The 115,343-nt window shown below is 71.8% G+C and carries 92 protein-coding genes, 1 tRNA gene and 9 pseudogenes (1 of these 102 running past the window's edge); 62 read left to right on the top strand and 40 right to left on the bottom strand.

What is annotated here, in order from left to right; translation table 11 throughout:
• Positions 1-2,122: the 5' portion of a DEAD/DEAH box helicase gene (locus tag AQJ91_RS34205; protein WP_234383210.1), read on the bottom strand. 1,076 nt of this gene lie to the left of the window's left edge; the window shows 2,122 of its 3,198 coding nt (coding positions 1-2,122); the start codon lies at positions 2,120-2,122; its stop codon lies beyond the left edge, outside the window.
• Between the two features lie 665 nt (positions 2,123-2,787).
• On the bottom strand, positions 2,788-3,399 hold the full coding sequence (locus AQJ91_RS34195; RefSeq protein WP_067029359.1) for a TetR/AcrR family transcriptional regulator: 612 nt from the start codon (positions 3,397-3,399) through the stop codon (positions 2,788-2,790).
• A gap of 152 nt (positions 3,400-3,551) precedes the next feature.
• Between AQJ91_RS34195 and AQJ91_RS34190 the strand changes: the two genes are divergently transcribed.
• Both AQJ91_RS34190 and AQJ91_RS34185 read left to right on the top strand, forming a co-directional pair.
• Positions 3,552-5,207, top strand: coding sequence for an amidohydrolase (locus tag AQJ91_RS34190; protein ID WP_067029357.1), 1,656 nt, complete (start codon positions 3,552-3,554; stop codon positions 5,205-5,207).
• Between the two features lie 79 nt (positions 5,208-5,286).
• Positions 5,287-6,774, top strand: a complete 1,488-nt coding sequence (locus tag AQJ91_RS34185) for an APC family permease (protein ID WP_067029355.1) — start codon at positions 5,287-5,289, stop codon at positions 6,772-6,774.
• Positions 6,775-6,780: 6 nt separating this feature from the next.
• Here AQJ91_RS34185 and AQJ91_RS50550 read toward each other — a convergent pair.
• Positions 6,781-7,629: pseudogene (locus AQJ91_RS50550) on the bottom strand (ion transporter); the annotation flags it as partial.
• A 426-nt stretch (positions 7,630-8,055) separates the two neighbouring features.
• On the opposite strand from AQJ91_RS50550, the gene AQJ91_RS34175 reads away from it, so the two are divergent.
• Positions 8,056-8,937, top strand: coding sequence for a universal stress protein (locus tag AQJ91_RS34175; protein WP_067029353.1), 882 nt, complete (start codon positions 8,056-8,058; stop codon positions 8,935-8,937).
• 186 nt (positions 8,938-9,123) lie between these two features.
• Here AQJ91_RS34175 and AQJ91_RS34170 read toward each other — a convergent pair whose 3' ends face one another.
• Entirely contained in the window at positions 9,124-9,990 is an 867-nt protein-coding gene (locus AQJ91_RS34170) for an alpha/beta fold hydrolase (RefSeq protein WP_067029351.1), read from the bottom strand.
• A gap of 229 nt (positions 9,991-10,219) precedes the next feature.
• Positions 10,220-10,447, bottom strand: a pseudogene (locus tag AQJ91_RS50545) (CBS domain-containing protein); the annotation flags it as partial.
• A 91-nt stretch (positions 10,448-10,538) separates the two neighbouring features.
• On the opposite strand from AQJ91_RS50545, the gene AQJ91_RS34165 reads away from it, so the two are divergent.
• The 4 genes from AQJ91_RS34165 to AQJ91_RS34155 all read left to right on the top strand — a co-directional run bounded on the left by AQJ91_RS34165 (position 10,539) and on the right by AQJ91_RS34155 (position 11,853).
• The gene (locus tag AQJ91_RS34165) at positions 10,539-10,760 is read left to right on the top strand and encodes a hypothetical protein (RefSeq protein WP_067029349.1); all 222 of its coding nucleotides are present in this window, start codon (positions 10,539-10,541) and stop codon (positions 10,758-10,760) included.
• A 91-nt stretch (positions 10,761-10,851) separates the two neighbouring features.
• Positions 10,852-10,989, top strand: coding sequence for a hypothetical protein (locus tag AQJ91_RS52650; RefSeq protein ID WP_267891264.1), 138 nt, complete (start codon positions 10,852-10,854; stop codon positions 10,987-10,989).
• 114 nt (positions 10,990-11,103) lie between these two features.
• Positions 11,104-11,559, top strand: coding sequence for a tellurite resistance TerB family protein (locus tag AQJ91_RS34160; RefSeq protein WP_067029347.1), 456 nt, complete (start codon positions 11,104-11,106; stop codon positions 11,557-11,559).
• A gap of 30 nt (positions 11,560-11,589) precedes the next feature.
• Complete coding sequence (locus AQJ91_RS34155; protein WP_067029345.1) at positions 11,590-11,853, top strand: GlsB/YeaQ/YmgE family stress response membrane protein; 264 nt, start codon at positions 11,590-11,592, stop codon at positions 11,851-11,853.
• Between the two features lie 72 nt (positions 11,854-11,925).
• On the opposite strand, the gene AQJ91_RS34150 is transcribed toward AQJ91_RS34155, so the two are convergent.
• From AQJ91_RS34150 to AQJ91_RS34140, 3 genes are all read right to left on the bottom strand, one after another.
• The gene (locus AQJ91_RS34150; RefSeq protein ID WP_067029343.1) at positions 11,926-12,855 is read right to left on the bottom strand and encodes a M56 family metallopeptidase; all 930 of its coding nucleotides are present in this window, start codon (positions 12,853-12,855) and stop codon (positions 11,926-11,928) included.
• A 5-nt stretch (positions 12,856-12,860) separates the two neighbouring features.
• Complete coding sequence (locus tag AQJ91_RS34145; RefSeq protein WP_067029341.1) at positions 12,861-13,268, bottom strand: BlaI/MecI/CopY family transcriptional regulator; 408 nt, start codon at positions 13,266-13,268, stop codon at positions 12,861-12,863.
• 148 nt (positions 13,269-13,416) lie between these two features.
• Positions 13,417-13,890: a BlaI/MecI/CopY family transcriptional regulator gene (locus tag AQJ91_RS34140; RefSeq protein WP_234383209.1), complete on the bottom strand. Its 474-nt coding sequence runs from the start codon at positions 13,888-13,890 to the stop codon at positions 13,417-13,419.
• A 109-nt stretch (positions 13,891-13,999) separates the two neighbouring features.
• Here AQJ91_RS34140 and AQJ91_RS56320 point away from each other — a divergent pair, with 109 nt between their 5' ends.
• From AQJ91_RS56320 to AQJ91_RS34115, 5 genes and pseudogenes are all read left to right on the top strand, one after another.
• Positions 14,000-14,428 (top strand): LCP family glycopolymer transferase, encoded by a 429-nt coding sequence (locus AQJ91_RS56320; protein WP_067029339.1) that lies wholly within the window; start codon positions 14,000-14,002, stop codon positions 14,426-14,428.
• A gap of 99 nt (positions 14,429-14,527) precedes the next feature.
• On the top strand, positions 14,528-14,746 hold the full coding sequence (locus AQJ91_RS56315; protein ID WP_067029336.1) for a LytR C-terminal domain-containing protein: 219 nt from the start codon (positions 14,528-14,530) through the stop codon (positions 14,744-14,746).
• The gene (locus AQJ91_RS50535) at positions 14,743-14,994 is read left to right on the top strand and encodes a GlsB/YeaQ/YmgE family stress response membrane protein (protein WP_079085424.1); all 252 of its coding nucleotides are present in this window, start codon (positions 14,743-14,745) and stop codon (positions 14,992-14,994) included. Before AQJ91_RS56315 ends, AQJ91_RS50535 begins: the two co-directional genes overlap by 4 nt.
• A 919-nt stretch (positions 14,995-15,913) precedes the next feature.
• A complete protein-coding gene (locus AQJ91_RS53935; protein WP_199848090.1) occupies positions 15,914-16,315 on the top strand; it encodes a transposase domain-containing protein in 402 nt (133 codons plus the stop codon).
• A 382-nt stretch (positions 16,316-16,697) separates the two neighbouring features.
• Positions 16,698-17,927, top strand: a pseudogene (locus AQJ91_RS34115) (IS110 family RNA-guided transposase); the annotation flags it as partial.
• A gap of 384 nt (positions 17,928-18,311) precedes the next feature.
• Here AQJ91_RS34115 and AQJ91_RS34110 read toward each other — a convergent pair.
• From AQJ91_RS34110 to AQJ91_RS34085, 6 genes are all read right to left on the bottom strand, one after another.
• Positions 18,312-18,644, bottom strand: a complete 333-nt coding sequence (locus AQJ91_RS34110; protein ID WP_067029330.1) for a phosphopantetheine-binding protein — start codon at positions 18,642-18,644, stop codon at positions 18,312-18,314.
• A complete protein-coding gene (locus AQJ91_RS34105; protein WP_067029328.1) occupies positions 18,641-19,321 on the bottom strand; it encodes an FMN-binding negative transcriptional regulator in 681 nt (226 codons plus the stop codon). Before AQJ91_RS34105 ends, AQJ91_RS34110 begins: the two co-directional genes overlap by 4 nt.
• Before the next feature lie 57 nt (positions 19,322-19,378).
• Positions 19,379-20,878 (bottom strand): leucyl aminopeptidase family protein, encoded by a 1,500-nt coding sequence (locus tag AQJ91_RS34100; RefSeq protein ID WP_067029326.1) that lies wholly within the window; start codon positions 20,876-20,878, stop codon positions 19,379-19,381.
• A 22-nt stretch (positions 20,879-20,900) separates the two neighbouring features.
• Positions 20,901-22,847, bottom strand: a complete 1,947-nt coding sequence (locus AQJ91_RS34095) for a carbamoyltransferase family protein (protein ID WP_067029324.1) — start codon at positions 22,845-22,847, stop codon at positions 20,901-20,903.
• A gap of 110 nt (positions 22,848-22,957) precedes the next feature.
• Positions 22,958-24,073, bottom strand: coding sequence for an acyl-CoA dehydrogenase family protein (locus AQJ91_RS52635; RefSeq protein WP_067029321.1), 1,116 nt, complete (start codon positions 24,071-24,073; stop codon positions 22,958-22,960).
• Entirely contained in the window at positions 24,070-28,560 is a 4,491-nt protein-coding gene (locus AQJ91_RS34085; RefSeq protein WP_067029319.1) for a non-ribosomal peptide synthetase, read from the bottom strand. The genes AQJ91_RS52635 and AQJ91_RS34085 overlap by 4 nt, the downstream gene beginning before the upstream one ends.
• A gap of 137 nt (positions 28,561-28,697) precedes the next feature.
• Here AQJ91_RS34085 and AQJ91_RS34080 point away from each other — a divergent pair, with 137 nt between their 5' ends.
• The gene (locus tag AQJ91_RS34080) at positions 28,698-29,240 is read left to right on the top strand and encodes a GNAT family N-acetyltransferase (RefSeq protein WP_234383208.1); all 543 of its coding nucleotides are present in this window, start codon (positions 28,698-28,700) and stop codon (positions 29,238-29,240) included.
• A 19-nt stretch (positions 29,241-29,259) separates the two neighbouring features.
• Here the strand turns inward: AQJ91_RS34080 and AQJ91_RS34075 are convergent, their stop codons facing one another.
• The 3 genes from AQJ91_RS34075 to AQJ91_RS34070 all read right to left on the bottom strand — a co-directional run bounded on the left by AQJ91_RS34075 (position 29,260) and on the right by AQJ91_RS34070 (position 30,802).
• Positions 29,260-29,808, bottom strand: a complete 549-nt coding sequence (locus AQJ91_RS34075) for a GNAT family N-acetyltransferase (protein WP_067029317.1) — start codon at positions 29,806-29,808, stop codon at positions 29,260-29,262.
• A gap of 194 nt (positions 29,809-30,002) precedes the next feature.
• Complete coding sequence (locus tag AQJ91_RS53930) at positions 30,003-30,152, bottom strand: hypothetical protein (protein ID WP_159054706.1); 150 nt, start codon at positions 30,150-30,152, stop codon at positions 30,003-30,005.
• Positions 30,149-30,802 carry a hypothetical protein gene (locus tag AQJ91_RS34070; protein ID WP_159054705.1) on the bottom strand — a complete coding sequence of 218 codons (654 nt, stop codon included), beginning with the start codon at positions 30,800-30,802 and terminating at the stop codon, positions 30,149-30,151. Before AQJ91_RS34070 ends, AQJ91_RS53930 begins: the two co-directional genes overlap by 4 nt.
• A gap of 410 nt (positions 30,803-31,212) precedes the next feature.
• On the opposite strand from AQJ91_RS34070, the gene AQJ91_RS34065 reads away from it, so the two are divergent.
• From AQJ91_RS34065 to AQJ91_RS34010, 13 genes are all read left to right on the top strand, one after another.
• Positions 31,213-32,631, top strand: a complete 1,419-nt coding sequence (locus tag AQJ91_RS34065; protein WP_234383207.1) for a 3-phosphoshikimate 1-carboxyvinyltransferase — start codon at positions 31,213-31,215, stop codon at positions 32,629-32,631.
• On the top strand, positions 32,628-33,893 hold the full coding sequence (locus AQJ91_RS34060) for an aspartate aminotransferase family protein (RefSeq protein WP_067029311.1): 1,266 nt from the start codon (positions 32,628-32,630) through the stop codon (positions 33,891-33,893). The genes AQJ91_RS34065 and AQJ91_RS34060 overlap by 4 nt, the downstream gene beginning before the upstream one ends.
• Positions 33,890-35,110, top strand: a complete 1,221-nt coding sequence (locus tag AQJ91_RS34055) for a Coenzyme F420 hydrogenase/dehydrogenase, beta subunit C-terminal domain (RefSeq protein WP_067029309.1) — start codon at positions 33,890-33,892, stop codon at positions 35,108-35,110. The genes AQJ91_RS34060 and AQJ91_RS34055 overlap by 4 nt, the downstream gene beginning before the upstream one ends.
• Entirely contained in the window at positions 35,107-36,201 is a 1,095-nt protein-coding gene (locus AQJ91_RS34050) for a 3-hydroxyacyl-CoA dehydrogenase NAD-binding domain-containing protein (RefSeq protein WP_067029308.1), read from the top strand. The genes AQJ91_RS34055 and AQJ91_RS34050 overlap by 4 nt, the downstream gene beginning before the upstream one ends.
• Positions 36,202-36,342: 141 nt before the next feature.
• The gene (locus AQJ91_RS50510; RefSeq protein WP_079085416.1) at positions 36,343-38,316 is read left to right on the top strand and encodes a non-ribosomal peptide synthetase; all 1,974 of its coding nucleotides are present in this window, start codon (positions 36,343-36,345) and stop codon (positions 38,314-38,316) included.
• Entirely contained in the window at positions 38,309-43,030 is a 4,722-nt protein-coding gene (locus tag AQJ91_RS34045) for a type I polyketide synthase (protein WP_159054704.1), read from the top strand. The genes AQJ91_RS50510 and AQJ91_RS34045 overlap by 8 nt, the downstream gene beginning before the upstream one ends.
• 2 nt (positions 43,031-43,032) lie before the next feature.
• The gene (locus AQJ91_RS34040; protein WP_067029304.1) at positions 43,033-44,064 is read left to right on the top strand and encodes a MupA/Atu3671 family FMN-dependent luciferase-like monooxygenase; all 1,032 of its coding nucleotides are present in this window, start codon (positions 43,033-43,035) and stop codon (positions 44,062-44,064) included.
• Positions 44,061-45,392 carry a condensation domain-containing protein gene (locus AQJ91_RS34035; RefSeq protein ID WP_067029302.1) on the top strand — a complete coding sequence of 444 codons (1,332 nt, stop codon included), beginning with the start codon at positions 44,061-44,063 and terminating at the stop codon, positions 45,390-45,392. Before AQJ91_RS34040 ends, AQJ91_RS34035 begins: the two co-directional genes overlap by 4 nt.
• A complete protein-coding gene (locus tag AQJ91_RS34030; RefSeq protein WP_079085414.1) occupies positions 45,389-46,387 on the top strand; it encodes an acyl carrier protein in 999 nt (332 codons plus the stop codon). Before AQJ91_RS34035 ends, AQJ91_RS34030 begins: the two co-directional genes overlap by 4 nt.
• Positions 46,387-46,929 carry a flavin reductase family protein gene (locus AQJ91_RS34025; RefSeq protein WP_079085413.1) on the top strand — a complete coding sequence of 181 codons (543 nt, stop codon included), beginning with the start codon at positions 46,387-46,389 and terminating at the stop codon, positions 46,927-46,929. Before AQJ91_RS34030 ends, AQJ91_RS34025 begins: the two co-directional genes overlap by 1 nt.
• Before the next feature lie 139 nt (positions 46,930-47,068).
• Positions 47,069-48,451 (top strand): MFS transporter, encoded by a 1,383-nt coding sequence (locus tag AQJ91_RS34020; protein ID WP_234383214.1) that lies wholly within the window; start codon positions 47,069-47,071, stop codon positions 48,449-48,451.
• Positions 48,452-48,567: 116 nt separating this feature from the next.
• Positions 48,568-49,722 (top strand): bifunctional glutamate N-acetyltransferase/amino-acid acetyltransferase ArgJ, encoded by a 1,155-nt coding sequence (gene argJ, locus AQJ91_RS34015; protein WP_067029300.1) that lies wholly within the window; start codon positions 48,568-48,570, stop codon positions 49,720-49,722.
• Positions 49,723-49,984: 262 nt separating this feature from the next.
• The gene (locus AQJ91_RS34010; RefSeq protein WP_159054703.1) at positions 49,985-51,262 is read left to right on the top strand and encodes an ATP-grasp domain-containing protein; all 1,278 of its coding nucleotides are present in this window, start codon (positions 49,985-49,987) and stop codon (positions 51,260-51,262) included.
• Between the two features lie 29 nt (positions 51,263-51,291).
• Here AQJ91_RS34010 and AQJ91_RS34005 read toward each other — a convergent pair whose 3' ends face one another.
• From AQJ91_RS34005 to AQJ91_RS33990, 6 genes and pseudogenes are all read right to left on the bottom strand, one after another.
• Entirely contained in the window at positions 51,292-52,320 is a 1,029-nt protein-coding gene (locus AQJ91_RS34005; RefSeq protein ID WP_067029298.1) for a helix-turn-helix transcriptional regulator, read from the bottom strand.
• A gap of 177 nt (positions 52,321-52,497) precedes the next feature.
• Positions 52,498-52,662 carry a hypothetical protein gene (locus AQJ91_RS53925; RefSeq protein WP_159054702.1) on the bottom strand — a complete coding sequence of 55 codons (165 nt, stop codon included), beginning with the start codon at positions 52,660-52,662 and terminating at the stop codon, positions 52,498-52,500.
• A gap of 262 nt (positions 52,663-52,924) precedes the next feature.
• Positions 52,925-53,881 carry a clavaminate synthase Cs1 gene (gene cs1 / locus AQJ91_RS50505; RefSeq protein ID WP_324618041.1) on the bottom strand — a complete coding sequence of 319 codons (957 nt, stop codon included), beginning with the start codon at positions 53,879-53,881 and terminating at the stop codon, positions 52,925-52,927.
• Between the two features lie 90 nt (positions 53,882-53,971).
• Positions 53,972-54,925 (bottom strand): annotated as a pseudogene (speB, locus tag AQJ91_RS56305) (agmatinase); the annotation flags it as partial.
• Positions 54,922-56,550 carry an asparagine synthase-related protein gene (locus AQJ91_RS33995; RefSeq protein WP_067029296.1) on the bottom strand — a complete coding sequence of 543 codons (1,629 nt, stop codon included), beginning with the start codon at positions 56,548-56,550 and terminating at the stop codon, positions 54,922-54,924. The gene AQJ91_RS33995 and the pseudogene speB, both read right to left, overlap by 4 nt.
• 2 nt (positions 56,551-56,552) lie before the next feature.
• The gene (locus tag AQJ91_RS33990) at positions 56,553-58,274 is read right to left on the bottom strand and encodes a thiamine pyrophosphate-binding protein (RefSeq protein WP_067029294.1); all 1,722 of its coding nucleotides are present in this window, start codon (positions 58,272-58,274) and stop codon (positions 56,553-56,555) included.
• A 427-nt stretch (positions 58,275-58,701) separates the two neighbouring features.
• Here AQJ91_RS33990 and argH point away from each other — a divergent pair, with 427 nt between their 5' ends.
• The 8 genes from argH (at position 58,702) to AQJ91_RS33950 (ending at position 67,208) form a co-directional block, all read left to right on the top strand.
• On the top strand, positions 58,702-60,243 hold the full coding sequence (gene argH / locus AQJ91_RS33985) for an argininosuccinate lyase (protein WP_067029293.1): 1,542 nt from the start codon (positions 58,702-58,704) through the stop codon (positions 60,241-60,243).
• Between the two features lie 78 nt (positions 60,244-60,321).
• Positions 60,322-61,494, top strand: a complete 1,173-nt coding sequence (locus AQJ91_RS33980) for an argininosuccinate synthase (protein WP_067029291.1) — start codon at positions 60,322-60,324, stop codon at positions 61,492-61,494.
• A 23-nt stretch (positions 61,495-61,517) separates the two neighbouring features.
• Positions 61,518-62,465, top strand: a complete 948-nt coding sequence (locus AQJ91_RS33975) for a methionyl-tRNA formyltransferase (RefSeq protein ID WP_067029289.1) — start codon at positions 61,518-61,520, stop codon at positions 62,463-62,465.
• A gap of 93 nt (positions 62,466-62,558) precedes the next feature.
• Complete coding sequence (locus AQJ91_RS33970; RefSeq protein ID WP_107122607.1) at positions 62,559-63,407, top strand: DMT family transporter; 849 nt, start codon at positions 62,559-62,561, stop codon at positions 63,405-63,407.
• Positions 63,408-63,476: 69 nt separating this feature from the next.
• Positions 63,477-63,845 carry a hypothetical protein gene (locus AQJ91_RS33965; protein WP_067029287.1) on the top strand — a complete coding sequence of 123 codons (369 nt, stop codon included), beginning with the start codon at positions 63,477-63,479 and terminating at the stop codon, positions 63,843-63,845.
• 52 nt (positions 63,846-63,897) lie between these two features.
• The gene (locus AQJ91_RS33960) at positions 63,898-64,608 is read left to right on the top strand and encodes an enoyl-CoA hydratase/isomerase family protein (RefSeq protein WP_267891266.1); all 711 of its coding nucleotides are present in this window, start codon (positions 63,898-63,900) and stop codon (positions 64,606-64,608) included.
• Between the two features lie 204 nt (positions 64,609-64,812).
• Positions 64,813-65,949: a GNAT family N-acetyltransferase gene (locus AQJ91_RS33955; protein ID WP_067029285.1), complete on the top strand. Its 1,137-nt coding sequence runs from the start codon at positions 64,813-64,815 to the stop codon at positions 65,947-65,949.
• The gene (locus AQJ91_RS33950; RefSeq protein ID WP_067029283.1) at positions 65,946-67,208 is read left to right on the top strand and encodes an MFS transporter; all 1,263 of its coding nucleotides are present in this window, start codon (positions 65,946-65,948) and stop codon (positions 67,206-67,208) included. The genes AQJ91_RS33955 and AQJ91_RS33950 overlap by 4 nt, the downstream gene beginning before the upstream one ends.
• A gap of 47 nt (positions 67,209-67,255) precedes the next feature.
• Here the strand turns inward: AQJ91_RS33950 and AQJ91_RS58470 are convergent.
• Positions 67,256-67,528, bottom strand: a pseudogene (locus AQJ91_RS58470) (SAM-dependent methyltransferase); the annotation flags it as partial.
• A 404-nt stretch (positions 67,529-67,932) separates the two neighbouring features.
• Here AQJ91_RS58470 and AQJ91_RS33945 point away from each other — a divergent pair.
• On the top strand, positions 67,933-68,520 hold the full coding sequence (locus AQJ91_RS33945) for a TetR/AcrR family transcriptional regulator (RefSeq protein WP_079085409.1): 588 nt from the start codon (positions 67,933-67,935) through the stop codon (positions 68,518-68,520).
• A 40-nt stretch (positions 68,521-68,560) separates the two neighbouring features.
• Here the strand turns inward: AQJ91_RS33945 and AQJ91_RS33940 are convergent, their stop codons facing one another.
• From AQJ91_RS33940 to AQJ91_RS33930, 3 genes are all read right to left on the bottom strand, one after another.
• A complete protein-coding gene (locus AQJ91_RS33940) occupies positions 68,561-69,256 on the bottom strand; it encodes an HAD family hydrolase (RefSeq protein WP_067029279.1) in 696 nt (231 codons plus the stop codon).
• Positions 69,249-70,421, bottom strand: a complete 1,173-nt coding sequence (locus tag AQJ91_RS33935; protein ID WP_234383206.1) for an acyl-CoA dehydrogenase family protein — start codon at positions 70,419-70,421, stop codon at positions 69,249-69,251. The genes AQJ91_RS33940 and AQJ91_RS33935 overlap by 8 nt, the downstream gene beginning before the upstream one ends.
• Before the next feature lie 213 nt (positions 70,422-70,634).
• The gene (locus tag AQJ91_RS33930; RefSeq protein ID WP_079085408.1) at positions 70,635-71,684 is read right to left on the bottom strand and encodes a ScbA/BarX family gamma-butyrolactone biosynthesis protein; all 1,050 of its coding nucleotides are present in this window, start codon (positions 71,682-71,684) and stop codon (positions 70,635-70,637) included.
• A gap of 108 nt (positions 71,685-71,792) precedes the next feature.
• Here AQJ91_RS33930 and AQJ91_RS33925 point away from each other — a divergent pair, with 108 nt between their 5' ends.
• On the top strand, positions 71,793-72,458 hold the full coding sequence (locus AQJ91_RS33925) for a ScbR family autoregulator-binding transcription factor (protein ID WP_199848089.1): 666 nt from the start codon (positions 71,793-71,795) through the stop codon (positions 72,456-72,458).
• 33 nt (positions 72,459-72,491) lie between these two features.
• Here AQJ91_RS33925 and AQJ91_RS33920 read toward each other — a convergent pair whose 3' ends face one another.
• Positions 72,492-75,806 (bottom strand): ATP-binding protein, encoded by a 3,315-nt coding sequence (locus AQJ91_RS33920; protein ID WP_199848088.1) that lies wholly within the window; start codon positions 75,804-75,806, stop codon positions 72,492-72,494.
• Between the two features lie 189 nt (positions 75,807-75,995).
• Between AQJ91_RS33920 and AQJ91_RS33915 the strand changes: the two genes are divergently transcribed.
• The 5 genes from AQJ91_RS33915 to AQJ91_RS33895 all read left to right on the top strand — a co-directional run bounded on the left by AQJ91_RS33915 (position 75,996) and on the right by AQJ91_RS33895 (position 80,629).
• Complete coding sequence (locus tag AQJ91_RS33915; protein WP_067029273.1) at positions 75,996-76,538, top strand: SDR family oxidoreductase; 543 nt, start codon at positions 75,996-75,998, stop codon at positions 76,536-76,538.
• Positions 76,539-76,608: 70 nt separating this feature from the next.
• Positions 76,609-77,853: an MFS transporter gene (locus AQJ91_RS33910; protein ID WP_067029271.1), complete on the top strand. Its 1,245-nt coding sequence runs from the start codon at positions 76,609-76,611 to the stop codon at positions 77,851-77,853.
• A gap of 124 nt (positions 77,854-77,977) precedes the next feature.
• The gene (locus AQJ91_RS52620) at positions 77,978-78,394 is read left to right on the top strand and encodes an alpha/beta fold hydrolase (protein ID WP_159054700.1); all 417 of its coding nucleotides are present in this window, start codon (positions 77,978-77,980) and stop codon (positions 78,392-78,394) included.
• 337 nt (positions 78,395-78,731) lie between these two features.
• Positions 78,732-79,937: an IS701 family transposase gene (locus AQJ91_RS33900; RefSeq protein ID WP_079085406.1), complete on the top strand. Its 1,206-nt coding sequence runs from the start codon at positions 78,732-78,734 to the stop codon at positions 79,935-79,937.
• Between the two features lie 26 nt (positions 79,938-79,963).
• Entirely contained in the window at positions 79,964-80,629 is a 666-nt protein-coding gene (locus AQJ91_RS33895) for a response regulator transcription factor (RefSeq protein ID WP_067029267.1), read from the top strand.
• A 46-nt stretch (positions 80,630-80,675) separates the two neighbouring features.
• Here the strand turns inward: AQJ91_RS33895 and AQJ91_RS33890 are convergent, their stop codons facing one another.
• The gene (locus AQJ91_RS33890; RefSeq protein WP_067029265.1) at positions 80,676-81,428 is read right to left on the bottom strand and encodes a maleate cis-trans isomerase family protein; all 753 of its coding nucleotides are present in this window, start codon (positions 81,426-81,428) and stop codon (positions 80,676-80,678) included.
• 208 nt (positions 81,429-81,636) lie between these two features.
• Between AQJ91_RS33890 and AQJ91_RS33885 the strand changes: the two genes are divergently transcribed.
• The 13 genes and pseudogenes from AQJ91_RS33885 to AQJ91_RS53920 all read left to right on the top strand — a co-directional run bounded on the left by AQJ91_RS33885 (position 81,637) and on the right by AQJ91_RS53920 (position 93,659).
• Positions 81,637-82,797 carry a LeuA family protein gene (locus AQJ91_RS33885; protein WP_079085405.1) on the top strand — a complete coding sequence of 387 codons (1,161 nt, stop codon included), beginning with the start codon at positions 81,637-81,639 and terminating at the stop codon, positions 82,795-82,797.
• Between the two features lie 42 nt (positions 82,798-82,839).
• Positions 82,840-83,025 carry a paraquat-inducible protein A gene (locus tag AQJ91_RS33880; protein WP_067029261.1) on the top strand — a complete coding sequence of 62 codons (186 nt, stop codon included), beginning with the start codon at positions 82,840-82,842 and terminating at the stop codon, positions 83,023-83,025.
• Between the two features lies 1 nt (position 83,026).
• Complete coding sequence (locus tag AQJ91_RS33875) at positions 83,027-83,878, top strand: ATP-grasp domain-containing protein (protein ID WP_067029259.1); 852 nt, start codon at positions 83,027-83,029, stop codon at positions 83,876-83,878.
• Positions 83,875-84,930 (top strand): N-acetyl-gamma-glutamyl-phosphate reductase, encoded by a 1,056-nt coding sequence (gene argC / locus AQJ91_RS33870; protein WP_067029257.1) that lies wholly within the window; start codon positions 83,875-83,877, stop codon positions 84,928-84,930. The genes AQJ91_RS33875 and argC overlap by 4 nt, the downstream gene beginning before the upstream one ends.
• Complete coding sequence (locus tag AQJ91_RS33865) at positions 84,927-85,730, top strand: amino acid kinase family protein (protein ID WP_067029255.1); 804 nt, start codon at positions 84,927-84,929, stop codon at positions 85,728-85,730. The genes argC and AQJ91_RS33865 overlap by 4 nt, the downstream gene beginning before the upstream one ends.
• An 11-nt stretch (positions 85,731-85,741) precedes the next feature.
• On the top strand, positions 85,742-86,305 hold the full coding sequence (locus AQJ91_RS33860; RefSeq protein WP_067029253.1) for a type 1 glutamine amidotransferase: 564 nt from the start codon (positions 85,742-85,744) through the stop codon (positions 86,303-86,305).
• Between the two features lie 30 nt (positions 86,306-86,335).
• Positions 86,336-87,454, top strand: coding sequence for a Glu/Leu/Phe/Val dehydrogenase dimerization domain-containing protein (locus AQJ91_RS33855; protein WP_079085404.1), 1,119 nt, complete (start codon positions 86,336-86,338; stop codon positions 87,452-87,454).
• A complete protein-coding gene (locus tag AQJ91_RS33850) occupies positions 87,451-89,142 on the top strand; it encodes an AMP-binding protein (protein WP_067029251.1) in 1,692 nt (563 codons plus the stop codon). Before AQJ91_RS33855 ends, AQJ91_RS33850 begins: the two co-directional genes overlap by 4 nt.
• Positions 89,143-89,177: 35 nt before the next feature.
• Complete coding sequence (locus AQJ91_RS33845) at positions 89,178-90,461, top strand: pyridoxal phosphate-dependent aminotransferase (protein WP_067029249.1); 1,284 nt, start codon at positions 89,178-89,180, stop codon at positions 90,459-90,461.
• Positions 90,462-90,488: 27 nt separating this feature from the next.
• The gene (locus AQJ91_RS33840; RefSeq protein WP_067029247.1) at positions 90,489-91,391 is read left to right on the top strand and encodes a fumarylacetoacetate (FAA) hydrolase; all 903 of its coding nucleotides are present in this window, start codon (positions 90,489-90,491) and stop codon (positions 91,389-91,391) included.
• A 12-nt stretch (positions 91,392-91,403) separates the two neighbouring features.
• Positions 91,404-92,767 (top strand): annotated as a pseudogene (locus AQJ91_RS33835) (NtaA/DmoA family FMN-dependent monooxygenase).
• Positions 92,764-93,075 (top strand): annotated as a pseudogene (locus AQJ91_RS56295) (LLM class flavin-dependent oxidoreductase); the annotation flags it as partial. The pseudogenes AQJ91_RS33835 and AQJ91_RS56295, both read left to right, overlap by 4 nt.
• A 77-nt stretch (positions 93,076-93,152) precedes the next feature.
• Entirely contained in the window at positions 93,153-93,659 is a 507-nt protein-coding gene (locus AQJ91_RS53920) for an acyltransferase family protein (protein ID WP_067029245.1), read from the top strand.
• 518 nt (positions 93,660-94,177) lie between these two features.
• Here AQJ91_RS53920 and AQJ91_RS33825 read toward each other — a convergent pair.
• Positions 94,178-94,588, bottom strand: a complete 411-nt coding sequence (locus AQJ91_RS33825) for a type II toxin-antitoxin system VapC family toxin (RefSeq protein WP_067029243.1) — start codon at positions 94,586-94,588, stop codon at positions 94,178-94,180.
• On the bottom strand, positions 94,585-94,815 hold the full coding sequence (locus tag AQJ91_RS33820; RefSeq protein ID WP_067029241.1) for a FitA-like ribbon-helix-helix domain-containing protein: 231 nt from the start codon (positions 94,813-94,815) through the stop codon (positions 94,585-94,587). The genes AQJ91_RS33825 and AQJ91_RS33820 overlap by 4 nt, the downstream gene beginning before the upstream one ends.
• 995 nt (positions 94,816-95,810) lie before the next feature.
• Between AQJ91_RS33820 and AQJ91_RS33815 the strand changes: the two genes are divergently transcribed.
• Positions 95,811-96,161, top strand: coding sequence for a hypothetical protein (locus tag AQJ91_RS33815; RefSeq protein WP_067029239.1), 351 nt, complete (start codon positions 95,811-95,813; stop codon positions 96,159-96,161).
• Positions 96,162-96,182: 21 nt separating this feature from the next.
• Positions 96,183-97,034, top strand: coding sequence for a hypothetical protein (locus AQJ91_RS33810; RefSeq protein ID WP_234383205.1), 852 nt, complete (start codon positions 96,183-96,185; stop codon positions 97,032-97,034).
• 572 nt (positions 97,035-97,606) lie between these two features.
• Here the strand turns inward: AQJ91_RS33810 and AQJ91_RS33805 are convergent.
• Positions 97,607-97,683: transfer RNA gene (locus AQJ91_RS33805), tRNA-Thr, on the bottom strand.
• 535 nt (positions 97,684-98,218) lie between these two features.
• Here AQJ91_RS33805 and AQJ91_RS33800 point away from each other — a divergent pair.
• Positions 98,219-99,715 carry an ATP-binding protein gene (locus AQJ91_RS33800; RefSeq protein WP_067029235.1) on the top strand — a complete coding sequence of 499 codons (1,497 nt, stop codon included), beginning with the start codon at positions 98,219-98,221 and terminating at the stop codon, positions 99,713-99,715.
• 96 nt (positions 99,716-99,811) lie between these two features.
• Here AQJ91_RS33800 and AQJ91_RS33795 read toward each other — a convergent pair whose 3' ends face one another.
• The 3 genes and pseudogenes from AQJ91_RS33795 to AQJ91_RS33785 form a co-directional block, all read right to left on the bottom strand.
• A complete protein-coding gene (locus AQJ91_RS33795) occupies positions 99,812-100,111 on the bottom strand; it encodes a hypothetical protein (protein WP_067029233.1) in 300 nt (99 codons plus the stop codon).
• Positions 100,108-103,875 (bottom strand): BTAD domain-containing putative transcriptional regulator, encoded by a 3,768-nt coding sequence (locus AQJ91_RS54705; RefSeq protein ID WP_067029231.1) that lies wholly within the window; start codon positions 103,873-103,875, stop codon positions 100,108-100,110. The genes AQJ91_RS33795 and AQJ91_RS54705 overlap by 4 nt, the downstream gene beginning before the upstream one ends.
• A gap of 175 nt (positions 103,876-104,050) precedes the next feature.
• Positions 104,051-104,257, bottom strand: a pseudogene (locus AQJ91_RS33785) (transposase); the annotation flags it as partial.
• A 63-nt stretch (positions 104,258-104,320) separates the two neighbouring features.
• On the opposite strand from AQJ91_RS33785, the pseudogene AQJ91_RS33780 reads away from it, so the two are divergent.
• Positions 104,321-104,752 (top strand): annotated as a pseudogene (locus AQJ91_RS33780) (tyrosine-type recombinase/integrase); the annotation flags it as partial.
• Between the two features lie 443 nt (positions 104,753-105,195).
• Here the strand turns inward: AQJ91_RS33780 and AQJ91_RS33775 are convergent.
• The 3 genes from AQJ91_RS33775 to AQJ91_RS33765 all read right to left on the bottom strand — a co-directional run bounded on the left by AQJ91_RS33775 (position 105,196) and on the right by AQJ91_RS33765 (position 106,895).
• Positions 105,196-105,852: a nucleotidyl transferase AbiEii/AbiGii toxin family protein gene (locus tag AQJ91_RS33775; protein ID WP_067029225.1), complete on the bottom strand. Its 657-nt coding sequence runs from the start codon at positions 105,850-105,852 to the stop codon at positions 105,196-105,198.
• A gap of 11 nt (positions 105,853-105,863) precedes the next feature.
• Positions 105,864-106,187 carry a hypothetical protein gene (locus tag AQJ91_RS33770; protein WP_067029402.1) on the bottom strand — a complete coding sequence of 108 codons (324 nt, stop codon included), beginning with the start codon at positions 106,185-106,187 and terminating at the stop codon, positions 105,864-105,866.
• Between the two features lie 399 nt (positions 106,188-106,586).
• Complete coding sequence (locus AQJ91_RS33765) at positions 106,587-106,895, bottom strand: hypothetical protein (protein WP_067029223.1); 309 nt, start codon at positions 106,893-106,895, stop codon at positions 106,587-106,589.
• Between the two features lie 147 nt (positions 106,896-107,042).
• Between AQJ91_RS33765 and AQJ91_RS33760 the strand changes: the two genes are divergently transcribed.
• From AQJ91_RS33760 to AQJ91_RS33745, 4 genes are all read left to right on the top strand, one after another.
• On the top strand, positions 107,043-108,785 hold the full coding sequence (locus AQJ91_RS33760; RefSeq protein ID WP_079085403.1) for a DEAD/DEAH box helicase: 1,743 nt from the start codon (positions 107,043-107,045) through the stop codon (positions 108,783-108,785).
• Positions 108,782-110,896, top strand: coding sequence for a hypothetical protein (locus AQJ91_RS33755; protein WP_067029221.1), 2,115 nt, complete (start codon positions 108,782-108,784; stop codon positions 110,894-110,896). The genes AQJ91_RS33760 and AQJ91_RS33755 overlap by 4 nt, the downstream gene beginning before the upstream one ends.
• Positions 110,897-111,788: 892 nt before the next feature.
• The gene (locus tag AQJ91_RS33750; protein WP_013001761.1) at positions 111,789-112,043 is read left to right on the top strand and encodes a type II toxin-antitoxin system VapB family antitoxin; all 255 of its coding nucleotides are present in this window, start codon (positions 111,789-111,791) and stop codon (positions 112,041-112,043) included.
• Entirely contained in the window at positions 112,043-112,462 is a 420-nt protein-coding gene (locus AQJ91_RS33745) for a PIN domain nuclease (RefSeq protein WP_067029220.1), read from the top strand. Before AQJ91_RS33750 ends, AQJ91_RS33745 begins: the two co-directional genes overlap by 1 nt.
• A gap of 15 nt (positions 112,463-112,477) precedes the next feature.
• Here the strand turns inward: AQJ91_RS33745 and AQJ91_RS33740 are convergent, their stop codons facing one another.
• Positions 112,478-113,563, bottom strand: coding sequence for an NACHT domain-containing protein (locus AQJ91_RS33740; RefSeq protein WP_067029214.1), 1,086 nt, complete (start codon positions 113,561-113,563; stop codon positions 112,478-112,480).
• 389 nt (positions 113,564-113,952) lie between these two features.
• The gene (locus AQJ91_RS33735; protein WP_199848087.1) at positions 113,953-114,591 is read right to left on the bottom strand and encodes a hypothetical protein; all 639 of its coding nucleotides are present in this window, start codon (positions 114,589-114,591) and stop codon (positions 113,953-113,955) included.
• Positions 114,592-115,343 lie beyond the last annotated feature (752 nt).

Raw genomic sequence — 115,343 nt, 5'->3', positions numbered from 1 at the left:
GCGCGGCCAGCGTCCCCGCCCACCACCGCTCCGCCTCCTCGACCGCGGACACCCGTCCCTGCACGGCCTCGGCCAGGAGGTGATCGGGCAGATGGTCGCCCAGCCGTGACCGCACCGTGTATCCGGCGGCGAGCCGGGCCTGCCAGTGCGCCCGTTCCCCCGGGTCGGCGAGCAGGAACGCCCAGCCCTCACGCTCGCCGGCGCCGATCCGGCCGGCCCGTCCGAACATCTGCTGGACCATGGACACCTCGACGCGGTCCAGGCCGATGGTGGTGTCGGCGACGATCACGGCCCGGGCGGGAAGGTTGACGCCCGCGGCGACGGTGGAGGTGGCGACCAGGATGTCCGCCTCGCGGGCTCGGAAGGCCTGCTCGGCGTCCCGCTTGTAGGGCCAGTCCCGGTAGTGGAGCCGCACCCCGGCCTTGGTGCACAGTCGCTCAACGAGTTCGGCGTCGTCCGCGTCCACGCCTGCGGTCGACACGCCACGGTCGGCGGCCAGCGCCAGCGCGGTCGCCCGCACCCGGCGCTTGCTGCCGCAGAACACCAGCACGCTGCCGCCGTCCGCACCGACCCCGCGGGCGATCCGTACGGCGGCCTCGGTGCGGACGGCGGCCCTCGCCGCCCAGTCCGCCTCGTCCGCCGTCGGCAGGACCGGTAGCTGCCAGGTCAGCCGGGTGGGCCGCCAGGCCGTGCGGACCAGGCGGGCGCCCAGCCACTCGGCGACCTCGTCCGCGTTGGCGACCGTCGCCGACAGCCCGACGATCCGCGCGCCCGCGCCGTCCTCCCGTACCCGCGCGAGCAGCGCCTCCAATACGGCGCCACGCGCCGGATCGCCGAGGAGGTGGATCTCGTCGACGACCAGACAGCCCACCTCGGCGAGCGCGTCGCGCAACGATCCCGCACGGCAGATCGCCTCGAACTTCTCCGTCGTCGCCACCCACACATCGGCCGCCCGGATCAGCCCGGAGTCCACGGCGGCCTCCCCGGTCAGCCGTACCACGCGCAGACCCCGGCGCCGCCACAGCTGGAGCTCCCGGTCGAGTTCGTCGGTGAGCGAGCGCTGTGGCACCAGCCAGGCGGCCTTCTCGCCCCGGGCGTGCGCGTCCAGCGCCGCGACCATGCCGATCGGGGTCTTGCCCGCGCCGGTGGGCGCCACCACCACCAGATGCCCGGTGCCCTGCCGTACGACGGGAACGGCAGCCGCCTGGGCCGGGTTGAACGACGGATGCGGCAGCAGCGCGGCCCACTCGGCGGGCACCAACTCCCCGACGGGCACGTACGCGTCGCCGTCGTCCTGCGGCAACTCCTCCAAACCGTCCCACTGCGCGGCGAAGGCATCCCTGGCCGCCACCGCCCAGGGCCCCGCGGCCGGGACAGCGCCACCCGGACCGACCGCGACCAGATCCGTACGGCCGCCCAACTCATCGACCGTGCCGATCTCTTCGGTCTCTTCCCAGTAGCGGCTGACCCGGTAGGGGACGCCGTGCTTCGCGAGCCAGGTCCGCAGCGCGTCGTATCCCGGGCCCTCGGGCAGGATCACCCGCACGTCCTCCGCCGCCACGACCGCCTCCTCGGTGGGGCGCCAGTCCGGATCGGTCACCTTGCACCACAACAGGGCCCGCTGCTCGGCCTGCTCCGGCACGGCCAGGTCGTCCGGCCACGCCGGAGGGTGTCCCCCGCGCATCGCCCCGGGGAACTGCCCGGGGCCGCGGATCGCGGTCACGCCGACCCCGGGACCACTCGGGCAGGGCCCCGGCGGCACAGACACGGCCGCCGAAGAGGCTGCCGTGAGCTGGTCGTACGTCTTCAGCCCCAAGTCGGCGAGACTGAACGCGGTGGGGCAGCCAGGACAGACCAGTGCGGCGTGCCGGTACACCCGCCCCTGCGACTCGTACGGCCTGCGCAGCGCGTGCAACTCCCCCTCGCAGACGGGACAACGGCGCTCCACCCGTTCCTCGTAGGCCCAGCCGGGCTCGAAGAACCGCGCCGCGAGCACCCCGCCCAGGGCGACACCCCACCGCCGCCGCACCACCTCGGTCACGGGCCCCTCCGCGTCCGTCCCCGACTGTGCCGGGACACCCCCGTCCGTCACTCCGTCCGTCACTCCGTCCGCGCCGCGCATACCCGCGACTGTGGCATGTCGTGATCCACACCCGCAGGCGGTTCCCACGTCGTCCACCACTACGGGTTCCGCCACCATGAGCACGGCCCGCGCCCAACAGCCAAGGGAGTCACGGCCTCGCCGCGCGGACGACTACGGATGGCGCCCTGTCGAGCGGCCACGACAGCACGGCGCCCTGCCCCCGGCTGGACCGGCCGTCACGGCTCTTGTCGTAGGCCGCGAGGTCCAGGGCCGACGGAGCCGAGGACGCCTGAGCCTCCGCGCAGCAGGTCGCCGCACCGGCCGACGACGCGATCCAGCTCGGTTCGCCCTGCGGGGACGGCCGATGGTGAAGCAGCGCGTCGTCGCCCACGCCCCCGGAGAACCCGGCCGGCCGCGCGATTGTCTGGATGGCACAACTCCCATGCGAAGACCGCGCCGGACACCAGGCCGCATGGCGCCGGCGACGCTCTGCCTGTCCTGGTAGCCCGTCGCGGGGTTTGGGTCGAGGCCCAGTCGGCCGAGTGCGAGAAGAAGCCCCGTCGGGGAGCGGCTGATGGCCGCTGCCACGCGCGACGGGGCCTCCTCTGCAGGCCCGGACGCGAGGCGGCGAGGCCGCAGCTTCACCGATGGGGAGCCGTGGTGCTGCGTTGACCGGCCGTGCGGGGCGCCGTGCCCGACTGCCGTCAGGGACGCAGCAGGTCGCGGAATCCGGTCAGCAGGGCGCGCAGCCCGAGGTCGAAGGCCAAGGTGGCGCGGCTGCGGTCGGCGGGGGTCTGGTCGAGTACGGCGCTGAGGTGCGGAGTCGTGTCGCGGGCGACGTCGGAGACCATCACGGGCGGAGCCACGAGGTCGAGGGCGGAGCCGAGAACGAAGCTCTCCAGTGCGGTGATCAGCGGCATGACCTCCTTCGTGGCGAAACCCGCGTCCAGGAGCAGCACCGCGACCTTCTCGTACATCGCGTGCATGAACGGTTCGGCCAACGGGGCGGTGGCGAGCAGGGGCACCGCCCCCGGGTGGGCGGCGAAGGCGGCGAGATAGGAGCGGGCCCACCCCTCCAGGGACTGCTCCCAGGGCTGCGACCAGTCCTGGTCGTCTCCGGTCACCAGGGCCAGCTCCTCGCGCATCAGCGAGATGATGTCGTCGCGGCCGGCGACGTGGTGGTAGAGCGCGGACGGGGCGACGCCCAGGGCTTTGGCCAAGGCGGGAATGGAGAGAGCGCCCTTCTCGTCGGCCAGGCGCAGTGCCGCGGCACCGATGCGCCGGCGGTCCAGCAGGGGTGTACGCGGCCGTCCCACGGTGGCTCCTCGTCTTCGCGTGCCGTAACCCAGACGTTACCGAATGGCATTCAGTAAAACTCTTCCCAGCCGCCTGGGCGGCGCCTACATTACCGGAAACCGAACACCTTTCAGTTAGGTGGTCGGCCGAAGGAAAGGCACCGCCTCACGCCATGCACGCCGACATCGTCTTCACCGGAGGGATCGTCCGGACCGGGACCGCGGATGTCCCCGTCCACGACGCCCTTGCCGTCACCGGCGGCCGGATCTCCGCCCTTGGCGCACAGGCGCTGGCCGCCCGGGGACCGCGTACCGCCGTCGTCGACCTGGACGGAGGGGCCCTGCTGCCGGCGTTCGGCGATGGACACGTGCACCCCGTGATGGGAGGACTGGGGCTGGCCGGCGTTCCGGTCCGGGACCGTACGAGCGTCGATGAGATCGTCGAGGTCGTACGAGGCTGGGCCGCCGAACACCCGGAGACGGAGTGGATCACCGGTGACGGCTTCGACCCGTGGCTCGCCCCCGACGGCAGGTTCGACGCCCGGTGGCTGGACGCCGCCGTACCCGACCGTCCCGTCGTCCTGCGCACCATGGACCACCACACCGCGTGGGTGAACAGCGAGGCCCTGCGCCGGGCCGGTTACACCGCCGGAACCCCGGACCCGGCGGGCGGGGAGATCCTGCGCCGGGAGGGCTCCGCCGAGCCGCTGGGCACCCTGCGCGAGTTCGGCGCCCTCGGCCCGGTGCTCGCCCTCATTCCCACGGCGTCCCACGAGGCGCAGGTGGCGGCGCTGCGCGAAGCCGCCGCCCGGTTCACCGCGGCCGGCGTGACCTGGGTGCAGGACGCCTGGGTCGAACCTCACCAGGCCGACGTCTGGGTCACCGCCGCGACCACCGGGTCGGGGCTTCCCGTACGAGCCGACCTCGCCTTCGTCCTGGAACCCGACGGCTGGCGCGAGCGCATCCTCCGGTTCACGGCGGACCGGGAGAAGGTCGAGAGCTCCGCTCCCGGGCTGCTGACCGCGCGGACCGTGAAGTTCTTCGCCGACGGCGTCATCGAGTCCGGCACCGCCGCCCTCCTCGAGCCCTACACCGACTGCCCGCACTCGCACGGCATCGCCAACTGGGCCCCCCAGGAACTGACCGCGGCTGTCACCGCTGTCGACGCACTCGGCTTCCGCGCGCACCTCCACGCGATCGGCGACGGCGGAGTACGGGGCGCCCTGGACGCGGTCGAGGCCGCGGCCCGCACCAACGGCGCCCGCGACCGCCGTCCGGTCATCGCCCACGCCCAGCTGATCGACCCCACCGACCTGGACCGGTTCGCCGCACTCGGCGTGATCGCCAACCTCCAGCCGCTGTGGGCCCAGCCCGACCCTCTGATGACCGAGCTGACCCTGCCGAGGATCGGCCCGGAACGGGGCGGACGGCAGTACCAGATCGCTGCCCTGCTCGACTCAGGCGCCCGGCTCTCGTTCGGCAGCGACTGGCCGGTCACCGCCCACGAACCACTGCGGGGCATCGCCACCGCCGTCACCCGCCAGACTCCCGAGGGCATTCCCGAAGGCGGCTGGCTCCCCGAGGAGCGGATCGACATCGACACCGCTCTCGCCGCCCACTCCGCGGGATGCGCCTACCAGGCGTTCGAGGAGAAGGAATGGGGCGAGCTGCGCCCCGGAATGCGCGCCGACCTGGTGCTTCTCGCCGCCGACCCGGCCGAGATCACCCCCCGGGACCTCGCGAACCTCCCCGTCCTGGGCACCTGGCTCGCCGGCCGGCGTACCCACGATGCCACCACCCCCCGCAGCACGCGTGCCGGGAGACGCTAGACCCACGTCGTCGTCACGACCGGTCCGCGTCTCCCGGACATATCGCCCGCTCCTCGACACACACCACGCGGAGACCTCCATGACCGAGCCCCTCGTCCCCACCGCTCCCCAGCAGCCCCCACCGGCCGCCGGGACGGATCAGAGCCCTCACCTCCAGCGCGGCAGCCTCGGCGTCGCCGACATCGTCTTCTTCGTCGTCGCCGCGGCCGCCCCGCTCACGGTGATGGCCGGCGTCGCACCCCTCGCCCTCCTCTTCGGCGGCGTCGGCGCTCCGGTCGCCTATCTCGCCGTCGGCGTGCTACTGGTTCTCTTCGCGGTGGGCTTCACCGCGATGACGCCGTACATCCGCAACACCGGCGCCTTCTACTCGTACATCGCCCGAGGTCTCGGACGTCCGGCAGGGCTGGGGGCGGCGTTCGTCGCGGTGTTCTCGTACAACTCCCTTCAGATCGGCATGTTCGGCGCCTTCGGCTTCTTCGCCTCCACCACCGCGAACGACCTCCTCGGCGTCGACCTGCCCTGGCCTGTGTACGCCTTCGCCGGCATCGCCGTCGTCTGGTTCCTGGGCTTCCGCTCCATCAACCTCGGCGCCAAGGTCCTGGCCGCCCTGCTGATCGCGGAGACCGCCATCCTGGTGCTGCTCGCCGGCGCAGTCCTGGTCAAGGGCGGCGCGAGCGGGCTGAGCTTCGACTCCTTCGCCCCTTCGAACGTCTTCGTCTCGGGGATGAGCGGACCGCTCGGTCTCGCCGTCGCCGCGTTCATCGGCTTCGAGGCCACCGCCATCTACCGCGAGGAGGCCCGCGACCCCGACCGCACCGTGCCCCGTGCCACCTATCTGGCGGTCGGCTTCCTCGGCCTCTTCTACGCCTTCATCGCCTGGATCATCGTGCAGGCGTTCGGCAGCGACCAAGCCGTCGCTGTCGCCGCGAAGAACCCGGCGGAGATGTTCTTCACCGCCATGACCCAGTACGTCGGCGGCTGGGCGACCGACATACAGCGCGTCCTCATCGTCACCAGCGTGCTCGCCGCCCTGCTCGCCTTCCACAACGCCATCACCCGATACGTCTACGCCCTCTCCGTCGAGAGAGTCGCCCCCTCGGGGCTGGGCCGGGTGCACAGCCGGCATGGCTCTCCGTGGGTGGCCGGCATCGCCCAGAGCGTCCTGGCGGTCGTGGTCGTCGCCGTCTTCGCCCTGATCGGCGTCGACCCCTACACCGAGTTCTTCCTGTGGGTGAACACGCCCGGTGTGGTCGGCATCCTCGTCCTGCAGGCGCTGGCGGCCTTCGCGGTGGTCGCCTTCTTCCGCCGCAACTCCGCCGAGTACAGCGAGGGACGCGTGCGCACCCTGGTCGCGCCCGCCGCTGCCGGCGTCCTCCTCACCGCCGCCACCGTGCTGGTCTGCAAGCGCCTGGACCTGTTCACCGGCGCCGGCCCGACCGTCAACTGGTCGCTGGTCGCGCTCACGCCGGCAGTGTTCCTGGCCGGCATGGTTCTCGCCGCTCGCATCCGCCGCACCCGGCCCGACGTCTACGCCAAGCTCGCCACCACCGACGTCGACGCCACCTGACGTGCGCACAGCGGCGGTCAGTTCGGCTTCCAGGGCGTCGAGTGCTTGGCGGGCTGTTGCGAAGCGCTCGTGCAGGCGTCGGGCGTCGGGCGTGGCGGGTTGTACCTGGGGCTGCCGGGTGGGTGCTTCGAGTTCGCGGGCTTCTTCGAGGGAGTTGATGACGACGCCGATGAGGAGGTTGACCAGGACGAAGGAGCCGAGCAGGACGTAGGAGGCGAAGTAGAGGATGGTCCAGCGGGAGATTTCCAGGCCCGCGCGGACGGCGTCGCCGAGGCCGTCGAGGGTGATGAGGAGGAAGAGGGTGAGAACGGCGCGGCCGAGGGAGCCGTAGTGCTCGGGGTCGTCGTCGGCGAAGAACACCCAGCCGACCATGGCGTACACATACAGCAGCAGTGCCCCGACCAGCAGGAAACTCAGCGTTCCGGGAAGGCTCTTGCCGACGGCCACGATCACGATCCGCAGCTGGGGCAGGAAACGCGCCGCGCGCGCCACCCTGGCCAGCCGGAGCAGCCGCAGCACGGTGGCGTTCTCACGGGCGAACGGCAGGAAAGCCACGGTGACGACGAGCAGGTCGAACACGTTCCACGGATCGCGGAGGAAGTCCTTGGGGCGGTCGGCGTGGGCGGCGGTCCGCAGCAGGATCTCGGCGGTGAACGCGGCGAGGAAGGCAAGCTCTGCGGCGTGAAGGATGCTGTGCCATTCGTCCACGATGCCGGCGTAGGTTTCGATGCCCAGCAGCGCGGCGTTGCCCGCGATAAGGCAGAAGACGGTGGCGGTGAACGCCGCCGAGTCCACGATGCGGCGGCTGTGGTCGGCCAGGGCGTGCCGTAACTGCGCGGCGGTCCGTTCGGACATGGGGTGATTCGATTCCTCGCAGACCTGTTCCGGCGCTCCAACAGGTGTGGATCTTAAAGGGTGCGGGCGCCAAACCGGGTTCGCCGACCAGGATCCGGCCGCCCGTGCCGCGACCCGGCGGGCAAAGACCGACTGGCCGGAGGGCAGGCAGCTGGGGCAGCGGTCACCGGGTGCGAGAGCTCACCGGTCGTGGATCACCTGTGTCTCGGGCCACGAGATCCATCATCTGTCGTGTGCACCACAGCCCAGCAGATGGGGCATGGTGCGCGGCCGTGAACTCCGCGAGGGCGTCGGTGCGGCTTCCGCCGTCGGCGGACCGGAGGCCGGGTGGCCCTGGTGGCCGTCGCCCGGCCCGTGGCGACGGCCGGGAACCTGCGTGAGTCTGGAGATGCCGTGCCGTGCTCTGCGCGGGATGGGAGAGGAATCATGAGCGGACCCGTGGTGGTGGGAGTGGACGGCTCGGAGCCGAGTCTTGCCGCAGTGGAGGTCGCGGCGGGGGAGGCATCGATGCGCGGGATCGGGCTGCGGGTGGTGCACGCGTTCGTCTGGCCCGGCCTGCATGCACCACTCGGACCGTCGCCTTTGGGGCCGGTCGAGGGTGAGCTGCACCGGCTGGTCGAACGCACGGTGGCCGAAGCGGTCGCGCGGGCGCGCGCTGTAGCCCCGGAGGTGGAGGTGTCCCACGCCGTGATCGGCGGTGAGCCGGTAGGGGTGCTGGCGGCGCAGTCGCGTGCGGCGGGGCTGGTTGTGGTCGGCAGCCGGGGGCTGGGCACGTTCAATAGTCTGTTGCTGGGGTCGGTGGCCGTGCACCTGGCCGCCCATGGGCACTGTCCGGTCGTCGTCGTGCGGGGGCGGCCGGATCCCACCGGCCCCGTGCTGCTGGCCGTCGACGGCTCCCCGGCCGGGGAGAGGGCGGTCGACTTCGCCTTTGCCGAGGCTTCGCTGCGGGGTACGGGCCTGCTCGCTCTGCACGCGTGGAGCACCTGGACCGAGCGCGCGTACCACGGCCCCGGGGATCCGCCCGCCGTGCTGTACGACGTGGACCGGCTCCGCGACGAGGAGGAGCGGCTGCTGGCCGAGGCGCTGTCCGGTCACCTGACGCGGTACCCCGGCGTCACGGTCCGCCGCCGTCTGGTGCAGGACCGCACCCGTCCGGCGCTGATCGAGGCGAGCGAGAGCGCCCAGCTCGTTGTCGTCGGGGCGCGGGGCCGGGGCGGCTTCGCGGGGCTGCTGCTCGGCTCGGTCAGCCAGGCTGTCCTGCATCACGCGCACTGCCCCGTCGCCGTCGTCCGGTCTGACTTGACCTGACCAGGACAGCGCATCGGGGAGGTGGCAGTTTGGCGCGGCCCTGCGCTGCGGCGCCCGCCCGGTCAGGTCCGTCGATGCCACAGCGTTCCTGCCCGGCAGGCTGACGACTTGGGGAGCGTCAGGAGTGCCCCGCTTGTGTGGGCCCGAGTCCTGGATACGGCTGGCAGACGGCACTCGGATGATCGGCTACCCCACGGGGGCGTCGGAGGCGGACTGGCCCGGACTGTCCAGCAAGGTGGACAGGTATTCGGGGCGCTCTTCGACCACGAGGTGTCCGGCCTGGGAGACCACACCCAGCTCAGCGCCGAGCGTGCCGCGCACTGCCGGGCCGAGCCGCCGCGGAGGGAGGAAGACATCGTGCTCCCCGGTGACGACCAGGCGGGGAATGGACCGCGCGGGCAGGGTGGCAGCGCCGGGCGCCCCGCTGGAGCGCGAGTGCCGGGCGACCAGTGTCATCCAGTTCACCAGTTCCTCGCGCGGTGGATGGCCGGGCGCGAGCATGGCGCGCAGGAGCCGGGCACTGTGCGTCGGTGCGGGCCGCAGGAACCAGGCGGCCGAGGCGGCCAGCACCGTGGGGGTCAACCTCAGCCTGGTCAGTCCGCCAGGGGAAACCAGAACGAGCCGGCCGATCCGGGCAGAGTCGCTGGACAGGGCAATGGCGGCACCGAAGGAGTGGCCCATCACCGCTACCGGCCCGGACGAGATCTTCTCGATCGCCTCGCTCAACCACGCCCCATACCAGGACAGCCGGCCGCCGGAGAGACCACGTTCGCCAGAGCTGAGACCGGGCTGGCCAGGGACGTCCACCAGCAGGACCCGGTAGCCGGCGGCGACCAGGGCCGTGGCCAGCGGCAGGGACGCGGCGGCGTTGAAATTGGTGCCCGGGACGAACACGACCGTCGTCGCGCCGGAGCCGGCGAGGACAATATGGGTCTGCGCGTCCTTGGCGGTCACCGTCTTCCGTTCATGCGGTACCGGCCATGCGGCGAGCTGGTCGAGGCACCAGCGCCGGATGAGCTCCTTGCCCGCCGTACTGCGGTAGATCGAGTCCACTGGGCGAGTATCGCGCCTCGCTCCGGCCCGTGACGCGAGAAGGGCCGCACGAGTTGGGGAAGTTGTGACGCAAGCCTGGGCCCGTGCGGCCTGTTCCCACCCTGCCCTGTACCGAACCGGTGCTCGTCCGGCAGGCCGCCTGCTGATCACCCATCAGCCGACTCGCCAGGCCGGCACGCCCCGATCTCAATCGCTCCCAAGGTCGCAACCGTCCCGGCTGCCGGACGGCTCAGGCCGCCCCGGAGGGGCTGGGGCCGACCAGTTCCTCCAGGACGTCTTCCATGGTCACGAAGCCGATGACAGTGCCCTTCTTTCCGGTGACGGCGGCCAGGTGGGTGCCGGCGGCGCGTATGGCGGTCATGGTGCCGTCCAGCGGGGTGTCGATCTCGACCTGGATGACCGGGTGCAGGGCGCTGCGCGGGAAGGGCCGGGTGCGCTCGGCGGCGCCCAGGGCGTCCAGCTTTCCGGCGCCCAGCTGGGCATCACGGTGACCTCGCTGGTGATCGGCAGCCCGGCCTCGCTGGAGTCCTTTCCCTGGGAGGGCTGTCGTGGCTTCGATCGACCTGGACAAGGTGCTGGACAAGGCGTGGGCGGACAAGAGTCTGCCGGAGATCCTCGCCGCGCCGGTCTCCGCGCTGAAGGGGGTCTCGGACCGGCAGGGTGACCTCCTTCAGGAGGCGTTCGGCGTCAAGACGGTCGCCGATCTGGCCGAGCTGAAGTACGCGCGCTGGGCGCAGGCCCTGGCCGCGCTCGACACCTCCGCCAAGTAACCCACTTCCGCCGGGCGGCGGACCCCCTTTCAGGGCCTGCCGCCCGGCGGGATCAAGAACCGAGGGCCACGGGCACCGCTCGGGGCCCGGCATGGGAACCGTGGTCGCCGCCGGCGCGGCGGGCCTCGCCGTCGGTGTGGTCGGTGGCATGGTCGCGGCCGAAGTCGTCGACGAGGTGGGCGACTTCTTCGAAGGCGACGACGAGGACGAGGAGGGCGGCGAGGACTGAGGAGCCCTCGCGCTCTTGCCACCCCTGGTAGCTTCTACATCAATGTAGAAGGAGTGGTTGTCCGGGCCGTCCCCCGTTTCGGCCCGGATGGCCCCTGAGACGTGTGGAGTTGGCATGGCCCTGTGGGACCGCATCAAGGAGTCCGCATCGACGATGCAGACCCAGCTCAATGCGAAGAAGAACGACCTTAAGAGCGGCGCCTTCCGTGACGCTTCCATGGCGATGTGCGCGCTGGTCGCCGCCGCGGACGGCACGATCGACCCGTCCGAGCGTCGCCGGGTGGCGCAGCTGATCGCCACCAACGAGGTGCTGCAGAACTTCGATGCCATGGACCTTCAGCGGCGCTTCGAGGACAATCTGAACAAGCTGACGGCCGACTTCGACTTCGGCAAGGTCAGCGTGCTGCAGGAGATCGCCAAGGCGAAGAAGAAGCCCGCCGAGGCCCGCGCCGTGATCCAGATCGGCATCGTCATCGGCGGCGCCGACGGCGACTTCGACAAGACCGAGCAGGCGATCGTCCGCGAGGCCTGCTTCACCCTCGACCTGCCGCCGCACGAGTTCGACCTCTAAGCCCCACGCGGGGCAGGGAAGGGGACGAGTATGGAGATCTCCGGGATCATCAGTGCCATCGTGATCGGCGTCATCGTGGGCACGCTGGGACGGCTGGTTCTGCCGGGCCGTCAGCGCATCGGCGTGCTGTGGACGATCGGCGTCGGTATCGCCGCGGCCTTCGTCGGCACCGGTATCGCCGCGGGCCTGGGAGTGGCGGACACCAAGGGCGTCGACTGGATCGAATGGCTCATCCAGATCGGACTCGCCGCCGTGGGCGTGGCCGCACTCGAACGCTTCAAAGCCCGCCACTGACCTGGCAGCCGGACGGGGTGCTGCCGCCGGACGGGCGGCAGCACCCCTTCTCGCCATGCACGGCGGCTCCGGCTACATCGGGGTGGCGGCGTGCAGGATGAGGAACAGGGTGACAGCCGCGTTCGCCGAGGACAGCGCCGATGCGGTGGTGCCCGCAGCAGCTGTCCAGGCGGCCAGGCCCACCCTGGTGAAGACCGGCGGCCAGATCCGTGTGGCGGGAGCCGGCCCGAGCAGGGCGGCGACCCGGCGCGGTACTGGACCTGGGGCCGCGAAGTGCGCGAGCGTGGCGATGGGCGCCCCCCGGGAGATCAGTGCGGACTTGCCGATCGCCAGTGCCACGGTGCGCCGGCTGCCGACAGCGCCGGCCGCCTCTTCGTCCGCCCACCGCTCGGCCAAGTACGTGACGGCGGTCCGCAGGGGCCGCAGGAAGGGGTTGGCCCGTGCGGCGAGCTGCACGGTGAGCAGGAACCGGTGGTGGCGGCGGGCCAGATGGACGCGCTCGTGGGCGAACAGCGCCCGCCGCTCGGCCGAACCGAGCCCGGCCAGCATCCCGGTGGTGACCACGATCCGGTTCCGCCTGCCGGGCAGCGCGTAGGCGTACGGCTGTTCGTCGGGCAGCACCGCCACCGGCGTTGCCGGCAGGCCCGCAAGGGCGCGTTCGGCCCGGCGGCGCACGCGGTGGTGGCGCCACGCCGTCCGCGTACAGGCGGCGAGCACCGCGATCAGGGCGGGGATGGCGGCCTTGCCCGCGATCTCGTCGTAGGGCACCGCCTCGCGGACCTCAGGGTCGGACCAGCCGTCGGGCAGCGGGTTGCCGGGCAGCTGCGCGGTGCCGACCACCATCAGCAGGGCCAGGCACAGGGTGCTGCACACCGCGAGCACTCCGGCGACGGCCGACAGCAGCCAGGTCGCCGCCCTGGGATGCAGATGCTGTTCGGCAAGGCGGGCGATGGGCCAGGCCGTTAACGGCAGCACCAGCGGCAGGAAGACGAAGACCCCCATGGCGTTCAGCCTTCCCCTTCTCCGGGGCCCTGGGCTGCCAGCAGATCGCGCAGCACCTGTTCGTCCCCCGGCGTCAGGCTGGTCAGGAAGCGGGCCAGGACCGCCTCCCGGTCGCTCTCGGCGTCCAGGACCCTCCGCATCCGCAACGCGGCCAGCCCGGCGGCGTCGGCGACGGCGGTCCACTCGAACGAACGGCCCGCCCGCCGGCGGGCGACCGCGCCCTTGGCGTGCAGCCGGGTCAGGATGGTGATCACCGTGGTGTAGGCGAGGGTGCCGCCGAGGCGCTCCTGGACCCAGGCCACAGGAACCGCCCCGGGAGCCTGGCCCAGCACGGCGAGCACCTGCCCCTCCAGCTCCCCCTGGCCGCGTCGGCGCGGGGACTGCTCGGTACCGCCCCTGTTCTGGTCCGCCATACCGTCAACCTCCCCGTCTCCCGTCCCCGCCTGCCGCCGCGGGGGCGGTTCATCGTACTGAGCCCGTCGTCCGCCCGCCCGACGCCGTTTCCACGACGTCCACTTCCACGGGCTGAGCAAGGGGCCCGCCCTGGCGCAGCGGGACCCCTCAACTGCCTGTACCCGCGCTTTTGGTGGTGCCGAGTTTCAGCCGCAGCGACCGTTCGTCGTCCGGGGGCAGTTCGGCGACGAACCGGCTGAGCACCGCCCCCCGGTCGCTCTCGTTGTTGAGGACCTGGTGCATGCGCCGGGCGGCCAGCCCCGCCGCGTCGACGACGGCGCTCCACCGGTAGGAGCGTCCCTCACGGCGGCGCACCACGGCCTGCTTGCCGTGCAACCGCGTCAGCGTGGTCACCACCGTGGTGTAGGCGAGAGCGGGGTCGATCCGCTCCCGCACCCAGCCTGCCGTCACCGGCCCCGGCGCGCCGACCAGCGCGGCAAGCACACTGGCCTCCAGCTCGCCCGGCCCTCTACGGGGGCGCCCACGCGGCGGCAGCCCGTCCTGCTTCTCCTCCACCACCTGCCACTCCTCTCCGTCGCTGCCGGACAAGAGGCACAGAAACATGCCCTCGCACACGCTCACGATGCCCCCTGCCCCCATCATCTTCTACGCCGTTGTAGATTCTTGACCCGCCGGCACGGAAGCGGGCGCCGCCGACCCGTCGGATCGGGCGACAGGGGGAGGGGGACACGTGGACAGGCAGCCTGGCGCATCCCGCGGACGCCGCGGCCCGGATGCCCGGCCCCAGGGGCACCGGCGCACCAGGACCCGGCTGAACCGGCGCGGGAGGATCCTGGCCTTCACCGGTGCCGCCCTTGCCGTACTGCTCGTCGTCGTGGGTGGCACGGGCTACTGGCTGTACCAGCGCCTCGACAGCAACATCCAGGCAGCCGGCATCGACAACAAGATCGGCGGGGACCGTCCGGCCAACCTCAGCCCCGGCGCGAGGAACATCCTGGTGGTCGACTCGGACAGCCGCGACGGCGACAACGCCGAGTACGGCAAGGGCCTGACCACCATGCAGTCGGACACCCTGATGGTGCTGCACGTCGCCGCGAACCGGAAATGGGCCGCCGTCGTCTCCCTGCCCCGCGACTCCTGGGTGCAGATACCCGCCTAAGTCGACAAGGACGAACTGACCACCGCCGAGCCGGTCCCGGCCCGCACCATCACCGTCCAGGTCCTCAACGGCACCGGCACGCCCGGCCACGCCGCTCAGGTGGCCGAACGGCTGCGCGCCGCCGGTTACACCGTCACCGGCACCGGCAACGCGCCCGCGGGACAGACCACCGTCAGCCACCCGCCCGGCCTCGAATGGCAGGCCAAGGCGCTGAGCGCCCGCCTCAAGGCCACCGTCACCACCGATCAGGACCCGGCCGCCACGCCCGGGGCGGTGACCCTCGCCATCGGCTCCGACTACCCCGGCCTGCGCGGCTGACCAGCCTGGAACTCCTGGCCGGAGCGGTCGCCAAAATTCTTCTGCCCGGTCGCGATCCGGGCGGCCTCATCGGCACCACCCTCATCGGCATCGCCGGAGCCTTCACCGGCGGCTGGCTCTCCGCCAAGCTCCTCGACCGGCCCATACAGAACCAGTTCTTCGACCTCGCCACCTGGGGCGCGGCCATCGGCGGCTCCCTGGTCCTGCTGATCGCCTACCGCCTCCTCTTCGGCAATTCCCGCGACTGACGGCTGGCCAGGGTCAAATGGTCGGCGAGGCCAGGGCGGACACGACGCGTTCGTTGACCCGGCCGGTGCCCGGGACCGGCCGTCCACCAGCCCCCGCCAGGCTTGGAGGGCGAAGGTCTCGCCTGCCACGGTGATATCGCCGATCTCCGTCACGGGAAGTCCGGTCCGCTCGCACCTGAAGCAGCTCCCGCCTTGCCCGTCGAACCGGCTCCACAGCTCGGCAGGCTTCAGTCCCATTCCGGCTCCTCCTCCGCGAGGTGGGGCAGGGGGGTTCCGCCGACCACGGGCACGAAGCGCACCGGACGGGCATGCCAGATTGAATGTGTAGCGTCCGGCCGGAGGGGGAGCATGAACCGTCAGCCACCTCGATGCGGACCTCGCCCCGCCAGTACGAGACGGAGAAGCTGACGTCCTCCGTCTGGTCGTGTCCCGCGTCGTGGTGTAAGGGGGGTCTTCGAACTTGAGCGGTGCGCCCCTGTTGGTCGGCGTCCGCCCCCAGGGCCCTCGTAAGCCGCGAGGATGTGACACTCCCGCGGAAACTGTCACATCCTCGCGGCTTACCAGTCGGCGCCCGGCGTCCGCGCACCGCTCAACTTCGAAGACCCTGTAAGGGATCAAGCGTTACGCGTTCCGGTACGAGGCCCCTGGCGATCTCCGGAGAGGCGGCAGTCCACGAGGCGCCCTGCTGAGACGAGTTGAGCACCCGGCCTGGCGGAGCCACCGTCCCCGACCTGCGGATTCCGGCGCCTTGATCCGCTACACCACCCGGCGGCAACACCGGTGCGTCAAGGATGTGTGCGCCCTGTCAAGGGGCGGGACCTCTGGTAGTTCGCATGGTGTCGAAGCCATTGCGAGTGTTCCGGAGGTCCCGTTGCCGCAGAATTCTGTCAGTGTCAGGTCCGGCGCGACAGTCCTGGATGTGTACGCGCCTGGCCATCTGGGCGAGTTGACCGAGATCATCGACCCTGAGCTGGTCGACGCGGTTCTGGAGGACACCGGTGTCCTCCAGCAGTGGCTGCGGCTGCTCCCGGCGCGCGTCGTGGTGTATTTCGTGCCGGCTCTCGCCTTCTTCGAGCGATCCTCCTACCAGGCTGTGTGGGGCAAGCTCACGGCGGGGCTGGGCAGTGTGCCCGTGGCCCGCCGGTGGGCCTCGCCGCTGGCACGTGCCCGGCGCCGGCTGGGAGCGGACCGCTGCGCCACCTCTTCTCGATCCTGGCCGGACCAGTGGCCGACCCCCGCCAGTCCTGCGCCTTCTACCAGGGCCTGCGCCTGGTTGCCGTGGACGGCACCACCCTGTCCGCTCCCGACGAGAAAGCGGTGACCTGGCACTTTCGCAAACACATCGGCAGGGCCCGCGCGTTCGGCTACCCGCTGCTCCTCCCGCGTCATGCCGGGCACTGCTCTCCACCCACGGAGTGGGACGGCTCGCCGTGCCCACCGCCTCGGGGCCGGTCATCGTCCCGCAGTTATTTACGCGTCAGGAACCCAAGCCGCTGCGCGGCCGCCGTGGAGGCGGGAAAATGGGCCCGTGTCCGTCCGGAACGCCGGTTTCACTGTGATGCCTGTGAGCTCGCGCGTCAGGATGGCGTGTGGGGACCGCTGACAGGGACCGTCGATTGTTGCAGCAGCACGCGGACCAGACTCTTCAGCCCTGTGGTTCCTCCGGACGGCGCGCACCGCCGCCGTTGCTCGGGGAGGGGCCCATGGACGTACTGCACCAGCGGTGTGCCGCGCTGGACATCGGCAAGAAGGATCTCAAAGCCTGTGTACGCACCCCGAATCCGGGCGGGAGGCGTTCCCGCAGGCAGGAGATCCGAACGTTCGCGACCATGACCAATGCGCTGTTGGAACTGCGGGACTGGCTGGTCGCCGAACAGGTGACCCTGGTGGTGATGGAGGCAACCGGCGACTACTGGCGGCCGGTGTTCTACTTGCTGGAGGACTGCCTGAACGTGATCCTGGTCAACGCCGCACACGCCAAGGGGCTGCCCGGCCGCAAGACCGACGTCGCCGACAGCCAGTGGCTGTGCCAGCTGGGCGAATGCGGCCTGCGCAAAGCCTCCTTCGTACCGCCGGAGCCCATTCGTCACCTGCGGGACCTCACCCGCTACCGCACCAGCCTCACCATGGAGAGGTCCCGCGAAGTCCAGCGGCTGGAGAAGGAACTGGAGGACGCGGGCATCAAGCTTTCCAGCGTGGCCACCGACATCATGGGCGTCTCCGGACGGGCCATGCTCGCCGCCCTCATCGACGGCGAACGCGATGTCCACACCTTGGCGGACATGGCCAAAGCCCGCATGCGCCCCAAGATCCCCGCCCTCGTCGAGGCCCTGACCGGGAACTTCGGCGAACACCACGCCTTCCTCTGCCGGCTCCACCTGGAACGCATCGACCACCTCACCGAAGCCATCGGCGGGCTGTCCGCGCGGATCGAGGAGGAGATGCTCCCTTTCGCCCGCCAACTGGAGCTGCTTGAAACCATCCCCGGCGTCGGCCGGGCCACCGCCCAGGCCCTCATCGCCGAGACCGGCGGCGACATGGCCCGCTTCGCGACCGCCGGCCACCTGGCCTCGTGGGCCGGGGTCTGCCCCGGCCACCACGAATCCGCCGGCAAACACAAATCCGGCAGACGACGCCACGGCAACCGCTGGCTCAACGCCGCCCTGGGCACCGCGGCCATGGCCGCCTCCCGCACCAAGAACACCACCTACCTCGGCGCCCGCTACCACCAGCTCATGCCCCGCCTCGGCAAGAAGAAGGCACTGGTCGCCCTCGAACACTCCATCCTCATCGCCGTCTGGCACATACTCACTGACAACGTGGAGTACGCCGATCTCGGCGGCGATTACTACGCCGAGTACGACCCCGAGCGCGCCATGCGCCGCATCACCCGACAGGCCAACGCCCTCGGCTTCACCGTCCGCTTCGACCCATCGAAGCCGCATGAACGCACACCAGGGGCCACCTCACTAACCTGGACTCATCCTCTATTTTCGGACCAGAGTCAAGCTAGTGCCCCAACAGGCAACATTCGCCCCGTCGCGACGCCCGGCACGCTCCCCCACTGCCTCAAGGGCGTGGGAGGTGCCCCCACTCGCCGCACCGGGCACAAACCCAGGTACGTCCAGTACGAGGGCATGTACCCGGCACGCCGAGAGCACGCACCGGACGCCGCTCCTTAACGGGCGAACGTTGCCTGCCGGGGCACTAGTCGCCTGATCAGGACACCCCCAGGCCACTTCACGCCGCCCAACTTCCCGATCAGGTACGGCCCAACGGCGAGGAGCCGTACCGGTCCGACCCCCCGTCGGCCCGCGTCACAGCTCGCCGACCTCCCGAGCCCCCTCCGCCGCGGCGAGTTCCCGTACCTGTTCGGCCAGGCCCGCGAGGGTGGGGTTCTCGGCCACGGTGAGGACCGTCAGGGGGACGCCGCACTGCTCGGCGACCGCTGTTGCCATCCGCATGGCCAGCAGGGAGGAGGCTCCCAGGGCGAAGAAGTTGTCGGAGTCCTCGATGCGCATGTCCGGCTCGGCGAAGAGGTCTCGCCAGATGTCGGCGATGCGGGCTCGCAGTTCCGTGAACTCCGTGAGGTTCGGCATGTTCGATATGCCACAGCTGTTCTGGATGTCCTGGGCGGAGCAGGCGGTCATCTGCCGGGCCTTTCCGTGCGGGGTGTGGTGGGGGTGTCGAGCTTGGCCGTGTTGTGGGTGTGCAGGAGGTCGGCCATCCGTGCCGAGTGATCGGCAGGGTGGCTGCGGAAGGCCGCGATCTGCGCGTCGAGGTCCTCCGCCGTCTTGTTCTGGCCGTACTTGAAGATGCCGTCCATGTGCGCGATCGGCAGCTCGAAGGCGACGATCGCGGCCCGGAACTGTTCGACCAGCTCGCTCGGCGCCCGGTCCAGCGTCCACGGGCGCTTGGGCAGCCGTCGGGCCTCCTCGGCCGCGATCAGGTCGTCGAGCTGGACGCGCTGGGCGTCGTCGTCCAGCATCCGCGGGCGGCCGTACACATGCACGGCCGAGTAGTTCCAGGTGGGAAAGTGCGGCTCGGTGGCGTAGTCGTCGGGGCAGATGTAGGAGTGCGGTCCGAGGAAGGCGACCATCACCTCGTCGCCCTTGGCCAGGGCTGAGACCAGCGGGTTGGTCTTGGCCAGGTGGGCGCGCAGGCGCCCGCGGTCGCCGGGTTCGGGGCCGCGGTCAAGCACGAACGGGATGTGCGTGCCGTGGATCCGGCCGTCGACCACGGCGGTGATCAGCCCGAAGGGGTTGGCCTCGATGAGGTCGTGCTGCTGAGCGACGTCCTCGGAGCGGTACAGGGGAGGAGCGTACATCGGAGGCCTCTCAGGTAGGGACAGGTGAGGGCCGGGCAGGGGCCCGGTGGAGCCGGTTCAGGGACCGCAGAGCCAGCGGGCCAGGGTGCCCGCGCCGTATCCGGTGGCGCCCGCGTTGTAGTAGCCGTCGATACGCGGGGACCAGGCCGGTTCGGTGATCTCCAGGTGGGCCCACGCTCCCTGCGGGGCGAAACGGCGCAAGAACGTGGCCGCCGTGGCGCCGTCGCCGCCGGCCGGGCCCGCGGACCGCAGGTTGGCGAAAGGGGCCCACAGCTCGTCCTCGTACTCATCGACCAGCGGCAGTCGCCACAGGAGTTCGCCCGCGTCACGGCCCGCGGCGGCGAGGTCCGCCGCGAGGGCGTCGTCGGTGCTCCACAGCGCCGCGGCCTTGGGACCGAGCGCCGCGGCGACCGGCAGGCCGAGCGCCGAGACACCGACCGTGCGCTCGGCGCCCAGCCGGGCGGCCAGGTGCAGGGCGTCCGCCATCATGAGCCTGCCGTGTGCGTCCGGGTGGTTCACCTCGACGGTGAGCCCGGATGCGGTTGTCACCAGGTCGCCCAGGTGCAGGGACTTCGGGCCGGCGGTCTTGGCCACCGCGGGGATCAGCAGGTGGGCCTCTCGCGTACCGCCCAGAGTGGCCAGGGCGGTCGCGGCGCCAAGTAGGGCGCCGGCTCCCGCCATGTATTTCTTCGCCCCTTCGACGGCTCCGCCGGAGCGGGCGACGCCACGGTCGTCGTAGGTCAGGCCCAGGCCGATCACGGCGACGGGGGGACCGGACGGAGTGGCGGGCCGGTGGCTGATCCGGATGAACCGTGCCGGGGCGGCGCTGCCGACGGCCGCCGCGCAGAATCCCGTCAGCCCCTGCGCACGGCACTGCTCCTCGTCCCACACCTCGACGTCAAAGCGGTCGTGGGCGGCGGCGAGCGCGGTCGCCTCGCGGGCGAGCCGGTCGGGGGTGATCAGGTTGGCGGGCGCGGCGACCAGCTCACGGGCCAGCACCAGGGCGTCGGTGAACGCCTCGGCCCGCGTCAGCGGCTCCGCGCTCGCGGCGCCGAGCAGCTCCACCGTCTCCGGCTCCCTGGGCAGATCGGCGCCGTAGTCCGCGCGAAAGCGGTCGGGCAGGACGTTCCAGCGTCCGCAGTGGACGGCGAGGCTCAGGCCCTCCGTGAGGTGTTCGGTGAGGTCGGTGCCGTCGACGTGCCAGCTCTCCAGGGCCAGCGCGACCCGTCGGTTGGGGCCGCTGGTCAGGGTCCGGGCCAGGGCGGCGCCGGCCCGCCTGGCCGTGTGAGGGGTGACGGCGTCGGGCCGGCCGAGGCCGATCAGCACCAGGCGTTCGCAGCGTGCCGGGACTCCGGGTCCGGTGACCAGTTCGTCGCGGGCGCCGGTGAAGGAGTCGTACGCCAGCAGCCGCGACACGGCGCCGTCGAGCGCGGCGTCGACGGCAGCCAGCCAGGGGCCGGCGAGCGGGTTCTGGTCGGCCGGGCCCTGCGGCACGGCGAGGGCGAGCACCTCTCCGCGCCACTGGGCGGGCGTGTCTGCGCACGTGGTGAGTTTCATGGGGGGAGTTCCTCGTCAGGCTTCAGGCGCGGGTGATCCGCAGTCCGGACAGGTAGAGCACGTCGAGTTCGGTCTTGAGGAAGAGGTCGAGGGCCTCCTCGGGCCGTTCGACGATCGGTTCGCCGGGGCCGTTGAGGGACGTGTTCATCACGACGGGCACCCCGGTACGGTCGTGGAAGGCGGAGATCACCGCGTGGTAGCCGCCCGCCGAGGCGTCCACGGTCTGGATCCGCGCGGTGCCGTCCACATGCGTGACGGCCGGGATGTCGGCGCGCCGTACGACCGCGTTGAAGAGCATGTACGGCGACGGCAGCGGAAGGTCGCGGAACCAATCGGCGGCGTGCTCGGCGAGCACGGCCGGGGCGAACGGGCGCCAGCTCTCCCGGGTCTTGATGCGGTTCACGCGCGGCCAGTTCGACGCGTCGCGCGGATCGGCCAGGATGGAGCGGTGCCCGAGGGCGCGCGGCCCGGCCTCGCTGCCGCCGTCGAACCAGGCCAGCACGCGGTTCGCGACCAGATCCTCCGCCGCCCGCCGGGCCGGCCCCTCGTCGCGCAGGTCCTCCACTCGGATCCGGTCGCCGACGGCGGCCACGGCCCGGTCGACGGCGTCGTCGTCGGGGGCCGCGCCAAGGTACGGGGACGGGAAGCGCGGCTCGTCGGACGGCTCCCGCAGCGGCCGGTCGAGGATCGAGTGGTGGACGGCGAGTGCCGCGCCGACGGCGATGCCCCCGTCGTCGCAGGCGGGCTCCACGAAGACCTGTGGGAACGGTCCGTCCTGGGCGATCCGGCTGTTGGAGGGGCAGTTGAGCGCGGTCCCGCCGGACAGGCACAGCGCCCCGGTCGTCAGCCCGGCCGCGCCCAGCGCGGCGTGCAGGGCCCGGACCGCCTCCATCCGCGTCTCCTCGAAGAGCTTCTGGGTGCTGGCGGCGATGTCGGCGTTGACCGGGGCCGTGGCCTGCTCGGGATCGCCGTACGGGGTGAGGTCGTACCCCATCCGCTCCGCCTCGCGGCGGCAGTGCCGCAGCCATGCGGTGGCTACGTCCACGGGGAAGCGCTCGCGCAGGTCGGCGTGGTTCCCGAGGAACCGCGACGAGTAGAAGCGGGGGCGGCCGTAGGCGGCCAGGCCCATCAGCTTGCCTGCGGGGCCGACGACGCCGAGGCCCAGTGCCGCGCCCACCCGGTCGTACAGGCCGCCCAGGCCCAGGTGGTGCGGGGACAGCGGGTACAGCGCGTTTCCGCGGCCCAGGTAGTACATGCCGCTGTGGTAGCTCTCGCCCTCGGCGTAGCCGTCATGGGTGAGTACGGCGGCCTCGGCGAGGCCTGAGGCGTAGTACACGCTGCCGGCGTGGGCCAGGTGGTGGTGGACCGCGTAGCCGGGGACGGTGACCCCGTCCAGCGTCACCTCGACGGGCAGGTGGAAGCCGTACCGCAGGCGCTCGTCGGGGGCGAGCGGCGTGGCCGCGAGGTCCGCGAGGCCGCGGGCCGCGTCCCATTCAGGGGTGGTGACGAAGTCGTCGATCCAGGGCGTGGCCGGGACGTCCGCGCGGTCCAGGGAGGTGTGCTCGGGGTACAGACGGGCGTAGGAGCGGCCGAGCCAGGTGGCGGCGAGGTCGGGGTCGTAGAGGAAGTGGAGCAGGGTGCCGGTGCCGCGCCGCTCGGCGGCGTCCGGCTCCTGCTGAAGCAGCGAGCAGGGCCGACCGAAGGGGTCGGTCCGGGGATACGTCACGGACAGCGCCGCGGGGTCGTCGACGATCAGCTCCACGTTCTGGGTGGAGCAGACGGCGACCGCGTCGAGTTCGCCGGGTTGTACGCCCGCCACGGCGAGCGCCCGGCGGACCGTGGCCACGTCGAGGCTCGCGGCGTGCTTGACGCGGGTGTGCCGTTCGCGCAGTACGTACGAGACGACGGCCCCGTCGCGCACGACGGTCGCGGCCGCATCATGGCCGAAGTGAAGGCCGAGGACGATCATCGGTTCTCCTGACGCTGCGCCCGTGGTGGCGCGTCGATGGGGCTTCGAGAAAGGGAGAGGGGGCTGGCTGTTCGGCTGTCTTTCGGATGGGGAGGGGGCGGGGCGTGCTGTCACGCCAGCGTGAGCGGGCCGCCGGCGAGCCAGGAGTCGAGCCGTTCGCGCATCGAGATCTCGGACGGCGGGTGGAAGGCCAGCGCGCGGCTGGCGGCCAGCAGGTCGACGTTGCGGGTGCCGGTCACGAACGGGATGCCGCCGCCGAGTTCCAGTGCGCGGTCGGTGGCCTCCGCGATGGCCCGCTGCGCCGTGTACCGGACGAGCAGGGTGCGGCCGAGGAGGTGCTCGTCGCGGTGGCCGTCGTCCACCGCGCGGGCGAGCGACTCCAGCGCCGCGCACTGCGACTCCAGCGGTGCCAGGGCCGCCGCGCGGTCGCCCGCGGTGCCCCGCTTCTCGGCGAAGAGCTGCTCCACCAGGCCGGTGGCGATACCGAGGTAGGAGGCAGTGATGAGGATCTGGAACCACAGCAGGTTCGAGGTGAAGGGCTCCGGGGTGAGCGCCGGGTCGCCCAGGCTGATGGCCATGGCGTCCGGCACGAACACCTCCTCCAGGATGACGGCGTCGCTCTCCGTGGCGCGCAGCACCGGGTTGCGCCAGAACGGCTGCCGGTGCACGCCGAGGGCGTCCGCGGGGATCATCAGGATCAGCAGCCTGCCTTCGTAGAGGCTTCCCGCCGGGGCAGTCGCCGACAGGGACAGCAGTCCCATGGAACGGGCCAGCGAGCAGGGGCGCTTGGTGCCGGACACGAACAGTCCGCCGGGCGCGGTGGACACCTCGATGCCGGGGGTGAACAGGTTCCTGCCCACCTGTCCCTCCGCGCCGCACGAGGCGACGAGGTGGCGCCGGGCGGTGATGTCCCTGAGTACCGGGGCCGCCTCGGCGCCGAGGGCGTCGGCGAGCCAGGCCACCTTGTAGTGGTGCATGGTCGACGCCACGGCGAGCGAGGGCGCCCGGCTGCCGACGGCTCGTTGCAGCAGGACGCCGTCGCGACAGCTGAGGCCTGCGCCGCCCATGGCCTCGGGGATGAGGAGATTGCCGCCGCCTGCCGCACGGAACGCCTCCAGCACGCCGCTGTCCGCGTCCTCGACGGCGGCTCCCCACTCGGCGAGTCGGTCGTCGAATCCGGGCAGGGCGCGTTCCAGCAGCGCGCGTTCGGCTCTGAGAAGGTTCATCCCCGGGCTCCTTCGGGCAGTTCGGCGGCGTGGGCGGCCGCCGTGACCCGGCGGATCCGGTCGGCGAGCCGCAGGGCGGCCTGTCCCCGTACCACGGAGTAGTGGTCTTCCGGGACGGTGAGCGTCTGCCGTGTCCGGCCCAGCACCTCGTCGAGCGGCAGCAGTCCGGGGAAGGTGTCGCGTCGGGTGTGCTCGGCCCGGATCGACAGCCAGGCGGGGGACGGTACGTCCGGCCGCGGCTCCGGCTGCCAGGGAGTCGGTGTGTGGCGTTCGAGGATCTCGGAGTTGTTGCGGTACACGGTGAACAGCCGGGCCAGCTCGGCCGGTTCCACGGGACGTTCCAGGACTTCGGCGGCCAGCAGGGCGTCGTGGGCCTCCCGCAGCCGTTCGCTGTCGGGGGCGTCCGGCCGGACGGCGGGCAGGTGGGCGGTGATGTCGCCGCGTCCGGTCAGGTCTCCGAAGAACCCGGCCAGCCGGGCGTCCAGGGCCTGGGTGCAGCCGTCGGGACGGCCGACGAAGGCGTCGACCGTCGTCAGCGAGGTCACCGGTCGGCCCTCCCGCTCCAGCAGCACCGCCGTGTGCAGGGCGACGGTGCCGCCCATCGACCAGCCGACGAGGTGCAGCGGTCCCTCGGGCAGCCGCTCCAGCAGGGTGCGGGCGTAGTGCTTCGCCATGGTGGCGAGGCCGCCGGCGAGTTCCTCGCCCTGGTGCAGTCCGGCGGCCCGCAGGCCGTGCAGCGAGACGCGGGCCGTGGTGTCGGGGCAGGCCTCGACGGCCGCGAGGACCTCCCGGTAGCACAGAACATCGCCGCCGACCGGGTGGACCAGCACCACGTGTTGCGCACCGCTGCCGCCGAAGCCGACCAGCGGCCCGGTGTCGTCGCCCGGTGTCCGCGCGTCCGCGATGCCGCCGGTGGTGAGGAGCGCGGCCTGGGCGCGTACGGTCCGGTTGCGGAACAGCGACGCCAGCGGCAGCCTGCGCCCGAAGACGGTCTCGATGCTGCGGAAGAGCCGTACGGCTGTCAGCGAGTTGCCGCCGCACGCGAAGAAGTCGTCCTGCACACCGCGTACGGACTCGCCGAGCAGTTCCCGCCACAGCCGCAGCAGCCGGGACTCCTGCTCGGTCGCGGGCGGTTCGGCGCTCGGCGCGGTCGCCGTCCCCGCGCCGCCGGTGTCCGCGGGCGTCTGCCGTGCCGTGTCGGCGAGCAGGGCGAGGAGGGCTTTGCGGTCCACCTTGCCGTTGCCGCTCAGCGGCAGTTCGGGGATGTCCAGTACGGCCGCCGGGACCATGTACGCGGGCAGGACCCGGGAGAGTTCCGTGCGCAATGCGTCCTCGTCGTGGGCCCGGACGGCGCCAGGCGCCGTGCCGGGCTCGGGGTCCGCGGCCGCGGACCCGCGGGTCACGAAGGCGGCGAGGAACGGCTCACCTGCGGCGGTGTCGACCAGGGCGACCGCCGTGCGGATTCCCGGCAGTTTGGCCAACACGGCCTCGATCTCGCCCAGTTCGACCCGATAACCGTTGATCTTGACCTGGTGGTCGGCCCGGCCAAGGAATTCCAGGATCCCGCCGGGCCGATAGCGAGCGCGGTCCCCGGTGCGGTACAGCCGCTCCCCCGTCCCGGGGTGGTGGACGAACGAGGCGGCGGTGCGCTCCGGGTCGTTGAGGTACGCGGTCGCCAGGCCGGCCCCGCCGATGTAGAGATCGCCCGGCACCCAGGTGGGCACGTCGGCCATGGCCGCGTCGAGGACGTGCATCGTCTGGTTGGCGAGCGGGACGCCGTAGGGCACGCTCTGCCAGTCGGCGGGCAACTCCGCGGCGGGGAACCAGTTCGACCAGATCGACGCCTCCGTGGCGCCGCCCATCGCGATGACCTCGGCGCCAGGGCAGACATGGGCGAGGCGTTCGACGAGCGCCGGGGGCACCCAGTCGCCGCTGAGCATGACCAGGCGCAGGGAGGCGAGGAGTTCGCGGGCCTGCTCGCCGAAGTACTCCAGGGTGAGAGCCAGCAGGGCGGGCACCGAGTTCCACACGGTGACGCCGTGCTGGTGCACGGTCTCGGCCCATGCCTGCGGGTCGGGGTGCGCGCTGTCCGGGGGGCAGACCACGGTGCCGCCGCAGCCGAGCAGCGCGAACTGGTCGAACACCGACAGGTCGAAGGCGAGCGAGGAGACGGCGAGCACCTTGTCACGGGCCGTCAGACGGAATCGATCGGTGAGATCGCGCAGGGTGTTGACGGCCGCGCCGTGGGCGATGACGACGCCCTTGGGGGTGCCGGTGGAGCCCGAGGTGTAGATGACATAGGCGGTCCGGTCGAGCGGGCCGCCGATGCCGTCGGGGGGGCCGGCGTCGTCGGGGCCGAGGGGGCTGCCGGCGTCGCCGGGGGCCGCGACAGGGACGAGGTGCACCCCGTCGGGCAGGGCGGCGTCGCTCTGCGGCCACGAGTCGCCGATGAGCGCGTGGGCGCCGCTGTGCTCCAGCACGGTGCGGACGCGGGCCGCCGGCCAGGACGGGTCGACGGGAACGTACGCGCCTCCCGCGCGCAGCACGGCCAGTACGGCGATCGACTGGGCGCGCCCACGGGGCACCCGGACCGCGACGAGGTCCGGTCGCCCGGGGTCACGGCCCACGCCCAGGTCGCGCAGCCGGTGCGCGAGGGCCGCCGAGGCGGCGTCGAGCGCGGCCCGGCCGAGGGTGCCCTCGGCGTCCTGGACGGCGGGGCTGCCGGGGGCGGTGCGGCAGGACCGCAGGACGAAGTCGTGCAGTTCGCCGGTGGGCAGTTCGGTGACGGTGTCGTTGGCCTGCCGGCGCGGGGCGAGCCGGTCGGCGGGGAGTGGGGCGGCGCCCGGGCGGGTCCAGTTCTCGGGGGCCGCGGCCAGGGCGGCCAGCCGCTCGGCGTGCCAGGCGGCGAGGTCCTCGATCATGCCGGGTGGATAGGCGCTGTCGGCGTAGTCGAAGTTGCAGACGAGCTCGCCGTTCTCCTCGTAGACCTGGTGGTCGAGGAGGATCTGCGGGGTGCTGATGGAACTGTGCGCCAGCTCGGCTCCCGGCAGCGGCAGCAGGAAGCCGCCGGGGGCGCCGTCGACGAGGTCGAGGCCGCTGGTGAAGACCACGGGGGCCGGGCTGCCGGTGCCGGAGGTGCGGCCCCGCAGGAGCCGGCTCACCTCGACGCCGGACACGTCCAGGGCGGCCAGGTCGGCGTACAGGCCGCCCTGCAGCGCCCGGCAGCGGTCGGCGAACGCCTGCTCGGGCCGGGCAGGTCCGTAGCCGACGAGCACGGTGGTGCTGGCGTTGCCCCAGACGTGGGGCATCTCGGGGTGGCTGCCGGGGCGGTGCGCGGCGAGCACCGTGAGCAGGCCCGCGGCATCGTCGGACCAGCGGTGCAGGCAGTCGACGAAGAGGCCGAACAGGGCGGTACCGGTGGGAAGTCCGGCGGCCGCCGAGTGGGCGCGCAGACGGGCCCAGGTGGCCGCGTCCAGGCGGTTGGAGAGACGGCGCAGGGGGGCGCCGGCAGCGGCCGGGGTCGGCTGCGGGGCGGCCTCGGTGGCGTTGGCCTCCGGCTGCGGGGCGGGGGCCGGGGTGCGCAGGGGCAGCGGCGGGGCCGGGGGCAGTTCGCCGGTGCGGCGCTCCCAGTAGCGGCGGGCCGCGTGGTGGGCCTCCGTGGTGCGGCGTTCCTCGAGGCCGGCGACGTAGTCGCGGAAGGAGAGCGAGAGGGTGCGCGGCAGGTAGTCGGGGTCGGCGCAACATCGGGCCAGCTCCGTGAAGAAGAGCTGGGTGGTGACGCCGTCGAAGGCGATCAGCCGCAGCGCGATCTGGAGCCGGACGGTGCCGTCGGGCAGCGTGATGTGCCGGAGCAGGAAGGGACGCCCGGCGGTGTACGGGGGCAGGTCCGCGGCGAGCCTCGCACGCAGCGCGAGGAGTTCGGCCTCGGCCGCCGCCTGGGACCGGGCACTCAGATCGCGGCGGTCGACCAACGCGGTGCCCGTGTCCTGCGCGTCCGCCGTGTCCGCCTTGTCTTCCTCGGCCGGCAGTATCCGCTGGGTGCCGTCGGGAAACACGGCCAGCCGCAGCGCGCCATGCGCGCGGCGCAGCAGCCCGAGGGCCGCGTCGAGGGCGTCCGGGTCGGGGGGCGCGTCGGCCGGGAACAGGTACTCGTGGACGAACACGGCGGGTGCCGGGTGGTCGTAGAAGTCCTGTTCACCGACGAGATACGCCTGCTGCAGGTCGGTCAGCGGGAAGGGCCTGCCGGCCGCGTCCGCGTCGGCCGTGAAGGCCCAGGTGTCCTCACCCGGCCCGTCGCCCCGCTCGGCCTCCGCGCGCAGCAGTTCGACGAGTTCGTCGCGGCAGGCTCGTACGTCCCGGCGCAGTTCCTCGGTGAGCGCCCCGGGCGGTGCCGAATAGCGCAGCGCCCCGTCCTCCAGAAAGAGCACGAATCCCGCGGAGTGCAGCCGGTCACGGACGTCGGCTGCTGCGGAGAGTGAGCCTGGCATATTTCTTCTCCATGACCGTCGAGGAAAACAAGGGAATTCTGCCGACCCGGCGGCGATTTCGTACAGGGCTCTTCACTGGCCGCCAGCGGACACGGCCACATACGGAACCACCCGGGGCCGCCCGAGGATCGGCCGGAGTGAGCCTGCGTGTTAACATCCGGCTCATGTCAGAAATTGAATTCAGGGACATGCGAATCCGTTCGCCGCACGCCGACGACCAGGCGCGGGTACTGCGTGTACTCGACCACTGGTGGGGGGAGTTCGAGGGCAGCGCGGGGAGTGTGCAGCGCGCACTGCTGTTGCCTCGCCTTTTCTTTCAGCACTTCACCACGAGCAGCTTCATCGCCGAGCGGGACGCCACCATGACCGGATTCCTCATCGGATTCCTGTCGCAGTCGACGCCCGAGGAAAGCTATATCCATTTCGTGGGTGTGGCCCCGGAAGAACAGGGAAGCGGTCTCGGTCGATTCCTTTACGAGCGGTTCTTCGAATACAGCAGGGCGCACGGGCGCAGCGTGGTGCGGGCCATCACGTCCGCCGGGAATTCTGGGTCGTACGCATTCCACACCCGAATGGGATTCACCGCGGAACCGGGGCCGGCCGAGTTCGAGGGCCGTCCGGTCCAGCCCGACTACGACGGCCCCGGCCTGGACCGGGTCAGCTTCGTCCGGCGCATCTGAGGCAGTGGGGTCGGTCGAGTCAGTCCCGCAGTTCGGGGTGGACCATGCCGAGGATCGCGGTGTCGTGGCGGACGCCCTTGACGTCCTCGTAGGCGCGCAGCACGCCCTCGGGGACGAACCCGGCCGCCTGCATGGCCCGTCGGCCCACGGTGTTGCCGCTCAGGCACAGCGCCGCGATCCGCAGCAGGCCGAGCTCACGAAAGCCCCAGTCGGTGAGCAGGGAGATGGCGCGTCGCCCGACACCGCGCCCGCGGGAGGCGGCGGCCAGCCAGATGCCGAGTTCGGCCCGGCGCTGCGTGAGGTCGGCGTCGTGCAGGCCGACCCAACCGAGCACCTCGGAGTCGTCGTCCCGGTCGGTGACGACCAGGTCGATCGTGCCGGCCCGCTCCTGTCCCTCGATCCAGGCCCGGGCGTCCGCCTCGGTGAACGGCGCCGGGAACGGCGTCCAGCGCGCCACCTCCGGATCGTCGCCGGCCCGGGCCACGGCCGCGGCGTCGGCCGGGCGCATCGGCCTGAGCAGGACGACCCCGTCGGTCAGCGGTGGGACGCCGAGCGGTGCGCGGGACACGCCAGGCGCGGCGGGTATGGCAGGCGGTGCTTCGGGGGGCTGAGCGGCCATCGGTTCCCTCGTCGTCGGCGGTGGGGCATGCGGCGGTCACGCGGTGGGGGGGAGGGACGCGGACAGCGCCGTCAATCCAACGGCACCCGACTCCCCGAAGTCCAGGCCCGACGCTGTCCGGCAACGGCCAGCGCCGGGAGCGGTCAGCACCGCGACCCCGGCACACCGACACCCGCTCCGGACCCCGCGGGCACCTCGCAGGGCTGCGTCTCGATCAGCGACAGCATCGCTGCCCGGACACCGGCCTCGAAGCGGCTGCGGGCGCCGATCTTCTCGAGGATGACCGTGGTCATGCGGCGTCCAGGGCCGTCATCAGCGAGCCCCGGGCGGGCCGGGAGACGTAGGCACGCACACCGTCGACGAGGATCATCCGGAACGGCAGGACCGGCGTCATGCGCACCTGACAGCCGGATTCCTTCAGGGCCTGGAGGTGGGCCTGGGCGTAGGGCATCCGCGTCATGGATTCCAGGTGGATCGAGCGCATGGCGACGCCCCGGTCGAGCACCGCGCGGTTGCGTTCACGGCTGGCTTCCAGTGCCTCCCCGGGCAGCGGCGATCCGGCGTGCATGCTCAGGATCTCCTTGCCCGCGCTGACCGACACGCCGTCGAGCGCCTTGGCGATGCGCTCCTGTCCGGTCAGCACCTCGATCCGGGTGTCGCTGCTGGCGCGCGCCTGCAGCAGGGGCAGGTTCGAGGCCAGAGTGGACAGGGTCGAGCGCCGTTCCCGCAGCTCGGAGCTGCGGCTGCGGGAGCTCTCCTCCTCCATCGCCAGCAACCGGGCGACGGCCGCCTCCGGCGCGACCGGCGCGAAGCCGCCCTCCCCCGCGGTCACCTGGAGCAGACCGGCCTCCACCAGCGTGTGCGTGGCCAGCCGGAAGTCGATCTCGGAGAGCTCCAATCGCTGTCCTGCCCGCTCCGGTGTCCAGTCCGGGTCACTGATCATGTGTCGGAACAGCTCCTGCGCACGAGCATGGGCGTCTCGCACCTGAATCCTCCCCCCACGATGGTTCCCCAGGCTTCCCTGACTTGACTGCGCGCTCATACATATGCACGTTGCACCCGTCTTCACGCTGGAGAACCAGAGGCTGTCCGGTTCGGGCCACGACATGGGGTGGCCACAGGAACCCCATGTCCCGGGCCGTCGCGGCGTGGCAGCGTGAACACGGCCCGGCCGACCCCCGGCCCCTGAGGCGCGATGACCGGCGGCAGCAACGACGCTCCGCCCGCACGGCCGCTTCTCATATCTCCACCCCGCCGGGCTCCAGCGCCACCGCGCCCGACGCCCCGTCACAGCGTTGCCGTTCCACCAACTGCCTCCCGGCGGCCCCGACCACCGGGAAAGAGGAGTGCCCAGTGCCCGAGGTTCAGCAATTCGCCATGCCGATGACCTCATCGGCGGACCTCACGGTGGACGGCGGCCGGACCGCGGGCGTAAGCGACCCGCTCACCGTCACCGTAGCCGGGGACAAGTCGGTCAGCCACCGGGCCCTGCTCGCCGCCCTGTTGCCCGGCGCCCCCGAGCTGCTCACCGTGCGCCGGGCCAACCTCGGCGGCGCGGTCCGCGCCCTGCTCCCGGCGATGCGGGCGCTCGGCGTGGCGGTCGACGTCAGCGGCGACACCCTCGTCGTACGCCGTGGCGCCGCCCCCGTACCCCAGCCGGTGCGGCCGCACTCCGGTGTCGTCGCCTGGCCCGAGGACGCCCCTTACCTCCAGACGGAGGGCTCCAGTGCCGCCGCCCGGCTGCTGCTGGGCATCCTCGCGGGCACCGGGTTGCGGGCCGTGGTCGACGGCGACGAGGTGCTGCGGCACCGGCCGATGGACTGGCTGGTGGACCCGCTGCGCGTGCTCGGCGCGGACATCGAATACCTGGGCGAGCCGGGCCGGCTGCCGGTGCTGGTCGCCGGGTCCGTCCACCGCCCCGGGAGGGTGGATCTCGCCGTGGGCAGCGCCCAGGCCCGCTCGGGGGTGCTGCTGGCGGCGGTGGCGGCCGGGCTGCCGGTGGCGCTGCGCCATCCGGTGCGCTCCCGCGACCACACCGAGCGGATGCTGGCCGCGTTCGGGGCACGGCTGACCGAGTCCGACGGCGAGGTCGCCCACCAGGGCGGCGACTGCGTCGTACCGCCCGTGGTCGACGTGCCCACGGACCCGTCGCTGGCCGCGTACCCGGTCGCCGCCCACCTTCTGTGGGGCCACGGCGGTGAGCTGCGTGTCCCGGACGTCTGCCTCAACCCGACCCGGCTGGGCTTCTTCGACGTGCTGCGGACCGCCGGCGCGGACATCTCCTACGAGGGGCGCGGCACCACCACCGGGGGTGAGCCGGTCGGCACCCTGGTGGCCCGCGGTGGGCTCGGGCGCGTCCGGCGCGTACGGGTCGACCAGCCCGCCGTGCTGCACGCCCTGATCGACGAGGTGCCGCTGCTCGCGGCGGTCGCGGCCACCCTGCCCGGCGAGTCGTGGATCGGCTGCGCCGAGGAGCTGCGGTTCAAGGAGACCGACCGGATCGCCACCACCGCCGGGATGCTCGATGCCTTCGGCGCCGATGTGGCGGCGGTCGACGACGGACTGCTGATCCGCGGCGGCGCACCGCTGCGCACCGGTGAGGTGCCCGCCTTCGAGGACCACCGGATCGCCATGGCCGCCGCCACGCTCGCGGTGAGCCTGCCCGGCCGCACGACCGTCTCCGGCGGCGCCTGCCATCGAACCTCTTTTCCGGACTTCGCCGACGTGCAGCGTGCCGTCGGCGCCAGGATCTGCGAGGACACCACCTCATGACCGAAGTGAAGGCCGCCTCGCCCGAGGCCCGCTCCACCGGCACCGTGCTGGGACCGGAGTTCGTCCAGGGCGCCGGGCCGTGGCTGTACGCCGAGGACGGCACCGCCTGGTTCGACGGGACCGCGGGCAGTGGCGCGGTGACCCTGGGCCACCAGCACCCCGCCGTCACGGCGGCGGCCGTGGCGCAGCTGGGCCGACTCACGGCGACCGGCTGCAAGCTCGGCTCCGACGCCCGCCGGCGGATGACGGCGCGGCTGGCGCGGCTCAGCCCGTACCGGGACCCCGCGGTGCTGCCCACCGCGACCGGCGCCGAGGCGGTGGAGTCCGCGCTGAAGATCGCCCGCGCGGCCACCGGCCACCGCGGCGTGGTCGCCTTCCGGCACGGGTACCACGGCAAGACCGCCGGGGCGCTGGCCCTTACCTGGCGCCCGGAGTTCAAGCCGTACAGCGCGCTGCCGGACGGCGAGGTCGGCACCGTCGAACTCCCCGACCCGCGCCACCCGCGCCCGGACGACGACGAGCGCTTGCGCGCCTCGCTGACGGCCGCGCTCGACGCCTCGGACGCACGGGGCGGTACGGCGGCCGTAGTGCTGGAACCCGTCCAGGTGACCGAGGGGGTGCTGGCCGTGGCGCCCGCGGTGCTCGACGAGATAGCCCGGCAGGCGCACGCCCGCGGCGCGCTGCTCGTGCTGGACGAGATCTACACCGGGCTCGGCCGGGCCGGACGGCTGTTCACGGCCGAGCTGATGGCCGAGCGGCCCGATCTTACGCTGGTCGGCAAGACGCTGGGCAACGGCTTCCCGGTCGCCGCGGTCGTGGGCGAGCGGGAGATCGTCGACGCGCTGCCGCCCGGCGTGCAGACGTCCACCTTCTCGGGGCAACCGGTGTCCTGCGCGGCCGCGGCCGCCGTACTGGAGACCCTCGAGGCCGAGGACCTGCCGGCCAGGGCGCGGGCGCTCGGTGCCCGGCTCGCCGACGACCTGGCGGCGCTGTCCTTGCGCCACCCGTGGATGGCGTCCATCCGCACCGTCGGCGCGCTGGCCGCCTTCGACTGCGTACGGGACTCGGCGCCCGACCCCGCGCTGGCGCGGGCCGTGACCAGTGCCGCCCTGCGCGGCCGGCTGCTGCTGTTCGGCGGCGGCCCGGAGGGGGCGACCGTGAAGATCGTGCCGCCCGCACTTCTGACCGAGGACGACTACCGGTATCTGGCGGACGGGCTGGCCGCCGCGCTCGACGCCGCCGGGCGGGGGGAGCCGGCATGACGTACCGACAGCTCGCCAAGGACGTACTCGAACAGGGCCTGTGCACCGCGTGCGGGGCCTGTGAACTGGCCTGTCCGCCAGGGGTGATCGGGTTCGACGGGCTCGACCCGGTCCTCACCGTCGCCTCCTGGACCGAGACCGACTGCGGTACCTGCGGTGACTGCCTCGATGTCTGCCCCGGCAGCGACCCGGCGACTCCCGACGCGGAGCTGCGGCTGTTCGGGCGCACCCGGACCCCCGAGGAACGCTGGACCGGCATCTTCACCGAGGTCGTCGCGGGCCACTCGCTCGACCCGGCCGTCTTCGAGGCGTCCGCGAGCGGCGGCACCCTGACCGCGCTGCTGCAGACGGCGCTGACGGCACTCGACGTGGACGTGGTGCTCTCCATGGGGCGCGACGCGGACGAGCCGTGGCGGGCGGCACCCGCGCTGATCAGGGATCTGGCACGGCTGACCGAGACCGCCCAGTCGACGTACCAACTGGCTCCCTATCTCGGCGTGTTGCGCCGGGTCATGCTCGACGAGCCGGAGGCCCGGGTCGCCATGACCGGCGTGGCCTGCCACATCCAGGCGCTGCGCAAGCTGCAGGCGATGGACACCCCGGCCGGCCGCTGGGCCCGGGAGCGGGTGGTGCTGGCGATCGAGCCCGCCTGTTCCTCCAGCACCCGGCCGGAGGGCACGGCGGCGGTGATCCGCGAGCGTGCCCAGGTGCCGCTGGAGTCGGTGGTCCGGCTGCGCTACCGCGAGGGCGACTACCCGGGCGACATCAGTGTCCGCACCGCCGACGGGGCCGAGCACCGGGTGGCGTTCTGGCAGGCCGTACGGGACTTTGCCGCCAACAAGACCTACCGATGTCTGTCCTGCGGCGACTGGATGTCCGGCCTCGCCGACGTCAGCGTCAGTGACGGCGACCCGAACATCTTCTCCGCGAGCGTCGAGGGCGGCCGGGACCTGAAGCACGGCCGGGTCTTCATCCGCACCGAGGTCGGCGCGCGGGCGGTCGCCGAGGGCCGGGCGAGCGAGCTGCTCACCCACAGCCCCGTGGAGCTGGCCGGCCTCAACCTGGGCCTGGAGCGCAAACGCAACCGCCGTGCCACGTACGAGCGTTCGGGCGGCCCCACCCCGGCCGGGCCGATCCCCGGTTTCCGTGAAGAGCTGGAGATCATTCCGGACGACCGCTGGATCGCGGCGCCCGGCACGGAGGGGGGCCGACGATGACGACCGCCCACGACACGGTTCACGACTCGGCCGCCGAGGTCCTGACCACCCGCAGGCTGGTCGCGGCCGGATCGCCCCTCCCCGTCACCGAGGAGGTGGCCTGTCCACCACCCGGCCAGGGCGAGCTGCGGATCCGGGCCCGCTGGAGCCTGGTCAGCCCGGGCACCGAACTGCACTATCTGGACCGTTCCGCACGCACCGGTGAGCGCTTCACGCTGGGCTACTGCTCGGTGGGGACCGTGGAGACCGTCGGCACGGACGTACCCGGTTTCGCGACCGGGGACCTCGTCATCGCCATGGGCTGGGGCGAGGCCGTGCACGCCGGGGTGGTCACCGTGCCGTACCGGCTGTGCCGCCGGGTGCCGCAGGGGGTGGACGCCGCCGACGCGGTGGTCGCCAACCTCGGCGCCACCGCCGTGCACGCCGTGGACCGGGCGGGGCTGAAGCCCGACGACGAGGTGGCCGTCGTAGGGGCCGGGATGGTCGGGCAGCTGGTCGCGCAGACCGTCGCCGCCCGGGGCAACCGGGTCACCCTGCTCGACCTCAGGCCGGACCGGCTGCATGCGGCGGCCGAACTCGGCCTCGCGGTCGCCGAGGGCCCGTCCTTCCTCGCTCGCACCCAGGCGGCCGCAGGGAGGGGCGGCCGCTGTGTGCTGCTGTGCGGTACCGGGGACGCCGACGACACGGTCGCCGCGGCGGCCCGCTGGACGAGCCGGGCGCCAGGACGTCCGCGGCTGGTCGGCGTGGGCCGCTTCTCGGCCCGCATCGACTTCAGCGTCGAACTGGGCAACCTCGACATCCGGTACGCGGCACGCTGCGGCGCCGGCTACCGGGACGCCTCGTACGCCCGCGGCCTGAGCGAGGTCACCCCACCGGCGGGCGAGTACACGGTCACCGAGAACCTCCAGCGGGCCCTGGACCTGATCGTCTCCGGCCAGATCTGCCCGGCCGCGATGCGGCTGCCCCGCGTCCCCTTCGACGAGGCCACCGACGCCTACGCCGAACTGCGCACACGCCCGGCCCATCCGACCACGCTCCTCGCCCACGGCGGCACCCCTTGCGACGCACCGAAGGAGCAGCCCGCACCGTGACCGGACGCAAGGACCCGCATCCACCCCGCACGACGACCCGACCGCCGTGTGGCTCAAGCCGCCCGTCCGGCCGGCCCACCCGACCGTGCTCCTCACCCGCGGCGCCACGGCTTGCGACGCACCGAAGGAACAGCCCGCGCCATGACTGACACAGGAGTCCCCGTCCACGACCCGTACGAGGACCCGGCCGCCACCGGACATGTGCCGTTCCCCGAGGCCGAGCGGGCCGGGACCCTTGTGCACCGGTTTCTTCAGGTCGCCGCGGAGCACGCCGAACGCGAGGCCGTCGTGACCCCCGAGGTCCGATGGACGTACCGGGAGACCGCGGAGCTGTCCGCGCGGGTCGCCGGCGGGCTCGTGGCGGCGGGGCTGCGGCCTGGTGACCGGGTGGCGCTGTTGTTCTCGCACGGCGCGGAGATGATCGCCGCGCTGCTCGGCGCGTTGCGCGCGGGGCTGTCCTACGTCCCGTTGGACGCCGCCTATCCCGAGCGGCGGCTGGCGCACATGGCCGCCGACTCGGGCGCCCGCGCCGTGGTCACGGGCCGCGGAGCTTCGGGCCCGGTGGCCGAGGCCCTGGCCGCCGGCCGCCCGGTGCTGGCGTACGAGGATCTGGTGCGGCACGACCCCGGCGACGGGGCGGCGTGCGCCGAGCCCGGGGCGGAGGCGTACGTGCTGTACACCTCCGGCTCCACCGGGCTGCCCAAGCCCGTCGCGCAGGTCCACCGCAACGTGCTGCACCACACCCGGGCCTGGACGGACGGGCTGCGCGTGGGGCCGTACGACCGGCTGACCCTGCAGTCCGCCTACAGCTGGGACTCGGCGGTCCAGGACACCTTCGCCGCGCTGCTGAACGGCGCCGCCCTGTACCCGGTCGACCTCAAGACTCTCGGCGTCACGGGGCTGCTGGAGTGGATGGAGCGCGAGGGCGTCACCGTCTACCACTCGACGCTGCCCGTGTTCCGTTCGCTGGTGCGGGCCATGGAGGCGCGCGGCACCCGGCTGCCCGCGATGCGGATGCTCGCGCTGGGCGGGGACACGTTGCACCTGGCCGATCTCGCCGCGTGCCGCCGCGCGTTCGAGCCGCACTGCCGGGTCGCGGGCGCCTACGGCTCCACCGAGTGCTCGTGCGCGCTGCTGCGCGTCGCCGACCGGGACTACCGGCCGCCCACCGGGGTCTTCCCGCTGGGCTTCCCGGTGGCCGGGACCGCCGTCCGGCTGGCGGACGCCGACGGTCGCACCGTCGAGGGGCCGGGCGAGGGCGAGATCGTCGTGGAGAGCGCGTACCTGTCGCCGTCGGCCGTGGCGCCGGGCGCCGTGTACCGCACCGGTGACCTGGCCCGGCGGCTCGACGACGGCACGCTGGTGCTGATCGGACGCCGTGACTTCCAGGTGAAGATCTCCGGTATCCGGGTCGAGACCGGCGAGGTGGAGAGCGCGCTCAAGGAGTTGCCGGACCTGCGCGAGGCGGTCGTGATGCCGTTCACCGACCGGCTCGGCGAACGGCAACTGGCCGCCCATGTGGTGGCCGAGCCCGGCCACCGACCCCCGCCGGTGGAACTGCGGGCGGCACTGCGCGCGGTACTGCCCGATCACGCCGTCCCCACCGCGTACGTCTTCCTGGACGAACTCCCGCTGACCGCCAACCACAAGATCGACCGGGCGGCGCTGCCGGATCCGGCGGCCGTCCGCCCGTCCGGCGTGGCGCTCGGCGGCGACACGCTGGAGCGCTCCGTCGCCGAGGTCTGGCGCGAGGTGCTGGACGGGGCCGACCCGGGCCCGGACGACAACTTCTTCGACCTGGGCGGTACGTCGCTGCGCATGGCGGCCGTCCACGAGCGGCTGACCCGCGCCCTCGCACCGCGGCTGCGGATGACCGACCTGTACCGGGCGCCGACCGTGCGCGCCCTGGCCCGGCTCATCCGGCAGACCACCACCGAGGGCCCCGACACCGTCGACCCCGACACCGGCCACGACGCCGCCGCGGCCCGCGGTGCGCGGCGCCGCGCCGCCCGCCGGCGCCCGCGCCGCACAGCCGCACCGGCCGCATCCACCCCGCAGCCCCTCCCGCCGCCGAGCGGGAGCCGAACCACCGCCCCTGGAGGGACTCGTGACTGACCGCCCGTACGACGAGACAGCCCACGAAGGCCGTATCGCCGTCGTCGGCATGGACTGCCGGCTGCCGGGGGCCCGGAACCACGCCGAGTTCTGGCGCGACCTGCTCGCCGGGACCGATCGGATCGCCGACGTGGACGAGGAGGCGCTGCTCGCCGCCGGAGTGCCCCGCGAACAGCTCGCCACCCCCCGCTATGTGCGCCGCGCCTCGGTGGTGGAGGACGCCGACCTCTTCGACGCGTCCTTCTTCTACCTCAGCGCGCGCGAGGCGGAGCGCATGGACCCGCAGCTGCGGCTGTTCCTGCAGTCCTCGTGGGGCGCGCTGGAGCACAGCGGACACGACTCCGAGCAGTACGCCGGCCGCATCGGCGTCTTCGCCGGCTCGCTGAGCAGCACCTACCTGCTCAACAACGTCCTGACCGGTGAGAAGGGCTTCGGCGGATCCGTCCAGCGGCTGCGCCAGGACCTGCCGACGCTGATGGGCAACGACCCCAACTACCTGGCCACCCGCGTCTCTTACCACCTCAATCTCACCGGCCCGAGCATCTCGGTGCAGACGGCCTGCTCCACCTCGCTGGTCGCGGTGCACACCGCGGTGCAGAGCCTGCTGGGCGAGGAGTGCGACGTCGCACTCGCGGGCGGGGTGGCGCTGCGCTTCCCGCAGCAGGCCGGGTACGTCCATGAGACCGACGGCATCACCTCGGCCTCGGGCACGGTCCGCCCGTTCGACGCGGGCGCCGACGGCACGGTGTTCGGCAACGGCGTCGGCGTCGTCGTACTCAAGCGGCTGTCCGACGCGCTCGCCGACGGCGACACCGTGTGGGCGGTGATCCGCGGCTCGGCGGTCGGCAACGACGGCGCCGACCGTGCCGGTTACTCCGCCCCGGGTGTGCGCGGTCAGGCCGCCGTCCTCGCCGAGGCCCTCGCGGTGGCCGGCGTGGACCCGGCCGAGGTCGGCTACCTGGAGGCGCACGGCACCGGCACCGCCATGGGCGACCCGATCGAGCTGACCGCCACGGCCCAGGTCTACGACACCGAGGGCGCTCCGCCGCTCACCATCGGGTCGGTGAAGGCCAACCTCGGTCATCTCAGCACCGCCGCCGGTGTGGTGGGCCTCATCAAGTGTGTGCTGATGCTGCACCACCGCACGCTCGTGCCGACCCCGCACTTCACCGAGTGGAACCCCGAGTGCCCGGTGGAGGGCACCCGGTTCCGGGTCGGCACCGCCGTCGAGCCCTGGCAGGACGAGCGGGGGCCGCTGCGTGCGGCCGTCACCTCCACCGGCATGGGCGGCACCACCGCGCACGTGGTGCTGGAAGAGGCTCCTGCGGAGCCCCCCGAGGAGCGGGTGCCCGCCGCGCCGGTCGTGGTGCTGCCGGTCTCCGCGAAGTCCCCGGCCGCGCTGGAGACGGCACGGGCCGCGCTCGCCGACCACCTGGAGGCCACTGCGCCCGAGGCGGACGGCCCGCTCGGCGACATCGGTCTGGAGGACGTCGCCCACACCCTGGCCACCGGCCGCCGTACCTTCAACTACCGGACCGTCATCACCGCCCCCGACCGGGCCACGGCCGTGCGGGCGCTGCGCAGCGGCGACCCGCGCCACGCCCACCAGGACTCCGGCCAGCCCGCCGAGCGCCCCGTCGTGCTGCTGTTCCCCGGCCAGGGCGCCCAGCACCCCGGGATGGGCCGGGGCTGGTACGAACATCTGCCGGTCTACCGCGCCGCGTTCGACGAGTGCGCCGAGCTGCTGCTGCCGCAGCTGGGCCTGGACCTGCGGGAGGTGCTGTACGGGCAGGCCCCCGGCGGGCACGATCTGAACCGCACCCGGCTCACCCAGCCGGCCCTGTTCGCCGTCGAGTACTCCCTGGCCCGCCAGTGGGAGTCGTGGGGCGTTCGCCCCTCGGCCCTCCTCGGCCACAGCGTCGGCGAATACGTCGCCGCGACCCTCGCCGGGGTGTTCCGACTGCCGGACGCGCTGCGGGTGATCTCCGAGCGCGGCCGGCTGATGGACGAGCTGCCCGCGGGGGCGATGGCCGCCGTGATGCTGTCGCCCGAGGAGCTGGCCGGGCGGCTCGGCGACGAGGTGTCGCTGGCCGCCGTGAACGAGCCCGCCGTGTGCACCGTCGCCGGCCCGCGCGAGGCGGTCCGTGACCTGCTCGCGCGGCTCACCGCCGACGGCGTGGCCCACCGCAAGGTCGTCACCTCGCACGCCTTCCACTCCGCGATGATGCAGCCGGCCGTCGCCCCGTTCACCGAGCTGCTGCGCGGCATCGAACTGCGCCGCCCGCGCATCCCGTTCGTGTCCAACCGCACCGGTACCTGGATCCGCGACGAGGAGGCGACCGACCCGGCGTACTGGGCCGGCCAGCTGCGTGACACAGTCCGCTTCGCCGACGGTGTGAGCACCCTGCTGGCCCAGGGCGAGCAGCTCTTCCTGGAGGCCGGGCCGGGCCAGACCCTGGTCACGTTCACCCGCCGTCACCCCGGGCGGGAGACCGGCGTCCCGGTGATCGCCTCGGCGGCCCGCACCCGCGACCCCGAGGCCGACCTCACCGCCGTGCACGCCGCGCTGGGCCGGCTGTGGGCGGCCGGGCAGCCGGTGGACTGGGCGGGGCTGTACGCCGAACGCGCCCGACGCCGGGTGCCGCTGCCTACGTACCCCTTCGAGGGCGTCCGCTACTGGGTGGAGCCGGGCACCGCGGTGACCACGGGCACAGGTCCGGCCGCGAGCGGAAGTGTGCCCAAACTGCCGCTTGACGACTGGATGTCGGCGCCGGTGTGGCGGCCCGCCGTCGGTACCCCCGACACCTCGGCCGGACCGGTCGAGGAGCCGGTGCTGCTGTTCGCCGACCCCGACGGCACCGCCGGGCGCCTCGCCGGACACGCCTTCTCCGGCGAGGTGATCACCGTGCTGGCCGGGGGCGGGTACCGGCGCGAAGGGGACGTGTGGACGGTGCGCCCGGCCTCCGAGGAGGACCACGCACGGCTCGTCGCCGAGCTGCTGGCCGCCGGCCGGCTGCCGCAGCGCGTCGTGCACGCCTGGTCGGTGGGCCCGCTGCCCGCCGAGCGCGGCATCGAGCGGTTCGAACAGGCCCAGCACCACGGCCTGTACAGCCTGATCGCCCTGGTGAAGGCGTTCAGCGAGCACGGGGTGACCGAGCCCGTGCAGCTGGACCTGGTCAGTGCGGGCGCGTACGCGGTCACGCCCGAGGAGCCGGAGCCGGCCGCCGAGCTGGTCACGCTGGCGGTGGCCGCCCGGGTCATCGGCCAGGAGCACGGCAACCTCGGCTCCCGCCACTTCGACCTGCCGGCCCGCCCCGACGAGCGGTCGCTGCGCACGCTCGCCGCCGAACTGGCCGGCCACCGGCGGCCCGAGGTGGCCGTCGCGCTGCGCGGCTCCACCCGCTGGATCGCCGAGATGGCCCGCATCCGGGCCGACTGGGCGGTCGGCGGCACCTCCCGGCTGCGGCAGGAGGGCGTCTATCTGATCACCGGTGGTCTCGGGGAGATCGGCTCGACGATCGCGCGCTGGCTGCACCGCGAGTGCGGAGCCCGGCTGGCGCTGCTGACCCGGGACGCGCTGCCCGCCCGCGAGGCGTGGGACGACTGGGTCGCCGGCCACCCGGATGACGACGAGACCGCGCTGCGGATCGTGCGGCTGCGGGCACTGGAGGCCGACGGCGCGGCCCCGTTCCTGGTCAACGCCGACGTGGCGGACGAGGGCGCGCTGCGGGCCGCGGTGGAGAAGGTCGAGGCCCAGTTCGGCCGGCTGGACGGTGTGGTGCACGCGGCGGGTCTGCCGAGCGAGCAGTGGGACCGGGCCATCACGGCCGCGAGCGTCGAGCAGTGCGGCTGGCACTTCGTCGCCAAGGCGCACGGCCAGATCGCCCTGGAGAAGGTGCTCGCCGACCACCCGGTCGACTTCTGTCTGATGCTGTCGTCGCTGGCCGGTGTGCTGGGCGGGCTGCGGCTGCTCGGCTACGGCGCCGCCAACCACTTCATGGACGCCGCCGCCGAACGCGCCAACCGGGGCCTGGAGCGCACCGTGTGGATCAGCGCCGCCTGGGACGTCTGGCAGCACCACCAGGACGAGAAGCGGGCGATCTCGGCGATCGGCCGCAGCATGGACGACAAGGCGATCCAGCCCGAGGAGGGCCTGGAGGTCATCCGCCGACTGCTGACCCTGCGTGATGTCTCCCATGTCGCCGTCTCCACCTGGGACATCGACTATCGCCTCGACCAGTGGGTGCGCGACGAGCGCGTCTCACGGCCCACGGCGGGCGCCGCGTCGTCGCCGCAGGCGGAGAGCGCCGGCGACCTGGACGACCAGGTCGCCCGGCTGGTGCGCGATCTGCTGGGCGAGGCGGACATGCCGCTGGACGGCGACATCTTCGAGTACGGCGGTGACTCGCTGCTGATCGTCCGGCTGCTGTCGGACATCCGTACGCACCTGTCGGTCGAGGTGCCGCTGGCCGATGTGCTCGGTGAGCCGACGCCGCGCGCGCTGGCCGCCCTCGTCCAGGAGCGCCTGGACGCGCGGGCGCAGGGCGACGACGGAGGGGAGCGGGGCGGGGACGCGGCCGCGCAGGACGCCGAAGTCGCAGCTCTCGCCGACGAGTTGACCGGCCTCGACGCCACGGAACTGGAAAGCCTGCTGGCGGCCGCCGAGACGGACCCGGCGGCCGCGAACGACACCGCCCAGGAAACGGAGCGCTGACGGTGGACTTCAGCCTGATCTTCTTCTCGGGCGACGAGAAGAACAAGTACCGATTCGTCCTCGACGCGGCCAAGTACGCCGACGAGAACGGCTTCACCGCGATCTGGACACCGGAGCGGCACTTCCACCGCTTCGGTGGCCTGTACCCCAACCCGTCGGTGCTGGGCGCGGGCCTGGCCATGGCCACCCAGCGCCTGCAGATCCGGGCCGGCAGCGTCATCCTGCCGCTGCACAGCCCGATCCGGGTCGCCGAGGAGTGGTCGGTCGTCGACAACCTCTCCCGGGGGCGGGCGGGCCTTGCCCTGGCCACCGGTTTCAGCCCTCTCGACTTCGCCATCAACCCGGACGGCTGGGCGGACCGCAGGCAGCGCACCTTCGACGCCGTCACCACGCTGCGCGAGCTGTGGGAGGGCGCCCCCGTCTACGTCCAGGACGGTCTGGGCAACCACGTCGAGATCGAGCTGCATCCCCAGCCGGTGCAGCCGGAGCTGCCGCTCTGGCTCACCTGCACCAAGAGCCCCGACACCTTCGAGACGGCGGGCCGTCTGGGCTGCAACGTGCTGACCGCCCTGATCGACATGACAAACGAGGAGCTGGAGGAGAAGCTCGCCCTCTACTTCAAGACCCTCGAGGCGCACGGCCACGACCCGGAGAGCGTGACGGTCACGCTCATGCTGCACACCTTCATCGGCACCGACCGGGACGAGGTCCGCGAAACGGTGTGGCCGCCGTTCAGCGACTACCTGCGCTCGTTCTTCACCGTCATCGACTCGCAGAAGAAGAGCCTCGCGCCGGGTGCCGGTGTCCGTGACATCTCGCAGAGCGACCAGGACGAGCTCATCCGGTTCGCCTTCGACAAGTACTTCGAGAAGGGCGCGCTGCTGGGCACCCCGGACTCCTGCGGCGCCGTCGTGGAACGCTTCCAGGGCATGGGCGTCACCGAGATCGCCTGCCTGATCGACTTCGGCGTGGACGAGAAGCTGGTCGTGGACAGCCTGGAGCACCTGAACGAGCTGCGGAGGCGGTACGCGTGAGCGACGCCCTCGCCACCCGCCTCGCCGCCCTCAGCCCCGAGCAGCGGGCCCGGCTGCGCGCCACGTTGGCCCGGCGCACGGAGGCCACCGATGAACTGACGCCGGGCCAGCTGAGGTTGTGGCGGGCCCACCACGCCGTCGACGGCCGCCCCGTGGACGTGGTGTGCCAGGCGGTACGGCTGTCCGGGGCCCGCCCGGACCTCGACGCGCTGACCGAGCGGGTGCGCGGTTTCGCGGCCGCCCACGAGGCGCTGCGTACCACGTTCGAGGCAGGCCCCGACGGCGGGGAGGCGCGCCGTGTGGTGCACGCCGAGCTGCCGCCCGCGCTGACCCGGGCCGGACGCACCGACGACGCGGGGGCGCACGCCCTGGCCCGGCAGCTGGCCCGGGAACCGTTCGACCTGGCCGCGGGCCCGCTGCTGCGGATCGCGCTGGCCGAGGGGGCGACGGACGAGGAGGCCTGGCTGCTGGTTGTCGCGCACAACCTCGTCTTCGACGCCTGGTCCTTCGAACTGCTGCTGGACGAGCTGGGCCGGGAGCCGGAGACGGCCGTCGCGGCGGCGCCGGGCTTCGGCGACTTCGCCCGGGACCAACGGGAGTGGCGGCAGGGCCCGGAGGGCAGGGCGGCGGCCGCGTACTGGGCGGCCGAGGCCGCCGACGCGCCCGCGCCGCTGCCCACCGACCGACCACGCGGCAAGGGCACCGCGCGGACCGGGCGCCGGGTGGACTTCACCCTCCCGGCACCGGTGGCCGACGCGATCGCCGCGTCGGCCCGGCGGGCGGGCGCCACCGCCTACGCCGGGTGGCTCGCCGTCGCCTGGCGCACGCTGGCCGAGTACGCCGGCACCGAGGACGTCCTGCTCGGCACCTTCACCACCGGCCGCAACCGGCCGGGCACCGAGGAGGTCGTCGGCTATCTGCTCAACGTGCTGCCGGTGCGGCTGCGCGAGCCGGGGGCCGGCACGCACGCGGACCGGGTGCGCGCGGTGCGGGACGTCACCCGGGCCGGCCTGCGGCACGCCTCCTACCCCGGCGAGCTGATCGGCGGCCGCCGGGTACCGGGCACGCATCCGCTGCTGGACGCCGTGTTCGTCTTCGACAACCTGGGTGCCGAGCAGCGACTGCTGCACGGCGCCCGGGTGACCACCGCCGACCTCGACAAGGGCACGGCGCGCTACGACCTCACGATCGCCGTCTACCCGGGGCCCTCCGGTGCGACCGGCTGGCTGGAGTACGACACCGGCCTGTACGACGAGGCCACCGCCCGGCGGCTCACCGACCGGTTCCAGGCACTGGCCCGTGCCGCCGCCGCGGAGGGGGAAGCGTGATCGCCGCCCGACTGTGCGCCCCCGCGTACGAACTCGGCGAGTACGCCGAGCCCGTGGTGGCGCTGGACGAACTCCAGGCCGATCCGCAGACGGCGGCCGAACTCACCGCGCCCGCGGCCGGTTTCCACACCTACCGCTGGTCGGAGGCCGGTGTCACCGAGCTGATGGCCCCGGCCGTGCAGCGCACCCTCGCCGAGGCGGGCGTCGCGCGCGACGAGATCGACATGGTGCTGCTGGCCACCGACTCGCTGCCGCGCGACCGCTCCGCCCACCGCGATGTCGCCGAGCTCCTCGCGACGACCGGCCTCGCCCGGGCCACCGCTGTGACGACCGGCCTGATGGACTGCGCCACGGCCATGGTCGCGGTGGGCACCGCGGCCTCGCTGGTGCGCGACGGCACGGCCCGGCAGGTGCTGGTGGTCTCCGGCGACGTGGCCGACCGGGCTACCGGCGGGCACCGGATCGTGGCGGGCGGCGCGGCGATCGCCAGCGACGCGGCCGCCTCGGTCCTGGTGTCGGCGACAGCACCGGGCCTGGAGGTGCTGGGCATGGCCCACCACTCGGCGCCCGAGCTGAACGCCGGCGGCGGACCGCAGCAGCAGTTGCTGTCCCGGATCCGCGCGCACCGCGAGCTGTTCGCCCGGCTCGCGGCGGCCCGCGGCGGCGCGCCCGGTTCCGGCGGCCGGGACGGCCTCGGCTCGGTACGCGGCGTACTGCCGAGCAACTTCGCCCGCAACGTGCTGCGGCTGTATCTGGCCGAGGTGGGCATCGGCGCGGACGAACTGCGGCTCGGCAACGTGGGCCGCATCGCGCACTGCCTGGGCAGCGACCCGCTGATCAACCTCGCCGACCAGCTGACGGACGGCAAGACCGAGGGGGCCGCCGGGACTTCGGACGACGGCACGCTGGTGCTGTTCGGCGCGGGCGTCTCGCACCTCGGGGCGGTCCTTCTCGGCGCGCGGCCGCTGCCCGCGGTCCCCAGGGGAGGTGCCTGATGAGCGCAGCCTTCGGGACCGCCGGCACCGAACTGCCCGTCATGGTCGACCCGGCCGAACTGCGCACCGTGGCCCGCCGGTTGCCCACGGGGGTCACGGTCGTCACCGCCGGGCGAGGCGCGGCGGTGCACGGCATGACGGTGAACTCGTTCACCACCGTCTCGCTCGCGCCGGCCCTGGTGTCGTTCTCCGTCCGCGCCGGGGCCCGCGTCCTCGGACTCGTCGGGGACGGCGGCGGGTTCGTGGTCAGTCTGCTGAGCGCCGAACAGGCGGGGCTGGCCCGCCGGTTCGCCGACCCCGACCGGCTGACGGGCGCGGCGGGCTTCGCCGATGTCGACCTGCTGGACGAGGCGACCGCGGGCGGTGTGGCGCTGGCCGGCGCCGTCGGCTACTTCGTCTGCGAGACCGAGCGGTTCGTCCGGGCGGGCGACCACGTCGTCGTGCTCGGCTCGGTACTCCGGTGCGCAACGCTCCGGGACACGCCGCCCCTGTTGTTCGAGGGCGGCGGGTTCCACGCGCTGGGAGCCGCCGTGCCGGGATGACCCACGCCCCGCCTCCTCCCCCCTCCAGGAATCCCCTTCCCCTCGCTAGGAATCTCCCTTGACTCTGCACACCCAGAGCGACGCCGTCGGGGACCTGCCCGTCGACGGCGCACCAAAGTCCGACGCACCGCGGACGGACATACCGCAGACGGACGCGTCACCGTCACCACGTGGCAGGACCCGGCTGATCCTCTTCGTCCTGTGCGCCGCGCAGTTCATGATCGCGCTGGACTTCTCGGTCCTGAACGTGGCGCTGCCCGAACTCGGCTCCGGTCTGGGTATGAACCAGGCGGCGCTGCAGTGGGCGGTCACCGCGTTCGCCCTGCCTTCGGGCGGCTTCCTGCTGCTGTTCGGGCGGATGGGCGATCTGTACGGGCGCCGCAGGCTGTTCCTCTCCGGGCTGGTGCTGTTCGGCGCGGCCTCGCTGCTGGCCACGTTCGCCTGGGACCCGGCCTCGTTCCTGGCCGGCCGGGCCCTGCAGGGCGTGGGCGCCGCTGCCATCGTGCCGACGGCGATGTCGCTGCTGACGACCACCTTCCCGGAGGGGCCGCAGCGGGACCGGGCGCTGGGCATCAGCGGCACCCTGCTCTCGCTGGGCTTCACGGTCGGCATGGTGGCCGGCGGCATCCTGACCGATCTGTTCGGCTGGCGCTCCACCATGGGGCTGCTCGCCCTGTTCTCGCTGGTCGTGCTGCCGCTGGCGCCGACCGTGCTCACCGAGTCGCGGCAGGCCGAGCGGCCCCGCCTGGACGTGCCGGGCGCGCTGACCGTCACCGGTGGTCTGCTGTCGCTGATCTACGCCCTGTCGACCGCGGCCGACCGCGGCTTCGGCGGCATGGATGTACAGGTCACCCTGGTCCTGGCCGTGTTGCTGCTGGTCGCCTTCGTGGTGGTGGAGTCGCGTACCGCCGATCCGCTGGTCTCGCTGCGCATCCTGCGCCGGCCCACGGTGACCTGGGGCAACATCGGGGGCCTGGTCACCTTCTCGATGATGAGCACGGTCGTGTTCGTCATGACGCTGTACCTCCAGGAGGTGCTGGACCTCACGGCGTTCCAGACCGGCCTCGTCTTCGGTGTGCAGGGCACGGCCGCGGCGGTCTCGGGTGGGTTCGTCCCGAAGGTCATCGGCCGGTTCGGGGCCCCGCGCACACTGGTCGGCGGTCTGCTGCTGCAGGGGCTGTTCGTGGCGGCGCTGCTCGGCGCGGGCCGGGCGGGCTGGAGCGTCTGGCTGGTCGTAGTGGCCATCTCGCTGGCCTGTGTGTGCCATCTGACCGCGATCATCTCCTACGGCCTGACCGTCACCTCGGGCCTGCCCAGCGAGGAGCAGGGCCTGGCCACCGGTCTGGTGACCTCCACCCAGCAGGTCGGCATCACCATCGGCATCCCGCTGCTCGGCGTGCTCGCGACGACCGCGTCGGACCGGCTGGCGGGGGTGCGCACGGTGCTGGCGATCGACGCGGCGATCGTCGTGGCCACCGCGGTCCTGGCGGCCGTGGGACTGCACACGGCGCGCCGCGCCTGATCACCACCGCAGCATATTTATGCACTAAACCATCCCGGTTCTCGCGACATTGGGGGCCAGGATGGACTATGTTTACGACTGCCGGAATGTTCATGCAGCTGAAGGGATGAAGCCCCATGCCCGCCGTGACCCCGAAGGGTTTCCGCAGCATCACCAGGAACATGGGCGTGAAGGACACGGCCGACGACTTCGCGGTCGTGGTCTCGGAGGTTCCCGCCCGTTCGGCCGCGGTCTTCACCCGCTCGCGCTTCTCGGGTCCCAGCGTCACGCTCAGCCGTGCGGCCGCCGCCGGGCACCGCAGCCGCGGCATGGTCGTGATCTCCGGCAACGCCAATGTGGCGGCCGGGCAGACCGGCACGGACAACGCCGTTGAGGTGCGCCGCAGGGTCGCCGAGACCGTCGGCATCGAGCCCGAGGAACTCGTCATCGGCTCGACAGGCGTGATCGGCCGCCCGTACCCGATGGACCGCGTCCGGGCCGGCCTGTCCGCCCTGTCGTGGCCCTTCCCGGAGGCCGACTACGCCGCGGCGGCCGGGGCGATCATGACGACCGACACCCGCGCCAAGCATGTCTCGGTGCGCGTCGGCGACGCCGTGCTCACCGGCATCGCCAAGGGCGTGGGCATGATCGAGCCCGACATGGCCACGCTGCTGACGTTCTTCTTCACCGACGCCGACATCCCGGCCGGCGAACTGGACGCATTGTTCCGGCGCGTGATGGACCGCACCTTCAACGCGCTGAGCATCGACACCGACACCTCGACCAGCGACACCGCGGCGATCTTCGCCAACGGTCTGGCGGGCGAGGTGGACCCGGCGGACTTCGAGCAGGCACTGTACGAGGTCGCGCTGGACCTCGTCCGCGACATCGCCTCGGACGGCGAGGGCGCGAGCAAGCTCATCGAGGTCCGGGTCACCGGGGCGCGTGACGACGCCCAGGCCAAGCGGGTCGGCAAGAGCGTGGTCAACTCGCCTCTGGTCAAGACCGCCGTGCACGGTGCCGACCCCAACTGGGGCCGGGTCGTGATGGCCGTGGGCAAGCTCCGCGAGGAGACGGACATCGACCCGGACCGGGTCCACGTCCGGTTCGGCGACCTCGTCATGTACCCCGCCGAGCCGGACGCCGCACTCCTGGAAAAGGGCGCCCAGTACCTGACTTCGGCCGAGGTCGTCATCGGCCTCGACCTCGGCATCGGCGACGGGGCCTTCACGGTGTACGGCTGCGACCTCACCGAAGGCTATGTGAAGATCAACGCCGACTACACGACCTGAAAATTCCCCGAAAAAAGCGCGCTTGACGAGCTTGCGCGAAGAAGGGGATTTCCCGGGGGCACCGCGACCGGCGGCATTCCGGGAAATCCCCTTCCCTTTCCGCCCTCACCTGCTCTTCTTCTCCGCCCGGCGTCGACATCCGACCGGCCCTGGCCGGGTCCGGTCGTGGCCCGCAAAGGCCAGCCCCGATCGCCGCCCCACGCCCTCGCGATCAGTGAGACTACCTGGGGTGGACGAGGTCCGAGGAAAGGTGCGCGACACCATGCACAGTCAGCGCGAGGGCGAGGCCAAGGTGCTCGCGATCGTGGAGACCGGGCTGCACCGCTTCGGCGCGGTGGCCTTCCACGCCGCCCGGGAGCTGGGCCTCGAAACGGTGTTCCTCACCCGGGACATGGAGCTGTACGCCCACGCCCCCGCCGTCCTCGACGCGGTGCGCGACGCCCGCGCGACCGTGTTCACCGACACCTCCGCCCCCGACCGGGTCATCGCAGAGCTGCGCCGCCTCCAGGCGAGCGTCGGCCTGCGGGGCGTGTACTCCTCGACGGACTACAGCATGGCCGTCGCGGCCGCCGCGGCCCGTGCCCTGGGCCTGCCCGGCCTCGACCCGCAGGCCGCCCTGAACGCCCGCAACAAGCGCCGCACCCGTGAGCTGTGCGCCAAGGCGGGCGTGCCGGTGCCCCGCTGGAGCGTCGCCCTGACCGAGCGCGAAGCGGTGGCCGCGGCACGGGAATTCGGTCTGCCCTGCGTCGTGAAGCCGATGACCGAGGCCGGCAGCCTGGGCGTACGACTGTGCCGCGACGAGGCCGCCCTGCTGGCCGCCTTCCACGCCATCGCCGACGTGCCCACCGACTTCCGGGGGCAGCCGCGTGAACCCGGGGCCCTGGTGGAGGAGTACCTGGTCGGACCCGAGGTCAGCGTCGAATCGCTCACCTGGGGCGGGCGGACGGTCGTCCTCGGGGTGACCGACAAGGTGCTGGGACCGCACCCGTACTTCGTCGAACTCGGCGAGACCTTCCCCTCGTTGCTGCCGCCGGCCCTGGTCGAGGAGTGCGCGGCGGTGGCCGTGGCGGCGCTGGACGCGCTCGGCCACGACTTCGGCGCCGCCCATGTCGAGGTGCGGCTCACCGCCGACGGGCCGCGCCTGATCGAGGTCAACGCCCGTATGGGCGGGGCCCAGATCACCCGGCTGGTCCGGGAGAGCACGGGCCTGGACATGCCGCGCGAGATCATCCGGATGCACACCGGGGACACTCCGGAGCTGTCGTTCCGCACCACCGCCGCGGCGGTGTCCCGTTATGTGACGGCGCCGGCCGCCGGGCGGGTCGAGGCGGTGCACGGGCTCGACCTGGCCCGCCGGGTCCCCGGGGTCCTGGACGTTGCCGTCGACGCGGCACCGGGCGACGAGGCACGCGTGCCCACGGACAATGTCGATGTGGTGGGCCACGTCGTCACCCGGGCCGCCACCTCCGGCGAGGCGGTCCGCATGGCGGACGCCGCACTGGGCCAGATCGCCTTGCAGATCGGCACGTCGGGCGCCTGACCACGGCCGCCCCATGCGACAACGGACCGTCAGAAGGTCTCCGTGCGGACATCCAGCCAGCCACGGGCTGCGGCATGCGCACCGGCCTGGAAACGGGAATCGGCGTCCAGCTTGCGCATGACCTCGGTCATCATGCGGCGCAGTGTGCGGGAGGAGATGCCCAGCGAGCGGGCGATGGCATCGTCCTTCATGCCCCGGCCGAGCATGCGCACCAGGGACAGTTCGCGGCTGTCGAGTTCCTCCCCCACCTCGTCGACGCCCGGGACGTCGTCCCCCAGCGCGGCCGAGCCGTGCATCCAGCAGAACTCGAAGACCGCCCGGAACAACGCGATCATGCTCGGGTCGCGGATCTCCAGTGCCGTCATCTCCGGCAGCTCGGCACCGGGGCCCTCGTCCTGCGGTTCCTCGGGTACGTAGGCCACCACGCGGTCGACCATGACCAGCCGGAACGGCAGCACCGAGGTGACCCTGACCTCGGCACCGGCGTCCCGGAGCCCCTCCAGGTGGGCGCGGCCGTGGGGCACCTTGAGCATCGAACTCAGGTGCACGGAGCGCATGGTGGCGCCGCGGTCGATGACCTCGCGGTTGCGCTTCATGCTGTCCTTGAGCATGGCCTGCGGCAGCGGCGACCCCGGGTGCATGCTCAGCACCTCTGTACGGGCCTGCGCGGCGACGCCTTCGAGTGCGCCGGATATCTCGCGCCCGCCGACCAGCCGCCGGGTCTGCGGAACCGTTCCCCCCTCCGCGCGCAGCCGCATCAGCGAGGCGCTGAGGACACCGAGCGTCGCGTCCGTGCGCTCCAGGGCGGCGAGGCGCGCCCGGGTCGCCTCCTGTTGCAGGGCCACGAGCCGGGCGAACACGGCGTCGGGGGTGAGGGTCACCAGCTCGCCGCGGCCCTCCAGCCGGCGTACCAGGCCGGCCCGGGCGAGCTCGTCCAGCCCTAAGGCCAGTTCCTCCTCAGTCAGGCCGAGCGACCGCGCGGCGTCCCTGAGGGTGATGGACGGGTCCGCCAGGGTCGTTTGAAGCAGCCGGTGGGCCAGGTCAGTCAGCGCGTACACGAACGATCCGCTCTTCTATGGTCATGCATTGCTCCGCAAGCTTAATCATGCGGTTGCCATGACCCTGCCCACTTCGGCAGCACCCCACCCGCCGACGGACAACGCCAACGGGCCGCCGCACGGTGCGTGTTGCCCGCACCGTGCGACGGCCCGTTCGACAGCCAGCGCCGTGATCCGTCAGCCCCAGGCCAGGTCGTCCTGCCGGTCGGTACCGATGACCTGCCCCGTCGCCGCGACCTGCTCCGGCTGGGCCGTGCCGTCGGCCAGGAGCAGGAGTGCCGCGACTCCCATAAGGATCGCCATCAGGCCGTTCCGGTAGATCTGGACGCCCCGCGTCTGCATTGCTTCCCCCTTGTGACTCATGTCACCGGAACTCTGGCCCCGGCAATAACGATTCTGCCGTCTCCATCAGCCCGAGAAAAGCGGAAATCGCGTCCGAGAGGTGCCATGACACATTTCGGCCACGTAACAAAAGGTAACTGAATTTCAAATACTACGGGAACGGCTATGGAAATGATGCAGCCGACATGGATGGCACAGGAAATTTTTCATTCCGGGCGCCGGGGAGACCGGGAATCTTGCACTCCGGACACAGGGTCACCGGTCATTTGACCCGGAACCCGACGACGTCCCCCGGTTCGGCGGGACCCGTCAGCTGTCCGGGCGTTCGGATGTACATGCGGTGCAACCAACGGTCCCGGCCGTCCCAGCGCGGGGTGAACGCCGTACGGGCGTGGGTGCTGCGGAAGTTGTCCACCACGAGGAGGTCGCCCGGGCGCAGGTGCACGGCCTCGGTGACCTCGTCCAGCGCACCGGACAGCGCGGCGAGGGCCTCCTTGGCCCGCGTGGTGTCCGGCGCGAGCAGTTCGCGGTCGTAGCCCAGGCAGGGGTCGCCGGGATCGCCGTACAGCACCGGCACCCGTGCGCTCGGGCCCGGGTCCGCCGCCTCGCCGCGGAAGGAGATGTCGACCTGGCAGGGCAAGGGGCGGGCGAGGAGTTCCGCGCGGTCGGCGTCCGGGAGCAGCGCGATTGCCCGGCGCACCGAGCCGACGAGGGTGGCGGCCCTTCCCGCGTGATCGGCGCGGGAGCAGGCGAGCAGCACATGGTGCGGCTGGTCGCGGTGGTAGGCCATCTCCGTGTGGAAGTCCAGCAGGACCTTGGAACTCTCGGAGGAGAGGTCGTGCGCGCCCGGCGCCGGATACACGTCGTGGTAGACGGCCCCCGCGCGCAGCTCCCGGTAGCCGGTGGGCAGCCCGAGCCGACGGCCGACCAGCGCCAACCAGGCCTCCATGGCGAGCAGTTCACGCTCGGAGGGCGGCGGGCTCGAGGTCGGTGTGGCGGGGAGCTCCGCCTCGTCGTGGGGCAGTCCGCGCAGCAGCAGGTAGCCGTGCTCGTTGCCGTCCTCGCGGAAGGTGTCGAGCACGGCCGCCAGCTCCTCGGGGAGTCGCCCGGCGGCTTCACCGGCCGTCGCGAAGAACGCGGGCAGGTCGGCTCGCGGCACCTTGGGCAGTGTGCCGCGCAGCGCGGTCAGCGCGTCGGCCCACTGGTCGCAGGCGACGATCGGTTCAACGGCGGGAGCGGGCACGGGATTTCCTTCCGTACGGAGCCGGTCGCGGTCGGCCGCTCGCTCAGTGCTGCGGGCACCGGAGGCGGTCCGGCGGGAGCGGGCGTACTGATAGAGCAGTTCGGCGCCGATCTCGGTGGCGAGCAGGGAGGTGATCCCGCCGTGGTCGAAGGGCGGGCTGACCTCCATGACGTCGAAGCCGACCGGGTCGAGGTCGCCGACCGTGCGCAGCAGGGCGAGCACCTCACGCGAGGTGGGCCCGCCCGGGGCCGGCGTTCCGGTCCCCGGCGCGAAGGCCGGGTCGACGACGTCGACGTCGACGGACACGTACAGCGGCAGCCCCGCGGTCCGCTCCCGCACCAGCGCGGCGGTGGCGGCCGGGCCCCGCTCGGCGAAGTGGTCGGCGGTGACGACCGTGACCCCCTGCCCGCGCGCGTAGTCCAGCGAGTCGGGTGCCGGGTTGTGGCCGCGAATACCGATCTGGACGAAGGCGGCCGGGTCGATCAGCCCCTCCTCCATCGCGTGCCGGAACGGGGTGCCGTGGTGGTACGTACCGCCGTAGACCGGTGGGAAGGTGTCGCTGTGCGCGTCGAGGTGGAGAACCGCCACCCGGCCGTGCTTGGCGTGCGCCGCGCGCAGCCCGGCGAGTGACAGCGAATGGTCGCCTCCCAGCATCAGGAACGCCCCGTTGTCCCGCAGGAGCCCGGTGAGCGCGGCGGTCGCCGCCTCCATGGCGAGTTCCATGGAGAACGGCGACAGGTCGATGTCACCGGCGTCGACGACGTCGATCAGGTCGAAGGTTCCGGGGCCCCGGTCGATGCCGGTTCCGTGGATCAGCCCGGACTCGGCGCGGATGGCCCGCGGGCCGAACCGGGCGCCGGGCCGGTAGCTGGTGCCGCCGTCGTAGGGGGCGCCGATGACGACGACGTCGCGGCCGACCGGGTCCGGCACATGAGGCAGCCGCATGAAGGTGGCGAGCTGCGCGTACCGGGGCGAGCGGGTGGTCTGGACGCGCTCACCGGGAGCGTGCGCACCGGTCATCGTGTTGCTCCTTCCGGGTCGGGGACCAGCGGACCGGCGGCGTCCTGCCCGGCCAGCGCCGCCTTCGTCTCGTGGGCGAGGTCGATCTCGTCCGGGTGGGCAGCGCCGGCCACCACCGCGTCGTACAGCCGACGCACCACCGCGCCCTTGGCGGCGGCGATCCGCGCATCCGGGACGCCGTGCTCGCGCAGCAGGAGCGTGAAGGAGCTGGTCGTGCCGGATCCCTCGTGCACGCCGAGCTTGGGGCGCCGTACCGTCTCGGCCGGCAGCAGGTCGGCGACCGCCTCGCGCAGCACCCACTTGTCGCGGCCGTGCCGGCGTTTCAGCCCCGCCTCCAGGGTGACCAGGGACTCGAGCAGGTCGCGGTCCCAGTAGGGGTGCGTGGTCCAGTGGCCGGCCGCACCGGACAGCACCGGGGACATCTCGTTGAGGCCGTCGAAGGTGTCCATGTCGTGCGCCACCGCGTCGTCCAGCGCGGCCGGCCGGTCCACCTCGCGGTGCATGCCACCGAGCGGGATGTCCGCGCCGTAGCCGGTGAGGATCCGCAGCGGGCGGCCCGTCGGCAGCCGTCGGTACAGCGCGGCCAGCGGCAGCAGGTACTCGACGACCTCCGGATCCGTGCACTCGGACGCCCATACCGTCCACGGGAGTTCGGCCAGCAACTCGGCGGTGCCGATCCTGATCTCGGTGTGGCGGGGGCCGGGCGGGCCCGGCCGGGTACGGGCCAGGTGGTCCGCGACGAGCCGGGCCTCACGGAACTCGTCGCGCAGGTCGGTTCCCATCGACACGGTGTGCAGCGCGCCGTCCGCCGAGGCCGCGAGGGCGGCCACCGCACTGGAGTCGATGCCGCCGGACAGCACGGCGGTGTGCCCCGGCCCGTCCCGCAGCCTGCGGTGCACGGCCCGCTCCAGCGCCTCTCGTACCTCCCGCAGCGCCTGACGCTCCGGCAGGTACCGGCGGTGCAGCGGCGGCGTCCAGGTGCGCACCAGCCGGGTCCGCGGGCGGCCGGCGGCGGCCTCGGCCACCACCGCGCCGCCCGCCGGGACTTGGTGCACCCCGTCGGATCCGCGGACGGCACGCAGTCCGGCCACCGGGTGCCCGCCCGCGCCGACGTCCGCCACCGCCAGGAGGGTCTTGGCCTCGGTGGCCACGGACACCCGCCCGTCCGCCACGGCGGTCAGGTACAGCGGTACGCCGCCGCAGTGGTCCGTGGCCGCCACCAGGGCGCCCCCGTCCGCGGCCAGCGCCGCGAACCGGCCGTTGAGCAGCCGGAAGGCGTGCGGGCCATAGCACTTCAGACAGGCGAGCAGCAGCTGTGCGTCGCCCGCTTCCGCCAGTCCCGGATCGCCCAGTGCCCCGGCCAACTCGTCCTGGTTGTACAGCTCTCCGGCGAGCAGGACGGCCAAGGATCCGTCAACGGCGAGCGACAGGCAGGCACTTGAGGCGTCCGGGCCGACCACGGACCCGGTCCACCACCAGTCCCCCGCCCGCACCTCGACGTCCGCAACCCGACCCGCCGTGGCGAACCGGGGGATGCGCCGCTTCCCGGCCCGGGCGTCGGCCCGCCGCCCGGCCGGGGTCGCCGTCAGCGCGAACCCCGTCGCGCCGGAGATGCAGCCGCGCATGATCAGATGCTCAGGGCGTCGAAGCCGCCCGGCTGGAAGTCGTACGCGATCTTCGTCTCGATGAGGAACGGCCTGCCCAGCCCGGCCCCCTTGCGCAGCGCGGCCAGCAGCGCGTCCCGGTCGTCGGCCCGGACCGCATCCACCCCGTTGGCCTGCGCGAGCTGCACGAAGTCCACGGAGCCGAAGCGGATCGCCGGGTCGTGGGAGCGGTGGTGGCCGAGGTTCTGGTACAGCTCGATCAGGCCGTTGGTGTCGTTGTTGACGACCACAGTCACGATCGGCAGGTTCAGCCGGGCCATGGTCTCCAGGTCGGCGCTGTTGGAGTGGAAGCCGCCGTCGCCCGCGATCAGGAAGACCGGCTCGTCCGGCCGGGCCAGCTGGGCGCCCATCGCGGCGGGCAGCCCGTAGCCGAAGCTGCTGCACCCCGCCGAGGTCAGGAAGCCGTACGGCTGGTCGGCACGGGCGAACAGGACGCCGTAGTGGCGGAAGAAGCCGATGTCACTGACGATCGTGCCGCGGCCCGCTCCCGCGGCCTCGGCCATGACGGTGTTCATGGAGTCCATCACCTGGTGGACGCGCATGCCGTCCTCGTACTCGCGCGGATCGGCGAGGAACTCGGCCACCCGCGCCCGCAGCGCGGAGACGTCGTGCGGGGTCTTCGGCGCGAGCTCGGCGGTGGCGGCGTCCAGGGCCTCGACGAAGGCCAGCACGTCGGCGACCACATCGACGTCGGGGCGGAACACCCGCGGCACGGGGTTGGTGGTCGGGGCGACCCGCACGACCTTCTTCTCCCGGCCGTGGGCCCACATGGAGGGCCGCAGGTCCTCGGCGTAGTCGTAGCCGAGGCAGAGCACCAGGTCGCTGGGCCCGAACAGGGTCCGCAGCGCCGGGAAGCCGAGGATGCCGTCCATGTAGCCGGTGACCGCGCCGTAGGCGAGCGGGTGCCCGTGCGGCAGCACGCCCTTGGCGACGTAGGTGGTGATGACCGGGATGCTCAGCCGCTCCACCAGGGCACGCAGGGCGTCGACGGCGCCGGAGCGGATCGCCGACGCGCCGACCACGAGCACCGGGTGCTCGGCCTTGGCCAGCAGGTCGGCGACCTCCGCCAGCCGCTCGGGCCAGTCGGCGTCCACCGAGGCCACCGGCTTGCGGGGCCGGCGGGCCGGTGGCGCCGGGGTGTCGTCGGCCTCCGGCACGCCCGCGCCCAGCAGATCCACGGGCAGGCTGATGAAGCTGGGCCCGACCGGCTCGGCGGTGCTCGCGGTGACCGCGGAGTCGACCAGGTCGGTGATGTCGGCCGGACGCGCCAGCTCGGTGGCGTACTTCGTCATCGGCCGCATGACCGAGACGCTGTCGAGGCACTGGTGGGTGTCCACCGGAAAGACGTCGTACGACTCCGACTGCGCGGCCAGCGCGATGACGGGGCTGCGGTCCAGGGCCGAGGTGGCCACGCCGGTGGACAGGTTGGTCATGCCGGGGCCGAGCGTGGCGAAGCACGCCTGCGGCCGGCCGGTGATCCGGGCCAGTACGTCCGCCATGACCCCGGCGGTGAACTCGTGCCGGGTCAGCACGAAGTCGAGCCCGTCCACCTCGTCGAACAGGACCGACGCGGCTTCCCGGCCGACGACACCGAAGACTTTCTCCACGCCGTGGGCGCGCAGCCGCTGGAGCAGGAGCGCGGCCGCGGTGGTGTGATCCGACGGACCGGTCGACACACGGGACATGAAAACCTCTTTCCTCGAACTTCCTCGAAGGGCTTGTCCGCAAGGGGGCGTTCAGATCGGGGCTTCCGGGCGCACGAGCGCCGGGGAACGGGAAACGAGCTCCCGTGCAGAGGAGTTGGGGGCGCGGAACGGGCCCGGACATCGACTCAATCCGCTGCGGCGGATCACGTCCACCGCGCCCCGGTGACCGCCTGGGGACGCGTCCCCTCCCGGTCACCGCCGTCCGCGGGGACGCCCGTGTCCGATGCCGGACACGGCAGGTCACGGCCACCACAGTGCGGTGGACACCCGCCGCCGGGCCCGTCGAGGATCGAAACCAGCCGTCGGCAGGCGAGGCCGTGCGAGCGAGGAGCCCGTCGATTCCCCGGGCTCCCGGCACGTGCCCCCGAACGGCCGGACTCTCCCTTCCCCGACCGAAGGATCAAACGTGACTGACAAGTTGTGGGGCGGCCGGTTCGACGAGGACATCACGTCCGACGTCCTCGACTACACGCTCACCACGGACATCGACGTGCGGCTGGTCTTCGCCGACCTGTGGCAGGACATCGCCCATGTGCTGATGCTGGGCCGCCAGGGCATTGTGTCCGCCGACAACGCCCGGGCGATCCTCGGCTCGCTGCTCGCACTGTGGGAGCGGCACGAACGTGGGGAACTGGTACTGCGCCCCGAGCTGGAGGACGTCCACTTCAACATCGAGCAGATGGTGATCGAGGACCTCGGCCGCGAGGTCGGCGGGCACATGCACACCGCCCGCTCCCGCAACGACCAGGTCTCCACGGACACCCGGATGTACCTGCGCCGGGTCCAGCTCGACGCGGTCGCGGCGAACCTGACGCTGATCGACGTACTGCTGTCGTTCCCGGACGAGGAACTCCTCGCGATCCTGCCGGGGTACACGCACAGCCAGGCGGCGCAGCCGGTGTCGGTGGGCTTCTGGAAGACCGCGCACGCGAGCATGCTGCTGCGCGATGTGCGCCGGCTGCGCGGCGCCTTCGACCGCACCGACGAATCGGCCCTGGGTGCCTGTGCATTGGCCGGTACGTCCTTCCCGCTGGACCGGCGGCTGACCGCGCGGCTGCTGGGCTTCGGCGAGGTGCTCGGCCACGCCCTGGACGCCACCAGCGCCCGTGACTACCTCATCGAGACCGCCTCGGCGTTCGCGATCGGCGGCAACAACCTGTCCCGCATGGCCGAGGAGATCGTCATGTGGAGCGGGCACGAGTACAGCCTGGTGGAGGTCGCGGACGCGTACGCCACCGGCAGTTCGATCATGCCGCAGAAGAAGAACCCGGTGGTGGCCGAGCTGACCCGGGGCCGGGCGGGGCGCACCGCGGGCACCCTCGTGCAGCTGCTCACCATGGCCAAGGGCGTGACCCTCGGCTACAGCTGCGACTTGCAGGACGACAAGCCGTACCTGTGGAACGCCATCGACACCTACCTCTCCACGGTGCGCATCGTGGCCGGCCAGACCAAGGGGCTGCGTTTCAACACCGCGCGCGGCGAGGACCTGTGCTGGGACAACTTCTCCACGGCCACCGAGCTCGCCAACTACCTGGTGGCCGAGCACGGGCTGCCCTTCCGCGAGACCCACCACATCACCGGCTCGCTGGTCGGCGCCCTGCTCAAGCGTGGTGCGACGCTGCGTGACACCCGGGCCTGCGCCGAGATCCTGGCCGAACTCGGCCACCCCGTCGAGGAGTCGGTGCTGGCCCACATCTTCGCCCCGCGCACCGCGGTGGCCAGCTACACCAGCCCCGGCGGCACCTCGCCGCAGAGCGTCCAGGCCCTCCGAACGGAGCTGCGCGCGGCGCTGGAGAGCCACCGGCGGTGGCTGGAGGAGACCCGCGGGCGGCTGGAGAACGCGCAGGCCGCCACCTTCCGGGCGGCCCGTGAGATCGCCGCCGGCGCCGACTTCACCAAGGTCCTCGACACCGTCACAGCGGACCTGCCCGCCCTCGCCCAGCACTGAACGCCGCGCCGTCGCACAGCACCCCCGGTCGGGCCGACCCGCGCCCGGCCGCTCACCCCGGAACCCGCCGGAGACCCCATGAAGATCGTGCTCGCCTACTCCGGAGGCCTGGACACCTCCGTGGCACTGCACTGGCTCAAGGAACGCTACGACGCCGAGATCATCGCCTTCTGCGCGGACATCGGCCAGCTCGAATCCCTCGACACCGTCAAGGAGCGCGCGCTGCGCACCGGCGCGTCGAAGGTGTACGTCGAGCCGCTGGCCGACCGGTTCCTGGCCGACTTCGCGCTGCCCGCCCTCCAGGCCCACGCCCGCTACGAGAACAAGTACCTGGTCGCCGCCCCGCTGTCGCGGCCCCTGATCGCCCAGCGCATGGTGGAGATCGCGCACGCCGAGGGCGCAGACGCGGTGGCGCACGGAGCCACCGGCAAGGGCAACGACCAGGTGCGGTTCCACACCAGCGTCACCGCGCTCGACCCCCACCTGAAGGTACTCGCCCCGGTGATCGACTGGGAGCTGACCACGCGCGAGAGCGAGCTGGCGTACGCCCGCGAGCACGGCATCGAGGTGTCGGTCAGCAAGGAGAACCCGTACAGCATCGACACCAACATCTGGGGCACCAGCATCGAGTGCGGTGAGCTCGACGACATCACCCAGCCGCCGCCGGCCCACGCCTGGCAGCTCACCGCGGACCCCAAGTCCGCTCCGGAGAACGCCGAGCAGGTCACCATCGGCTTCGAGGGCGGCGTCCCGGTCGCCCTGGACGGCGAGAAGCTCGGCCTGACCGAACTGGTGTCGTGGCTCGGCTCGCTGGCCGCCCGGCACGGCGTCGGCCGGATCGACATCGTCGAGAGCCGCGTCGTGGGCTTCAAGACGCGCGGTATCTACGAGGCGCCCGCCGCGACGGTGCTGATGGCCGCGCACGAGGAGCTGGAGGCGATCGTCCTCGACCGCGAGACCCTCCACCACAAGCAGCAACTGGCCCTGCGCTACGCCGAACTCGCCTACTACGGCTACTGGTTCTCCGACCTTCGCCGGGCCCTGGACGGCTTCGTCGCCACGCTCCAGCCGCAGGTGACCGGCGAGATCACCATGGAGCTCCACAAGGGCTCCTGCACCGTGGTCAGCCGTCGTTCGCCCAACTCCCGATACAGCGGTGCCCTGGCCACCTACGAGGCCGGCGACACCTTCGACCACAAGGCGGGCGCGGGGTTCGCCTACGTATGGTCGCTGCCGCTGACCCGGCCGTGACCGGAAAGGAACCGGTGAAACACATGCGCATCGTCTTCATGGGCTACCAGACCTGGGGGCACCGGGTCCTCGAGGCCCTGCTGAACTCCGAGCACGAAGTGCCGCTCGTCATCACCCACCCGACGAGCGACCACGTCTACGAGACCATCTGGAACGACTCGGTCGTCGACCTGGCGCGCGCGCACGGCGTCCCTGTGCTGGAACGCAAGTACGCCAACGACGACGAGGTGGCCGACCGTCTCCGGGAGCTCGCCCCCGACCTGCTGGTCTCCTCCGACTGGCGCTCCTGGGTCGCGCCGCGCATCTACGACCTGGCCAAGTACGGGGCGATCAACGTGCACGACGCGCTGCTGCCCCGTTACGGCGGCTTCGCCCCGCTCAACTGGGCGCTGGTCAACGGCGAGTCGGAGGTCGGCGTCACCGCCCACTTCATGAACGAGGACTTCGACCTCGGCGACATCGTGGTGCAGAAGCGGGTCGCCGTGGAGGACAAGGACACCGTCACGGACCTGTTCCACAAGACGGTGGAGCTGTTCGTCCCCGTGACCCTGGAGGCCATCGACCTCATCGGGTCGGGCCGCACCGAGTGGACCAAGCAGGATCCCACCGAGGCGACCTTCTTCCACAAGCGTTCGGTCGAGGACAGCAGGATCGACTGGACCTGGTCCGCCCAGGACATCAGCAACCTGGCCCGCGCCCAGGTCGACCCGTACCCCAACGCGTTCGCCTACTTCAAGGGGCAGCGGGTTCGGATTCTGTCCGCCTCGGTCTCCCGGGCCCGGCTGGGCGGCACCGTCGGCCGGGTGTTCCGGCCCGAGGGCGAGGGCGTGGCCGTGGTGTGCGGGCCCGACGCGCGCCGGGGGACGGAGCGGGGTCTGGTCATCGAGCGGCTCCGGACGGACGACGGCACGGAGTACCGCGGGATCGACTTCTTCACCACCATGGGGGGGTACCTGACGCGCCATCCGTAAGGGACGGATGGCTCTCGTCTCTCCTTCGGGCGGCTCCCCTGCGGAGCCGCCCTCCCGTCGTCCCTGTCCTGCCCCCACAAGGAGTTGTTCCCGGTGCATCTGTTCCTGGCCCTCGCCTCGGCGATGGTGCTCGGCTCCGCCGACTTCGTCGGCGGTCTGGCGACCAAGCGCGCCAGCGCCTTCGTGATCGTCCTCTGGTCGAACACCGCCGGACTGCTGACGGCACTCGCGTTCGCCGGCGCTCTCTCACGCGGCGGCACCAGCTGGTCGGAGGCGGCCTGGGGCGGGCTGGCCGGACTGTGCGGCAGCCTCGGCGCCATGCTGCTGTACCACGCGCTGGCCAACGGCGTGATGAGCCTGGTCGCGCCTACCACAGCCGCCGCGGCGGCCGCGCTCCCAGTGATCGCCGGGGTGCTGCTGGGCGACCGGCTCACCGCCCTGGCCGTGGTCGGCGTGGTGTGCGCGCTCGCCTCGGTGCTGCTGGTGTCCCTGAACGGCGAGAGCTCCGCCGAGTCCGCCGACCGCCGCAAGGCACTGCGCACGCTGGGCATCGCGCTGCTGGCCGGCGCGGGCTTCGGCCTGTTCTTCGTCTTCCTGGCCCGCACGCCGAGCGACTCCAGCCTGTGGCCGCTGGTGTGGGCCCGCTGTGCCTCACTGACCCTGCTGCTGGGCCTCGGCCTGGCGCGGCGCACCCCGCTGCGGCTGTCCGGGCGGCCGCGGCAGCTGGCCCTGCTGTCCGGGGCGCTCGACATGGGGTCGAGCGTCCTCTACCTCGTGGCCGTCCGGGACGGCAGCCTCGCCGTCGTCGGACTGCTCGCGTCGCTCTACCCCATCAGCACGGTGCTGCTGGCCCGCTTCGTGCTGGGGGAACGCATCCGCGGTATCCAGCATGCCGGGGTGCTCCTGGCGGTGGGCAGCGTCCTGCTGCTCGCCTGGAGCTGAGCGCCTCCGGTCCGTCCCCACCCGACTCGACCCGACCCGTGACTTCCTCCGTCACTCCCTGGAGCCCGTATGCCCGCCACCGATCCGATAGCCCCGCAGACGAGCACCGTGTACGCGCCCGCCACCGTGTGTCGTCCGCTCACTGCGGCGGCCGACGACGGCACCGTGTCGCTGGACGCACGCGCACGCCAGTACGCCAGGTCGCTGCCGGGCCCGTTCCGTTATGAACTCAAGGGCGTGACCTTCGCATTGCCGTCCCCGTACACGCTGTCCCTCACCCAATGGCGGCGGTTCCACGACGGCTCGGACGCTCTCGCGGCCTTCCAGGCCGTGCTGGGCGAGCCGAAGGCCCGGGAGATGACCGCTGCCGGCTTCACGCTCGGCGACCTGGCGGTGATCGTGGCGGAATGGGAGCACCGCAGCGGTGTCCGGCGCTGATCCCTCCCACGGGACCTTCGTCTGCGAGCGCAGCGGACCGACGGCGGTCGTGATGTTCGCGGACCGGCATCACGGAAACGCCATGAGCAGTCGGCGTATGCGTGAACTGCAGAGCCTCCTGGGCGAGTTGGCGGCGGACGACTCCGTCCGGTCGGTGGTACTGCGCGCGCAGGAGGGCAAGTCCTTCGCGGTGGGATGCGACTTCCGCGAGATGATCGACCTCACGGCCGGTGCGGAGACCGACGCCTGGACGGATGCCATCGCCGATCTGTGCGTCGTCTGCCTGGAGATGCCCAAACCGACCGTCGCCGCACTCGACGGCCATGTCATCGGCATCGGCCTGATGCTCGCCCTCGCCTGTGACTACCGCCTCGGATCGGAGAGCTGCTCGCTGCGGATGCCGCACTTCGAGCTGGGCCTCGCGTGCACCTTCGGCGGCTACCTCCTGGAACGCACCGTCGGGCGCCACGTGATGCAGAACATGCTGATGTCCGGCGAGCCCTGGTCGCCCGAGTCGTCCCTGGCCGACGGGCTGCTGCACGAGATCGTGCCGGACGGCGACCTCGCCCGCACGGCGCTCAAGCGCGCGCTGCACTTCGCCGCGTACGACCTCCCGGCGTTCGCCGCCACCAAGTACACCCTGAGCCTGCCCCACACCCAGCAGCTACGCGCCATGCAACACAGCACCCGCCTACGCAACCGAGCCGACTTCGCCACCGACCTGCCACGCCGACGGATGCGCCGAATCCTCAACCGCGAGTAACACCCCGCCCACCCCCGCGAAACCCCGGAAGCTCACCCGGGCCCAGACCCCGGACCACCATCGCCAACGGATGTCCACGCGACCGGTCACACCTCGGGCGCGCCCACGCACCAGCGCACGCGCCGCACCCTCGACCGTGCGTGACACCCCACCCCATCCGGACCACGCCCACCCAGCCCCGAACACACCCCACGAGGAGTCCCGATGCCCGCCCGAGTCCAGGACCCGGATCACCGCCTGCCGACGGGTGTCCAGGCGGTCGATCGTGCCGTGGACCTGCCCCGCAGGGGTTGGGACGCCCTGGCCGGCCCCGGTGACCTCTTCCTGACTTGTCGCTGGCTGGACGTGGCCGAGGCGACCGCGGGTGTGCCCATGCGGTATCTGTGGACCGAACGGGACGGACAACCGGTCGCGGCGCTGGCGACCGCCCTGGCCACCGCGTCGGTGCCCTGGATGCTGGGCCGCCCGGACGCCGTTCTGCGGGGCAGCGCGGAGGCCGGGCTGCCGGGGGCGGCCGAGTTCCTGACGGACCTCGGGGACGATCCGACGTCCGTGCTCCTGCCCGCGCTGCTGGCCGGCGGCCGGCACATCGGCAACACCCGGATCCTGTACGGCCCTTCCGCCACCGAGCACGATCTGGCGCCGCTCGTCGAGGCCGCGGAGTCACAGGCGTACGGCATGGGCGCGGCCGGGCTGTGCTTCCTGTACCTGGGCGAGGCGGCGGAATCCGACCGGCAGTTGGGCGCGCTGCTGGCCGCGCGCGGATACGAGAGCTTCGTCTCGGGCCACTACAGCGTGCTGCGGGTGCCGAAGGACGGATACGAGGGCTATCTGGCCACGCTGCCCCGCAAGCGCCGGGTGTCCGTGGCCGCGGAACGCCGCCGGGTCCGGGCCGCCGACGTCCGTACGGCCCTGGAGCCCCTGGCCGACGCGGACCTCGTCCGCTTCGCCGCCCTGGAGGCCGAACTCCTCGGGAAATACGGCATCACGTGGGCGCCGGACCAGTCGCTGCCGGTGCTGCGCCAGACCCGCGACGCCTTCGGCGACGACGCGTTCGCGGCGGTGGCCCGCGCGGACGGGGACATCTGCGGCTTCGCCCTGATCCTGCGCCACGGCGACCACTGGTACGCCCGCCAGACCGGATACGACTACGCCTACCAGCGGCGTACGGGACTGCCGTTGTACTTCGAGCTGCTGTACTACCGGCTCGTCGAGGAGGCCGCCGCGGCCGGCGTGTCGGTCATCCACTACGGCCTGGGCAGCACGGACACCAAGCGGTCCCGGGGGTGTACGGCTACGGAGCAGCGCTGCCACGTCCTGCGCCCGGGCGGTCGCGCATGACCCCGCCCACCACCTCGGCACCGGACGTGGGCGCGCCCGCCGGGTTCCTGCCGCGCGGGCGCGGCGTGGTGTGGTTCGGCGCATCCGGGTTCGTCAACGCGCTGGGCACCGGGTTCTTCTATCCCTTCTCCCTGCTGTTCTTCACCTCGCTGTCCGGCCTGTCCCTCAGGGCGGTGGGCGTGGCCCTGACCATCACGACGCTCCTGGCGCTGCCGGGGCTGTTCGTGGTCGGCCGGCTCGCCGACCGGTGCGGCCCCCGGACCGTCCTCGTCGCGGCATCCGCCGTCCGGGCCCTGGCCCTCGTCGCGTTCGTCTCCGTACCGGGGGTGTGGCCCCTCGTCCTGGGCGGTACGGCCCTCGCCCTCGGCAACCGCGCCGAGCAGGTGGCCACTCCGCTGCTCGCGGCCCGGCTGGCTCACGAGGAGCAGCGCAGCCGGTGGCTCGCCCTGTCACGGGTTACGTTCAACGGGGGCATGGGGGCCGGGGCGCTGCTCGCCGCGGTGTTCGTCGTGGACACCGCCTCCGGATTCGTGGTGCTCGGCCTGGTGAACGCGGCCAGCTTCGTCATGACCGCCGTCCTGTGCCTGGGCCTGCCCACCACACCGCCCGGCGCCCCGGCCGAAGGCGCACGGCCCGCGCACGCCCGGATCCGGCCTTGGAAGCACCGTGCCTTCGTGCGGGTCGCCTCCGCGAACGCCCTGCTGTGGGCGGCCGCGCTGGCCATGGAGAGCGCGCTGCCGGTGTTCGTCCTGCGGGAACTGGCGCTGCCGTCCTGGACGGTGGGCGTGCTGTTCGCCGTCAACACCGCGCTTCTCACCGCGCTGCCACTGCCGCTCAGCCGCCTGCTGGACCGGCTGCGCCCCGGTCATGTCCTCGCCGTCGGCGGGCTCTGTTACGTCGTGCTCTTCGCCGCCGCGGCCCTGGCGAGGACCGTCTCCCCGACCGTGGCCCTCGTCGTCCTCACCGCGGGCATGACGGTGTACACCATCGGGGAGCTGGCGGTGTCGCAGGCGTCCCTGGTGCTGCTGACCGGCCTGCCGCCGGACGAGGAGCGCGGCACCTATCTGGCCTCCAACCAGGTCCTCGTCGGCATCGCCACCGCGCTCGCCCCACTGCTGGCGACAAGCCTGCCGGGCGTGCGGTCCGCGGCCCTGTGGTGGGCGTTGGCGGGATGGAGCCTGGCCGCCGGCCTGCTCGCCCGCGGCATCGACCTGCCGCGGCCCGGGCCCACGCCGGAAGCGAAAGGCCGTGTGTCATGAGCCGACCGTCGGAGTGGGCCATGAGCACCGGCCCTCAGGCCTTGCGCCCCGACCCCGCAGTACGCGTCTACCACCGCCACCGCGGCATCACTCGGCCCCTGTGTGTCGGGCCACCAGTCGGGCACCTGAACGATGTCCGGGTCCACCAGGCCGAGACCGCCAGGTAGGCGGCGATCTCGCCGATGCTGCTCACGTGGTTATGGCACGGCGCCGCTCGCGTCGTACGCCTCCGCCGCGGCAGTCATGCCCTCGCTCGTGGCCGTGCTGTCGCTGACGACGAGGTGGCAGCCCGAGGGGAGGCCGGCCAGGAGGCGCCGGACTCGCCGTCCGGTCGATCTAGGGTCCGTCTTCACCTCGGATGTCGCAGCGGTCGGCTCTTCGGCGCCGGGCGCTCCGGCACAGCAATGTGGAACAGCTTGAGCAAGTCGGCGGTGACGACCCGGTAGATGTTCCCCAGCCACAGGACCGCGCACGAATACCGGCCGCGCTCGGCGAGGTCGTACCACCGTGATCCGGCTGAAGGACAGCGCACGGTTCGCCATCTCCAGGCCAATGTCGAAGTCGGCGAAGCCCCGCGAGAAGTCCTGCGCCGGAGCCGCCGCTCGCGATCTGCCACGGCCGTTTGAGCCGCATCCCCTCCCGGGCTTGTAAGCGCTCCACCGACAGGAAAAGATTCGCCAACGACTTTTATTGCGAGCGGCAGAGCGTCGACGGAGGGGTAGTCATGGCGAAACAGGAGCGGGCTTCGCGCACTCATGAGCGGTTCTTGGACGCGTCGGCCGACGAGTTCTCGCGCCATGGCTACGCGGGCGCCAATCTCCAGCGCATCGCGGGCCATGTCGGCATGACCAAAGGCGCGTTGTACGCCCACTTCCCCTCCAAGGAGGCCCTCGCCGCCGTGTTCACCTCGGCGTTCCACCGGGTGGGGCAGGAACTGCTTCAAGAGATCGGTGAGGGTGACCCACCGCTCGCGAACCTGCGCCGCGTCACGGACGGTTTCGTACGCCGGATGCAGTCGGACCTCCGGTTCCGCGCCGGGACCCGTCTCGCGTTCGAGGAGGGCTGTACCCACGGACGCCCGCCCACTGTCATCAGCGATCTGTCGGCCACCCTCACCCGGCTCGTCGGCGACGCCCAGGAGAGGCGGGAGCTGACCACCCGGCAGTGCCCGGAGCTGATCAGCTCACTGGTCGTGGCCCTGATTTTCGGGCTGTACTACACCGCGCCGACGACCGGGCCCGGCGACGGCACCGAGCAGGTCTCCCAGTTCTGGCAGTTGCTGTCTCCGAGCGACACGGAGTGCGGCACATGACCGCCGAACGACGGCGGCCGACGTCCGGCGCTCGGCCGGCTCAGAGCGGCCCGCCGCCCAGCAGGACACGCGCGTGGGGTATCTGCGCCAGCAGGTCCGGGCTGCCGCCGACGACGACGGGGTGTCCTACCTCGGTGAGCATCGGCAGGTCCGAGGCATGGTCTCCGTATCCGTAGCAGTCGGACAGGCTGATGTCCGGGTAGCCCGCGGCCAGGTCGTGCACGGCTCTTCGTTTCCCCTCCCCGATGCGGGGCTCGCCGACGACAGCTCCGGTGAGGACGCCGTCCCGCACCTCGGGGCGGGTGCAGAGCACATGACGGGCGCCGACATCGGCCGCGACGGGGTCCACCACCGCGGGCAGGGAACCCGACACCAGCACGACATGGTCCCCGGCGTTCCGGTGCTCGCGCAGCGCTGCGCGGACGGCGGGCACATAGAAGCCCGGCGTGCCGCTCCTCCCGCGGAACCATCTGGCGCCCCAGTCCGTCACCGCGTCCAGACGTTCGCCCCGCCATGCCTCGTAGTAGGCCCGGTTCCCCACCTCCCGCGGGGAGCCCGCGGCCACCAGGGCGGCGATACGATGCCGTGTCCCCGCCGCGTGGCGGGCTCCCTCGGCTCCGTGCCGCCCGGCGAAGTAGAAGTCCAGGAAGTCGAACAGGCTCTTGCCGCTGAGCAGGGTCTCGTCGACGTCGCTGAACACCAGCCGTCGGGGTGCCGGCCCAGGTGTGTCAGGCATCGCCGCCCCCGTGGGCTTCGAGGGAGCGGGCGTAGGCCTCGGCGGCCGGCTCCAGGCGCAGTGCGCCGTGGGAAGCAACGGTCAGGACATCCGACCAGTGCCGGTGCAACTCGCCTTCCGCGTCACGCAGATGTGCCCCGCCAGTGCGGAAGAGCCGATCGACCGCGGTGGCCAGCCAGTCCACCGCGAGGGTGGCGTCCCGCCGGTTGACCGCTGTCGCCGCCTCGGTGATCGCCCCGACGTCCGCCCTGTCCGCCGCCGTACACAACATCAGCTCGGCCGCCTCGATCTCCGCGGCCGAGCGGGCGAGGCGCTCCTGCACCGACGCGCGGTCCAAGGGCCGTACACCACCGGGCGCGGCCGTCCGGGCCCAGCGGTTCCAGACGGTGAGGGCCCGGCGGGCGGCGCCCGCCGCGGGGGCGCAGAACATGAGCCCGCCCGCGAGATGGGCGGGCGCGGCGTGGCACCGGGGCGCGTCTCCCCCGCCGTCGCCGGCGAGCAGTACGGCAAGGGGGACGCTGCGGCTGTCGGGCACCACGGTCGCGTCGAGGACGACGGTGTTGCTGCCGGTGGCGCGCAGCCCCGTGGCGTTCCAGGTGTCATGCACGGTCACACGCCTTCTCGGGACAGCGAAGACCCGCACCGGGCGGCCCGGTTCATCGGCTTCCGGCGCGGCGAGCAGCATCCACTGGGCGTGGTCGACGCCGCTGGTCAGATCCCACTCTCCCTGGAGAAGCCACCCTCTGGACACCCTGGACGCGCTTCCCGACGGTGGCATGAGGGCGGCGGCGATCCGGACGTCGGGGCCCTCACCCCAGATCTCCTTCTGGCCCTCCTCCGGCAGCAGCGCCGCGAACCGCCCGTGTGCCGCCCACAGGACGGCACACCACGCGGCGGAGGCACATCCCTCCCCCACCCCGGCGGCCGCTCGGAACACCTCGGCGAACGTCCCCTCGTCACCACCCCATCGCCGTGGGACGAAATGCCGCGCGAAGCCCGCGTTCGCCACGGCGGCGACCGTCCCGTCCGTCAGCCGCCGATCCCGCTGCGCCGCGCGGGCGTCACGACGTGCCGTATCCGCCGCCCGTCTCACCGCATGGGCGTCGAGCCCCTCGGACGGTCCGCTCGGCGTGGCTCGAACTCGTCGTATATCGGCGTCAGTCACGGCGTCCGTCCCTCGATCGGCCCCGCAGAGGCTGTTGAGTGCGCCGCCGACGCAAAGACGCCACGGCCCTTCGATTTTCCGCCATGCTCCAGTAGGATTCCTTCCCGACGGTATGTAAGTGGTTCGCCGACCATGCCCGAGGCAGCAACGAGGAGGCGGGGCATGGAGTGTTGTTGCGTGCCCGTGCGAGAGGGCGGCGTCCGCTCTCACGAACTAGGGCACCGTAAGCCCGACAGGCCGCTCTGCCGCCGTGGCGAGCCGCACCGGAGCCCAGACCGAAGCGCAGCTCGCGACCACGGTGTCGCCTTGGAGCGCGTCGAGGTGCAGCCGACGCTCGGCCCGTACGTCCACGGCCGTCGGATCTGCGGCCGTCGCCTTCTCGCGTACGACGAGTCGGGTGGGTACGTCGAGTTCCGCGAAGGCCAGACAGTCGACGGCCGCCGACACAAGCGTGAGCGCGGGGCTGCCGGGCCGCGATGTGGGCGAGTGCGTCATCAGGTGCCCCAGCTGACGGAAACCCTCCAGGAGCACCATCAGCGGCAGATGATCGGTGGGGTGGTCGAACAGGATGGCGTGATCGAGGTTCGGCCGCAGCAGCCACTCGCCGGCCGCCGAACCGCGCGCCAGCACACTGTCCTTGTCCCGCAGCCGACCCACCAGGCCCGGATCCAGCCGTGCGTACGGCTCCTCGGCCGCGACGGGCACGGACTCCGCCCGGCCGGTCCGCCCGCGGATGATGCGATAGCTGCGCTCGTCGAGCGCCACCACCCGCAGGCTGCCGCGGCCGCAGCGACGGCCCCCGACAGTCAGCGCGACCTCCAGCCGCGCGCCGTACCGGCGGGGCGGGCGGCGGTCGGTCCACTGCCAGCGTGCCTCCAACTCCACCGGCATCGGCCGGCCGCCCACGCACAGAGCGCCCGGGTCGGTGATCTCGAAGTCCATGTCGTACCCCACGAACCGGTGGCCGAGCGGGACTTCGTAGTGCCAGTGGGCGACGTAGACGAGCGCCTGTCTGATCGTCTCGGCGAACAGCAGGGGGTCGCTTCTGCGCTGGGCGTCGGGGTGGTAGAGCGCGTGGTCACGGGGCCACTGGCTGCCGACCAGGAAGTGGTCCTCGCCGAGCACCACCGCGTCGGTGACGAAGACCTCTGCCACGGCGGCCCGGTGCACGAGCCGACGGGCCACGGTCCGCTCGAAGTCGAGTCCCGGATCCGCACGGACGGGGTGGTCGGGATTCTCTCTCCGAAGCCGGCCCTGATACATCGTCTCTCCCCCTAGAACTCGGGGCAGGCCGACACAGCCTGTCCCCAGAACACCAAATATACCTTCGAGAAGGTTTCCTCAAAAGAGTGTAAAGGGATCACGATGGAAATGGCCGATGAAGCCTTCGGCGTTCAACTCCCGCCGCACAGCAGGGCGCTCAAGCAGGAGCGCGCGGTACGGTCGAGGAAGGTCATCCTCACGGCCGCCGCCCAGGCGTTCGCCGCCAAGGGCTATCCAGCGGTGACCATCCTGGACGTGGCCGAGGCGGCCGGGATGACCAAGGGCGCCGTTTACTTCCACTACGAGAACAAGGACGCCCTTGCGCTCGCTGTGACCGAGCAGTTCTACGGCCGGATCGGGGAGATCGCCGAGACCGTGGAGGAGTTGGCTCTCCCTCCGCTCGGCTCCGTCGCCGAACTGCTGCTCCGCACGGCGACGGCGTTCCGGGACGAGACGGTCATCCAGGCCGGAGCACGGCTGCAACTGGAACGGCAGATGATCGGCGTCCGGCTCCCGCTGCCGTACGAGGCGTACACCCGGCTGATCGCCTCGTGGCTGGCAAGGGACCGGGAAGCGGGCACGGGGGACGACCTGCCGGCGCCCGAGACCCTCGCCACCGTCCTGGTCTCCGCCTTCTTCGGCGCCCAGCACATCTCGTGGGTGCTCGACGATCGGGCGGACCTGGTGGAGCGCACCACCGACCTGGTACGGACGATCATTCCGTCGGCGGAGAAGGACATGGGCCGATGTCCCTCCGCGCCCCGACCCAGGTGAGGAACAGGAAGACCCGAACCCGCAGGCTGGTTCTCACCTTTCCTGGGAATCAGTCCAGTTGAGTGTCGTGCGCGCCTGGCGCACCGCTTCCTCCACGCCGAGCCGCGCCCCTTGCTCGAACGCCTCCGTGAAGGCCGGCCGGCCCAGCATCGCCCGTGCGGCCGTCGTGACACGGTCGACGTCACCGCGCTCGGCGGGCGGCAGCGGGGCGCCCACCTCCCGACGGGCCGCGTCCGCCGCTCCGAGCAGCAGCGCGGCGCACCCGGCGCCAGGCGCACCCCCCTGCAGTGCCGCCGCGCCCGCGAGCCCCTCCAGGGACAGGGCCAGCGCGCGCGGCTCACCGAGGGAGCGGGCGACATCCAGTCCGCGCAGGTGATGGCGGACGCACTGGTCGGCGTCGCCGCGGAGTTCGGCGATGAAACCGAGCTCGGCCAGGAGCAGATGGTCGCCCGCTTCCGAGGAGATGTCGGCGAAGCCGTCGCGGATGTGCAGTAGGTGAGTCTCGGCGGCGTCGAGGTCGCCGGAGCGGCGCGCCCCGAGCGCCAGGCCCATCTCGGAGTGGATCTCGCCGTACTTGTAACCCTGTTCGGCGGCGATACGGCGTGCCTGCTCGTGCAGGCTGCGAGCCTGGTCCCAGTCGCGAGCGAGCAGGGCGAGCCGGCCGAGCCCGGACAGCCGCGCCGACACCTCGGCCTCCAGGCCCAGTTCCCGCGCCAGGCGCAGCCCTTCCCGTTGCAGGCGGGCCGCCTCGGCGTACTCGCCCTTGATCTCGGCGAGCGCGGCGAGCGGCGACACGGTCTGCAACTCGCCCCAGCGGTCGCCCACTTCACCGAAGAGCTCGGCGCTGCGCATACCGTCCCGGCCGAGGGCGTCAAGGTCGCCGCGGACCAGGGCGAGCGCGGCGCGCAGGCCGAGCGCGGCGGCGGTGCCCCACTGCTCGCCCGCGCTGTCGAAGAGGTCGAGTGCCCGCGCGTTCAGCTCGGCGCTCGCAGTCACCTCGCCCGCGCTGAACAGGCCGTACGCACCCAGCCACAGGGCACGGGCCCGGCGTACCGGGTCAGGGACGGCGTCGGCCGTCGCGGGGCTCGCCGCCTCGGTGTGGTCTCCGGTGAGGAGGGCGAACGCGGCGTGCAGCAGGGCGAGTTCGGGGGCGTCGGGAGCGGCGGCCAGGACGGCCGACAGGCTACGGCGCGCCTCGGTGAGCCGGCCGCGCAGCAGCCACCACCAGGACAGGGCGGTGGCCAGTCGTACGGCCTCGTCGGCCTGCCCGGCGGCGGCGCGGCGCACTGCCTCGTCGAGCGCGGCGCGCAGATTGCCGGCCTCCGCGTCCAGGCGGGCGAGCCAGGAGCGCTGGCCCGCGCAGCGCAGCCGGGACTCGGCGCGTTCGGCGAGCGCGAGGTAGTGGCGCAGATGGCGATCGCGTACGGCGGTGAGGTCCTGCATCTCGTCCAGCCGCTCCGTGGCGTACGCGGCGACGGACTCCAGAAGCCGGTAGCGGGGCCCGACCGGGCCCTCGACGACGACCACGAAGGACCGGTCGACGAGCCGCGTCACGAGGTCGAGCACCTCCTCGTGTGCCACACCGTCGCCCGCGCACACCGCTTCGGCGGCGGCCAGGTCGCAGCCGTCGCTGTGCACGGCGAGCCGGCGCAGCACGATGCGTTCGGGTGCGCTGAGCAGTTCCCAGCTCCAGTCGATCATCGCCCGCAGGGTCTGCTGCCGGACGGGCGCACCCCGCTGCCCGGCGGTCAGGAGCCGGAACCGGTCGCCGAGCCGGGCCGCCAACTCCTGCACTCCCAGGGCGCGTACCCGGGTCGCGGCCAGCTCCAGGGCGAGCGGGATGCCGTCCAGCCGGCGGCAGATCTCGGCGACAGCGGCACGGTCGGCCGGGTCGGAGGCCTCCGGCTCACCGGGGAAGCCGGGGGCGGAGGCGGCGGCTCGCTCGGTGAACAGCCGTACGGCGTCGCCGGTGGGCAGCGGCTCGACGAGGAACACGGCCTCGCCCGCCAGGCCGAGCGGTTCCTGGCTGGTCACCAGGGTCCGCACCCCGGGGGCGGTGCGTAGCAGCAGCTCGGTGAGTTCGGCGGCGGCGTCGACGACGTGCTCGCAGTTGTCCAGGACCAGCAGGGTACGGCGGTCCCGCAGGACGGCAGCGAGCCGGTGAGCCGGGGACGGGGACGGCGCTCCGGTGCCCGGCAGGGCGGACGGGGCGTCGTCGCGGACGCCGAGTACGGAGGCGACGACCTGGGCGAGGTCGGCGGCGGTGCCGGCCCGGACGCCGGAGAACTCCACCAGCCAGACACCATCGGGCAGTTTCTCCGCCGTCATCGACGCGGCCGCGGCCACTGCGAGGCGCGTCTTGCCGACACCGCCCGGGCCGGTGAGGGTCACCAGGCGGGCGGAGCCGAGGAGTTGGGCGAGGCGGGTCAGGGCGTCGGTGCGACCGACGAGGGGGGTGAGGGGGGCGGGGAGGTTCGAAGGGGGGGTTCTGGGGGGGGGAGTCGGGATCGCCCGGACCGTGGTGGAGGGCGTCGCGAAGGTGGTCGGGGTGGAACCGGACGCGGTCGCTGACGTGCCGGGTGCCGTTGGCGGCGTGGTGGTGAACGTCTGTCCCAGCTCCGGGTCCTGGCGCAGCACCGCCTGGTGGAGGGCGCCGAGGGCGGGACTGGGGTCCAGGCCGAGTTCTTCGGCGAGGTGGGCGCGCAGGGCCTCGTACGAGGCGAGAGCCTCGCTCTGGCGGCCGGCCAGGTAGAGCGCCCGGATCTGGAGGGCGCGCAGGCGTTCCCGTAGGGGATGCCGGGCCACCAGGTCGGCCAGTTCGCCGGCGAGCAGGACGTGGTCCCCCGCCTCCAGACGGGCTTCGGCCTGCTCCTCGAGCACGGACAGTCTCTGCTCGGCGAGGCGCCGCGCGGCCCCCCGTGCGAACTCCTCGTCCGCGAAGTCGGCGTAGGCCGGTCCCCGCCACAGGTCGAGGGCCTCGGTGAGCAGCGCGGCCCTGGCGCGGGGGTCGCGGACGGGGCGGGCCTCGGCGACGAGGGCGTGAAAGCGGTCGGCGTCGACCTCGTCGGAGGCGGGGTCGAGCCGCAGGCGGTAGCCCGGTGCCTGTCGTACGACGCGGTCCCGGCCGAGAACCCGGCGCAGTTGGGAGACCTTGGCCTGGAGCGCGCCGCTCGGCTTGCCCGGCGGTGCGTCGCCCCACAGGTCGTGGACGAGGCGGTCGGCGGAGACCGGCTTCCCGTCGTGCGCGAGCAGATCCGCGAGCAGGGCCCGGACCTTGAGTTCGGGGACCGCGACCGTCTCCCCCTCGTCGTCCCACACCACAAGTGGCCCGAGCACCCCAAACCGCATGCGAGCAACCGTACAGGTCCGGGGCGGCGGGCCGAGTCCGGGCGGGATCCGTCGGAGCGGCCCGGGGCGGCGACCGTCAGCGAACCGTCAGCGGCCCCGAAGTCCCTCCGAAGCGCCGGCGCGCACAGTCGTCGCCGTCGGATGCCGCGGTGCGTCCGGCAGCGGCGCCATGAGGAGGGAGCGGTAGGCATGGCCAGGTACGCGGGCAGAAGGGCCGTGGTCGTCGGGCAGACCACCGGGATCGGGCTGGCCATCGCCAAGCGGCTCGTGGAGGGCGGCGCCCACGTGCTGCTGACCGCGCGTACCGCGCAAGAGCGGGACCAGGCGGGCGTCGAGTTGGGCTCCGCGGCCCGTGTGGTCGCACCGGACACCGTCGAGGCCGCTCTCGGGCCCGTCGGCGGCATCGACCTCGTCTTCGCCGACGCCGTACCGACGGCGCGTCCGCTCCTTGCGTACCTCGTGGACCACGGCGCGGTCGTGCTCACCGCTCCCGCCCCGACCCCGGCCTCCGTGCGCGCGCTCGCCGCCGAACTCATCGCCCGCGGCATCCGCGTGAACGCCGTCGCCCCGAGCTGTATCGAGGCGTCGGCCGACGACACGGCCCCTCTGCCTCCGCTGGGCCGGCTCGGCTCCGCCGAGGAGGTGGCACGTGCCGCCCTCTTCCTCGCCACGGACGCCACGTTCACGACGGGCGTCCGGCTCCCGGTCGACGGCGGCCTCGGCCACCCGTAGCCGGCTGTCCCGGAGGACCCACGGCACCCGCCGCGATCCACCACGTCCCGAAAGATCCGGAGATCACCACATGAGTACCTCACCAGACACCGCCGCCGCCCCCGGAAAGGGCAGCCGAGCCGCACCCGACGTCAAGGACGGGAGCGAGGAGCGACAGAAGCTCCCGCTCTTCGCCCTGTTGGCCCTCGCCACGGCCGTCTTCATCACCAGCCTCACCGAGACGCTCCCGGCGGGCCTGCTCCCCGCGATGAGCAACGACCTGCATGTGAGCCAGTCGGCGACCGGCCAGACGGTGACGATCTACGCGATCGGCACCGCCCTGACCGCGATCCCGCTGACCGCGGCCACCTCGGCCTGGCGGCGCAAGGCGCTGCTGCTGACCGCCATGGCGGGCTTCGCCGTGGCCAACACCGTCACGGCCGTGTCGTCGGTCTACGGCGTGACGATGGTGGCGCGATTCGTCGCGGGTGTCGCCGCCGGCCTGGCCTGGGCGCTGCTCGCCGGGTACGCGCGGCGTATGGCACCCGTCCCGTTGCAGGGCAAGGCGATCGCCGTCGCCATGGCCGGTATTCCGGTGGCGCTCTCGCTCGGTGTGCCGGCCGGCACCTTCCTCGGCCAGACGGTCGGCTGGCGCACGGCGTTCCTGGCCATGACGGGCCTCACCGTCATCCTTCTGCTGTGGATCGTCGCCGCCGTACCGGACTACCCGGGTCAGGAGCGTGGTGAGCGCCCGAAGATGCTGGGCGCGCTGCGGGTCCCGGGTGTGGCCCCGGTCCTGTTCGTCACGCTGGTCTTCGTCTTGGCGCATACCGTCCTCTACGCGTACATCGCCACGTTCCTGGAGGACCTGGGCATGGGCGGCCGCACCGACCTGGTGCTGCTGGTGTTCGGTGCCGCTTCGCTGGTCAGCATCTGGATCGTGGGCGCCCAGATCCACCGCCGGCTGCGCGCGCTGACCATCGCCAGCACCCTGTTGGTCGCCGTGTCCGCGGCGCTGCTGGCGGTGGTCTCCGACAACACCGCCCTCGTGTACGTCGCCGCCCTGCTGTGGGGCCTCGGCTGGGGCGGTGTGCCGACGCTGCTGCAGACCGCCGTGGGCGACGCCGGCGGGGACTCCGCCGACGCGGCCCAGGCGATGCTCGTCACGCTGTGGAACGTCGCCATGGCGGGCGGCGGCATCATCGGAGGCATTCTGCTCGGCGTGATCGGCAGCGAGTCCTTCCCCTGGACCATGCTGCTGCTCCTGCTGCCGGTGCTCGGGGTCGTCGTACTCGCCCGCAGCCACGGCTTCCCGGCGAAGCGGCCCGGCGCGTAAGCCGCCGCACGGCCCTCGAACGTCCTCCCGTCACGGGGGAGTTCGGGGGCCGTCCCGCCAAGGTCCGGGCGTCCTCGCGCCGCCGGTCAGGCCGAGCGGTGAGCGGGTGCTGCCGGAGCGTGAGGTGCTCACGCGTGACGAGGCGCTGCTGGCGTCCCTCGACCCGGCGGACCGCGAGGTGTTCGCATCGATCGCGGTGCACCAGGACGAGGCCGGCTGGACCGCGTTCCGCGACCATGTGCTGCCCGGGATCCGCGCGCATCACCGCGAGGACGCGGCCGCGCTGCTGAAGGCGTACATGCTGACCCAGACCCCGGAGGCACGGTTCGGCACGCACGCCGGGCCGCATCTGCTGGTGACGGGGCGGCAGGACCATCTGGTGGGCCGGCGGGACCAGTGGGAACTGCTGGAGCACTACCCGCGCATGACTTACGCCGCGGTGGACGGCGCCGGCCACAACGTCCATCTCGACCGACCCGCCATCGTGCAGGGCCTGTCGGGCGACTGGCTGGACTCCCTGACGGCCGACGTGAGCCGCTGACCCGCCCCTCGACGCCACCCGTCGACGGGCCCCTGAACGGCCGCCGAAGGTACATCCCCCGGCCTTCGGCGGCCACCGTCCCGTTGTTCACGAACTGTTGACGCTCGTACCCGGGCCCTCTTGCTGCGCTCCAAGAACCCGCCTGTGCAGGCGGGTTGCCTCGCGTGTGCCTTCCGTCACATCTCCCGGGCCGCTCTTCTCCCTGGTCAGCGGGCGAAGTCGCGAAGTAGCCGATCAGCTCATAAATTTTTCCTTCGAGACGGTATTTTTATGGCCGCGAGGATTCCGTACACCTGTGTGGGCGTGGGCAATCTACGACAAGGGGGCGTGACGTCAGATGTCGTCAGGAGAGATACGAGCGGCTGACACGAGTCAGAGGACACGCGGAGCACAGACGTTCCTTGAGGACATCTTCAGACCGCTGCACCGGGCGGAACAACGCCGGTGGGCCCGGACGTATCTGCGGGGCCTGCTGCACACCACCGGCCGCAAGACCCCGCGGCGGATGGCACAGGCCGACGCACTGCCCGCGGCCGCGGCGCAGGGCCTGCACCAGTTCATCAACGCGAGCCCCTGGGACTGGGAGCCGGTCCGCCGCCGGCTCGCCCTGCGGGTCGCCGCGAGCACCACGCCGTACGCCTGGACCGTCGCCGAACTCACCATCCCCAAGCGCGGCGAGCACTCGGTGGGCGTGCACCGCCGCCTGGATCCCGTGACCGGACTCGCCGTCAACTGCCAGCGGGCGATCGGGCTCTTCCTGGCCGCGGGCACCCACTGCTTCCCCGTGGACTGGAGTCTGGTGCTGGACGAGGCCTGGGGCCGGGACCAGCAGCGCAGACTCCGGGCACGTGTCCCGGAGGCCGAGACCGCGCGCCCCGTCGGCGGTCATGTCCTCGACCTCGCCGCCGGGGTCGTCGCCCAACCGCGGCTGCCCGACGTGCCCTGGGTGCTCGATCTGACGCGGTGCGACGACGCGACCGGCGTACTGGCGGGGCTCGCCCGGCAGCGGCTCGACATCGTCTGCGAGGTCGACCCGGGCCAGGTCGTGTTCTCCGGGGACCGCTTCCCCACTGTGATCACCGTCAGCGAGCTGATGGAGGGCCGGTACGCCCGTCAGCAGCAGGCGATCATGCGTCAGGCCGCGGACGGCGCGACCGTGGCGATCCCGATCCACACCTACGCCAGCACGGTACGGCTGCCCCGGCGCAGCACCGGCCGGGACGACGGCTCGGTCGGATACCGCATCCTCCAGCACCCCGCCACAGACGGACGCCGGTCCGCCCGGTACTGGATCAGCAGCCTCACGGACCGGTCCGTGGAGGCCGTCATGGCGCCGGTGCGCAGCCGCGCCGCCGTGCGGACCGCCGTCGCCGCATTGCAGGAACGCTTCGGCGTGCTCGACTTCGAAGGCCGCTCCTTCCCTGGCTGGCACCACCACATGACCATGGCCTCGGCCGCGTACGCCTTCCGGCATCTCCCCGACCGGTCGGCCCTCACCCCCTTGGCCCCGGCGCCCGCCGCACCGGCCGAAGCCGCGAGCTGACGCGGCGCGAAGAGGAAGGCCCCCACGTGAGCAACGTACTCGTGGTGGAGCAGGATGCCTCCACCGCCGAATCCATGGTGCGCGATCTGCGCCGGCAAGGACACACCGCCCTCAGCGTCGACACGGGCGCACGGGCAATGCGCCTGTACCGCGACGCCGATCTCGTCCTGCTCTCCCTGGAACTGCCCGACATCGACGGACTGGAAGTGTGCCAGTCCTTACGGGCCGAGAGCGATATCCCCATGATCGCCTTCACCCGTCTCGACGAGGAACTGGAAAGGGTCCTGGCCCTCAAGGCGGGCGCGGACGACTGTGTCGCGAAAAGCTGGAGCTTCCGGGAAATCGGCGCCCGTATCGAGGCGGTGCTGCGCCGTACCCGAACTCGTGCAGGCGTTTCCGAGACCATTTCCCTGCACCCGCTCCACATTGATCCCCGCACCCGGGAAGTGCGCGTGCGGGACCGGCTCGTCGACGTGACGTCGAAGGAATTCGAGCTGCTTTACCTGCTGGCCGCGAATCCGGAAACCGTGGTGTCCCGGAAGGAGTTGATGGCGAGGGTCTGGGGCAGCAACTGGTCGCGTACCAGCCGCACCATCGACACACACGTGAGCAGTCTGCGGGGGAAACTCGGAGCCGGCGGATGGATCATCACAGTCCGCGGCGTCGGCTATCGCATGGGTCACGTCGGCTGACACGGCAGAGGCCCCGGACGTCACGTCGTCCGGGGCCTCTGTTGTGTCACGCCGCCTGCTCGTCCAGGCGTCGCAGCAGCGGATGGACGGCACCGGTGTCGTCGCCCACCGCGCGCCGGGCCCACCAGGCGGACGCCAGGTTCGAGGAGAACAGCGGACGGTCGGAATCCTCGCCGGCGAGTTCCGTGAGCGCGGCGAGGGTGCCCATGCCCGTGCCGGTGAACAGCAGTGCGCTGGCCTCGGCGAGCCGGCGCTCCCGTATGCGGCGCATTATCTCCCCCGTGGTCACCTGGTACGGGTCGAAGTTCTCGCTGCCGTCCGGGTTCCGCGCCGCCGGGACGAGGACGACGTCGTCCACCTTGAGCCCGGCCCGCTCCCAGAAGGCGCGGGAGGTGTCGGTGAGCCACGGCTGGTAGGGCGAGACCAGCGTCAGCCGAGTCACGCCGAGCACCTCGCACACCGCGAGAATCGCCTGCGTCGAGGACCCTACGGGATGGCCGACGCGCTCCGACAGTTCCTCGCACAGCGCGCGGTCGCCGTCCGGGTTCAGCAGGTAGTGCGAGGCACTGCAGGCCACTACGGACGCGTCGAGGCGCATGCCGCCGAAGTCGCCGAGGGTGTCGGGCAGTACGCGGTTGTACGTCTCCAGCATCTCCCTCAGCGCCACTCCGGGAGTCACCGGGAAACGCGCAGTGTACACATTCATCGCGGCGCCCACCAAATGATTGAACTCCGGTTCCGCCGTGGGGTTTTCCGGTGGGACGACGACTCCGAGCCTGGGCAATGAGAAAAGGTCCATACCGGCACGGTAGGACGTGCATCACGGCAACGGCAGTCCTCCTCGCGTGAAATGACTCCGGCCGGACATCGGCCTTGCACTTCCTTTCCTGCCTGACACTTCTTGACACTCCCCCACACAACCCTGACCTGAATCCCCTTGTCCCGTCCGGGAGTTCGGGAGAGCGTATGGACCACGGCCTGCCGAAACCCATGAGGAGTGGAAGGCAATGACCACAGAGCAAATCCCCGATGAAATACCGGCGCTGTCGGCACCGCCCCATATTTCCGATGCGACCCTGCGGGATTCCGCGCACATGGCCGGCGTCGAGTTCGGCCCGAAGGACGCCGCCACCATCGCCCGGCTGCTGGTGCGGACCGGCGTCGACCTGGTCGAGGTCGGCATGGTGTCCGGCCCCGGCTCGAAGGACGCCGATCTCGTGCTCGTCACGCACGAGGCCATCGGCCCCGAGCGCAGCATGACGCTCGTCGTCGTGCGCGACCGCCAGCAGGTCGCGAAGGCCCTCGACGAGGCCGAGCGGCTGGGCGTGCGGCACATCATGTACTCCATCCCCACCTCGGAGCAGCACGCCAAGCTGAAGCTGGGCTCGCCCAGCCCCAAGTTCCTCCAGACGCTGGCCCGTTCGGCGATCACCCAGGCCAAGGAGCGGGGCTTCCACGTCACGTTCAGCGGCGAGGACGGCGCCCGCACCCCCAAGGAGCGGCTCGTCCCCTATGTCACCGCGGGCTTCGAAGCCGGTGCCGACCGGTTCCGGCTCGCGGAGACCGTCGCGTATCTGTCGCCCTGGCAGATGGAGAAGGTGATCGCCGACCTCACCGCGATCGACGGCTCCGAGATCGAGATCCACTCGCACAACATGCTCGGCATGGCCGTCGCCAACTCCCTCGCCGCCGTGCGTGCGGGAGCGCGGTGGATCTCGGCGACCGTCGGCGGCATCGGCGAGCGCGGCGGCAACGCCCCGCTGGCCGAGCTGCTCACCTCGCTGCGCGTCATCCACGGCGACACCCGCTTCGACCTGGCCCATCTCACCGAACTGTCACGGGTCGCGCTCAAGGGCGCCGGCCTCGGCGAGGCGTTCCAGTCGGGGCCGACCACCCCGCACGCGTTCGCGTACGAGCTGCCGGGTCAGCTGAGCCATCCCGAGGCGTACGAGACGCTGCCCGCCGAACTCGTCGGCAACAGCCGCGAGCTGCGGGTCCGCAGCCGTCTCACCACCGCGCTCGTCAAGTGGGCCCTCGACGGCTCGGGCGTCTTCGTCGACGTCGACGCGTTCACGCCGTGGCTCGTGCGGCGGCAGGAGTTCGGCGGGGCCCCGCTGCTCGACCGGGACGCCATCCGCAAGGCCGCCATCGACTTCCAGGCCGCCTGACTCTCCCCTCCTCGATTCACCTGCACACACAAGGAGTTGACCATGCCCACCGCTACCCTCAACGGCATCTGCCCCGAATGCGAGACCGACCTGACGGTGCCGCCGATCGACCGGGGCGAGACCCTCTCGTGCCCCGAATGCATGCTCACGCTGCGCGTCGAAGGCGTCCAGGACGGCAGGCTGACCCTGCAGATGGTCGAGGTGCAGCTGCGCGACTGGGGGCAGTGAGATGCCCCGCAACGTCGCTCTCGTCGCGGACCGGATCAGCTGGGAGGAACGTGAGCTGATCAAGGCCGCACCGGAGTTCGGCCTCACCATTGAGTGGGTCAACGACGAGTCCCTGTGCCTCGGGCACCCGGACGCGCCGTCCGTGCGTGACTACGAAGCGCTGCTGCTGCGCAGCCGCAGCTACACACGCGGCGGCCTGATCGCCACCCTCGCCGAGGCGGCCGGAGTGCCGGTCCTCAACTCGGCCAGGGCGGTGCACGCCTGTGAGAACAAGGCGGTCCTGCGCACCGTGCTGCGCATTGCGGGCGTTCCCGTGCCGGACTACCGGCTCGCACTGTCCCGCAAGGACTTCACCAAGGCCCTCGATGAGCTGGAGCTCCCGCTGGTCCTCAAGCCGGTCTACGGCGGCATGGGCAAGCGGGTCACGCTGATCCGGGACGCCGACACCGCCCAGTCCGTTTACGACTACGTCGAGGACCTCGGGCACGCCTTCGAGCAGGCCTGCCTGGTCGAGCCGTACCTGGGCGGCGGCACCTCGGTGCGCTGCCTGGTCGTCGGGCACGAGCTGGTCGGCGCCGCCGAGTTCGCCTCCGGCGGCACGGACTGGCGCAACAACGCGGCGCTCGGCAACAGCAGCCGCGCCGTCGCCCACGACCCCGACGTGCTGAAGATCATCGACGGTGTGGTGGGCGAACTCGGCCCCGGCATCTACGGAGTCGACCTCTTCGCCACCCCCGACGGCTACGTCGTCAACGAGGTCAACCACGCCCCCGGTTTCCGGGCGGTGGCCTCGGCGACCGGGGCGGACATCCCGTCGGCCGTCGCCCGTTACGTCCAGGAGCTGATCGCATGATCCGCGCAGGAGTCGTCGGCGCCTCCGGGCTCGCCGGCGGCGATCTCATCCGACTGATCACCCAGCATCCCGACATGGAGCTGACCTTCCTCGGCGGCTCCTCGAACATCGGCCGCCGCCCGGCCGAGCTGCACCCGAACCTCCGCCTCGACCTGGGTCTGACGGTGCAGCCGGTCACCGAGGAGATCGCCGACCAGGTCGACGTCGTCTTCCTGGCCACCCCGGCACCGGTGTCGGCGGAGCTGGCCGCGCTCCTCGCGGACCGGGTGCCGGCCGTCGTGGACCTCAGCGGCGCCTTCCGCATCCGCACCCCGGAGCTGCACGACCGCTGGTACCCGAAGGTCAAGCGGCGCACGGATCTCGCCGACCGTTTCGTGTACGGCGTACCGGAGCTGGTCGGCGACCAGTTGACGGACGCCGCGCTCATCTCGCTGCCCGGCTGCTACGCCACCGCGATCACTCTGGGCCTCGCCCCGCTCACCCTCGGCCTCGGCCTCGACCTGAAGACCGTGGTGGTGGACGGCAAGAGCGGCTCCAGCGGCGGCGGGCTGCAACTGCGCACCCCCGACCTGCACCCGTTCCGCAGCGGCGCGATCGCCCCGTACTCCCCGACCGGGCACCGGCACGCCGCCGAGGTCGGTGACTTCCTGGAGCGTGGCAAGCCCGGCACGATCGGCTCGCTGACCATGTCGGCGTACGGCGTCTCGCATGTGCGCGGGCTACTGACCAGCTCGTACGTCTTCACGGACGACGCCGTCGACCAGCGGGAGCTGCAGCGGGCGTATGTGCGCTTCTACAAGGGGCACCGTTTCGTGCGGGTGCGCCGGCACGCCGAGACGCTGATCCCGGTGCCGGACCCGCAGGCCGTCCTGGGCTCCAACTACTGCGATGTGACGGTCCTGCACGACGAGGACGGCGACCGGATCGTCGTGCTCGCCGCCCTCGACAACCTGGTCAAGGGTGCGGCGGGGCAGGCCGTACAGGCCGCCAACATCCGCTTCGGACTGCCCGAGGAGACGGGCCTGACCATGCAGCCGGTGATGCCCGCATGAGCGAGACGACACCCGTGAGCACGCCCACCGTGGTGAAGCTGGGCGGCAGTTGCCTGGACGACCTGGCCGGTGGCTGGTGGGACGACCTCGCCCGGCACGGCCGGGAGCGGCCGCTGGTGCTGGTGCACGGCTGGTCCAAGCCGCTGAAGCAGCTCCGCCCCCGCTACAGCGAGCCGTCGGCGATCCTGCGCGACCGCTACGGGAACCAGAGCCGCTGGACGACCCCCGAGGTCATCGCCGACATCAAGACCGTCAGCGCCCGGCTGGGCGAGGACGTCCTCGGCCGCCTCGAACAGCGCGGCATCACGGCGGAGCGGCTGGTCGGCAGCGACGGACTGGTCGCCGCCGGCGAGGGCGAGCGCTGGTGGTGGCAGGACAAGCAGCTCGTCGAGCTGGAGAACCTCGTCGGCCCGATCACCAGGGTGGACCCGTCGGCACTGAAGAACCTCCAGCCGGGCCACGCCTACCTCGTCACCCCGCTGGCCAGGAACGCGGCGGGCAAGGAGGTCAACACCGACGCCGACCGGGCCGCCGCCGCGATCGCCGGCGCCACCGGTGCCGGCCATCTGGTGCTCGTCACCGATGTCGCCCATCTGCTGGTCGACGGGGAACCGGTGCGCCGGATCACCGCGAAGGCCGCGGCCGCCTTCCGCGACAAGGGCGCCACCGGCGGCATGCGCAAGAAGCTGCGGGCCGCCGGCGAGGCCCTGGACGCGGGTGTGGAGCACGTCGTCATCGGCAGCGCGGCCGTCACGGACCTGCTCGCCGCCCACACCGGCACCGTCATCACACGCACCTGAGGAGCAAGCACGTGGCGCACTCCCGTGTACTCGTCGTCAACAACGGAACGCTGTCACTGAAGCAGCTCCGCAAGCGGTTCGAGGAGCTGGGCTCGGACACCGAGGCGGTCGACGCGACGTCCGTGCCGGCCCGGCTCGACGGCCGCTACCAGGCGATCGTCCTGAGCGGCACCAAGGTGCGGGCCTACGACCGCGACCACTACAAGCCGCTCGTGGATCTCGTGATGGGCGCCGACGTCCCGGTCCTCGGGATCTGCGGCGGTATGCAGATCCTCGCGGTCGCGGCCGGCGGCAAGCTCGCCGAGGGCCCGCAGCGGGTCGGCGGCCACGAGGCGCAGGTCGACAAGTCCGAGCCGCTGTTCACCTACGTCAAGCCGACGGTGACCGTCTTCCACCGGCACACCCTCTACCTCCAAGAGGCCCCCGAGGGCTTCCGCTCCATCGGCCGCTCCAAGCACGCGCCCGTGGAGTTCCTGCGCTCCGACGACGGCCGGATCTTCGGCGCCCAGGCACATCTGGAGTTCCGCAGCGACGGCCTGGAGATCCTGCGCGGCTTCGCCCAGCTCTACCAGTGACATACGCACCTACCTAGCGAGGACTTGGCAATGAGTGAACTGGAAACCCCACAGGACCCCGCGTTCACGGTCCATCTGAACGGCAGCGGCGGCGCGCTCAAGGGCTGGGTGGTCGTCGACTCGCTGTACGACGGTCTGGCCATGGGCGGTGTGCGGATGACGCCCGGGGTCACCGAGGAGGAGGTGGCCGGCCTCGCCCGTGACATGACCCAGAAGTTCACGCTGGCCGGTCTGCCCATCGGCGGAGCCAAGGGCGGCATCGTCTCCGACGGCACCGACCGCGAGGAGACGTTCCGCACCTTCGGCCGTACCGTGAAGCCGCTGCTGCACGGCGGTATCCACCTCGGCATCGACATGGGCGTCACCCCGGCCGACCGGGCCGTGTTCTTCGCCGAGGCCGGCTACGACCCCCGCTACCGGCTGGGCGCCCCGGACATGCCGATCGACTGGCGCACCTACTACGAGCCGCTGATCGACTGCACCGGTCATGGTGTCGGCGTCGCCGCGGTCACCGCCCTGGAGGCGAGCGGCCGTACGAGCTCGGCCCGGGTCGTGGTGCAGGGCTTCGGCGCGGTGGGCCGGGCCGTCGCACGGTTCCTGGAGGACCGCGGGCATGTGATCGTGGGCGTCGCCGACGTGGACGGCACCATCAGCGCCGACCGGCTGCCGGTGGCCGATCTGGTCGCCGTCACCGACGAGTTCGGGCGCATCGACCGCTCCCGGCTGCCGCAGCACGTCACCGTCTCCGCCGAGCCGGACTCCTGGCTGGACGTCGACGCCGACCTGCTGGTCCTGGCGGCGCAGAAATACGCGCTGAACGCGGACAACGCGCACCGGCTGCGGGCCAGACTGGTGGTCGAGGGCGCCAACATCGCCTCCACCGCCGAGGCACGCGAGAAGGTGCAGGCCTCGGGTGCCTCCCTGGTCCCGGGTGTGATCGCCAACATCGGGGGCGCCGGCTCGGCCGCCCTGGCCGTCACCCGGGTCGTGCCCTTCGACCTGGCGGCCGAGGCCCGCAAGGCGTGGGTCTTCGACTGGGTCGGTGACTGTGTGCGCCGCAACACCAGGGACCTGCTGGAGATCGCCGCCGGACGTGCGGGCGACCCACTGCCCGAACTGCTCCACGTCCGCGGGAAGGAGCGCCGATGACCACGGCGGCCACCACCGACCCGGCAGGGCACACCGATCTGGCGGCCCTGTCCGGCGAGGAGCGGGCGGCCGAGTACCGGCGCCGGGGTTGGTGGCGGGACGAGACCTTCCTCGACGACCTGCACCGCCAGGCACGGACCCGGCCGCACAAACTCGCCGTCGCGGGCCGCCGGATCGCCGAGTCCCGCACGGACACCCTCGACTACGCCGAACTGGCCCGGCTCACCGACCGGTTCGCGCTGGCGCTGCTGGACCTCGGCGTGCGGCGGGGCGACTTCGTCGCCGTCCAGCTCCCCAACCGGTGGGAGATGGTGGCGCTGATGTTCGCCTCCCTGCGGGTCGGCGCGGTCATCTGTCCGATCTCGCCGATCTGCCCCGAGGACGAGCTGCGCCACCGCCTCGGCCTCACCGAGGCGCGGGTGTGCGTCACGCTCCCCGACTGGTCGGGCACCCCGCTCGCGGAGATCGTCACCAAGCTCAAGGACGAACTCCCCTCCCTCGACCATGTGCTGGTGGTTGACGGGCCGGCCCCCGAGGGCGCGCTGTCGTTCCACGACCGCTTCGTGGCCACGGCCCGCGAGGAGGGGCGGGCCGGCGAGCTTGACGGCCTGGCGCTCACGGCCGACGAGCCGTTCGTCGTCCTGTTCACCTCCGGCACCACGGGCGAGTCCAAGGGCGTGCTGCACAGCCAGAACACCGTCCACTCGGCGGTACGCGGCTATGTGGACGCCTTCGGGCTCGGTGACGACTGGGTCGCCGCGGTGTCCACGCCGCTCGTCCACTACTCGGGCTTCGCGCAGGGCGTCCTCGCGGGAGTCATGCTCGGCGGCACGGTGGCCTTCCAGGACATCCGCAGGAACGAGGCGCTGCTGGACCTGGTGGAGCGCTACGGCGCCACGCTGCTGTACGGGCCGCCCGCCACGCTCGCCGACGTGGCCGCCTCGCAGCGGGCGGAGAAGCGGGACACGGCGTCGCTGCGGCACGTGGTGATCGGCTCCGCGCCGGTCCTCGCGGAGCTGGCCCACGAGGTCCACGACGCCCTGGGCGCCCGCGCGCACTCCCTGTGGGGCATGTCGGAGAACGGCCCGGTGACCATGACACGGCCGACGGACCCCGCCGATTGGGCGGCGCACAGCAACGGCCGCGCCATCGACGCCATGGAGACCCGTATCGACCCTTCGGGTATCGACGGCGAGAGCGACTTCGTGGGCCGGCTGAAGGTGCGCGGCGCGTCACTGGCGCTCGGCTACTACCGGCGCGAGGAGGCGTTCGCGGCGGAGCTGGGCGCGGACGGCTGGTTCGACACCGGGGACCTCGCGCGGGACGACGGCCGGGGCGGCATCCGCATCATCGGCCGGGCCCGCGACGCGATCGTCCGCGACGGCCTGGTGGCGCCGATGACGGAGTCGGAGGCCATGATCGGCAGCCATCCGAAGGCGGTCGAGGCCGCGGTGGTGGGTCTGCCGTCGGCGACGCACCCCGGCGGGACCGCGATCTGCGCGGCGGTGGTCCCGGCCGACGGCGAGGAACCGTCCCTCGACGACATCCGCGCCCATCTGCGGGAGTCGGGCCAGGACACCCGCTTCCTGCCCGACCGCCTTGAGCTGCTGCCCGCGCTCCCCAAGACGCTGACCGGCAAGGTCCGCAAGGCGGAGCTGCGGCAACGGTTCTCCGCGCCGTCGGTCTGACCCGCCCCCTCTCCCCCACCCCGTTGGAGCCTCACATGCCCGAACCCGCACCGGTCTCCATGTCGGCGACCCTCGCCGCCGACGAGGCCATGGCCCGCCGGCGTCGCGCCGGGGAGCAAGTGCTGTCGATGACCAGTGGTGAGATCGGCCTGCCCGTGCACCCCGCCCTGCGGGAGCGGCTCGCCGCCGCGGTGGGCGAGAACGCGTACGGCCCCGTGCCCGGCAGCGAGGCACTGCGGGAAGCCGCCGCCGGTTACTGGGGGCGGCGTGGGCTCGGCACCGACCCCGGGCTCGTGGTCGCCGGTCCGGGCAGCAAGCCGCTGCTGTTCGCCGTGCTGCTGGCCATCGGCGGCGACGTGGTCGTGCCCGTGCCGAGCTGGGTGAGCTATGCCGCGCAGGCCCGGCTCGCCGGGGCCCGCCCCATCTCCGTACCGACTCTGCCGGGCGAGGGCGGCGTCCCGGAGCCGGAGCGGCTGCGTGAGGCGGTCACCGTGGCACGCGCCGCCGGGCAGGACCCGCGGTCCGTGGTGGTGACGGTGCCGGACAACCCGACCGGCACCGTCGCCTCGCCCGCCACGGTACGCCGGCTGGCCGCCATGGCCCGGGAGTTGGACCTGGTCATCGTGTCCGACGAGATCTACTGCGACCTCGTGTACGACACCTCCGCCCCCGCCGAGTCCCCCGCCCTGCACGCCCCCGAACGCACCGTGGTCACCACCGGCCTGACCAAGAACCTGGCGCTCGGCGGCTGGCGCACCGGTGTCGCCCGGCTGCCCGACGGCGACCTCGGGCGGGCGCTGTACGACCGGCTCGTGTCAATCGCCAGCCAGATCTGGTCGAGCCCGCCGGCCCCCGTGCAGACGGCGGCCGCGTACGCCTTCGGCGAGCCCCCGGAGATCACCGAGCACATCGCGGCGAGCCGTCGACTGCACGAGGCGGTGGTGCGGGCGGTCGCAGACCGCTTCACCGCGGCCGGCTCGACCCTGGCCCCGGTCCGGGCCACCAGCTACCTCTACCCGGACTTCGAGCCGCTACGGGACCGTCTGGCCCGTACGCACGGCGTCCACGACGGCGACGACCTGGCCCGCTTCCTGACCGAGCGCCACGGCCTCGGCGTACTCCCCGCGAGCGCCTTCGGCGAGTCCCGGCACGCGCTGCGCGTCCGGGCCGCCACCAGCCGCCTCTACGGCGACACCGTGGAGCAGCGCTGGGCGGCCCTCGCGGCCCCGAACCCCCTCGAACTGCCCTGGATCCGGGAGGCGGTGGACCGCGTCGACACGGTCCTGACCGACCTCACCGGCACCCCCGTAGCCCTCTGATCCCGACCAGCCCAGGAGATTTTCACCATGTCCGACCCCATCCTCTTCGAAGCCCTCTACCAGGGCGAACGTCACGTCGGCTTCGGCCTTCCCGAGCCAGGCGCCCGGCAGACCCTGTACCGGGTGGCCGACGGACGGCTCGCGGCGGCCTTCATCGCCACCGACGGCTCCGCGGACGCGGTCCGGACGGCCGTCACCGAAGGCGCCGAGACCGTCACCGTCACCGCCGGCGACCCGGACGTACGGCCACTGCCCCCGCTGCTGCCGACGGCCACCGGAAACGCCCTCCTCAGCGGCTTCATGGGCACGCACAAGAAGAAGTGGGGCGGCAAGACCGCCCCGGAGGGCGAGTTCACACCGCCCAAGTGGTTCTTCAAGGGCTTCGGCGACTGGGTGCGGCTGCCCGGCGAGACGCTGAACGTGCCCGCGAACCCGGTCGCCCTCATCGAGGAGCCCGAGGTGGCCCTCGTCTACGTCAACGACGCCGACGGCACCCCGCACTACGCGGGCTACACCTTCGGCAACGACCTGTGCGACATCGGCCTGCACCGCCAGGACCCCGGCTACAACCCGTACTGCAAGCTGTGCGACACCGCCCTTGCGCCCTGGCTGTTCCTCGGCGAGCCGCCGGCCTCCGTGACCGGCCGGGTCACCATCGAGCGGGATGGCGCGACCGCCTGGGAAGGCAGCTTCGACTGCGGCGACGACGCCCTGTACTTCCGGATGCGGGACATGGCGGAGCACCTGTTCTCGTTCCCCGCGGTGCGCCGGCCCGGCCTGGTCAACTACGTCCTCCTCGGCGCCGACGAGGCCAGCTTCCACGACGGTTTCCGCATCGCCGACGGCGACCGCATCGCCATCGACGTCAAGAGCCACGGCGTGGCCTTCGACAACGCGGTCAGGTACGTCTCCCCCGCTCCCCTCGCCTGAGAGGCAGGCTCCATGGCCGCCGTCGCCCGAAAGCAGCTGCACCTCGCGGCGCAGCTGCCCGCCATCCACAACGTGACCGTGTGGTCGGACCCGCGGTCCCGGAGCCAGATCGCCATCGACTCCTTCGTACGGCTCGCGCAGACCGCCGAACGCGGCAGGTTCGACTTCTTCTTCCTCGCCGAGGGACTGCGGCTGCGCGAGCACAAGGGCGAGTTCTACGACCTCGACGTCGTGGGCCGCCCTGAGAACCTGACGGTGCTCGCCGCGCTGGCCGCCGTCACGTCCCGGCTGGGGCTCGCCGCCACCGTCAACGCCACCTTCAACGAGCCGTACGAGGTGGCGCGCAGGCTCGCGACCCTGGACCACCTCAGCGGCGGGCGCGCAGCCTGGAACGTGGTCACCAGCTTCGACGCGTTCACCGGTGAGAACTTCCGCAGGGGCGGCTTCCTCGCGGAGGCCGACCGCTACTCCCGCGCCGCCGAATTCCTGCACACGGCACGGCGGTTGTGGGACAGCTGGGCGGACGACGCGGTGCGCGCGGACGTGCGGACGTGCGGACGGGGGAGTTCGTCCGCTCCGGCGCCGGTGCGTTCGCACACCAGGGGCGGCACTTCGACATCGCGGGCCGGTTCACCACGCCGCGCGGCCCGCAGGGGCACCCGGTGGTCATCCAGGCCGGGGAGTCCGACGCGGGACGGGAGTTCGCCGCGGCCGACGCCGACGTCATCTTCAGCAAGTACAACCGGCTGGACGAGGCCCGCGCCTTCTACCGGGACGTCAAGGGACGCCTGGCCCGGCACGGCCGCTCTCCCGACGAGCTGAAGGTCATCCCCACCGCCACCGTGGTCGTCGCCGACACCGACGAGGAGGCCGCGGCGTACGCCGACGAGATCACCCGCGCCCAGGTGAGTCCACAGACAGCGATCGCCCACCTGGAGGCGGTGTGGGGCCGCGACCTGTCGGTGTACGACCCGGACGGGCCGCTGCCGGACGTCGATCCGGAACCCGACTCCCTGATCCTGAAAGGGCATTCGGTGTTCCGCAAGGGCCGTGCGGAGACGGCACGCAAGTGGCGTGAGCTCGCCGAGGAGCGCGGTCTGAGCATCCGTGAACTGGTCATCGAGGTCCACGGCGGCCAGACCTTCGTCGGCGGCCCGCGCACCGTCGCCGACGCCATCGACCACTTCGTGCAGACGGACGGGGCCGACGGTTTCGTCCTCGTCCCGCATCTGACGCCCGGCGGCCTCGACGATCTGGTCGACCGGGTGGTGCCGCTCCTTCAGGAGAGAGGCGTCTTCCGCGAGGACTACACGGGGACGACACTCCGGGACCACCTCGGTCTGCGCCCCCGCACACCCGTGAAGGAGGACGCGTGACCGGCACCCCTCTGCACCTCGCCGTCGCCCTGGACGGCGCGGGCTGGCATCCGGCGGCCTGGCGTGACGAGCACGCCAGGCCGGACGAGCTGTTCACCGCCGGATACTGGGCGGACCTGGTGGCCGAGGCCGAGCGGAGCCTCGTCGACTTCGTCACCCTGGAGGACGCCCTGGGCCCGCAGTCCGCCGCCTTCCACCGGCCCGACGACCGCGTCGACCAGGTCAGGGGGTATCTCGACGTGTTGCTGCTCGCGGCCCGCCTCGCCCCGCTGACCACGCGCATCGGCCTGGTCCCGACCACTAAGGTGGACCGGTGGTTGGCAACTCTCTTCATCCGCCCCCCCTCGTCCCCCAGCAGACACAGCAGAAGTCCCCGCGGGAAAGTTTGCAGGAAAGTCCGTGGGAAACGGAGCAGCCGACCCGTACGACCAGACAGCTCACGTACATCGCGGCCGCCCGTCTCCTGCCGTCCTTCTGCATCCTCGCCTCACACCTGTCCTTCGAGAAGGTCTTCAAGGACCCGGGCGTCCAGGACGTGTACTACCGGATCTTCAATCCGTCCGGGTTCAACGCGGTGTCGTTCTTCATCGTGCTCAGCGGATTCATCCTGACCTGGATCTCCGCGAACCGGCCCCCGGACCGCGGCTTCGTGGCCCGGCGGCTGCTGCGCATCCTGCCCGTGCACTTCCTCACCTGGGCCGTGGTGGTGTGCGCGTTCGGCACCATGACGGGCGGCCGCAGCCCCTCGTGGTTCGCACCTGATCCCTTGCCCACGGCTGCGGCCAGCCGCCCGCCAGAGCAGTCCAGCACGACCACGCCGCCCCGCAGCAGCTCCGATCTGCGCTTATGGGACCTGCACAGAAAACGGACCCAGCGTCCAGGGCACCAATAGCCAGGACGAAGACCTCGCGCTCACTCCTACTCACACTTGCGTTCCGGTGCTGGCCCCCGCCGAGAATGCCAGGTCACAGGCCTGGAGTAGCGATTTCCGATGCGCACCCCTCGCGCTCCCCTCCCCCGACGGCGATCCCGCAAGCTGACCAACCATCAGGAGATCAACACGAAAGACCAGGTCAGAGGGCATCTGACCTGGTCCCGAGTGGAGCCGCCTTCGGGATTCGAACCCGAGACCTACGCATTACGAGACCATGAGTGATCATGTCGCCTCGTACCGGCTGATATTGCTTGATGCTGTTCTGCCTGATCAGAGCACGTGCAGCGTCCTGACCGGTGATGCCTCATGCCGCACCGTCCAAAGGCGTCCGGCCACCGGCTGGCCACCGAGGGCGTCATTGAGCAACGAAGCGAGGTGTGGGGGTCGAGTTGTAGGTGCCCTCCAACAAGCGACTTGCCAGCCTCCACCGACTCGCCCGTGTGTCCTGAGTCAGCGGCCCCACGGCCGCGCCGCCGTCAGTTCGAGCCGAAGACCTCGATGCCGCATTTCGCGGCACCGCTCCGTTCGATCCTTGCATCACTGGTGATCAGCGTTGCGGCGAGAGCCTCGGCCAGGGCGACGTACTGGGCATCGTAGGCGCTCAGGTTTCCATGGAGAGCCTGAACGCGATCCCAGAGGAAGAGCGTCTCGTGTCGGACGAGTTGGAGCTGCCGGTAGGCATCGACAGCCTTGGCCACTTCCCGCGCCGTGAGCTTGCCCCCTCTCCTCATGCCGAGGAGTGCGGACTGGATCCCGTAGTCGATGAGCGTGGGTACGGCGACGACATCGGCGGCACCCACCCGGGTGCGAACGGCAAGGCCGAGCGGGTCGTGGTTGGTGAGGAAGTGCACAAGGGCGGAGCAGTCCATGACGACCGTCTCGCTCACTTTCCAGTCCTGGCCTCGTCGATCGCGGCCAGCACGTCCTCCGTGCTGACGCTGGCCGTGGTCTCCCGGTTCAAGCGCGCCACCATCTCCGCCATGGTGGGCTTGGACGCCTCTCGCGCAATGAGATCGAGGAAGTAAGCCTGGAGGGACTTGCCTGCCTGGGCAGCACGAACCTTCAAGGTCTGGATCTGGTCATCCGGGACGTCCCGAATCGTCAGAGCAGTCATGACTGCAGTATAGCATCAACGCATGCAAAGCGCAGGCAATCAGGGAGTTGTAGCACCTCGCGGGCCAGCGAAGATCGCCCTCGCTCCCTCCACGTCGGCGCCCGGGAACCACAGGAGACCAGTGGGCAGGTCGGCCACAGGAGGTCCATCCAGGCGATGAAGGCACACTCGAAGTTCTTCGACAGCGCGCCCCGGGACCATCTGGTCAGGGCGGCGGAAGCGCACACCGGCCCAGGCTCCACCGACCGCGAACCCGCGTCAGCTCAACGGCGCCCCCTCGGCGACGCTACTTGATGCGCCCCGCCCCATTCGACTTGCCCGCCGTCGGGGCGCCGTCCGTCCGGCGTCCGCGCCCCTGCCGCTATCGCCGCACCGAGCTGCCGCGTCTCCTGTCCGGCTTCGCGGCCTGCGAGATCTGGGCATTCCCGGGCGACTCCGGCGCGCGGACCACGACCTGCGACAACGCGGTGGTCATTGCGGCCTTCCCTGCCGGACTCCGCTGCTCAGCCATTCGGATCCCTCCGGGCGGCGTTCCAGAAGGGGTAGATCGAGGATCCCGATCGCACCACCCGCAAGGCCCATGAGTTGTTGCTCCTCGTCGCAAGCGTCGACGGTTGCCTCCGCCGGCAGGCCGCTGATTCCATAACTCCGCCCCCCCGCCTGAAGGAGGGCGGCTCCCAGCCCGAAGGTTGCAGCCCAGCCCGAACCGACCCATTTCCGATCAGAAAGGACATATCACAGGCCAGGGAAGCGAATCCCCCACCGGCTGAAGGCGGTGGTCTCCCCCTCGCGCAGCACGTCGTCGACACGGCGGACAGCGGTGGCCGCCACAGCCGACCAGACCGCGCAGCGCGAGCTTGCCGACGAAGAACGACACATCGGCAGCTGCTGTGCTCACCGTGGGTCCGAGCAGTGCGCGGACGTCCTCGAAGCGCGCGAGCAGCACCGGCTCACCCTCCTCCCGCGGCTATGGACGACGCCTCCCGCTTGGGAACGTGAGGGTCCACTATCTCGGCGGCACAGGCCCAGGCGGCTTCGAACACCTGCGCCTCGGGGCGGCTCAGGCACCCTTCGGCGGCCTGGACACGGTCGGGATCGGCGAGCCGGACCGCGAGGTGCTCGGGGAGTGCCGACAGTGGTGGGGCCGCAATATCCGGACGAGTCCGGAGTACGTCGGCGAGGAGCTGGGCCGGCATATCGCACAGATGATCGGTGAGCACGGAGTTGAAACGGGTCACCCCGAGGTCCTCTTTCAGACCCCCACCCAGGCTCCTGTCCTGGCCGGCCGTACGCCCCGCACCGTCATGCCCCCCTGCGGCACCGGGCTCGGTAGCGCCGTGCGGTAGCGGGGCTGTTGGATAACGGACATGGCAGCAGTAGTGAACGAGAGAACCGTGAAGACGTCCACGACCAGCGAGTCCTTTAGCGCCGGCCAGCGACTGCGGGACGCGGACACGATCTCGGACACCGTGGCCGCCGACGGCGGTGCAAGCGGCTCGGTGACCACGGACAGTGGAACGTACGACGTCTGGGTGGGCGTGGTCGACCGCCGTCTGACCGGCGAATGCCACTGCGCGGATGCCAGTGCCGCCACGCTCTGCCCGCACGCGGTGGCACTTGCTCTCAACGCCATCGCCTGCGGTCTCCGCTGGGCGCCGGCTCCCGCGCGGGACGCGGACGCGGTCGATCCGCAGGGCGCGTACGGTCAGTTGACCGCGGCCGAGAAGGGGCAGGTACTCGAGGCCCTGCTCGCCGAGCGGCCTGGGCTGCGGGCGGACGTGGGGCGGCTGGCGGTCGCCCTCCTCGACGGCCCGGGCTCGGCGCGGCACGGCCGTACGCGGCGGGCGGGCACCGAAGGCCTGCGGCAGGAGACTGCGGTCATGGTCGAAGACGCCCTGCGGGAACTGGAGATCGAGGACCTGCGTACCGGGCACCAGCCGGGATTCGGATACGTCGACGTGCACGAAGCAGCGGGCAGCCTGGTGGAAGAAGCCCTCGAGCCGTACAAGCAGGACATCACCCGCCGCCTGGGCCTCGGGCTCACCGGTGCCGCCCGAGAGATCGCTTTGGGCCTGCTTGACGCACTCGCCGCCTGCGAGGGCGACTACGACGGCGACCAGGTCCTGAACTACGCGGGCGAGGACCTGGCTCATGCTTACGGCTGGGGCGTCCGTGAGCAGTTGCGGGCGGCGGGAGCGCCCCTGCCCGAGGACGAGTAGCCCGCTGCCCCTTGTCCGGCGGGTTGGTATGAGCGGTCGGACCAGCAGTACGTACCCGTGTGCCTCCTGCCGACGCTTGAAAAGCCGACCGAGCCAGGGCGTGGACGATGCGGAACTCGGTCATCCACCCCTCGCGAGGGGCCCATCATCCGCCTCCGGCAGATCTCGGCAACAGTCGCCGCCGAGATCCGTGACGGGGTGTTCTCGACGATGGGACGGCCGATACTGAAGCAGCGCGTCGTCGCCCACGCCCAGGAAAACCCGGCCGGCCGCGCGATTGTCTGGATGGCACCACTCTCATGCGAAATCCGCAAGGCTGACCGAGGAGCCATCAGCACGACCTCTGCGCGCCTGGCCACCAAATGGCCACCAGCTCGAATCGGACGGGCCGGAGAGATCGACAGCCATGAACAAATGCTGAGGTCACAGCCCCGCGATCCGCAACCGCCACTGGCCGTCAACTCCAGACCTACGCATTGCGATGCACGGACCACACGTGCCCGATTAGCCCGAATTCCAAGGCCACCCGAAACAAGAAACCCCAGGTCAAAGGCCTGACCTGGGGTTCACCATGGAGCCGCCTTCGGGATTCGAACCCGAGACCTACGCATTACGAGTACGCCATTAGGGCCAGCCGGGGTGATGCGGCATGCCGCCGCGACTACCCGGCCTGACCTGCGATTTCGACCGCCACACGGGTTCGGTGGCCCTCTGACCAGCTACGGTTCGGTTGCGGACAGCGACCGTTGCGTGCCGTCACTCTACCGACCCGTCCCGCCCCGTCCGCGCCATCCAAAGGCGTCCGGCCACCCCTTGGCCACCCTTGAGAGACATATCGGCCCCTTCGAGTGGAGTGTCCCACCGACACATCCGGGCAGTGTCGAGGATTCTGCCCGGCCTCGTGATCCGCGATCCGGCCGTGGCGATCACTCTTGTAGCCACCCGACAGAGGACGGGCGCTCCCGGGCGGCCAAACCGAGGACGGGCGCTCCCGGGCGGCCAAACACTCGCCTACCGCAAGATCCGCCGCATCTGCGAGGTCACGGTCCCGCGCGGCTCCCCAGCCGAGATACCGAGGCAGCCCCACCAAACGCGAGTGCGTGGCGAATATTGACTCAGTCGATTTAGTCTAACTTGACTGAGACTAACTTGACTTAGACTAAGTTCACTGATGTCATCGGACGATGACACGACCACCAGATCTCTTCGATCGCGAGGCGGAGTGGGCCGACCTCGAGCGGTTTGTCTCCTCGGACGCCCCCGGCCTGCGGATCGGAATCCTCTACGGCCGACGGCGTACCGGGAAGAGCTTCCTGCTACGCCGCCTCTGCCGGGCGTACGGCGGCCAGTACCACATGGCACAAGAAGAGGAACCGCTCCCCGCGTTGCAGCGCTTCGCCGACGCAGTCGCCGCAGGCCGCGGGCTGGGCCCCGGGCAGCTGCGCTTCCAGGACTGGGACGAGGCACTGCGCACGGCCCTGCGACCGGTGCCGTCGGCTGACGGCCGGCCTGCCCTGGTGGTGCTGGACGAACTCCCCTACCTGCTGGCCCACCCACTCGGGGCGCAGCTCCCCTCCGCCCTCCAAGCGCTGGTCGACGAGAGCCGGGACACCGGCGGAGAGGACCCACGCGGCCGAGTGATCCTCTGCGGCTCGGCACTGGCCGTGATGTCCGATCTGCTGTCCGGCGCGAAGGCGCTGCGGGGCCGGGCCGAGCTGGACCTGCTGCTGCGGCCCTTCGACTACCGCACGACGTCCGCGTACTACGGGATCCGCGACCTGGAGACGGCCTTCGGGATGTACGCCTTCTTCGGCGGCACCCCCGGTTACCGGGACCTGACGGGCGGGGCTTCGCCGCAGAGCACGTCCGAGCTGGAAGACCTGCTGCTCACGACCGTCTTCAACCCCAGCCACGCCCTCTTCGGCGAAGCCGGATACCTGCTACGGGAGGACCCCCGCATCCAGGACCGCGCCCTCTACCTCTCCGTACTCGGCGCAGTCGCGGCAGGCGCGACCTCGCCCGCCAAGGTCGCGGCGGCCATCGGACGCGACCAGCGCAGCCTCCACCATCCGCTCGACGTCCTCACCACCTCCGGATTCCTGATCAAGGACGAGGACCTGCTGCTGCAACGCCGCCCCGTCCTACGGCTCGCCGACCCCGTCGTACGCCTCCACCAGCTCGTCACCACACCCCGGCTCGCCTCCTTCGAAGAACGCAAGGCACTACCCGCCTGGCGCGCCGCCGAGCACACTGTCAGCGCCCAGATCCTCGGTCCCGCCTTCGAACAGCTCGCCCGCGAATGGACATCCCGCCACGCCTCGACACGCACCCTCGGCGGCCCCATCGGCGAAGTCGGCAGCACCGTCGTGAACGACCCCGCCGGCAGACAGCAGCACGAAATCGACGTCGTGGCACTGGACGAGGGCGAGCGCAGACAGGCCCACAGCCCGGTCATCCGCGCCATCGGCGAAGCAAAAGCCTCCGACCGCGCCCGGACCCTCGCCGACCTCGACCGGCTCGACCGCATCCGCGGTCTGCTGATCGCGCGCGGGGTACGCACGGCGAGTGCGAAGCTGCTGCTCTTCGGACGCTCCGGCTTCGACATCAACCTGACCCAGGCCGCAGCGGAGCGCCACGACGTGGAACTCGTGGATCTGCGCCGGATCTGGCACGGAGAGTGACCCATCTCCTGCGCGCCACCCCGCGCAGGACGCTGCAGCCGCGCCATAACCCCGGTTGTCTGCCGGCAAGGCCGCTCGGAGTAATGCCCGCCGATGCTACGCGGCAGCCCGCACCGGGGCGGGGAAGGCGGGGAAGCAGCTCTCCCACGCCATACGCACCCGCCGCGGCAGCCACAATCGCGGCCACGCCTGCGCAAGAAGCGGGACGTTCAGGAACTCGCTTCCTCGGGGTGCAGCCTCGCGGATCACCGTCTCGTAGAGCATCCGCAGATCGACGTCGCCCGACAGGTCGTACGACGTCTTCGGCGTCCAGTTCAACGCGGTCGGCCGCTGGCCGCGCACGCCGACCGGGGCGTACCTGCGCGACGAGGCCGCCGAGCCGGAAGCCGCAGTCATCGGTTCCGTAGCGACATCAGCCATGCCAGGTCCGCCGCGGCCTGGCTGCGGACCGTCTGTTCACGGGTGAACAGCTCTTGGGTCTTCGTCAGCACCAGCGTGTACGGACGCCCCTGCCGCCTGGTCTGGTGGCGCACCGGCAGCTCGGCCGAGTCGATCCTGGTGTGCACATGCCGCCGCCCCTCCTTCGCCAGCGGCCATTCGATGACCCTCCGCCGGGAGCCGAGGAACGCGCCGAGGACACCGCACAGCTCGCAGCCGCACCCGATCCAGGCCACTGACCAGTCGTCAGCAGCGCGCGCCGACCGCTCGCACGCCTCGCGGAGCCGGTCCGCGCAGTCTCGCGCGATCCCGTCGAGCCCCGCCATGCCCCACTCGGCTGCCGGCAACGCCTCCGCGGCGCGGCGCAGCAGCGGCATCAGACACTCGAGCACCGTGTCCCCGCGTTCCCGCAGCGTCGCCAGGATCCCGTCCCGCAGCTCTTCGTCGGCCGCCACCACGACCTGTCGCAGCGGCAGGGCCAGCTGCTGCAGCTGCGCACGGCGGGTCTCGGCCGGCCCGGTCGTGGTCCACAACCGCAGGCCACTGTCCACCGCAGCCCAGACCCCCGCGGACAGCAGCTGGGCCACCGCCGGCGCCCGATGGGTGCGCAGCGCCGCGCACAGTTCCGGCAGCCGCTCGGTCCACTGGTACTGCTGCGACGGGAGGCGGTGCTCGGATGCAAACCAGGCGTCGACGACCCGGCGCATCCACCCGGTTCCGTACCGCTCGGCTGCCGCGGCGAGTCCGCCCGCGTGCTCCGGGCTGAGCACGCCCGCCTGGAACGGCTCCAGCAGCATCGCCGCGGTCTCGGCCGCATCCAGGCCCGCGGCCACCTGCAACGCACACTCCAGCAGCTCAGGCTGCGGACGGGTGTGCTTCCAGAACGGTGCGAGGGACTGGGCCTGGTTGCGCGCCCGATCCAGGTCGCCCCGCGCGATGGCGGCGCGCAGTTCCTCCAGGGCCCACCGCGATCCGGCCTCACCGCGTGCCGCGAAGGCCCGTTCCCGCGGCCACACGACGACCGCGGCCCGCCGGTACCACCGGTCCAGCGTGTTGCCGTAGTTGCCCATGTAGCCCTCGTACTGGGAGTCGTAGGGTGTCAGGTCCGTGCTCGCGGTACTCGCGCACACCTCGTAGTCGTGAACCCGCAACGAGATCGGCTCGCCACCGGTGCCGTCCGGACCGGTCCACCAGCCCAGGGTGATCTCGTCGTCGACCAGTTCCTGGAGGACGTAGTCCCCGTCCGCGCCCGCATCACCGTCCTCATCTTCGTCATCTTCGCCGTACCCGTAGTCGTCCCAGGGATCGTCCCCTTCGGGATAGGCCTCCCAGGTCTCCTTCACCTCGGCCAGCGCGAGCACCGACTCGCATCCGGTCTGCCCGGCAGCGGCGCGCAGCAGAGCAGCACGCCACGCGTCGGCGCCCTTGAGCCGCTCCCAGCTCAGACCCCTCGCGTCCTTCACCGCCCTGCGTACCGAACTCGCCGCGGGCGGGCCGAGCTCGCCCTGGCCTCCGGTGACCACGACACCGGCCTGGCGCTCTACCGGGCTGCCGCCGAGCGGGTGCGCGGGCTGCGGTTTCCGGGGATGCCCGCGACGGGCCTCGAGCCGTGGCTGCTCGTCGGTGAGGCCATCGCCCTGGCCGCACATGCGCGCTTCGCGGGGCCGGAGCACGACGACTACGCAGCCGCGCTGTTCCGGTCGTGCCTGGACCGGTTGCGGCGGGCGCTCGCCCCCGGGTACGAACGGCTGGACTATCCGGTCGCCGGCATGGTGCTGTTCGCGCTGGGCGCCTGGGGTCTGCTCCGGGAAGCGCTCCCGGCGGCGGACGCCGTCCGGCTGCTTGGATATGCCGACTGCTTCTCCTACAACCGGTCGGTGCCGACGATGGCGTGGGAGCAGATCACGCCGCACGCCGACCGCCTCAAACTGACCGGGGCCGAACAGCCCGGGGACGTGGCGCACGGCGTACTCGACCGCCCAGTCCCGGTGTGCCGCCAGCGCGGCTTCGTCCTCGCCGACGTCGACCAGCTGCATCCGGCCGAACTCACGCACCGTCTCGAGCATCCGGTAGCGGACCCCCGCACCGGATTCGAGAACCGTGAGCAGCGACTGGCTCACCAGGCTCTGCACCGCGTCCAGCGCGTCCGGACCGAGCACCCGCTCCGCCGCGTCGAGGGTGAAGCCGTCGTGGAAGACCGACACCCAGCGCAGCGCCCGCTGCTCGGCGTCGGTGAGCAGGTTCCACGACCAGTCGATCACCGCGAGCAGCGTCTGGTGCCGGTCGGGCGCGCTGCGATCGCCGCCGCGCAGCAGGGCGAAGCGATTCTGAAGCCGACGCGCGATGTCCGGGGTGGACATCACCCGCACCTTGGCCGCGGCCAGCTCGATCCCCAGCGGAAGGCCGTCGAGCTGACGGACGATGTCCGCGACTGTGCCCTCATCGAGGACTACATCGGGACGGGCGGCGAGGGCACGCTGGGCGAACAGCTCCCCAGCGTCCTCGGCGCCGAGTGAGCCGAGGAGGTAGACCCGCTCCGCCGCGATCGCCAGAGGTGCCCGCGTCGTGGTCAGCACCCGCAGCTCGCGGGTCGTGGCGACCAGGTAGGCGACGAGATCGGCCACGGCGTCCACGATGTGCTCGCAGTTGTCCAGGATCAGCAGGCTGGGTGCCTGGTCGAGGTGCTGCGCGATCCGCGCGCGTACGTCGGCGCGCTGCTCGGGCGTCAGAGCCCGGCGGCCGCTGACCGAGTCGCGGACGCCGAGTGCCGTTCCCACCTCGCCGACCAGGTCTTCGGCGGCGGTCACGCCGACCAGCTCGACGAAGTGCGCCACCGGCTGCGCGGCGTTTCGCCCGAGCACGTGGGCGAGCCGGGTCTTGCCGAGACCTCCGGCGCCGAGGATCGACACCACCCGCGAAGACACCAACGCCGCGCGCAGTCGGCGGATATCGTCCGCGCGTCCGACCAGCGCGGTCGCCTCGTAGTGCAGGCCGTCGCGCACCGGGCTGTCCCGCGAGAGCAGTTCATGGTGAAGCCGCTGTAACTCGGACCCGGGATCGGTGCCGAGCCGGTCGCGCAGCGCGGACCGGTAGCTCTCGAAGCGGCTCAGAGCCGCTGCACCGCCGCGGACGGCCGCCAGGCTGCGTAGCAGATCGGCCAGCAGGGCTTCGTCGTCAGGCCATGCAGCGACGGCCTCTTCGAGTATCGGCAGCGCCTCGTCGTGCGACCCGCTGCGGCTCTCCGCCTGCGCCAGCACCGTGCGGGCGGACCGGAGGTCGCGGACGGCCTCCCGGCGCACGTCGGCGAGCGGGCCGCTCGCGTCCTCAGCGATCGTGAGGCCACCGGCCAGGGCGAGTGCGGCGCGCGCGTGCTCGGCCGCCTGTGTGGGGTCCCTCGTCAGCGCGCCCCGCGCCGCAGCGGCCTCCGACCGGACCACCAGTGCGTCGATCTGGTGCGGGCGCAGTCCCAGCCGGTATCCGTCACCGTCGCGCACCACCGAGTTGGGCCCGCACACCGAACGGGTGCGGGAGACCAGAACCTGCAGGGCCTTCCCCGGGTTCGCGGGCCCGTCATCGGCCCAGACCGCGTCGACCAGTCGCTCGGCGCGCACCGCAGTGCCGGACGGCGTAGCAAGCGCGGCGAGGAGGGCCTGAGGACGCTCACCGACGACGGGTTCGCCGTGCCAGCGCACCCCGTCGAGCAGCGTCAGGACGATCGACACCCGGGTCAGTTTAGAACAGCTGTCGGCACCAGATCTGCGCAGGCTCAGTCTGGGAGCCATGTGCTGGATGCCAGGGAGGGTGGCCACCCGGGGTGGCCGGGCCTCGCGAAACCGGTGCCGTAACGCCCATCCGTGGGTGTGCCAAGTTAACGGCTGATCTTGGTTGTTGAGGTGTTCAGTTGGCGGTCGGGGTGAGTCGGCCTTCGAACTCGATCTGGAAGGCGTTGGGCGGCGCCTTCCATCGCTGGGTCCACCGCTTGCGACCCTTGCCGGTCGGGTCCAGGGACATCAGCGCCATGTAGACGCACTTCATCGCTGCGGCTTCGTTCGGGAAGTGCCCACGGGCCCGGACGGCCTTGCGCATGCGTGCGTTCACGCTCTCGACGATGGTCTCGCTCATCAGGCATCTCTTTGGTCATCGGATCCGCCGTTATTTGCGCTCCCCCACAAGGCGGCTCAGGAGAAAGCACGCGCGGCAGCAGGCGAGCTGTGGCAGGAGCACGACGTCGTGTTCGCGCGCGAGGACAGCCGGCCGCTGGACTCGCGCCAGGACTACGAGGAGTTCAAGGAGCTGCTCGCCGAGGCCGGGATCGACGACCGCCGCCTGTACGACGGGAGCCGCCACACGGCCGGCACGATCCTGAACGAGCCGGGCGTCGACATGCCCACGATCATGGAGACCCTCCGGCACACCCAGATCAGCCAGACGAGGCGGTACGTGAAGGGCCGGTCGCACCTGCCGAAGGACGCCATGCGGCGCATGGGCGAGTTCTTCGTTGCTGCTCCCCCGGAGCTCGATCCGGCCCCCACTGAGACCAGGACTGAGACCCCCGACAGCCGCGCGGCTCGCTCCCGCCGTCGCCGCCGCATCCGCTGAACGAGAAAACCCAGGTCGGAGACCATCCGACCTGAGGCTTCAAACTGAGCCGCCTCTCGGGATTCGAACCCGAGACCTACTCGTTACGAGACGATGAGCGATCGTGTTGCGTAGTGCCTCGTCGTGCTGTCCCGTGACGTTTTGCCTGATCAGAGCACGTGCGACAGGTTGACCTGTGCCACCGGGTGATGCACTGTCCATAGGCGTCTGTCCACCGGCTGTCCACCGAAGGGGGTGCCGCTGCCTCACCAGCGAGACTGGAGTTGGGCTTGCGGCGACACTGTCAACCAGGCGGAGAGACGAACAGAGGTCAGTGCAGGACCTTTACAAGCGCCCCACCGCTGGGTTCGGTCACCGTGTCCCCCTGCTCGGGTGCCGGAGACGCCGTAGTCGGCGAAGTCACCCGCGCCTGTGGGTGCTCAGGGTCAACACGGCCGACTGGGTCATCTCTCGTCGAGCCGTTCGTCGAGGATCTCGGCAGCCCACGCGCGCAACCGTCGACGCATGTCCTCCACCTGGCCGCCATCTAGACCGTATGCCTCGTACTCCCGATCCGGCCAACGGTCGACCGCCCGCAGCGCTTGAGCGAAGTAGCGCGGATCGAACCCAGCATCGTGCTCCGACGCCAACTGCAGCAGCAGCCCACCCGAGTACCGCCCGGAGGCGAGCGCGGCATTCACGTCGAGGTAATCCCGTGGCGCGGCCCGTCCAAAGAGGGTGGTCACCTTGTTGGCTACCGCGTCATCGGGGTGGAGGACCGGGCCGATCTCCAACACGGCAGGCGGTCGAGCCCGCCAGTCGCATCCGAATTCCACCTTCGCCATGTGCCCCTGTTCGTCGGCGACCGCGAATCGGGCGAACACCCCGGCGGACTTCTCCACCTCAACGGTCAGGTCGTCCGCCCGGTAGGCCGCAGCCACCGCCTCTACGGCCTCGGAGAAGGCGACCGGGTCGGCGATGTCCGTGAAGAGGTCGACGTCATCCGACAGTCGCTCCAGGAACCCGTGCGCCTGAACCGCGTATCCACCGGCCAGGACGAAGCCGTATCCCGCAGCGGCTACAAGGCCGATACGGGCGAGCCGGGCGTGAAAGGGATCCATACGGGTGGATACTACGCAGCCCTGCGGGCCAGTTGCGGGAATCGCCCCTCCCACATCAACCGCGCGCGTGGCGGAAGCCACAGCCTCTGCCACACGGCCGAGAGCAGCACCGGGTCCAGGAAGTTCCGCAGTTCCTCGACATGCATGGCCTCCCGTATGACCGTCTCATAGAGCATCCGCAGGTCAACGTCGTCCGACAGGTCGTAAACGCGCTTCGGTGTCCAGTCCAGCGCAGTCGGCAGAACCACCGCACCGGCTGCCGGACCGGCCAGCTCCTCCAGTGTCTCCGGAACCGTGTAGGGCCGGATCTCCGCGTACAGCACCCGTGACTCCATGCGCCCAGTATGCCCCTGTGCGAGCGCTGCCCGCCGGTTGCCGTGGTGTCCGTCAGCGGCGCCCCGATCCGCGACCAGGCACGGAACTGTGGGGCGCCACGCGGGGGCGGCGAAGGCCGCCTCCTGAGCTGACCGCAGGACCACGGTCGTCCCGATCACCGCGACCGCCCTGAACTCGCTCCAGCGCCTCCACCGCGTCCTCGACCGGGCGCGAGTCCGGTGCCGTCGGCGCCGCCTGCGCCTCGTCGGCCAGGCGACGGAAGGTGAAACGCCGGCGAGACTCGGCGGTCCCCCGCGAGATACGAGCCGGCCCGCGCCGAAACCGCTGCTCCGCAGTCCAGGACCTCGCGGGACCCGCCGACAGCCTCCCGCAGGACTGGTCACCGGGATGCCGTGGTGTCACAGGCCGTGCTGATCGAGGGTCTTCACGAGGTTGCGCATGCGCTTCAGGTCGTGGCGCAGCGCGGTGCGGCAGTCCTCGAACTCCGCGGTGGTGCCCAGATGTTGGTGGCAGGCGCGGGAGCCGAGCAGGAGGCGGGCGATCTGCTGGTAGTCGGCGTCACCGGTGACGGTCCTGAGGGGTTCGACGGCGCGCAGGTGGACGGCGAGTCCACCTGCGGGGCGGTCGGCGAGCGCGAGCCGCTGTCGGCCGGTACCACGCCGGGGGCGGCACCCCAGGCTGCGGCGGGATCGCCGTCGTCGATCCACACCACCGGCCCCCACCAGGACCGCTGTGCCAAAGCACTGGAGCGGGCCAAACGCGGCTCCCGTCCCCGCGTGTTCGGTAGGCTGGGCCATGCGGGTGACGGAGAGTGCCCGCCTGCATTCGTTCTGCCGCTGCCCGAGTGAGGACGCTTGAGTACCGCCGATACGCTCACCACTGCCGACAGCCTGGCTCAGCGGCCCGAAGGGCTGCCCGACGCGTTCACGGAGCTCCTGGGACGACTGAGCGCGTCTGCGGTGGATCCGGTCACCTCGGCGCTGGTGGACGCGGCGGTGGAGGTGTGGCGCAGGCCGGGTTTCGACTCCTTCCTGTCGCTGCCGCAGCTGTCCTTCGTGCCTTTCGGGTACCAGGTGCAGACCGCTCAGACGGTGTTGCGGCGGATGCGCGGCCGGGCGATCCTCGCGGACGAGGTGGGGCTGGGCAAGACGATCGAGGCGGGTCTGGTCTTGTCTGAGCTGCGGATGCGGGGGCTGGCGGATCGGACGCTGGTGCTTACCCCGGCCGGGTTGGTGGAGCAGTGGCGCGAGGAGCTGGAGCGCAAGTTCGGCCTGCCGACGGTGATCGCCCGGGGCCAGGGCTGGGAGGAGACGGACGCGGAGCGGCCGGTGGTGCTCGCCTCGATCGCCGCCGCGCGCCGGGAGCCGCTGAAGTCCCTGCTGACCGGGGGGCAGTGGGATGTGGTGGTGGCGGACGAGGCGCACCGGTTGCGTAATCCGCGCAGCGCCTCGGGGAAACTCGCCCGAGCCCTGCATGCCCGCTATCTGCTGCTGCTCACCGCGACTCCGGTGGAGAACCGGTTGCAGGACCTGTACGAACTGGTGAGCCTGGTCGCGCCCGGGCTGCTGGGTACCCCTGCGCAGTTCCGCCAGCGGCACGCCGGAGCCGGGACGGATCCTTCGGCGCCGCGCAACCTGGACCAGCTGCGGGCCCGTACCCGTGAGGTGATGGTTCGTCACCGGCGCAGCGAGGTCGAGGTGCTGCTGCCGCAGCGGCTGGCCGAGACGGTACTGGTGGCTCCCTCGCAGGAGGAGGCGGAGCTGTATGCGGGGGTCGCCGCCCGGATCCGGGCGGAGGCCAAGGATGCGTCCTCGGCGCGGCTGCTGACCCTGCGCGGGCTGACCCGGCTGGCCGGGTCGAGCCCGCAGGCCGTCGCCCCGGCCCTGGCCAAGGCGGGCTGGCCGGACCTGGCGGCCCTGGCCCGGGGAATCGAGGGATCCACCAAGGCGGAGCTACTTCTGGAGCGGCTGCGTCGGCACAACGGGCAGGGGGAGAAGGTGCTGGTGTTCACTGCCTTCCGGCAGACCCTGGACGCGCTCGCCGCACGGCTGGAGCGTGAGGGCGTCCCGGCGGCCGTCTACCACGGCAGTCTCTCGCGCCGGGGCAAGGAAGCGGCGGTGGCGGCCTTCCGTGATCAGGCGCCGGTGCTGCTGTCCACCGAGTCCGCCGGAGAGGGCCGCAATCTGCAGTTCTGCCATGTGATGGCCAATGTGGACCTGCCGTGGAACCCCATGCAGATCGAGCAGCGCCTGGGCCGACTGCACCGGGTGGGGCAGGAGCACGACGTGGTGCTGACCAACCTGGTCGCCCAGGGCACCATCGAGCAACGAATCCTGCACGTCCTCGAATCCAAGATCAATTTGTTTGAGCTGGTCGTCGGAGAGCTCGACATGATCCTGGGCCGGGTGGACGAGGACTTCGACTTCGAGGCCTCCGTCTTCGACGCCTTCGCCACCGCGGGGGACGACGCGGAGTTCGCCGAACGCCTGGAGCGGCTGGGCGAGCGGCTGGTCAGCGCGCGCACGGACTACCTGGACAGCCGCGGCGCGGTCGACGCACTGGTCGGCGGCGATGACGGGCAGGAGGCGGGCCGGTGATCCGCAAGGAGGCGGGGCTGGCCTTCTGGCTGGACTGGGTCGCCCACCGCGGTGGGCTGTGGGAGGATGCCGGGGACACCGCCCTGGCACTCCTGCCCGCCGCTCTGGCGAGCGAGCTGGAACTGCCCGAGGAGACCGCGGTCACCGCCGACCCCGATGCCTCCCGCGAGGACGACGCCCTGCTCCTGGTGACCGGACACCCGCTGGTCGCCAAGGCCGCCGAGAGTGTCCTGGCCGCGGGCGACACCGGCACCCTCACCCTGACAGCCCCGCGCTCCGTGCCACCCGACGCCGCCACGTTGCTGTCCAAGGCCCGAGAGCACCTCCCCGTCGACCACGGCCGCCTGGATCCGCGCTCCGACGCCCCGCTTGAGCGGGCCCTGCGGCCGGTGCTGCGCGTGGGCGCCCTGGTGGGCTACGAACTCTCCGCGGAGGACCACTTCCAGGAACAGGTCGAGGAGTACGTCGACGTACCCAGCCGCCTCCGGATGCCGACCCGGGTCAGCGAACGCCTTGCCCGCACCGACCGCGACCCCCGCCCCGAGACTGCGCTGCCGGAGGGGCTCGGCGCTGCCGTGCATCACGCCTCCACCAGCCGGCCGGACCTGGCCGCCGCCCTCGCCGAGGCCCACTGGATGCTGGAGGCCGCCGCCGTGCTGCGCCGCGACGGGCTGGCAGCGCAGATCGGCGACGCGTACGCCAAGGAGCGCGCCCGCGCCGAGGAGTACTACGCCGCCGCCGTGGACTCCCTCCAGCGCCGTGCCGCCACCGCGCCCGAGGACCGCGCGGCACTGCTGCGCGCCCGTGTGGAGAGCACCCGCGAGGAGCGCACCCGCCGCCTGGCCGAGATCACCGAGAAGTACCGCGCCCGCCACCGGCTCACCCCCTACCGGCTGCACCTGCTGAGAGTCCCGGTGCTGCGCCTGGCTCTGGACGTGCGGCGCGGAGAGCGGCGCTACCCACTGGAGGTGGACTGGCTGCTGCCCGCCGGGGAGTTCGCCCCGTTGCGCTGCCCGGCCTGCGCCCAGACCGGTGCCCCGCTGGTCGCGGCCAAGACCCACCTGGGCTGCGCCCGGTGCCTGGCCCCCAAACGTCCCACCCCGCCTCCGGCCGGGGGGACCGTGCCGCCGCCTCGCGGTGGCGCCGCCGTGGACACTGCCGCATCCACGGGAGGTACGGCGGCGCCGGTGCTTGCGGGCGCCACCGCCCGCGAGGAGCCGCCGCCCGCACGGAACGCCGGCGCCGCAGGCGGCGCCACGGGGCAGCGGAGCACGAGCGGAGCGAAGGCCGGGCGAACCGCCGAGGCGCCCGCAGCGCGCGCCCCCTCCCCTCGCCCCGGCTCCCTGCCCGCCACACCCGGCCGTGTCGCGTCCCCGCAGCAGCGCCGGTCTTCCGATCCAAAGACCCTGCACAAGCGCGCCTTCGCCTTCTGGGAGCACGCCGCAGGCGGCGACCGCCGAAAGCTGGAGCGGATGTGCGCGCCCGACTCGCCCGCCGCCGCCCTGCTGCGACTGTACGGCGCGACCGGGCCGCTCTACGGGATCGGCGTCGCCCCCCACGAGCGGGTGGAGTCCTGCGGCGCCACGGTCTTCCCCGCCGAGGGGCGACGTGCCTGGGACAGTGCCGGAGGCGAGGTCCACACCGACCGGGGACGTCATGACTACCTGCTGCGCTGGTCCCTCGGGCCCGACCGGCTGATCGTCGAGGTCCTGCCCCACCGGACTCCCTACGCGATGAACGCCAGCACCATGATGGCGCGCTACCGCACAGGTCGTACCGCTCCGGTCACCCGCCCCCCACGCACCGGTGCCGTGATGGACCCGGTCGCCCGTCTGCTGTGGAAGCACACCCCGGCCCGGCACGGGGCACACCTGGCGGCCCGCGCCCTGGCCTCCTGGTGGCGGCTGACCGACCCGCAGATGCTGCTGGAGCGTTACCCGGCCCCGGTCCTCGCCGCAGCCACCGAGCGGTCCGCCTGCTACTGGAGCGACGCCGGCGGGGGCGGTTACGGCGACGCGGCACGGCTGTGGCAGGTCCCCGAGACCGACCTGCGCAAGGCCGGCGCGCACCTGCAGCGCCTGCTGAAACTGACCGAAGACCAGCCCTGGTAGCTGCGCGCCGCGATGTGGTGGGCATGAACCGTTTCCGAGCCGATCTCGTCGCCCAGCGCCCTGTAGTGCATGACGCCCGGCGTGGCCGGTTCCGGGCGCCACAACCATGATCAACGCCAGGACCCGAGCCGGACGTGAGATCTGTCAGGACCGGACAGTCCCGCCACTGCCGATCGCCCATCGCCGATGGTCGCATTTCACCCGTCGACCCAGGGGCAGCGACAGGCCCCTGATGGAGTGTCACGCACGCCTGTCCACCGGTCGTCCACCGGGACCCTTTATGCGAGCCTGATCCACCCCTTCCAACCAGGTAAAAGACCAGGTCAGAGGCTTAGAACGTCTACGTGAACACAGAAACCGCACCTCCGACCTACGCATTTCGATGCGTAGACCGCACGTGTCCGATTGGCCCGGATTCCAAGGTCAACAGAAACAAGAAACCCCAGGCCAGAGGCCTGACCTGGGGTTAACCATGGAGCCGCCTTCGGGATTCGAACCCGAGACCTACGCATTACGAGACCGTGAGGGATCGTGTTGCCTAGCGCCTTGCCGTGCTACGTGGTGACGTTTTTCCTGATCAGAGCATGCGCAGCAAGTTGACCCGTACCACCCCGTGATGCACTGTCCAAAGGCGTCTGTCCACCGCCTGTCCACCGATGGGGCCGCTTGATCGGCCGCCTCCCGCCACCTCATCGCTTCTGGCGAAACCCCGACAGGAGCGGAGCCCGACATGAGGACGACTGTCCATTTCCCACAAGGGGCGACCACGCGGCACGTCACCGTGAACGCCACAGCCTCCATCCACGACGGAACCTACGATCGAAACGATATCTACCATCGTCGATGAATGGTATCATTTCACGGGCGGAAGCACCTCCGAGAGGATCACCACATGGCCAGAACCGTCATCGACCTCGATGAAGACATGGTCACCGAGGCCATGCGGATCTTCGGGACCAAAACGAAAGCCAAAGCCGTCCGCCTCGCCATGGAAGACGCCGTCAAGAGGCACCTGCGGCAGGAGGGCTTCGACGCCATGGAGGCCGGCGAGCTCGACTTCAGTGAGATCGTCGAGAACACCGGGCCCCGCAATGCAGACGGCTCCCTCAAGCACAATGGCGACCGCGACGGAGGCCGGGCCGCCTGATGCAGGACCGCTATCTGATCGACAAGTCCGCCCTCGCCCGCTGGACGAAGCCGAGCGTCAAGGAGGTACTCAAGCCTCTGCATGAGCGCTACCTCCTCGCCGTATGCCAGCCCACCGAGTTCGAGATGATCCACTCTGCACGGGACAGCTCGGAAGCAACACGGATCAGCACCTGGCTCCACGCCTTCGACTACCTCCGCACCGACGACGACATCTTCATTCGCGCTCTCGAGATCCAGCGCCATGCCCTCAACGCGGGCTTCCACCGCGCCCTGTCCCTTCCCGACCTGCTGATCGCCGCCACAGCGGAACTGCACCGGCGAACGGTCCTCCACTACGACGGCGACTTCGACATGATCGCCTCCCTCACCGGCCAACCCACCGAATGGGTCGTACCGCCCGGCACCGCCGACCGATAAGCAGCTCGGCCTTCCCTACCTCCGATGAGCTGCGTAGGTGCAGTGGCGCGTGGCCGTGACGGCGGTGGAGCCCTTCCTCAGCTCCAGTTCCATGCCCGACAGGTAGAGCGTGGTCGCATCCGCAGTGGTGCGTTTGATCCGCGCGCCGCCCGCGTCGTACAGGAACGGAGGTCTCGGTACCGTCGGCCTCGGTGGCGGTCGCCCCTCGGGGTGACCGCGGATCGCGGAGAGCCGCGGGCTGGTCAGCAGGTCGCGGGCCTCCGGCGTCCACACTGCGCGCGGCGGCTCCCGATCGAGGACGCACCGCAGGAGGCCGACACCGCGCTCGACCGGCCATGGAGCGGCAGTGAGGAGTTCCTCGGCCTCCACGGAGATCCCCGGCCGGCTGGTCGCCAGTATCCGCGTCCTCGGCCAAACGGCGACCAGGCGCCGTGCCTCGTCCAGGAACTGGTCGGCATTCCGGGGTGGAAGGCTGTCGAGATCGTCGATGACCACCCGGCACGGCCGCCTCGGGTCGCCTCCGATCGCATCGGTAACCGCCGTCGCCAGCGTGGAGGTGATCGATCGGGCCGACAACCACACAGGAACCTCGACATCGTCGTCGGCTTCGGCAACCTTCAGCCCCTCCTCCCACCAGCGCGCAGCGAGTTCGCTCTTACCCGCGCCCATCGGCCCCACCAGCACCCGCACCTGGCCCTCGGGAACCACCAGCGCGGGCTCGGAGTGCTGCAACATCCACTCCAGGACCGCATTGCGCCGGTGCGTCGGGACAGGCCGCAGCTGAACCAGTCGACGGGCACGAGCCTCCCGTCCGGCAAGATCCAACGCCTCCTGCCGCGACCGTGAGCGGGCAGAAAACGGCACGACCTCGGCGACGGCCGCAGCAAGCTGAGCTGGACCGAAGGAGCGCTCGATGACCTGCACGACCTCGTCCTCCGTCAGCGGCTGCCCCACCGTCTCGTCACATTCGCGTAGCTGGGTCCGCTTCCACTCGCGCAGCAGATCAGCCGGGAACCGCTCAGGGAAGTCGTCGATCTCCTTGGCGTGCGCCTGGCACATCAAGGTCAGATTGGCCTCACTGCGGTTCTCGTCCTCCGACATGTGCGGATCCCAACGGGGACCGTTCTCCCGGCGTGCATGAATGTGTGCGACCTCGCTTGTTGAGAACGCGCTCGCCGGTGTACGTGCTCACCCGGTACAGCGGCTCGGTGCACCCAGGGAAGCCGCACCGCAAGGCCGTCCCGTACAACTGCCTCACCGTGGTGAGACTGGGGACCGAGTGCACTCGTCCACGCTTGCGGTGAGTCGCCTCGCTGCTCACTCGCCTAGTCTGTCCTATCGTCCCGTGCGCCAGTGTTAGTCCTGCAGCTCGCGGAGGCTGCCCCGTCGGCGTGCGGTGTAGTACCGGTTGTCGAGACCAGGGCGATCCGTTCGAAGATGTCCTCGGCGCACATGCTGTGCGTACGGCAAAGCGATCTATCCTCGGGAGCTCACTGATCCGCCTGCTGCCGCATCTCGCGCGCGAGAGCAGCATGGTGGCGCATGGCGTTGATCGCACCGGCGTCCGTCTCGTGTTGTCCGTGCGGTTCACCGCACGGACAGACGCTCCAGCCGTCGGCCTGGACGTGGTCAGCCACCGCGTCGACCAGCTGAGCCACCTCGTCGAGAACACCGAGGGGGATCGCTGCTCGCCCGCCGGAGTGGTGCTGGACGAGAGCGGCGCCGATTTCGGTGGCGAGGTCCAGGAGGTACGCCGCTGCCGGGCCGTCTCCATTGAGGCTGGCGTACTTGCCGGCCTGCGAGGTGGCCATGACCAGGTGCCCCAGCGACTCGACGGGCGAGTCGACGACGCGGTCGTCAATCCGCACCGGTCGTACGGCGTGCGGTGCGGCAGCCCCGTGTTCGTCTTCGGTCGCCGCCTTCATGATGATGTCGGCGACGGCCTCCGGGGTCACCAGATGGACGGCCTCTTCCTCGTCCATGCCCACTCGCTTGGCCATCACGCTGATCATGTGCGCGACGACGCCCTGCACCGCTGTCGACTCCACCTCGACTCCGTGAGTCAGCAGCACGGCGCTCGTCTGTGTCACGAGGGTTTTGAACGGGACGGTGTCCATCGCATCTGCCACGGCCACCAGCCTAGGAGGGAGCGTTGGAGCGTTTCCACAAAACGGGCCCGTTTACAGGGCAGCCCCACGCGCTCCCATTCCAGGTGCTTCGGCGGTGCCCCGCGCGCACCCCTTTGCACCGATGCTGCGCTGATGCGCTCCCCTCGCGCACCCCGTTACGAGACCACGAGTGATCATGTTGCGTGGTGCCTCGTCGTGCCGTCCAGTGACGTTTTACCTGATCAGAGCACGTGCGACAGGTTGACCCGTGCCACCCCGTGATGCACTGTCCAAAGGCGTCTGTCCACCGGCTGTCCACCGGTGGGACTCTCACCGGCCCGCCAGCGAGACTGCCTCTGGGCTGCCAACGACGTTACCCCGGTCGGAGAGACGAGCGAAAGTCGCTGTAGTTCCTCTACAACTGCCTCTCCGGTGGGTTGCGGCACCGCGTCCCTCCTACCCTCCTCTGCGATCCGTTCATCGAGGATCTCAGCACCCCAGGCGAGCAGCCGTTGGCCCCACGCTTTCCTCCAAAGCTCGGCCTCGCTGCGTGAACACCCGAAGAGTGCCGCCAACGCCACCGCCCACAACAGGAAGGTCGCCGTGAACGGCACCCTCTCCTTCGGCTTCCTCGCGTCCCGGCAGGACGCGCACTCCCCGGGGTACGACTTCAAGCTGAACGGACGCAGCTGCGTGAGGGTCTGATCAGAACCGCCCAGCATCCCCTTCGTTTCCATCGCCCTGGCCGCCGACGGGCCGAGCCCCGCACCCGG

It is taken from the genome of Streptomyces dysideae (assembly GCF_001514305.1).
GTDB lineage: Bacteria > Actinomycetota > Actinomycetes > Streptomycetales > Streptomycetaceae > Streptomyces > Streptomyces dysideae.
This window is presented reverse-complemented; position numbering and strand designations above follow the sequence as displayed.

What these genes read in the sequence shown, in the direction of transcription:
- AQJ91_RS33910 (WP_067029271.1), top strand. Translation starts at nt 76,609, where the DNA reads ATGAGTACCTCACCAGACACCGCCGCCGCCCCCGGAAAGGGCAGCCGA.
- AQJ91_RS34085 (WP_067029319.1), bottom strand. Translation starts at nt 28,560, where the DNA reads ATGCCAGGCTCACTCTCCGCAGCAGCCGACGTCCGTGACCGGCTGCAC.
- AQJ91_RS33820 (WP_067029241.1), bottom strand. Translation starts at nt 94,815, where the DNA reads ATGACTGCTCTGACGATTCGGGACGTCCCGGATGACCAGATCCAGACC.
- AQJ91_RS33865 (WP_067029255.1), top strand. Translation starts at nt 84,927, where the DNA reads ATGAGCGAGACGACACCCGTGAGCACGCCCACCGTGGTGAAGCTGGGC.
- AQJ91_RS33920 (WP_199848088.1), bottom strand. Translation starts at nt 75,806, where the DNA reads ATGCGGTTTGGGGTGCTCGGGCCACTTGTGGTGTGGGACGACGAGGGG.
- AQJ91_RS33885 (WP_079085405.1), top strand. Translation starts at nt 81,637, where the DNA reads ATGACCACAGAGCAAATCCCCGATGAAATACCGGCGCTGTCGGCACCG.
- AQJ91_RS33745 (WP_067029220.1), top strand. Translation starts at nt 112,043, where the DNA reads ATGCAGGACCGCTATCTGATCGACAAGTCCGCCCTCGCCCGCTGGACG.
- AQJ91_RS50510 (WP_079085416.1), top strand. Translation starts at nt 36,343, where the DNA reads ATGACTGACACAGGAGTCCCCGTCCACGACCCGTACGAGGACCCGGCC.
- AQJ91_RS34145 (WP_067029341.1), bottom strand. Translation starts at nt 13,268, where the DNA reads ATGGCGGACCAGAACAGGGGCGGTACCGAGCAGTCCCCGCGCCGACGC.
- AQJ91_RS34010 (WP_159054703.1), top strand. Translation starts at nt 49,985, where the DNA reads ATGCACAGTCAGCGCGAGGGCGAGGCCAAGGTGCTCGCGATCGTGGAG.
- AQJ91_RS33740 (WP_067029214.1), bottom strand. Translation starts at nt 113,563, where the DNA reads ATGTCGGAGGACGAGAACCGCAGTGAGGCCAATCTGACCTTGATGTGC.
- AQJ91_RS34100 (WP_067029326.1), bottom strand. Translation starts at nt 20,878, where the DNA reads ATGAAACTCACCACGTGCGCAGACACGCCCGCCCAGTGGCGCGGAGAG.
- AQJ91_RS33750 (WP_013001761.1), top strand. Translation starts at nt 111,789, where the DNA reads ATGGCCAGAACCGTCATCGACCTCGATGAAGACATGGTCACCGAGGCC.
- AQJ91_RS52650 (WP_267891264.1), top strand. Translation starts at nt 10,852, where the DNA reads ATGGGAACCGTGGTCGCCGCCGGCGCGGCGGGCCTCGCCGTCGGTGTG.
- AQJ91_RS33900 (WP_079085406.1), top strand. Translation starts at nt 78,732, where the DNA reads ATGTCGTCAGGAGAGATACGAGCGGCTGACACGAGTCAGAGGACACGC.
- AQJ91_RS33795 (WP_067029233.1), bottom strand. Translation starts at nt 100,111, where the DNA reads ATGACTGCGGCTTCCGGCTCGGCGGCCTCGTCGCGCAGGTACGCCCCG.
- AQJ91_RS33770 (WP_067029402.1), bottom strand. Translation starts at nt 106,187, where the DNA reads ATGGAGTCACGGGTGCTGTACGCGGAGATCCGGCCCTACACGGTTCCG.
- AQJ91_RS33945 (WP_079085409.1), top strand. Translation starts at nt 67,933, where the DNA reads ATGGCGAAACAGGAGCGGGCTTCGCGCACTCATGAGCGGTTCTTGGAC.
- AQJ91_RS33930 (WP_079085408.1), bottom strand. Translation starts at nt 71,684, where the DNA reads ATGTATCAGGGCCGGCTTCGGAGAGAGAATCCCGACCACCCCGTCCGT.
- AQJ91_RS33810 (WP_234383205.1), top strand. Translation starts at nt 96,183, where the DNA reads ATGGCAGCAGTAGTGAACGAGAGAACCGTGAAGACGTCCACGACCAGC.
- AQJ91_RS33775 (WP_067029225.1), bottom strand. Translation starts at nt 105,852, where the DNA reads ATGGATCCCTTTCACGCCCGGCTCGCCCGTATCGGCCTTGTAGCCGCT.
- AQJ91_RS33940 (WP_067029279.1), bottom strand. Translation starts at nt 69,256, where the DNA reads ATGCCTGACACACCTGGGCCGGCACCCCGACGGCTGGTGTTCAGCGAC.
- AQJ91_RS34055 (WP_067029309.1), top strand. Translation starts at nt 33,890, where the DNA reads ATGACGTACCGACAGCTCGCCAAGGACGTACTCGAACAGGGCCTGTGC.
- AQJ91_RS34190 (WP_067029357.1), top strand. Translation starts at nt 3,552, where the DNA reads ATGCACGCCGACATCGTCTTCACCGGAGGGATCGTCCGGACCGGGACC.
- AQJ91_RS33915 (WP_067029273.1), top strand. Translation starts at nt 75,996, where the DNA reads ATGGCCAGGTACGCGGGCAGAAGGGCCGTGGTCGTCGGGCAGACCACC.
- AQJ91_RS34185 (WP_067029355.1), top strand. Translation starts at nt 5,287, where the DNA reads ATGACCGAGCCCCTCGTCCCCACCGCTCCCCAGCAGCCCCCACCGGCC.
- AQJ91_RS33950 (WP_067029283.1), top strand. Translation starts at nt 65,946, where the DNA reads ATGACCCCGCCCACCACCTCGGCACCGGACGTGGGCGCGCCCGCCGGG.
- AQJ91_RS53930 (WP_159054706.1), bottom strand. Translation starts at nt 30,152, where the DNA reads ATGACCACGGTCATCCTCGAGAAGATCGGCGCCCGCAGCCGCTTCGAG.
- AQJ91_RS33855 (WP_079085404.1), top strand. Translation starts at nt 86,336, where the DNA reads ATGAGTGAACTGGAAACCCCACAGGACCCCGCGTTCACGGTCCATCTG.
- AQJ91_RS34175 (WP_067029353.1), top strand. Translation starts at nt 8,056, where the DNA reads ATGAGCGGACCCGTGGTGGTGGGAGTGGACGGCTCGGAGCCGAGTCTT.
- AQJ91_RS33995 (WP_067029296.1), bottom strand. Translation starts at nt 56,550, where the DNA reads ATGCGCGGCTGCATCTCCGGCGCGACGGGGTTCGCGCTGACGGCGACC.
- AQJ91_RS34095 (WP_067029324.1), bottom strand. Translation starts at nt 22,847, where the DNA reads ATGATCGTCCTCGGCCTTCACTTCGGCCATGATGCGGCCGCGACCGTC.
- AQJ91_RS34150 (WP_067029343.1), bottom strand. Translation starts at nt 12,855, where the DNA reads ATGGGGGTCTTCGTCTTCCTGCCGCTGGTGCTGCCGTTAACGGCCTGG.
- AQJ91_RS33990 (WP_067029294.1), bottom strand. Translation starts at nt 58,274, where the DNA reads ATGTCCCGTGTGTCGACCGGTCCGTCGGATCACACCACCGCGGCCGCG.
- AQJ91_RS34025 (WP_079085413.1), top strand. Translation starts at nt 46,387, where the DNA reads ATGAGCGCAGCCTTCGGGACCGCCGGCACCGAACTGCCCGTCATGGTC.
- AQJ91_RS33965 (WP_067029287.1), top strand. Translation starts at nt 63,477, where the DNA reads ATGCCCGCCACCGATCCGATAGCCCCGCAGACGAGCACCGTGTACGCG.
- AQJ91_RS33980 (WP_067029291.1), top strand. Translation starts at nt 60,322, where the DNA reads ATGAAGATCGTGCTCGCCTACTCCGGAGGCCTGGACACCTCCGTGGCA.
- AQJ91_RS34070 (WP_159054705.1), bottom strand. Translation starts at nt 30,802, where the DNA reads ATGATCAGTGACCCGGACTGGACACCGGAGCGGGCAGGACAGCGATTG.
- AQJ91_RS33850 (WP_067029251.1), top strand. Translation starts at nt 87,451, where the DNA reads ATGACCACGGCGGCCACCACCGACCCGGCAGGGCACACCGATCTGGCG.
- AQJ91_RS34110 (WP_067029330.1), bottom strand. Translation starts at nt 18,644, where the DNA reads ATGACCGCCTGCTCCGCCCAGGACATCCAGAACAGCTGTGGCATATCG.
- AQJ91_RS33840 (WP_067029247.1), top strand. Translation starts at nt 90,489, where the DNA reads ATGTCCGACCCCATCCTCTTCGAAGCCCTCTACCAGGGCGAACGTCAC.
- AQJ91_RS34160 (WP_067029347.1), top strand. Translation starts at nt 11,104, where the DNA reads ATGGCCCTGTGGGACCGCATCAAGGAGTCCGCATCGACGATGCAGACC.
- AQJ91_RS52635 (WP_067029321.1), bottom strand. Translation starts at nt 24,073, where the DNA reads ATGAACCTTCTCAGAGCCGAACGCGCGCTGCTGGAACGCGCCCTGCCC.
- AQJ91_RS33955 (WP_067029285.1), top strand. Translation starts at nt 64,813, where the DNA reads ATGCCCGCCCGAGTCCAGGACCCGGATCACCGCCTGCCGACGGGTGTC.
- AQJ91_RS34155 (WP_067029345.1), top strand. Translation starts at nt 11,590, where the DNA reads ATGGAGATCTCCGGGATCATCAGTGCCATCGTGATCGGCGTCATCGTG.
- argJ (WP_067029300.1), top strand. Translation starts at nt 48,568, where the DNA reads ATGCCCGCCGTGACCCCGAAGGGTTTCCGCAGCATCACCAGGAACATG.
- AQJ91_RS34105 (WP_067029328.1), bottom strand. Translation starts at nt 19,321, where the DNA reads ATGTACGCTCCTCCCCTGTACCGCTCCGAGGACGTCGCTCAGCAGCAC.
- argC (WP_067029257.1), top strand. Translation starts at nt 83,875, where the DNA reads ATGATCCGCGCAGGAGTCGTCGGCGCCTCCGGGCTCGCCGGCGGCGAT.
- AQJ91_RS33975 (WP_067029289.1), top strand. Translation starts at nt 61,518, where the DNA reads ATGCGCATCGTCTTCATGGGCTACCAGACCTGGGGGCACCGGGTCCTC.
- AQJ91_RS34050 (WP_067029308.1), top strand. Translation starts at nt 35,107, where the DNA reads ATGACGACCGCCCACGACACGGTTCACGACTCGGCCGCCGAGGTCCTG.
- AQJ91_RS33875 (WP_067029259.1), top strand. Translation starts at nt 83,027, where the DNA reads ATGCCCCGCAACGTCGCTCTCGTCGCGGACCGGATCAGCTGGGAGGAA.
- AQJ91_RS33880 (WP_067029261.1), top strand. Translation starts at nt 82,840, where the DNA reads ATGCCCACCGCTACCCTCAACGGCATCTGCCCCGAATGCGAGACCGAC.
- AQJ91_RS33845 (WP_067029249.1), top strand. Translation starts at nt 89,178, where the DNA reads ATGCCCGAACCCGCACCGGTCTCCATGTCGGCGACCCTCGCCGCCGAC.
- AQJ91_RS33960 (WP_267891266.1), top strand. Translation starts at nt 63,898, where the DNA reads ATGTTCGCGGACCGGCATCACGGAAACGCCATGAGCAGTCGGCGTATG.
- AQJ91_RS53925 (WP_159054702.1), bottom strand. Translation starts at nt 52,662, where the DNA reads ATGCAGACGCGGGGCGTCCAGATCTACCGGAACGGCCTGATGGCGATC.
- AQJ91_RS33800 (WP_067029235.1), top strand. Translation starts at nt 98,219, where the DNA reads ATGACACGACCACCAGATCTCTTCGATCGCGAGGCGGAGTGGGCCGAC.
- AQJ91_RS33925 (WP_199848089.1), top strand. Translation starts at nt 71,793, where the DNA reads ATGGCCGATGAAGCCTTCGGCGTTCAACTCCCGCCGCACAGCAGGGCG.
- AQJ91_RS33890 (WP_067029265.1), bottom strand. Translation starts at nt 81,428, where the DNA reads ATGGACCTTTTCTCATTGCCCAGGCTCGGAGTCGTCGTCCCACCGGAA.
- AQJ91_RS34060 (WP_067029311.1), top strand. Translation starts at nt 32,628, where the DNA reads ATGACCGAAGTGAAGGCCGCCTCGCCCGAGGCCCGCTCCACCGGCACC.